This window comes from Streptomyces sp. NPDC050508, assembly GCF_040655155.1.
Classification (GTDB): Bacteria; Actinomycetota; Actinomycetes; order Streptomycetales; family Streptomycetaceae; genus Streptomyces.
On the sequence record NZ_JBFAJJ010000012.1, the window covers coordinates 171,237 to 284,317 of the forward strand.

The 113,081-nt window shown below is 70.4% G+C and carries 103 protein-coding genes, 1 tRNA gene and 2 pseudogenes (2 of these 106 cut by a window edge); 47 read left to right on the top strand and 59 right to left on the bottom strand.

The genetic code is table 11. The features are described 5' to 3' along the window. From AB0I69_RS31245 to AB0I69_RS31260, 4 genes are all read left to right on the top strand, one after another. Window positions 1-400, top strand: the 3' portion of a protein-coding gene (locus AB0I69_RS31245; protein ID WP_363099079.1) for a hypothetical protein. The gene continues 158 nt to the left of window position 1, outside the view; 400 of the gene's 558 nt are visible here — the last part of the coding sequence; the start codon falls outside the window, past its left edge; the stop codon is at window positions 398-400. Window positions 401-750: 350 nt separating this feature from the next. Continuing rightward, window positions 751-1,635 (top strand): ABC transporter substrate-binding protein, encoded by an 885-nt coding sequence (locus AB0I69_RS31250; protein ID WP_363099080.1) that lies wholly within the window; start codon window positions 751-753, stop codon window positions 1,633-1,635. Continuing rightward, on the top strand, window positions 1,632-2,549 hold the full coding sequence (locus AB0I69_RS31255; RefSeq protein WP_363099081.1) for an amino acid ABC transporter permease: 918 nt from the start codon (window positions 1,632-1,634) through the stop codon (window positions 2,547-2,549). Before AB0I69_RS31250 ends, AB0I69_RS31255 begins: the two co-directional genes overlap by 4 nt. After that, a complete protein-coding gene (locus AB0I69_RS31260; protein WP_363099082.1) occupies window positions 2,546-3,307 on the top strand; it encodes an amino acid ABC transporter ATP-binding protein in 762 nt (253 codons plus the stop codon). The genes AB0I69_RS31255 and AB0I69_RS31260 overlap by 4 nt, the downstream gene beginning before the upstream one ends. Window positions 3,308-3,347: 40 nt before the next feature. Here AB0I69_RS31260 and aroQ read toward each other — a convergent pair whose 3' ends face one another. Next, window positions 3,348-3,821 (bottom strand): type II 3-dehydroquinate dehydratase, encoded by a 474-nt coding sequence (gene aroQ, locus AB0I69_RS31265; RefSeq protein ID WP_362983326.1) that lies wholly within the window; start codon window positions 3,819-3,821, stop codon window positions 3,348-3,350. Between the two features lie 173 nt (window positions 3,822-3,994). Between aroQ and AB0I69_RS31270 the strand changes: the two genes are divergently transcribed. Then, window positions 3,995-5,266, top strand: coding sequence for an MFS transporter (locus AB0I69_RS31270; protein WP_363099083.1), 1,272 nt, complete (start codon window positions 3,995-3,997; stop codon window positions 5,264-5,266). Window positions 5,267-5,348: 82 nt separating this feature from the next. On the opposite strand, the gene AB0I69_RS31275 is transcribed toward AB0I69_RS31270, so the two are convergent. The 7 genes from AB0I69_RS31275 to AB0I69_RS31305 all read right to left on the bottom strand — a co-directional run bounded on the left by AB0I69_RS31275 (window position 5,349) and on the right by AB0I69_RS31305 (window position 14,039). Beyond that, complete coding sequence (locus tag AB0I69_RS31275) at window positions 5,349-6,452, bottom strand: ionic transporter y4hA (RefSeq protein ID WP_363099084.1); 1,104 nt, start codon at window positions 6,450-6,452, stop codon at window positions 5,349-5,351. Between the two features lie 61 nt (window positions 6,453-6,513). After that, window positions 6,514-6,828 carry a hypothetical protein gene (locus tag AB0I69_RS31280; protein ID WP_363099085.1) on the bottom strand — a complete coding sequence of 105 codons (315 nt, stop codon included), beginning with the start codon at window positions 6,826-6,828 and terminating at the stop codon, window positions 6,514-6,516. A 128-nt stretch (window positions 6,829-6,956) separates the two neighbouring features. Then, window positions 6,957-7,958, bottom strand: coding sequence for a TerC/Alx family metal homeostasis membrane protein (locus AB0I69_RS31285; RefSeq protein WP_363099086.1), 1,002 nt, complete (start codon window positions 7,956-7,958; stop codon window positions 6,957-6,959). A 234-nt stretch (window positions 7,959-8,192) separates the two neighbouring features. After that, window positions 8,193-10,217: a TerD family protein gene (locus AB0I69_RS31290; protein ID WP_363099087.1), complete on the bottom strand. Its 2,025-nt coding sequence runs from the start codon at window positions 10,215-10,217 to the stop codon at window positions 8,193-8,195. A gap of 51 nt (window positions 10,218-10,268) precedes the next feature. Continuing rightward, on the bottom strand, window positions 10,269-10,847 hold the full coding sequence (locus AB0I69_RS31295) for a TerD family protein (RefSeq protein WP_363099088.1): 579 nt from the start codon (window positions 10,845-10,847) through the stop codon (window positions 10,269-10,271). 158 nt (window positions 10,848-11,005) lie between these two features. Next, window positions 11,006-13,135, bottom strand: a complete 2,130-nt coding sequence (uvrB, locus tag AB0I69_RS31300) for an excinuclease ABC subunit UvrB (protein WP_363099089.1) — start codon at window positions 13,133-13,135, stop codon at window positions 11,006-11,008. Window positions 13,136-13,175: 40 nt separating this feature from the next. After that, window positions 13,176-14,039, bottom strand: a complete 864-nt coding sequence (locus AB0I69_RS31305; RefSeq protein ID WP_363099090.1) for an MHYT domain-containing protein — start codon at window positions 14,037-14,039, stop codon at window positions 13,176-13,178. Window positions 14,040-14,317: 278 nt separating this feature from the next. Between AB0I69_RS31305 and AB0I69_RS31310 the strand changes: the two genes are divergently transcribed. The 6 genes from AB0I69_RS31310 to AB0I69_RS31335 all read left to right on the top strand — a co-directional run bounded on the left by AB0I69_RS31310 (window position 14,318) and on the right by AB0I69_RS31335 (window position 20,459). Beyond that, window positions 14,318-15,193, top strand: a complete 876-nt coding sequence (locus AB0I69_RS31310) for a glycerophosphodiester phosphodiesterase family protein (RefSeq protein ID WP_363099091.1) — start codon at window positions 14,318-14,320, stop codon at window positions 15,191-15,193. Between the two features lie 45 nt (window positions 15,194-15,238). Next, window positions 15,239-15,793 carry a methylated-DNA--[protein]-cysteine S-methyltransferase gene (locus AB0I69_RS31315; protein WP_363099092.1) on the top strand — a complete coding sequence of 185 codons (555 nt, stop codon included), beginning with the start codon at window positions 15,239-15,241 and terminating at the stop codon, window positions 15,791-15,793. Window positions 15,794-15,887: 94 nt separating this feature from the next. After that, entirely contained in the window at window positions 15,888-17,198 is a 1,311-nt protein-coding gene (locus AB0I69_RS31320) for an MFS transporter (RefSeq protein ID WP_363099093.1), read from the top strand. 66 nt (window positions 17,199-17,264) lie between these two features. Then, on the top strand, window positions 17,265-18,497 hold the full coding sequence (fdhA, locus tag AB0I69_RS31325; protein WP_363099094.1) for a formaldehyde dehydrogenase, glutathione-independent: 1,233 nt from the start codon (window positions 17,265-17,267) through the stop codon (window positions 18,495-18,497). Window positions 18,498-18,636: 139 nt separating this feature from the next. Continuing rightward, the gene (locus tag AB0I69_RS31330; RefSeq protein WP_363099095.1) at window positions 18,637-19,548 is read left to right on the top strand and encodes a pseudouridine-5'-phosphate glycosidase; all 912 of its coding nucleotides are present in this window, start codon (window positions 18,637-18,639) and stop codon (window positions 19,546-19,548) included. Next, window positions 19,545-20,459, top strand: coding sequence for a sugar kinase (locus AB0I69_RS31335; RefSeq protein WP_363099096.1), 915 nt, complete (start codon window positions 19,545-19,547; stop codon window positions 20,457-20,459). Before AB0I69_RS31330 ends, AB0I69_RS31335 begins: the two co-directional genes overlap by 4 nt. Window positions 20,460-20,610: 151 nt before the next feature. Here AB0I69_RS31335 and AB0I69_RS31340 read toward each other — a convergent pair whose 3' ends face one another. Continuing rightward, window positions 20,611-21,405 (bottom strand): methyltransferase domain-containing protein, encoded by a 795-nt coding sequence (locus AB0I69_RS31340; RefSeq protein WP_363099097.1) that lies wholly within the window; start codon window positions 21,403-21,405, stop codon window positions 20,611-20,613. A gap of 260 nt (window positions 21,406-21,665) precedes the next feature. Between AB0I69_RS31340 and corA the strand changes: the two genes are divergently transcribed. Further along, window positions 21,666-22,793: a magnesium/cobalt transporter CorA gene (gene corA, locus AB0I69_RS31345; protein WP_363099098.1), complete on the top strand. Its 1,128-nt coding sequence runs from the start codon at window positions 21,666-21,668 to the stop codon at window positions 22,791-22,793. Between the two features lie 49 nt (window positions 22,794-22,842). Here corA and AB0I69_RS31350 read toward each other — a convergent pair whose 3' ends face one another. From AB0I69_RS31350 to AB0I69_RS31360, 3 genes are all read right to left on the bottom strand, one after another. Beyond that, window positions 22,843-23,271, bottom strand: a complete 429-nt coding sequence (locus AB0I69_RS31350) for a CBS domain-containing protein (protein ID WP_019067604.1) — start codon at window positions 23,269-23,271, stop codon at window positions 22,843-22,845. 155 nt (window positions 23,272-23,426) lie between these two features. Further along, on the bottom strand, window positions 23,427-23,819 hold the full coding sequence (locus tag AB0I69_RS31355; protein WP_363099099.1) for a PPOX class F420-dependent oxidoreductase: 393 nt from the start codon (window positions 23,817-23,819) through the stop codon (window positions 23,427-23,429). Between the two features lie 53 nt (window positions 23,820-23,872). Further along, window positions 23,873-24,526: a uridine kinase gene (locus AB0I69_RS31360; protein WP_363099100.1), complete on the bottom strand. Its 654-nt coding sequence runs from the start codon at window positions 24,524-24,526 to the stop codon at window positions 23,873-23,875. Between the two features lie 35 nt (window positions 24,527-24,561). Here AB0I69_RS31360 and AB0I69_RS31365 point away from each other — a divergent pair, with 35 nt between their 5' ends. The 4 genes from AB0I69_RS31365 to AB0I69_RS31380 all read left to right on the top strand — a co-directional run bounded on the left by AB0I69_RS31365 (window position 24,562) and on the right by AB0I69_RS31380 (window position 27,755). Beyond that, on the top strand, window positions 24,562-24,708 hold the full coding sequence (locus tag AB0I69_RS31365; protein WP_363099101.1) for a hypothetical protein: 147 nt from the start codon (window positions 24,562-24,564) through the stop codon (window positions 24,706-24,708). Window positions 24,709-24,715: 7 nt separating this feature from the next. Continuing rightward, window positions 24,716-25,417, top strand: coding sequence for a DUF2293 domain-containing protein (locus AB0I69_RS31370; RefSeq protein WP_363099102.1), 702 nt, complete (start codon window positions 24,716-24,718; stop codon window positions 25,415-25,417). A gap of 181 nt (window positions 25,418-25,598) precedes the next feature. Continuing rightward, the gene (locus AB0I69_RS31375; protein ID WP_363099103.1) at window positions 25,599-26,078 is read left to right on the top strand and encodes an anthrone oxygenase family protein; all 480 of its coding nucleotides are present in this window, start codon (window positions 25,599-25,601) and stop codon (window positions 26,076-26,078) included. Between the two features lie 189 nt (window positions 26,079-26,267). After that, complete coding sequence (locus AB0I69_RS31380; RefSeq protein WP_363099104.1) at window positions 26,268-27,755, top strand: glutamate synthase subunit beta; 1,488 nt, start codon at window positions 26,268-26,270, stop codon at window positions 27,753-27,755. A 33-nt stretch (window positions 27,756-27,788) separates the two neighbouring features. On the opposite strand, the pseudogene AB0I69_RS31385 reads toward AB0I69_RS31380, so the two are convergent. The 4 genes and pseudogenes from AB0I69_RS31385 to AB0I69_RS31400 all read right to left on the bottom strand — a co-directional run. Next, a pseudogene (locus AB0I69_RS31385) lies at window positions 27,789-27,956 on the bottom strand (carboxymuconolactone decarboxylase family protein); the annotation flags it as partial. Between the two features lie 86 nt (window positions 27,957-28,042). Then, window positions 28,043-28,873: an SAM-dependent methyltransferase gene (locus AB0I69_RS31390; protein ID WP_363099105.1), complete on the bottom strand. Its 831-nt coding sequence runs from the start codon at window positions 28,871-28,873 to the stop codon at window positions 28,043-28,045. Window positions 28,874-28,978: 105 nt separating this feature from the next. Further along, window positions 28,979-29,233 carry a DUF397 domain-containing protein gene (locus tag AB0I69_RS31395; protein ID WP_019060458.1) on the bottom strand — a complete coding sequence of 85 codons (255 nt, stop codon included), beginning with the start codon at window positions 29,231-29,233 and terminating at the stop codon, window positions 28,979-28,981. After that, on the bottom strand, window positions 29,234-30,094 hold the full coding sequence (locus AB0I69_RS31400) for a helix-turn-helix transcriptional regulator (protein WP_363099106.1): 861 nt from the start codon (window positions 30,092-30,094) through the stop codon (window positions 29,234-29,236). Between the two features lie 281 nt (window positions 30,095-30,375). Between AB0I69_RS31400 and AB0I69_RS31405 the strand changes: the two are divergent. From AB0I69_RS31405 to AB0I69_RS31415, 3 genes and pseudogenes are all read left to right on the top strand, one after another. Next, window positions 30,376-30,984, top strand: a pseudogene (locus tag AB0I69_RS31405) (ATP-binding protein); the annotation flags it as partial. Window positions 30,985-31,406: 422 nt separating this feature from the next. Then, window positions 31,407-31,850, top strand: a complete 444-nt coding sequence (locus AB0I69_RS31410) for a hypothetical protein (protein ID WP_363099107.1) — start codon at window positions 31,407-31,409, stop codon at window positions 31,848-31,850. A 355-nt stretch (window positions 31,851-32,205) separates the two neighbouring features. After that, window positions 32,206-34,149 (top strand): ABC transporter ATP-binding protein, encoded by a 1,944-nt coding sequence (locus AB0I69_RS31415; RefSeq protein WP_363099108.1) that lies wholly within the window; start codon window positions 32,206-32,208, stop codon window positions 34,147-34,149. Between the two features lie 4 nt (window positions 34,150-34,153). On the opposite strand, the gene AB0I69_RS31420 is transcribed toward AB0I69_RS31415, so the two are convergent. The 4 genes from AB0I69_RS31420 to AB0I69_RS31435 all read right to left on the bottom strand — a co-directional run bounded on the left by AB0I69_RS31420 (window position 34,154) and on the right by AB0I69_RS31435 (window position 37,874). After that, window positions 34,154-34,336, bottom strand: a complete 183-nt coding sequence (locus tag AB0I69_RS31420) for a hypothetical protein (protein ID WP_363099110.1) — start codon at window positions 34,334-34,336, stop codon at window positions 34,154-34,156. A gap of 175 nt (window positions 34,337-34,511) precedes the next feature. Then, window positions 34,512-35,201 carry a DUF899 domain-containing protein gene (locus tag AB0I69_RS31425; RefSeq protein ID WP_363099111.1) on the bottom strand — a complete coding sequence of 230 codons (690 nt, stop codon included), beginning with the start codon at window positions 35,199-35,201 and terminating at the stop codon, window positions 34,512-34,514. 89 nt (window positions 35,202-35,290) lie between these two features. Further along, on the bottom strand, window positions 35,291-36,475 hold the full coding sequence (locus tag AB0I69_RS31430) for a cytochrome P450 (RefSeq protein WP_363099112.1): 1,185 nt from the start codon (window positions 36,473-36,475) through the stop codon (window positions 35,291-35,293). Between the two features lie 22 nt (window positions 36,476-36,497). After that, complete coding sequence (locus AB0I69_RS31435; RefSeq protein WP_363099113.1) at window positions 36,498-37,874, bottom strand: amidohydrolase; 1,377 nt, start codon at window positions 37,872-37,874, stop codon at window positions 36,498-36,500. A gap of 127 nt (window positions 37,875-38,001) precedes the next feature. Here AB0I69_RS31435 and AB0I69_RS31440 point away from each other — a divergent pair, with 127 nt between their 5' ends. After that, the gene (locus AB0I69_RS31440; protein WP_363099114.1) at window positions 38,002-38,952 is read left to right on the top strand and encodes an endonuclease/exonuclease/phosphatase family protein; all 951 of its coding nucleotides are present in this window, start codon (window positions 38,002-38,004) and stop codon (window positions 38,950-38,952) included. Window positions 38,953-38,970: 18 nt separating this feature from the next. Here AB0I69_RS31440 and AB0I69_RS31445 read toward each other — a convergent pair whose 3' ends face one another. Both AB0I69_RS31445 and AB0I69_RS31450 read right to left on the bottom strand, forming a co-directional pair. Continuing rightward, the gene (locus AB0I69_RS31445; RefSeq protein WP_363099115.1) at window positions 38,971-40,830 is read right to left on the bottom strand and encodes an FUSC family protein; all 1,860 of its coding nucleotides are present in this window, start codon (window positions 40,828-40,830) and stop codon (window positions 38,971-38,973) included. Window positions 40,831-40,996: 166 nt separating this feature from the next. After that, window positions 40,997-41,767: a nucleotidyltransferase domain-containing protein gene (locus tag AB0I69_RS31450; protein ID WP_363099116.1), complete on the bottom strand. Its 771-nt coding sequence runs from the start codon at window positions 41,765-41,767 to the stop codon at window positions 40,997-40,999. Window positions 41,768-41,898: 131 nt separating this feature from the next. Between AB0I69_RS31450 and AB0I69_RS31455 the strand changes: the two genes are divergently transcribed. From AB0I69_RS31455 to AB0I69_RS31470, 4 genes are all read left to right on the top strand, one after another. Further along, a complete protein-coding gene (locus AB0I69_RS31455; protein WP_363099117.1) occupies window positions 41,899-42,534 on the top strand; it encodes a hypothetical protein in 636 nt (211 codons plus the stop codon). 127 nt (window positions 42,535-42,661) lie between these two features. Then, complete coding sequence (locus tag AB0I69_RS31460) at window positions 42,662-43,336, top strand: hypothetical protein (RefSeq protein ID WP_363099118.1); 675 nt, start codon at window positions 42,662-42,664, stop codon at window positions 43,334-43,336. Between the two features lie 135 nt (window positions 43,337-43,471). After that, entirely contained in the window at window positions 43,472-43,906 is a 435-nt protein-coding gene (locus AB0I69_RS31465) for a RidA family protein (RefSeq protein ID WP_363099119.1), read from the top strand. Further along, complete coding sequence (locus tag AB0I69_RS31470) at window positions 43,903-44,385, top strand: GNAT family N-acetyltransferase (RefSeq protein ID WP_363099120.1); 483 nt, start codon at window positions 43,903-43,905, stop codon at window positions 44,383-44,385. The genes AB0I69_RS31465 and AB0I69_RS31470 overlap by 4 nt, the downstream gene beginning before the upstream one ends. A gap of 1 nt (window position 44,386) precedes the next feature. Here the strand turns inward: AB0I69_RS31470 and AB0I69_RS31475 are convergent, their stop codons facing one another. The 3 genes from AB0I69_RS31475 to AB0I69_RS31485 form a co-directional block, all read right to left on the bottom strand. Beyond that, complete coding sequence (locus AB0I69_RS31475) at window positions 44,387-45,334, bottom strand: glycoside hydrolase family 6 protein (RefSeq protein ID WP_363099121.1); 948 nt, start codon at window positions 45,332-45,334, stop codon at window positions 44,387-44,389. Between the two features lie 215 nt (window positions 45,335-45,549). Then, the gene (locus tag AB0I69_RS31480) at window positions 45,550-46,269 is read right to left on the bottom strand and encodes an aspartate/glutamate racemase family protein (protein WP_363099122.1); all 720 of its coding nucleotides are present in this window, start codon (window positions 46,267-46,269) and stop codon (window positions 45,550-45,552) included. 5 nt (window positions 46,270-46,274) lie between these two features. Continuing rightward, on the bottom strand, window positions 46,275-47,735 hold the full coding sequence (locus tag AB0I69_RS31485) for an NCS1 family nucleobase:cation symporter-1 (protein WP_363099123.1): 1,461 nt from the start codon (window positions 47,733-47,735) through the stop codon (window positions 46,275-46,277). 168 nt (window positions 47,736-47,903) lie between these two features. Here AB0I69_RS31485 and AB0I69_RS31490 point away from each other — a divergent pair, with 168 nt between their 5' ends. After that, the gene (locus tag AB0I69_RS31490) at window positions 47,904-48,572 is read left to right on the top strand and encodes a GntR family transcriptional regulator (protein WP_363099124.1); all 669 of its coding nucleotides are present in this window, start codon (window positions 47,904-47,906) and stop codon (window positions 48,570-48,572) included. Window positions 48,573-48,587: 15 nt separating this feature from the next. Beyond that, window positions 48,588-50,075 (top strand): LamG domain-containing protein, encoded by a 1,488-nt coding sequence (locus AB0I69_RS31495; protein ID WP_363099125.1) that lies wholly within the window; start codon window positions 48,588-48,590, stop codon window positions 50,073-50,075. A gap of 22 nt (window positions 50,076-50,097) precedes the next feature. Here the strand turns inward: AB0I69_RS31495 and AB0I69_RS31500 are convergent, their stop codons facing one another. Genes AB0I69_RS31500 through AB0I69_RS31510 form a run of 3 tightly spaced genes read right to left on the bottom strand, consistent with a single transcriptional unit; the run spans window position 50,098 to window position 53,715 of the window. Next, window positions 50,098-50,790: a uracil-DNA glycosylase gene (locus tag AB0I69_RS31500; RefSeq protein ID WP_363099126.1), complete on the bottom strand. Its 693-nt coding sequence runs from the start codon at window positions 50,788-50,790 to the stop codon at window positions 50,098-50,100. 37 nt (window positions 50,791-50,827) lie between these two features. Next, the gene (locus AB0I69_RS31505; RefSeq protein ID WP_363099127.1) at window positions 50,828-52,363 is read right to left on the bottom strand and encodes a YfcC family protein; all 1,536 of its coding nucleotides are present in this window, start codon (window positions 52,361-52,363) and stop codon (window positions 50,828-50,830) included. After that, window positions 52,360-53,715 (bottom strand): M20/M25/M40 family metallo-hydrolase, encoded by a 1,356-nt coding sequence (locus AB0I69_RS31510; RefSeq protein WP_363099128.1) that lies wholly within the window; start codon window positions 53,713-53,715, stop codon window positions 52,360-52,362. The genes AB0I69_RS31505 and AB0I69_RS31510 overlap by 4 nt, the downstream gene beginning before the upstream one ends. Before the next feature lie 248 nt (window positions 53,716-53,963). Here AB0I69_RS31510 and AB0I69_RS31515 point away from each other — a divergent pair, with 248 nt between their 5' ends. Next, complete coding sequence (locus AB0I69_RS31515; RefSeq protein ID WP_363099129.1) at window positions 53,964-54,518, top strand: RNA-binding S4 domain-containing protein; 555 nt, start codon at window positions 53,964-53,966, stop codon at window positions 54,516-54,518. Window positions 54,519-54,584: 66 nt separating this feature from the next. Here the strand turns inward: AB0I69_RS31515 and AB0I69_RS31520 are convergent, their stop codons facing one another. From AB0I69_RS31520 to AB0I69_RS31530, 3 genes are all read right to left on the bottom strand, one after another. Next, on the bottom strand, window positions 54,585-55,055 hold the full coding sequence (locus AB0I69_RS31520) for a DoxX family protein (protein ID WP_363099130.1): 471 nt from the start codon (window positions 55,053-55,055) through the stop codon (window positions 54,585-54,587). Window positions 55,056-55,149: 94 nt separating this feature from the next. Further along, a complete protein-coding gene (locus AB0I69_RS31525) occupies window positions 55,150-55,848 on the bottom strand; it encodes a class I SAM-dependent methyltransferase (protein WP_363099131.1) in 699 nt (232 codons plus the stop codon). A 112-nt stretch (window positions 55,849-55,960) separates the two neighbouring features. Further along, window positions 55,961-56,875, bottom strand: a complete 915-nt coding sequence (locus AB0I69_RS31530) for an acyltransferase domain-containing protein (RefSeq protein ID WP_363099132.1) — start codon at window positions 56,873-56,875, stop codon at window positions 55,961-55,963. 70 nt (window positions 56,876-56,945) lie between these two features. Here AB0I69_RS31530 and AB0I69_RS31535 point away from each other — a divergent pair, with 70 nt between their 5' ends. Then, the gene (locus AB0I69_RS31535; protein ID WP_363099133.1) at window positions 56,946-57,212 is read left to right on the top strand and encodes a DUF6343 family protein; all 267 of its coding nucleotides are present in this window, start codon (window positions 56,946-56,948) and stop codon (window positions 57,210-57,212) included. Window positions 57,213-57,227: 15 nt separating this feature from the next. Here the strand turns inward: AB0I69_RS31535 and AB0I69_RS31540 are convergent, their stop codons facing one another. From AB0I69_RS31540 to rpsA, 5 genes are all read right to left on the bottom strand, one after another. Further along, window positions 57,228-57,608 carry a tetratricopeptide repeat protein gene (locus tag AB0I69_RS31540; RefSeq protein WP_363099134.1) on the bottom strand — a complete coding sequence of 127 codons (381 nt, stop codon included), beginning with the start codon at window positions 57,606-57,608 and terminating at the stop codon, window positions 57,228-57,230. 50 nt (window positions 57,609-57,658) lie between these two features. Beyond that, entirely contained in the window at window positions 57,659-58,279 is a 621-nt protein-coding gene (coaE, locus tag AB0I69_RS31545) for a dephospho-CoA kinase (RefSeq protein ID WP_363099135.1), read from the bottom strand. Window positions 58,280-58,335: 56 nt separating this feature from the next. Then, on the bottom strand, window positions 58,336-59,274 hold the full coding sequence (locus tag AB0I69_RS31550) for a PAC2 family protein (protein WP_363099136.1): 939 nt from the start codon (window positions 59,272-59,274) through the stop codon (window positions 58,336-58,338). Between the two features lie 135 nt (window positions 59,275-59,409). After that, entirely contained in the window at window positions 59,410-60,936 is a 1,527-nt protein-coding gene (locus AB0I69_RS31555; RefSeq protein WP_363099219.1) for a flavin monoamine oxidase family protein, read from the bottom strand. Between the two features lie 303 nt (window positions 60,937-61,239). Beyond that, complete coding sequence (gene rpsA, locus AB0I69_RS31560; RefSeq protein ID WP_200690747.1) at window positions 61,240-62,745, bottom strand: 30S ribosomal protein S1; 1,506 nt, start codon at window positions 62,743-62,745, stop codon at window positions 61,240-61,242. 396 nt (window positions 62,746-63,141) lie between these two features. Between rpsA and AB0I69_RS31565 the strand changes: the two genes are divergently transcribed. Together AB0I69_RS31565 and hrpB are read left to right on the top strand one after the other, a co-directional pair. Beyond that, complete coding sequence (locus tag AB0I69_RS31565) at window positions 63,142-63,963, top strand: class I SAM-dependent methyltransferase (RefSeq protein WP_363099220.1); 822 nt, start codon at window positions 63,142-63,144, stop codon at window positions 63,961-63,963. Window positions 63,964-64,028: 65 nt separating this feature from the next. After that, window positions 64,029-66,569: an ATP-dependent helicase HrpB gene (hrpB, locus tag AB0I69_RS31570; protein WP_363099137.1), complete on the top strand. Its 2,541-nt coding sequence runs from the start codon at window positions 64,029-64,031 to the stop codon at window positions 66,567-66,569. On the opposite strand, the gene AB0I69_RS31575 is transcribed toward hrpB, so the two are convergent. The 3 genes from AB0I69_RS31575 to AB0I69_RS31585 all read right to left on the bottom strand — a co-directional run bounded on the left by AB0I69_RS31575 (window position 66,559) and on the right by AB0I69_RS31585 (window position 69,637). Further along, the gene (locus tag AB0I69_RS31575; RefSeq protein ID WP_363099138.1) at window positions 66,559-67,551 is read right to left on the bottom strand and encodes a DUF3068 domain-containing protein; all 993 of its coding nucleotides are present in this window, start codon (window positions 67,549-67,551) and stop codon (window positions 66,559-66,561) included. The genes hrpB and AB0I69_RS31575 overlap by 11 nt on opposite strands. Window positions 67,552-67,604: 53 nt before the next feature. Next, window positions 67,605-67,739, bottom strand: a complete 135-nt coding sequence (locus tag AB0I69_RS31580) for an SPW_0924 family protein (RefSeq protein WP_019065298.1) — start codon at window positions 67,737-67,739, stop codon at window positions 67,605-67,607. A gap of 167 nt (window positions 67,740-67,906) precedes the next feature. After that, the gene (locus tag AB0I69_RS31585) at window positions 67,907-69,637 is read right to left on the bottom strand and encodes a lytic transglycosylase domain-containing protein (protein WP_363099139.1); all 1,731 of its coding nucleotides are present in this window, start codon (window positions 69,635-69,637) and stop codon (window positions 67,907-67,909) included. A 265-nt stretch (window positions 69,638-69,902) separates the two neighbouring features. Here AB0I69_RS31585 and AB0I69_RS31590 point away from each other — a divergent pair, with 265 nt between their 5' ends. Continuing rightward, a complete protein-coding gene (locus AB0I69_RS31590) occupies window positions 69,903-70,775 on the top strand; it encodes a DUF4184 family protein (protein ID WP_363099140.1) in 873 nt (290 codons plus the stop codon). On the opposite strand, the gene AB0I69_RS31595 is transcribed toward AB0I69_RS31590, so the two are convergent. Next, complete coding sequence (locus AB0I69_RS31595; RefSeq protein WP_363099141.1) at window positions 70,738-71,145, bottom strand: hypothetical protein; 408 nt, start codon at window positions 71,143-71,145, stop codon at window positions 70,738-70,740. The genes AB0I69_RS31590 and AB0I69_RS31595 overlap by 38 nt on opposite strands. A 487-nt stretch (window positions 71,146-71,632) precedes the next feature. Further along, a complete protein-coding gene (gene polA / locus AB0I69_RS31600; protein WP_363099142.1) occupies window positions 71,633-74,371 on the bottom strand; it encodes a DNA polymerase I in 2,739 nt (912 codons plus the stop codon). Window positions 74,372-75,041: 670 nt separating this feature from the next. Here polA and AB0I69_RS31605 point away from each other — a divergent pair. The 8 genes from AB0I69_RS31605 to AB0I69_RS31640 all read left to right on the top strand — a co-directional run bounded on the left by AB0I69_RS31605 (window position 75,042) and on the right by AB0I69_RS31640 (window position 84,514). Continuing rightward, complete coding sequence (locus tag AB0I69_RS31605; protein WP_363099143.1) at window positions 75,042-77,321, top strand: FdhF/YdeP family oxidoreductase; 2,280 nt, start codon at window positions 75,042-75,044, stop codon at window positions 77,319-77,321. A gap of 59 nt (window positions 77,322-77,380) precedes the next feature. Beyond that, window positions 77,381-77,875, top strand: a complete 495-nt coding sequence (locus tag AB0I69_RS31610) for a hotdog fold thioesterase (protein ID WP_363099144.1) — start codon at window positions 77,381-77,383, stop codon at window positions 77,873-77,875. 71 nt (window positions 77,876-77,946) lie between these two features. Continuing rightward, window positions 77,947-78,618 (top strand): hypothetical protein, encoded by a 672-nt coding sequence (locus AB0I69_RS31615; protein ID WP_363099145.1) that lies wholly within the window; start codon window positions 77,947-77,949, stop codon window positions 78,616-78,618. A gap of 225 nt (window positions 78,619-78,843) precedes the next feature. Then, window positions 78,844-80,061 (top strand): branched-chain amino acid ABC transporter substrate-binding protein, encoded by a 1,218-nt coding sequence (locus tag AB0I69_RS31620; protein WP_363099221.1) that lies wholly within the window; start codon window positions 78,844-78,846, stop codon window positions 80,059-80,061. A gap of 136 nt (window positions 80,062-80,197) precedes the next feature. Continuing rightward, window positions 80,198-81,127, top strand: coding sequence for a branched-chain amino acid ABC transporter permease (locus AB0I69_RS31625; RefSeq protein WP_266767653.1), 930 nt, complete (start codon window positions 80,198-80,200; stop codon window positions 81,125-81,127). Window positions 81,128-81,131: 4 nt separating this feature from the next. Continuing rightward, window positions 81,132-82,946, top strand: a complete 1,815-nt coding sequence (locus AB0I69_RS31630; RefSeq protein WP_363099146.1) for a branched-chain amino acid ABC transporter permease — start codon at window positions 81,132-81,134, stop codon at window positions 82,944-82,946. A 6-nt stretch (window positions 82,947-82,952) separates the two neighbouring features. Further along, complete coding sequence (locus AB0I69_RS31635) at window positions 82,953-83,801, top strand: ABC transporter ATP-binding protein (protein WP_363099147.1); 849 nt, start codon at window positions 82,953-82,955, stop codon at window positions 83,799-83,801. Then, the gene (locus tag AB0I69_RS31640) at window positions 83,798-84,514 is read left to right on the top strand and encodes an ABC transporter ATP-binding protein (protein ID WP_363099148.1); all 717 of its coding nucleotides are present in this window, start codon (window positions 83,798-83,800) and stop codon (window positions 84,512-84,514) included. Before AB0I69_RS31635 ends, AB0I69_RS31640 begins: the two co-directional genes overlap by 4 nt. A gap of 83 nt (window positions 84,515-84,597) precedes the next feature. Here the strand turns inward: AB0I69_RS31640 and AB0I69_RS31645 are convergent, their stop codons facing one another. Further along, window positions 84,598-85,254: a response regulator gene (locus AB0I69_RS31645; RefSeq protein WP_363099149.1), complete on the bottom strand. Its 657-nt coding sequence runs from the start codon at window positions 85,252-85,254 to the stop codon at window positions 84,598-84,600. Window positions 85,255-85,358: 104 nt separating this feature from the next. Here AB0I69_RS31645 and AB0I69_RS31650 point away from each other — a divergent pair. Beyond that, window positions 85,359-85,431: transfer RNA gene (locus tag AB0I69_RS31650), tRNA-Leu, on the top strand. Window positions 85,432-85,521: 90 nt separating this feature from the next. Here AB0I69_RS31650 and pyk read toward each other — a convergent pair. Continuing rightward, the gene (gene pyk / locus AB0I69_RS31655) at window positions 85,522-86,958 is read right to left on the bottom strand and encodes a pyruvate kinase (RefSeq protein ID WP_363099150.1); all 1,437 of its coding nucleotides are present in this window, start codon (window positions 86,956-86,958) and stop codon (window positions 85,522-85,524) included. A gap of 145 nt (window positions 86,959-87,103) precedes the next feature. Beyond that, window positions 87,104-87,823 carry an SIMPL domain-containing protein gene (locus tag AB0I69_RS31660; protein WP_363099151.1) on the bottom strand — a complete coding sequence of 240 codons (720 nt, stop codon included), beginning with the start codon at window positions 87,821-87,823 and terminating at the stop codon, window positions 87,104-87,106. Window positions 87,824-87,950: 127 nt separating this feature from the next. On the opposite strand from AB0I69_RS31660, the gene AB0I69_RS31665 reads away from it, so the two are divergent. After that, entirely contained in the window at window positions 87,951-89,756 is a 1,806-nt protein-coding gene (locus AB0I69_RS31665; protein ID WP_363099152.1) for a 5'-nucleotidase C-terminal domain-containing protein, read from the top strand. Between the two features lie 57 nt (window positions 89,757-89,813). Here AB0I69_RS31665 and AB0I69_RS31670 read toward each other — a convergent pair whose 3' ends face one another. The 7 genes from AB0I69_RS31670 to AB0I69_RS31700 all read right to left on the bottom strand — a co-directional run bounded on the left by AB0I69_RS31670 (window position 89,814) and on the right by AB0I69_RS31700 (window position 98,162). Further along, window positions 89,814-91,265, bottom strand: coding sequence for a SidA/IucD/PvdA family monooxygenase (locus AB0I69_RS31670; protein ID WP_363099153.1), 1,452 nt, complete (start codon window positions 91,263-91,265; stop codon window positions 89,814-89,816). Continuing rightward, window positions 91,262-92,629, bottom strand: a complete 1,368-nt coding sequence (locus AB0I69_RS31675; protein ID WP_363099154.1) for a pyridoxal-dependent decarboxylase — start codon at window positions 92,627-92,629, stop codon at window positions 91,262-91,264. The genes AB0I69_RS31670 and AB0I69_RS31675 overlap by 4 nt, the downstream gene beginning before the upstream one ends. 140 nt (window positions 92,630-92,769) lie before the next feature. Then, the gene (locus AB0I69_RS31680) at window positions 92,770-93,594 is read right to left on the bottom strand and encodes an NAD(P)H-binding protein (protein WP_363099155.1); all 825 of its coding nucleotides are present in this window, start codon (window positions 93,592-93,594) and stop codon (window positions 92,770-92,772) included. A gap of 97 nt (window positions 93,595-93,691) precedes the next feature. Continuing rightward, on the bottom strand, window positions 93,692-96,175 hold the full coding sequence (gene pepN, locus AB0I69_RS31685; protein WP_363099156.1) for an aminopeptidase N: 2,484 nt from the start codon (window positions 96,173-96,175) through the stop codon (window positions 93,692-93,694). A gap of 56 nt (window positions 96,176-96,231) precedes the next feature. Next, window positions 96,232-96,768, bottom strand: coding sequence for a response regulator (locus AB0I69_RS31690; protein ID WP_363099157.1), 537 nt, complete (start codon window positions 96,766-96,768; stop codon window positions 96,232-96,234). A gap of 141 nt (window positions 96,769-96,909) precedes the next feature. After that, entirely contained in the window at window positions 96,910-97,260 is a 351-nt protein-coding gene (locus tag AB0I69_RS31695; RefSeq protein WP_363099158.1) for a chorismate mutase, read from the bottom strand. A gap of 11 nt (window positions 97,261-97,271) precedes the next feature. Beyond that, window positions 97,272-98,162, bottom strand: coding sequence for an AraC family transcriptional regulator (locus AB0I69_RS31700; protein ID WP_363099222.1), 891 nt, complete (start codon window positions 98,160-98,162; stop codon window positions 97,272-97,274). A gap of 104 nt (window positions 98,163-98,266) precedes the next feature. On the opposite strand from AB0I69_RS31700, the gene AB0I69_RS31705 reads away from it, so the two are divergent. Beyond that, window positions 98,267-100,084 carry a beta-galactosidase family protein gene (locus AB0I69_RS31705; protein WP_363099159.1) on the top strand — a complete coding sequence of 606 codons (1,818 nt, stop codon included), beginning with the start codon at window positions 98,267-98,269 and terminating at the stop codon, window positions 100,082-100,084. On the opposite strand, the gene AB0I69_RS31710 is transcribed toward AB0I69_RS31705, so the two are convergent. From AB0I69_RS31710 to AB0I69_RS31720, 3 genes are all read right to left on the bottom strand, one after another. Next, on the bottom strand, window positions 100,015-101,283 hold the full coding sequence (locus AB0I69_RS31710; protein WP_363099160.1) for a VWA-like domain-containing protein: 1,269 nt from the start codon (window positions 101,281-101,283) through the stop codon (window positions 100,015-100,017). The two genes, AB0I69_RS31705 and AB0I69_RS31710, sit on opposite strands and share 70 nt — an antisense overlap. A 26-nt stretch (window positions 101,284-101,309) precedes the next feature. Then, window positions 101,310-102,551, bottom strand: a complete 1,242-nt coding sequence (locus tag AB0I69_RS31715) for an AAA family ATPase (protein ID WP_363099161.1) — start codon at window positions 102,549-102,551, stop codon at window positions 101,310-101,312. Between the two features lie 80 nt (window positions 102,552-102,631). Then, on the bottom strand, window positions 102,632-104,047 hold the full coding sequence (locus tag AB0I69_RS31720; protein ID WP_363099162.1) for a hypothetical protein: 1,416 nt from the start codon (window positions 104,045-104,047) through the stop codon (window positions 102,632-102,634). 171 nt (window positions 104,048-104,218) lie between these two features. Here AB0I69_RS31720 and AB0I69_RS31725 point away from each other — a divergent pair, with 171 nt between their 5' ends. Next, entirely contained in the window at window positions 104,219-105,100 is an 882-nt protein-coding gene (locus tag AB0I69_RS31725; RefSeq protein ID WP_363099163.1) for a hypothetical protein, read from the top strand. Window positions 105,101-105,358: 258 nt separating this feature from the next. Here AB0I69_RS31725 and AB0I69_RS31730 read toward each other — a convergent pair whose 3' ends face one another. Together AB0I69_RS31730 and AB0I69_RS31735 are read right to left on the bottom strand one after the other, a co-directional pair. Then, window positions 105,359-106,264 carry an SDR family oxidoreductase gene (locus tag AB0I69_RS31730; RefSeq protein ID WP_363099164.1) on the bottom strand — a complete coding sequence of 302 codons (906 nt, stop codon included), beginning with the start codon at window positions 106,262-106,264 and terminating at the stop codon, window positions 105,359-105,361. A 5-nt stretch (window positions 106,265-106,269) separates the two neighbouring features. After that, a complete protein-coding gene (locus AB0I69_RS31735; protein WP_363099165.1) occupies window positions 106,270-107,040 on the bottom strand; it encodes an SDR family oxidoreductase in 771 nt (256 codons plus the stop codon). Between the two features lie 85 nt (window positions 107,041-107,125). On the opposite strand from AB0I69_RS31735, the gene AB0I69_RS31740 reads away from it, so the two are divergent. Genes AB0I69_RS31740 through AB0I69_RS31755 form a run of 4 tightly spaced genes read left to right on the top strand, consistent with a single transcriptional unit; the run spans window position 107,126 to window position 110,539 of the window. Then, window positions 107,126-107,899 (top strand): enoyl-CoA hydratase family protein, encoded by a 774-nt coding sequence (locus AB0I69_RS31740; protein WP_363099166.1) that lies wholly within the window; start codon window positions 107,126-107,128, stop codon window positions 107,897-107,899. After that, window positions 107,896-108,744 (top strand): CoA-transferase, encoded by an 849-nt coding sequence (locus AB0I69_RS31745; protein WP_363099167.1) that lies wholly within the window; start codon window positions 107,896-107,898, stop codon window positions 108,742-108,744. Before AB0I69_RS31740 ends, AB0I69_RS31745 begins: the two co-directional genes overlap by 4 nt. Beyond that, on the top strand, window positions 108,744-109,487 hold the full coding sequence (locus AB0I69_RS31750; RefSeq protein ID WP_363099168.1) for a CoA-transferase: 744 nt from the start codon (window positions 108,744-108,746) through the stop codon (window positions 109,485-109,487). Before AB0I69_RS31745 ends, AB0I69_RS31750 begins: the two co-directional genes overlap by 1 nt. Continuing rightward, complete coding sequence (locus AB0I69_RS31755; RefSeq protein WP_363099223.1) at window positions 109,487-110,539, top strand: nitronate monooxygenase; 1,053 nt, start codon at window positions 109,487-109,489, stop codon at window positions 110,537-110,539. The genes AB0I69_RS31750 and AB0I69_RS31755 overlap by 1 nt, the downstream gene beginning before the upstream one ends. A 44-nt stretch (window positions 110,540-110,583) precedes the next feature. Here AB0I69_RS31755 and AB0I69_RS31760 read toward each other — a convergent pair whose 3' ends face one another. The 3 genes in view from AB0I69_RS31760 to AB0I69_RS31770 are tightly spaced (at most 39 nt apart) and all read right to left on the bottom strand, a layout consistent with a single transcriptional unit that may run on beyond the window. Then, a complete protein-coding gene (locus tag AB0I69_RS31760) occupies window positions 110,584-111,741 on the bottom strand; it encodes an acetyl-CoA C-acetyltransferase (protein WP_363099169.1) in 1,158 nt (385 codons plus the stop codon). A gap of 26 nt (window positions 111,742-111,767) precedes the next feature. Beyond that, window positions 111,768-112,379, bottom strand: coding sequence for a TetR/AcrR family transcriptional regulator (locus AB0I69_RS31765; RefSeq protein ID WP_363099170.1), 612 nt, complete (start codon window positions 112,377-112,379; stop codon window positions 111,768-111,770). 39 nt (window positions 112,380-112,418) lie between these two features. Further along, on the bottom strand, window positions 112,419-113,081 hold the 3' portion of the coding sequence (locus AB0I69_RS31770; protein WP_363099171.1) for an SDR family oxidoreductase. The gene runs 126 nt beyond the window's last position; the window shows 663 of its 789 coding nt (coding positions 127-789); the start codon falls outside the window, past its right edge; it ends in the stop codon at window positions 112,419-112,421.

The window sequence follows — 113,081 nt, forward strand, 5'->3', positions numbered from 1 at the left end:
CCACGACAGCAAACCGGCCGCCACCGCCACGTCGACCGCCCATGACGCGGACGCCGTCTCCACCGAGACGCCGGATCCGGCACCGACGTACGCCGAGGTCGACGCCGGCAGTTTCACGATCGGACTGAAGACCACCGGTCGGCAGTGCTTCGGGGCGGCGGGCTGCAACGTGACGGTCGAGCCGGACCTGACCTTTCTGGGTGACAGCGAGGGCATCGACCCGGACGCCGTGTACGAGATCACCTACGAGATCCACGGCGACGAGTCCGGCCCGGTCATCGCGACGGCCGAACTGTCGGATCAGACGAGCCTGAACTACACGCCGTCCGTGATCAGTACTGCCTCGGCAAGCACGGAGGTGTCAGTGGACTTCACGGACGTCTCGGTTCAGGGGGGATGAGACGCCACGGGTACAGAGCACGCTCCCGGCGTGAACCACTTTCCGTGCGCCCCGCACAGCCTCCGCGCACGCACCCCGTGTGAATCCTTCGCACGCGCCGGTGTCCCACGCGCGCTCCCGGCTCACGTGGTTGCGCGGTCAACTGGAAACAGCCCCGCTCAGGACGACGGCTCCTGCGCGGATGGGCCGCCGGTCCATCGTTCCCCGCCCTCGACCGGCGGCCCCGGCGAGCGGGCCGGAATCGGCACCGCACAGGTGTCGTTCACAAGAGCGCAACAAGTGTTCCCACTATGCGGACAATCGGGGCTGTGACCTGGACAATCAGGACGTCCGACTGTCACTCTCCCGCCATGCACCTTGCCCCTCGCGTACTGCGCCGCGCGACATCCGCCGCAACCGTAGCCCTGCTCGCCACCGCCGTCGGCTGTGCTCCGCAGCCGGAGGAGAAGGCCTCCGACCAGGCCTCCGGGTCGACCGCGACCACCTGCGCCAAGGGCAAGTTGGCCACCCAGACCTCCGGCAAGCTGACGATCGCCACGGACGAGCCGGCGTACGAGCCGTGGTTCGAGGACGACAAGCCCGCCAACGGCAAGGGCTTCGAGTCGGCGGTGGCGTACGCCGTGGCGAAGCAGCTCGGCTACGACAAGAGTGCCGTCGTCTGGCAGAGCGTCCCCTTCAACAAGGCCTTCGCGCCCGGCGTGAAGACCTTCGACTTCGACATCAACCAGGTGTCCATCAGCACCGAGCGCAAGAAGGCCGTCGACTTCTCGTCCGGCTACTACGACGTGCGTCAGGCCGTCATCGCACTCAAGGGCAGCAAGGCCGCCAAGGCGACGAGCATCGCGGGTCTCAAGGGCCTCAAGCTGGGCGCCCAGGTCGGCACCACGAGCCTGAACTACATCAGCGACGTGGTGAAGCCGACACAGCAGGAGGCCGCGTTCTCCAAGAACGACCAGGCCGTCTCCGCGCTCAAGAACGGCCAGGTCGACGCGATCGTCGTCGACCTGCCGACCGCCTTCTACATCACCTCGGCCGAGGTCACCAACGCCAAGATCGTCGGCCAGTTCGAGAACCAGGGCGGCACGCCCGAGCAGTTCGGGCTCGTCCTCGACAAGGGCAGCGACCTCACGTCGTGCGTGACGTCGGCCGTGGACGCCCTCCGCAAGGACGGCACCCTGGCGGCGCTGGAGAAGCAGTGGCTGTCCGACGCCGTCGACGCCCCGGTCCTCAAGTGACCGTGGTGAAGGACGAGTCGGGCCGGGAGGCCGCGGACGACAAGGGCGACATGCCCGGCGGGGGCGACGCGTACGTCCCCTCGCAGCGGCGCCTGGACCGCGAGCGTCACAAGCGCACGCGTGCCCGTCGCGCGACCGCGATCGCCGCGGTGTCGACCCTGGTCACGGCCGTCGTCCTGTACGTCGTCGTGGTCAGCGCGCCGGGCTGGCAGCGCACCAAGGAGACGTTCTTCGACGGGCACTACGCGCGCGAGGCGTTCCCCAAGGTCCTCGAAGGTCTGTGGCTCAACGTCCGGCTGCTGCTGATCTGCGGCGTGCTGGTGCTCGTCCTGGGCATGCTGATCGCCATCGCACGCACCCTGCGCGGGCCGGTGTTCTTCCCCCTGCGGGTGCTGGCGGCCGCGTACACGGACTTCTTCCGCGGGCTGCCGCTGATCATCAACCTGATGATCGTGGTCTTCGGAGTGCCCGCGCTGCGCCTCCAGGGCGTGACCGTCGACCCCGTATGGCTGGGCGGTGCGGCGCTGACGCTGACGTACTCGGCGTACGTCGCCGAGGTGTTCCGCGCGGGCATCGAGTCCGTGCACCCCTCGCAGCGCGCCGCGGCCCGCTCGCTGGGCCTGAGCAACCGGCAGGCGCTACGGCACGTGGTGCTCCCCCAGGCCGTACGCCGACAGGTGCCGCCCTTGTTGAACGATCTGGTGTCCCTCCAGAAGGACACCGGGCTCGTGTCGATCGGCGGCGCGATCGACGCCGTGCGCGCGTCCGACATCATCGCGCAGCGCGCTCTGAACTACACGCCGTACATCGTCGCGGGGCTCGTCTTCGTGGCGCTGACCATCCCGATGACCCGCTTCACGGACTGGGTGACCGCGCGGATGGACAAGCAGCGGGCCCAGGGAGGCACGACATGAGCGACGACAACACCTCTCCCGTGCTGCGCATGGAGTCCGTCCGCAAGACCTTCGGCACGTCCGTCGTCCTGCGGGACGTCGACCTGGAGGTCCCGCAGCACACGGTGACCGCGCTGATCGGCGCCTCCGGCTCCGGCAAGTCGACGCTGCTGCGGTGCGCGAACCTCCTGGAGGACATCGACGACGGTGCCATCTGGCTGGACGACGAGGAGATCACCGATCCGCGCGTCGACCAGGACGCGATACGGCGCCGTATCGGCGTGGTGTTCCAGGCCTACAACCTGTTCCCGCACATGACGGTCCTGGAGAACATCACCCTGGCCCCGCGCAGGGTGCACGGCGCGTCCCGCGCGGAGGCCGAGGCACACGCGCGTGAGCTGCTGGAGCGGCTCGGGCTCGGGGACAAGGCGGGCGCCTACCCGGACCGGCTGAGCGGCGGTCAGCAGCAGCGGGTGGCGATCGTGCGCGCCCTGGCCGTACGTCCGCGGCTGCTGCTCTTCGACGAGATCACCGCCGCGCTCGACCCCGAGCTGGTCGGTGAAGTGCTCGCCGTGGTCCGGGACTTGAAGGACGAGGGCATGACCATGGTGCTGGCCACGCACGAGATGGGCTTCGCCCGGGACGTCGCCGACCAGGTCTGTTTCCTGGACGGAGGCGTCGTCCTGGAGCGCGGCACCGCCCAGCAGATCTTCGGCGACCCGCAGCAGGAGCGCACACAGCGCTTCCTGCGACGGATCGTGGAGGCGGGCCGCCTGTAAGGGGCGTACGCCAGGAGGCCGGTGCTTACCGCCCTGCGCCTTAAGCGTCGGCCTTCCCCGCGCCCGCCAGCGCGGCGACGCGCTCCACACCGAAGACGTACCCCTGCACACCGCAGCCCGCGATGACACCGTCGGCGCGCAGCGAGACGTACGAGTGGTGCCGGAACGACTCGCGCTGGTGGATGTTGGAGATGTGGACCTCCAACACCGGTAGCCCGTCACAGGTGTTGAGGGCATCCAGGATGGCGACGGAGGTGTGCGAGTACGCCCCCGGGTTGATCACGATGCCGCAGTGGTTCAGCCGCGCCTCGTGGATCCAGTCGACCAGTTCGCCCTCGTGGTTGGACTGCCGGAAGTCCACCGTGCCGCCGTGTCCGGCCGCTGCCTTGACGCACAGGGCCTCCACGTCGGCGAGTGTGTCGGAGCCGTAGATCTCCGGCTGGCGCTGGCCCAGGAGGTTCAGGTTGGGGCCGTTGAGGATCATGATCGGGGCGTTGGCCAGGGTGCGGGGCACGGTTCCTCCGGTCCGTTCGGACTTGTCGTTCGAGGCGGGGCCGCCGGTCGACGGCCGCTGCTCGGACCCGGTCTATCACGACCCCTCCGCACCTCCGCGCGCCCCCGTAACCGTTGCTCACTGTGGGTAGTTGACGCGGCATGCACGATGTACGCACCGTAAGGCCCCCTTCTATGCTGCGACTCGCGGCCGCCTCGCTCGCCGGGACCGCGATCGAGTTCTACGACTTCTTCGTCTACGGCACGGCTGCGGCCCTGGTCCTCGGCCCCCTGTTCTTCCCGACGTTCTCGCCGGTGGCGGGGACGCTGGCCGCCTTCGGGACGTTCGGTGTGGGCTTCGTGGCACGACCGCTGGGTTCGGCGCTGTTCGGGCACTTCGGGGACCGGCGTGGACGGCGGCCGGTCCTCGTCGCCTCGCTGCTGCTGACCGGTGCCTCGACGGTCGCGGTCGGCTGCGTGCCGTCGTACGGCTCGATCGGGGTGGCCGCTCCCGTGCTCCTTCTGGTGCTGCGTTTTCTGCAGGGGCTGGGGCTCGGCGGGGAGTGGGGCGGGGCAGTGCTCCTGACCGCTGAACACGCGCCCGCCGGGCGGCGCGGGCTGTGGTCGAGCTTTCCGCAGGTCGGGCCGGCGGTGGGGTTCCTGCTGGCCAACGGCGTGATGCTGGCGCTGTCGACGACCCTGACCGACGCGCAGTTCGCGCAGTGGGGCTGGCGGGTGCCGTTCTGGGCGGCCGGGGCGCTGGCCCTGGGCGGGCTGTGGCTGCGTTCGTCGCTCGTCGAGAGCCCCCGGTTCCTCGAAATCGACGACCACGCGCGCGTGCCGCTCGCCGAAGTCGTGCGCGAGCACTGGCGGCTGGTCCTGCTGACCGCCGGAGCGCTGTCCGTGGGGTACGCGATCTTCTACGCGGTGACGACGTGGTCCCTCGCCTACGGCACCGAACGGCTCGGGGTCGGCCGTAGCGTCATGCTGACCTGCATCATGGCCGCCGTGGTGGTGAAGGGTTCGCTGACCCCGCTGGTGGCGCTGCTGAGCGACCGCTACGGGCGCCGGCCGCTCTGTCTGCTGGGGTGCACGGCCGCCGTGCTGTGGATGTTCCCGATGGTCGCGCTGCTCGCCACGGGTGCGCCGCTGCTGATGTTCCTCGGATTCCTCGGGGCGCTGCTCGCGTTCGTGACGATGTTCGCGGTGGTCGGCGCCTATCTGCCGGAGTTGTACGAGCCGCGGGTGCGCTGCACGGGTGCCGCCGTGGGCTACAACCTCGGCGGGGTCCTCGGTGGCGCGCTCACCCCGATCGTGGCGACGGCGCTCGCGGAACACGGCGGGCGTGTCCCCTGGGGCGTGGGCGCCTATCTCACGGGAGTCGCCCTGTTCAGCCTGGGCTGCTTCGTGCTGCTGCCGGAGACCCTGCCGGTGCGGGTGGCGGCCGTGGAGCCGGCCACCGGGTGAGGGCTTGTGCAGCAGCGGACGTAAACGCTTGCGCAAGCCTTTACGTGCCGGCCGGAGTGCCTCGCGCACGGAGCTCCGCGCGCTACGGATTGATCGCCAGCTCCAAGTACGCCGCGAACAGCACCAGATGGACTCCGCCCTGGAGCGGTGTGGCCCTGCCCGGTACCACCGTCAGCGAACTCACCACGATCGTCAGGGCGAGCAGCACCATGTGCGTGGAGCCGAGGCCGAGGACGAGCGGGCCGGAGAGCCAGATGGACGCGAGGGCGACGGCGGGGATGGTGAGGCCGATGCTGGCCATCGCCGAGCCGAGCGCGAGGTTGAGGCTGGTCTGCACCCGGTCGCGGCGGGCGGAGCGCAGGGCGGCGATGGTCTCGGGGAGCAGCACGAGCAGCGCGATGATCACGCCGACGACGGCGTGGTGCAGCCCGGCGGCCTCGACGCCGGACTCGATGGTCGGCGAGACGCCCTTGGCCAGCCCGACCACGCCGATCAGGGCGAGGCCCAGCAGGCCCAGGCTGACCAGGGCGGTGCGGGCGGACGGCGCGTCCGCGTGGTGGTCCTTGGTGATCGCCTCGCCCTGCCGGGAGACCGGCAGGAAGTAGTCGCGGTGCCGCACGGTCTGCGTGGCCACGAAGAGGCCGTACAGGGCGAGTGAGGAGAGCGCGGCGAAGGTGAGCTGGGCGCCGGAGAACTCCGGGCCCGGCTTGCTGGTGGTGAAGGTCGGCAGGACCAGGCTGAGCGTGGCCAGGGTCGCCACGGTGGCGAGGGCGGCGCCGGTGCCCTCGGGGTTGAAGACCGCCGTGCCGTGGCGCAGCGAGGCGACGATGAGGACCAGGCCGACGATGCCGTTGCAGGTGATCATGACGGCGGCGAAGACGGTGTCTCTGGCGAGGGTGGAGCTCTTGTCGCCGCCGTCGGCCATCAGGGTGACGATCAGGGCGACCTCGATGATCGTGACGGCGACGGCGAGGACCAGGGAGCCGAAGGGTTCGCCGACGCGATGGGCGATGACCTCGGCGTGGTGCACCGCGGCCAGCACCGCGCCGGCGAGGACCAGGGTCACCAGGGCGACGACCACTGCGGGCAGGTCCTTCCGCCCCCAGGTGAAGACGAGGAGGACGGCTGCGAGCACCGGTACGAGGGTCGTCCACCGGGTGGTGAGCGACCTGAGCCGAGTGATCATGAAGCGATCCTCGCAGAGGCGTACGGGCCCCGCATTCCGGCACTGCGGGGCCCGTCCCGCGCTACTTGAACTCGGTCATGTCCAGTACGTCGCAGTCGGTGAAGGACGGCGGCCTGGTACACAACGCGGCCATCTGCTGGGCGAATTTGCCGGTCTCGGGGTCGTTGCTGTTGCTCATGGCGTCCTCGTACGAGTCGAACTCGATCACGACGAGGACGTGTCCCGGCTTGTTCCGGTCGCGCAGGACGAGGCGGTGGGTCGGCCCGCCGGCGCGGCCGGCCATGCGCTTGTCCGCCTCCTCGGCCACTGCCTGCATCTCGTCGAAGCGGTCGGTCTCGAAGTCGACGATCTGCACGAATTTCATCGATGCGTCCATGGATGCCTCCACCCGGCCGTGGCGCTCCCGGGCCGGGCGCGCTCGGTATCCAACGAAGCACCGGGAGCGGTGGTCGGCAATTCATCGTGCGGTGCTCCCGGCGATCGTTGTTCCTACGTCCGACGTGGTCAGGCGTCGATGCTGTCCTTCGGAGCGCCTTCGGTCCCCGTCTGCGCCGCCTCGGCCGCCGCCTGCTTCTTGTTGGCCATCAGACTGGTGATGGTGGTGACGATCAGGACCGCGCAGATCACACCCAGCGAGACCGGGATGGAGATCTCCGGGACGTGGACGCCGGACTCGTGCAGAGCGTGCAGCACCAGCTTGACGCCGATGAAGCCGAGGATGACCGACAGGCCGTAGCTGAGGTGGACCAGCTTCTTCAGCAGGCCGCCGATGAGGAAGTACAGCTGCCTGAGGCCCATCAGTGCGAACGCGTTGGCCGTGAACACGATGTACGGGTCCTGGGTGAGGCCGAAGATCGCGGGGATGGAGTCGAGGGCGAACAGCACGTCCGTCGTACCGATGGCGAGCATCACGACCAGCATCGGGGTCATGACCCGCTTGCCGTTCTCCTGGATCCACAGCTTGGTGCCGTGGTACCGGTCGGCCACGCCGAAGCGGCGCTCGGCGGCCTTGAGGAGCTTGTTCTCCTCGAACTCCTCGTCCTCCTCGTCGGCCCGGGCCTCCTGGATGAGCTTCCAGGCGGTCCAGATGAGGAAGGCGCCGAAGATGTAGAAGACCCACGCGAAGCTGGCGAGGATGGCCGCGCCGGCGGCGATGAAGATGGCCCGCAGGACCAGGGCTATGAGGACGCCGACGAGCAGCACCCGCTGTTGGTACTGCGAGGGCACGGCGAACTTCGCCATGATCAGGACGAAGACGAAGAGGTTGTCGACGCTCAGGGACTTCTCGGTGATGAAGCCGGCGAAGAACTCCCCACCGGCCTGGCCGTCCCCGAAGAGGATCAGACCGAGTCCGAAGAGTCCGGCCAGGGCGATCCAGACGACCGTCCAGATCCCGGCTTCCTTGATCGACACGTCATGCGGCTTGCGGCCGATGAAGAAGTCGACGGCGATGAGGGCGGCCAGCCCCACGATGGTCAGGACCCACAGGGTCACGGAAACATCCACTACTGCTCCTCCGGCGGTATTAACGGCAAATGGTCAGCGTCGTCGCTACCGGAGGTCTCTTCCACCTTGGACGGGCGCCCAGGGCCGACGCCCCGGGATCTGGCCTGATCCGTATTGACGGGTACGCCGCAGCAGATAGGGAGTACTCCCCTCCGTACGGAAAAGCCTACCCCAATCACCAAGGAAAGGTAAAGCGATTACCAAAGAAAGGATAAAGTTGCTGGTGGGAGCCCTTTACCTGTACTTGGTGCGAGCCGTCGCGACCTCGGTCAACACCTGCCGCACCACCTGGCTGCCGGGCGGCACGAGTGAGGGCTCGTACGTCCAGGCGTGTCCGACCCAGGGGTCGGCGAGGTGGTCGTCGGGCAGCGGGGTGAGTCGCATCAGCGAACGCCAGAGGGGGTCGAGCAACGGGCCGTAGCCCGCGGCGTCCTCACGGTCCGCGACCATCATCAGATGGACGCCGACGGCCGGTCCCTCGTCCGCGAGGTAGCGCAGCTGGGTCACGGCCCGGTCGTCGAAACCGTGCGGGAAGTCGTTCACGATCAGCAGTTGCTCGGCCGTGTCGAGACCGGGCGGCAGCGAGTCGGCGGCACCGCCGCGCACCGCCATCTGCACCAGGTCCACCCGCTGGGTGAGCCGGGTCAGGACGTCCGTCACCCCGGCGGCGCCCACGGCGGGCGGCGCCGCGAGCACGCCCGTGTGGACCAGCGGGACCAGCGCCTGCGCCGCCGAACCGGCCGGGTCGATGACGTGCACGGCGAACTCGCCCGCCGGGTAGACGGCGAGCAGCCGGGCCGCGTGTGCCACTGCCGTGTCCAGCGCGAGGCGCCGCAGCTCGTGGGAGTCGGCGAACGAGCCGTCGAGGGACTCCGCGCCGCTGTCGATCCACAGGCCGCGCTCCAACGGCAGCCGGACCAGCATCGGGATGCGCAGCTCGGGGCTCTCCGGGAGGTGGAGATCGCCGAGGCGCAGGGCCATGGGGATCTCCATCGGGACGCGGTAGCCGTGCCAGACGGGGTTGTCCCAGCCGGCGAACGCGAGCGGAAGCGCGGGTTCGACCACCTCGGACTCGGCGGCCAGCTGGGCGAGGTCCCGGTCGAGGGCCGCCCGTGCCTGGTCGACGAGTTGGGCGTGCTTGGCCTGGGCCGCCTCGCGGGCCGCGTCGCCCTGACCGCCGATCCGGCTGCGCGGGTCGGACAGCGCCTGGTCGAGCTCCTTCTCCATACGCGAGTCGGCGAAGTCGACCGCGCTGCGGTACGCGGCCATGGTGCGGGCCAGGTCCTCGAACATGCCCCACACCTGGTTGTAGAGCCGCTCCTCCATCGACCACCCGGTCGCGTCACCGGCAACGGGCTGCGCCGGCTGTCCGGGCGGAGCCGGGGGCACGGTCGGCGCGGGCTGCGGGGGCGCCCCGGCATGCCGGCGCGGGTGGCTGTAGTCGATCGGGCCGCCGGTGGCGGGGGCGGCGGGCTGGGAGGTGGCGGAGTGGTCGGCAGGCGCGGCGGAACCGGGGTACCCGGACTGCGGCCCTACGTCACCCGGGGCGCCCTGTGCGCCGTACGGAGACGTCGGCTGCGGTGCTACGGCACCGGAGGCGCCCTGTGTCGCGGGGCCGCTCCCCTCGGGGCCGACGCCCGGTGTGGCCGCCTGGCGCGAACGGTCGCCGTCCGTGGTGCGCGGCGGAGGTGCTGCCACGGAGCGGGCGAGTCCCTGGGCCACCGCTTCGTTGATGCCGCCCGCGAGTTGGTGGGCCTGGGGCAGGCCCTGGTCGGTGAGGAGTTCGGCGAGGCCGCCCGCGTATCCCTGGCCGACGGCGCGCACCTTCCAGGCGCCCTGTCTGCGGTACAACTCCAGGGCCACGACAGCCGATTCGGCGTCCAGGCCGGTGATCGTGTAGCTGGCGACCTCGGTGCCGTCGAGGCCGGTGACCGCGACGAAGGGTGCGGCGACGGCGCCGAAGCGGGTGGGGCCGTCGGCGCCGAGGGGCAGCGCGAGCAGCACGCTGACGCGGTGCACGGCCTCCGGCATGGCGCCCAGGTCCACCGCGAGGCGGTGGTTGGCGGCGGCCTGCTTGGAGACCTCCAGGCCGGGCAGGGTGGGTGTGCCCGGGTGGGCCACCCACTCGACGCCGTGGATCCTGCCGTGGTCGTCACCAAGGGTGGCGGCGGCCACGACCGGCTTGTCTGCCGCGACCCGGATCTCCAGGTGCACTTGGGAGAGCGGGTGGTTCTGCCCTCGCACCAGCTCGGCTGCCATCGCTCTCGTCCCCCTGCTCAGCCGTGTCGTGGTCGTGTGCGCCGGGCCGTCCTACAGGTGCGGCAGGATTGCCGGCATCAGGTCCTGGAAGGTACGGCCGTTGGTCGGCGTGCCGAGGGCCGTCAGCGTCCAGCCCGAGCCGGTGCGGTGCACCTTCGCCATGATCTGGGCCGTGTACTGGCCGCCGCCGGCCAGTGTGTAGCGGGCCAGCTCCTGGCCGTTGGTCTCGTCGACCAGGCGGCAGAACGCGTTCTGCACTTCCTGGAAGGTCTGGCCCGTGAAGGAGTTCACGGTGAAGACGATCTGGTCGATGTGGACCGGCACGCGCGCGAGGTCGACGAGGATGGCCTCGTCGTCCCCGCCCTGGCCGACACCGCCGACGAGGTTGTCGCCGGTGTGGCGCACGGAGCCGTCGTCGCTCACCAAGTGGCGGAAGAACACGACGTCGACCGGCTGCTTGTCCGCGAACAGCACGGCGGAGGCATCGAGGTCGATCTCCCGGGTGCGGGAGCCGAACAGGCCGCGCCGGGGAGCCGCTTGCCAGCCGAGGCCCATGCGCACCGCGGTCAGGCTGGCCCCGTCGTTCTTCTGCAGACTGATGGCCTGACCCTTGGTCATGTTGACCGTCACGGCTGTTCCCCTCTCGAACTGTCCCCTGTTGCCGCGGAATCCGCGGATGTCCAGAACCCTACGCAGCGGCACTGACAGTGCCGAACCCCGGTTCCTACTTTGTGTCGGTCTTGCAACACAGAGCGCGTATGCCGAGGTCCGGGGGTCCCCCGAGGGGGTCAGGCCAGGCCTCCCTCCTTCATCTGCCGCAGTTCCTTCTTCATCTCGTGGACCTCGTCGCGCAGCCGGGCCGCGACCTCGAACTGAAGATCGGCGGCGGCGGCGCGCATGCGCTGCGTCATCTCGTCGATCTGCTCGGCGAGTTCGGCCGCGGGACGGTCGGTCGGCACCGTGTCCTTGGCCTTGCCCCTGGCCGCCTTGGCGGCCTTGCCGCCGAGCGCGGGCACGGGGGCCTTGGCGCCCTTGCCGTCCTTGGCCTTGCGGTAGCCCGAGCCGAGCAGCTGCTCCGTGTCGACGTCCTCGCGGGCGATCTGCGCGACGATGTCGTTGATCTTCTTGCGGAGCGGCTGGGGGTCGATGCCGCGCTCCGTGTTGTACGCGACCTGCTTCTCCCGGCGGCGGTTGGTCTCCTCGATGGCCTTCTCCATCGCCGGGGTGATCCGGTCGGCGTACATGTGGACCTGTCCGGAGACGTTGCGCGCCGCGCGGCCGATGGTCTGGATCAGGGAGGTGCCGGAGCGCAGGAAGCCCTCCTTGTCGGCGTCCAGGATGGCCACCAGGGAGACCTCGGGCAGGTCGAGGCCCTCACGGAGGAGGTTGATGCCCACTAGGACGTCGAACTCGCCGGAGCGCAGCTCGCGCAGCAGCTCGATGCGGCGCAGGGTGTCGACGTCGCTGTGCAAGTAGCGGACCTGGATGCCGAGTTCGAGGAAGTAATCGGTGAGGTCCTCGGCCATCTTCTTGGTGAGCGTGGTGACCAGGACGCGCTCGTCCTTCTCGGTGCGCTTGCGGATCTCGTGCACCAGGTCGTCGATCTGGCCCTCGGTGGGCTTGACGACGACCTCGGGGTCGATGAGGCCGGTGGGGCGGATGATCTGCTCGACGGCGCCGTCCGCGCGCGAGAGCTCGTACTTGCCGGGGGTCGCCGACAGGTAGACCGTCTGTCCGATGCGCTTCTGGAACTCCTCCCACTTCAGGGGGCGGTTGTCCAGGGCGGAGGGCAGTCGGAAGCCGTGGTCGACGAGGGTGCGCTTGCGGGAGGCGTCGCCCTCGTACATGGCACCGATCTGCGGGACCGTGTTGTGCGACTCGTCGATGACGAGCAGGAAGTCTTCCGGGAAGTAGTCGATCAGGGTGTTCGGCGCGGAGCCGGGCTCGCGGCCGTCGAAGTGCATCGAGTAGTTCTCCACGCCCGAGCAGGAGCCGATCTGGCGGAGCATCTCCAGGTCGTACGTCGTCCGCATCCTCAGGCGCTGGGCCTCCAGGAGCTTGCCCTGCTTCTCCATCTCGGCCAGCCGCTCGCCGAGTTCCTTCTCGATGTCGTTGACGGCCCGCTCCATGCGCTCGGGGCCCGCGATGTAGTGGGAGGCGGGGAAGACGTAGAGGTGCTCGTCCTCGCTGATGATCTCGCCGGTGAGCGGGTGGAGGGTGGAGAGGGCCTCGATCTCGTCGCCGAACATCTCGATGCGGACGGCCAGTTCCTCGTAGACCGGGAAGATCTCGATGGTGTCGCCGCGGACGCGGAAGGTGCCGCGGCTGAAGGCCACGTCGTTGCGCGTGTACTGGATGTCCACGAAGCGGCGGAGCAGCTGGTCGCGGTCGATCTCGTCGCCGACCTTGAGGGGGACCATGCGGTCCACGTACTCCTGCGGAGTACCGAGGCCATAGATGCAGGAGACCGAGGCGACCACGATGACATCGCGGCGGGTGAGCAGTGAGTTGGTCGCGGAGTGGCGCAGCCGCTCGACCTCCTCGTTGACCGAGGAGTCCTTCTCGATGTAGGTGTCCGACTGCGGGACGTAGGCCTCGGGCTGGTAGTAGTCGTAGTACGAGACGAAGTACTCGACGGCGTTGTTCGGCAGGAGCTCGCGGAACTCGTTGGCCAGCTGGGCGGCCAGGGTCTTGTTGGGCGCCATCACGAGGGTGGGGCGCTGGAGCTTCTCGATCATCCACGCGGTGGTGGCGGACTTGCCGGTGCCGGTCGCGCCCAGCAGGACGACGTCCTTCTCACCTGCCTCGACGCGCCGGGCCAGCTCGGCGATGGCCGCCGGCTGGTCGCCGCTGGGCTGGTAGGAACTGACGACCTCGAAAGGCGCCACCGTGCGTTCGATGTGAGAAACGGGCCGCATGGAACCAACCGTACGACCCGCCACTGACAACGGGGTCGGATCAGCGGTTCTGCGGGGTGCGGGAGCGGCGGTGTCCGAGGTCGCGGCCGGGGCGGACCGCGGCGCGCCGGGGGTGCGGGACGACGGCGCCGGCCGGGACGCCGGGCTTTTGCTCGACGAGGGTCCGGGCGGGCTTCCCCATGATCATCAGCGGGTCGAACATCACGACGACGCCGGCCAGGAGGAGGAAGGCGAGGGGGCCGATCATCATGGGCGCGAGCAGGGACGCGGCCGACACACCGTCGGCGGTCGGGGCCGTGCCGTGGACGTGGACGGTGAGGGCGGCCATGCCGGCGTAGTGCATGCCGGTGACGGCGAGCCCCATGACGAGGCTCGCGCCCACGCTCCACAGGAACCCGCGGACCTGTCCGGCCGCCCACAGGGCGCTGATCGCGGCGACGACCGCTATGACGACGGACGCGGCGACGGTGAACGTGTTGTATTCGAGTTTTCCGTTGAGGCGCATGCTGGCCATGCCCAGGTAGTGCATCGAGGCGATGCCCAGGCCGGTGAGGGTGCCGCCGGTGAAGAGCGCCGTCCCCTTGGCCCCCCTGTAGCCGACGATGAAGATCCCGACGCCCACCATGACGATGGCGACGGCGAGGCTCGCGAAGGTCATCGGTTTGTCGTAGTGGACCGGTGTCTGCCGGACCGAGAAACCCATCATCGCGATGAAGTGCATCGTCCATATGCCGGAACCGATCGCCGCCGATCCCAGGGCGAGCCATCCGGGGCGCCAGGACTGGGCGACGAGCATCGATCTGGTGGTGCAGCGCAGGCCGAGGGCGGCGCCGAGGCACGCCATGAGGTAGGCCACCAGCGGTGTGACGAGTCCGTAGCTGAAACCGTCGACCGTGCCCTGCATGCGCAGTTACCCTTCCGCCCTGTTCCGTCCCGGAATCCCTGAAACGCGCCCCGCCCCAGGACCGCGGGAACGGTCAGGGTCGACGCAGAGAGTATGACCCCCACCGGAATGGTCGAACGATTTTCCGGCAAAGAAACACGGCCCTGCCCCAGATGTGCGGCACCGGTGAGCGGACTTGGGCAACTCCATCCATTCTGTGTCCATCCTGTACCCCACAGGCAGTGACGTTCCGCTGTCACTCTTGAGCTGTATGTGATCGCCCGATGCGAGGAGTACGCATGCACCTGCGCGCAGTTGCCGCCTCGACCACCGCGCTCCTGGGGGCCGCCGCCCTTCTGCTCCCCTCCCCCGACGCCCGGGCGGGCGACGCCACCCAGTGGCCCACGGTCGTCGCCCACCGGGGTGCGTCCGCCTATGCGCCCGAAAACACCCTGGCCTCCATCGACAAGGCGGCCCGGCTCGGCTTCCAGTGGGTCGAGAACGACGTCCAGCGCACCAAGGACGGCGAACTCGTCGTCATCCACGACGACAGCCTGAAGCGCACCACCGACGTCGCGAAGGTGTTCCCCGATCGGGCCCCCTGGAAGGTGAAGGACTTCACCGCCGCCGAGATCGCCCGCCTAGACGCGGGGAGCTGGTTCGCCGCCGCGTACACGGGCACGCGCGTGCCGACACTCACGCAGTACATGCGCGAGGTGGAGCACAACCACCAGAGCCTGCTCCTGGAGATCAAGAACCCGGAGCTGTACCCGGGCATCGAGCAGCAGACCCTCAAGCTCCTGAGCAACGAGGGATGGCTGGACGAGGGGCATCTCGACAGCCGGCTGATCGTGCAGAGCTTCAGCGCGGACAGCATCCGGATCGTGCACGACCTCAAGCCCGCCATCAGGACCGGCTTCCTCGGCACGCCCCCCGTGTCCGCCCTGCACGAGTACGCCGCCTTCACCGACCTGATCAACCCGTCGTACGGCTCGATCTCCATGAGCTACGTCTCCGCCGTGCACGGACACACGGGCCCGCACGGCCGTCCGATGGAGGTGTACGCCTGGACCGTCGACGACGCGCCCACGGCGTGGAAGGTCGCCGGGTACGGCGTGGACGGCCTCATCACGAACAAACCGGACGTGGTGCGCTCCGCGCTGAACGGGTTCTGAGGCCGCTCGCGGGGCGTTGTCAGTGCCGGGTCGTACGGTGGGCGCATGGACAGCCATGGGCAGAACGAGCAGCAGGTCGTGTGGACCGTCGTCGGCACCGACATCGGTCCACTGCTGCTGGCCGCGACACAGGACGGCCTGGTCAACGTCGTGTTCCACGCCACGGACGCGGTGCGCGACAAGACACTCGACCGGCTGGCGTCCCGGCTGGGCACCGAGCCGGTCGAGGCGCCCGACTCCCCCTTGCTGGCCGAGGCGATACGTCAGGTGGAGGCCTACTTCGCCGGTGCACGGCGCGACTTCGACCTCCCGCTCGACTGGTCCCTGATCTCCGGCTTCAACCGGCAGGTGCTGCGCGAGCTGGCGTCCGGCGTCCCGTACGGCTCGGTCGTCGGGTACGGCGATCTGGCCGGGCGCGTCGGTCAGCCGCGGGCGGCACAGGCGGTGGGCGTGGCGATGGGTTCCAATCCGCTGCCGGTCGTCGTGCCGTGTCACCGGGTCGTCGAGAGCGACGGCGGCATCGGCGGGTTCGGGGGCGGTCTGGAGACGAAGAGGAAGCTGCTGGCGCTGGAGGGGGTGCTGCCCGAGCCGTTGTTCTGAGGGTTCGGGCGGACAGGGAACTGGAGGGGGACTCCGTGCTGGTGAGGACCGGCTTCACATACGCGTGCGGCAACGGCGGTACCGGGTGTGCGGGGTGACCGCCGTCGAAGGGCGGGCCGCCGCGCCTGTCGCGGCCGACCGGTTGCCCGCACTGCGGCGCCGGGTGTCCGGGGTGCTGATCGCGACGCAGATCCTGGGCGGGCTCGGTGTCGCCACGGGGATCGCGCTGGCCGCCGTACTGGCCAAGCAGGTCAGTGGGACCGAGTCGCTGTCCGGGCTGGCGCCCACGGCGACCGTGACGGGCACGGCGGTGCTGTCGATGCCGTTCGCGGCGCTGATGACGGCGCGCGGCCGGCGTCCCGGACTGGTCCTCGGCTATCTGGTCGGGGCGCTCGGGGCCGGTGTCGTGGTGCTCGCGGCGAGCATCGGGAGCTTTCCGCTGCTGCTGTGCGGCATGGCCGGGTTCGGGGCGGCCTCGTCGGCGAATCTGCAGTCCCGGTTCGCCGCCGCCGATCTGGCCGAGCCGGAGCAGCGGGCCCGGGCCATCTCCCACGTCGTGTGGGCGACCACGATAGGGGCGGTCCTCGGTCCGAACATCGCCGCGCCCGCGGGCCGCAGCGTCTCCGGGCTCGGGATACCCGCGGCGGCGGGCCCCTTCCTGTGGGCGGGCGGGATCTTCCTGGTCGCCGCGGTCGTGGTCGCCGTACTGCTCCGGCCCGATCCGTTGTTGACGGCGCGGGCGCTCGCGCCGGACGAGGACCGGTCGCCTGCCGCACGGTCGTTGCGGGCCGGGTTCGCGGCGGTGGCGGCCTCGCCGCGGGCGCGGCTGGCGCTCGTCACGGTGGCCGTGGTGCACACGGCGATGGTGTCGGTGATGGCGATGACCCCGGTCGAACTGGGCCACCACGGGGCGAGCATCGACCTGGTGGGGCTGGTGATCAGCGGACACATCGCGGGGATGTACGCGTTCTCTCCGCTGATGGGGAGGCTGTCCGACCGGGTCGGGCGCCTGTCGGGGATAGGGCTCGCGGTGGGGCTGTTGGCCGGTGCCGCGTTCATCGCAGGTACGGCGGGCGGGAGCCACGGGCGGATCGCCCTGGGGCTGTTCGTGCTGGGTCTGGGCTGGTCGGCCGGGCTCGTCTCCGGCTCGGCACTGCTCACCGACTCGGTGCCGCAGCCCGCGCGCGCCGCAGCCCAGGGCCTGTCCGACCTCGCCATGAACACCTCGGCGGGCATCGGCGGAGCGGTGGCCGGCCTGGTGGTCGCGGAGGCGAGCTACGGCTGGCTGAACTTCACCGCCGCCTGCCTGCTGATACCCCTGGCCGCGCTGGCGTTGTTCACCCGCTCCCGGAGAACCCCGGTTTCCGATGGTCCGCGAAGGGTGGCCGGGAGGCCGAGCCGGTAGCAGACTCCGCCATGCGCACAGCCACTGGCATCCGGGGGATCGGAGCCGAAGGGACGGCGAACACGCATGAGTGGAAGCGGAAACAGGGCAGTCGCGTATCTCAAGCCGGGAGCGGTGGAAGTCAGGACCATCGACTACCCGACGCTTGAACTGCAGGACGGGCCGGGAGTCGCACCGGACAACGTGGGCCGAAAGGTCCGGCACGGTGTGATCCTGAAGGTGCTCGCCAGCAACATCTGTGGCAGCGACCAGCACATGGTGCGCGGTCGGACGACCGCGCCCGAGGGGCTGGTCCTGGGACACGAGATCACCGGAGAGGTCGTCGAACGGGGGCCGGACGTCGAGTTCATCGACGTGGGCGACATCGTCTCCGTACCGTTCAACATCGCCTGCGGGCGGTGCCGCAACTGCAAGGAACGCAAGACGGGCATCTGCCTGAACGTCAACCCGGCCCGTCCGGGAGCGGCTTACGGCTATGTCGACATGGGCGGCTGGGTCGGCGGCCAGGCCGAGTACGCCATGGTCCCGTACGCGGACTTCAACCTGCTGAAGTTCCCGGACCGGGACGAGGCGCGCGAGAAGCTGCTCGATCTGACCATGCTGTCGGACATCTTCCCGACCGGTTTCCACGGCGCGGTCACCGCGGGCGCCGGGGTCGGGTCCACGGTGTACGTCGCCGGGGCGGGTCCGGTCGGTCTGGCGGCAGCCGCATCCGCGCAGCTCCTGGGCGCCGCGGTCGTCATCGTCGGCGACCTCAACGCCGAACGCCTGGGCCAGGCAAGGAGTTTCGGCTGCGAGACCGTCGACGTCTCACGCGGCGACATCGGGGAGCAGATCGCCGAGATCGTCGGCGAGCCCGAGGTGGACGCCGCGGTCGACGCGGTCGGCTTCGAGGCACGGGCTCACGGCCCGAACGCCCCGGAGGCGCCGGCGACCGTCCTCAACTCGCTGATGGGCCTCACGCGCGCGGGCGGTGCCCTGGGCATCCCCGGGCTGTATGTGACCGCTGACCCCGGCGGGGTCGACGAGGACGCGAGGAGCGGCACCCTGAAGGTGCGGCTCGGCCTCGGCTGGGCCAAGAGTCACCGGTTCACGACCGGTCAGTGCCCGGTGATGACGTACCACCGGAGCCTGATGATGGCGATCCTGCACGGGCGCGTGCACATCGCCAAGGCCGTGAACGCGACCCCGATCGCACTGGAGGACGCACCGCGCGGCTACGCCGAGTTCGACCAGGGCGCCAGCCGCAAGTACGTGCTCGATCCGCACGGGACGCTGGCGGGCATCAGCCCGGTCTGACGGACGAGAACGCGGGGGCCACGCACGCGTGGCCCCCGTTTTCCATGTCGGACGGTGATGATGTCTCCCACAGCCCGCGAGGGTTTGACCGGGGGTCGAGCCCGCCAGGGATGAGGGAAGACCGAACGACAGGAGGCGCGTGGTGCTGGTGGTGTCCGAGGAAATACGTGAGGCGATCGACGCGCGTCGACCCGTGGTGGCCCTGGAGTCGACGATCATCGCGCACGGGTTGCCGCGCCCGCGCAATCTGCAGGTGGCGCTGGAGCTGGAGGCGGCGGTACGGCAGGAGGGTGCCGTACCCGCGACGATCGCCGTGCTGGACGGGCGGCCCCATGTCGGCCTGGACAAGGAGCAGTTGGAGCGGGTCGCCAACGAGGACGGGATCCGCAAGCTGGGCCACCGTGATCTGCCGCTCGCGGTGGCGGCGGGGGCGAGCGGGGCGACCACGGTGTCGGCGACGGCGCTGCTGGCGGCGCGGGCGGGCATCCGGGTGTTCGCGACCGGGGGGCTCGGCGGGGTGCACCGGGAGTGGACGGTGACGCAGGACGAGTCCGCCGACCTGGGGCTGCTGGCGTCCACCCGGATCACGGTGGTGTGCGCGGGCGTGAAGTCGATCCTGGACGTGCCGGCGACCCTGCAGCGCCTGGAGACGCTGGGTGTGGCGGTCGCCGGATACGGCACGGAACGCTTCCCCGGCTTCTACCTCTCCGACTCGGGGTATCCCGTGGACTGGACGCTGGAGACCCCGGAGCAGGTGGCCGCCGTGATGCGGGCGCAGGACGCGCTCGACGCCCCGGAGTCGACACTGATCGTCGCCAACCCCGTGCCCGAGGACGAGCAGTTGGATCCCGAGCTGCACGCGCGCGTGCTCGCCGACGCGCTGCACGCGTGCGAGGCGGAGGGCGTCACCGGGCAGGCGGTCACCCCGTTCCTGCTCGGCTACCTGGTGGAGCACACCGACGGTGCCTCGCTGACCGCCAACCTGGCGGCCGTGCGCGGCAACGTACGGCTGGCGGGGCGGATCGCGGCGGCCTGGGCCGAGGAGGCGTGACGGCCGATCCGAACGGCGCGCTCCTGGTCGTCGGGGACGTCGTCACGGACGTCGTGGCCCGGCACCGGGGACCGCTCGCCCCGGGCACCGACACCGCCGCCGCGATCCGCACCGTGCCGGGTGGCGCGGGCGCCAATGTGGCGTGCTGGGCGGCCCATTGGGGCTGTACGGACGTACGGCTGCTCGGTCGCGTGGGTGCGGACGCGGCGGCGTGGCACGAGCGGGAGCTGGTCGCCTCCGGAGTGCGGCCCCGTCTCGTCGTCGATCCGGAGGCTGCCACGGGGACGGTGATCTGCCTGGTCGACACGGGGGCGTCGGCCGAGCGGACGTTCCTCACCGACAGTGGCGCGTCCCTGCGGCTCGATCCCGGGGACTGGTCGGACTCGCTGCTCGACGGCGTCGTACGGCTGCATCTGTCGGGCTATCTGCTGTTCTCCGAGCCGAGCCGGGCGCTGGTGGCCGTGGCGGTGGAGTCGGCACGCGCGCGTGGGGTGCCGGTGAGTCTGGATCCGGCGTCGGCGGGATTCCTGACGGAGCTGGGCGTGGACCGCTTCCTGGCGCTCGTCGAGGGCGTCGACGTGCTGCTGCCCAGCCGTGACGAGGCGTGCCTGCTCACGGGGTTGCCCGATCCGGCGGACGCGGCGGCCAAGCTGAGCCGCCATGTCCCCCTGGTGGTCACCAAGCAGGGCGCCGAGGGAGCCCTGGTGGCCCACTCCGGCACGGTCCACGCACGCGTACCGGCCGAGCCCGCCACACCCCGGGACACCACGGGCGCGGGCGACGCGTTCACGGGGGCGTTCCTCGCGACGCTCCTGGCGGGCGCCGAACCGGAGGAAGCGGCCAAGGAGGGGTGCCGGGCGGGAGCGCGGGCGGTGGAACGGGTGGGGGGACGGCCGCCGGGGCGGGAGTGAGGGCGGCTTGCGTGGGGACGCCGGTCAACTGTGTTGGGCGGAGGGGGAGTTGACGTTCGCTGGTGTCGGACGGCGACTCCCCTGCCCGGCGCCGGCCCCGAGCCCAGCCCCGCCGAAGACCCACCACCGTCCCTCAACTCCCGTACCCCACCTACCCCTTCCGCCCCCAGGCCGAGATCATCGGCGCCGTCGCCAGGTCCATCGTGCCGGAGGCGACGTTGGCCAGGTGGCGGTCGATGTCCGCGTCCGTGGCGAGGCCCGCGGTGACGAGTTGGTCGCGGATCTGGCGGACCGTGGCGGATTCCAGGGCGGCGCAGGCCGGTGAGGTGACCGGGAAGTACGCGTCGGCCTCCACCCGGCGCAGGCCCGCCTCGCGGAGCAGGCGCGGGAGTCTGCGGCCGTAGGAGAGGTCGGCGCCGCGGTCGGCGAGGAGCTTGCGGAAGCCGTGGCGGAGGCGGTTCGCGAGTTGCTGCTCGGGGCCGTGTTCGTCGGGGCAGAGCAGGGGCTGCAACGCGGGGTCGGCGTCCTCGATCAGGAGGCGTCCGCCGGGGCGCAGGGACTTGATCATCGAGCGCAACGCCCGTTCCCGGTCCGGCACATGGACGAGTACGAGCCGGGCGTGCACGAGGTCGAAGCCCTCCCCCGGCGGTTCCTCGGCGCCCACGTCGTGGACCCGCACCTCGATCGGCGGGCGGGCGGCCGAGGCGACCTGCGAGGTGTCGATGTCGGTCGCGAGGACCTTTCCGGTCGGTCCGACCTTCTTGGCCAGCCAGGACACCACCGAGGTACCGCCGACGCCGACCTCCCAGACGCGCCAGCCGGGTCCGACGCCGAACCCCTCCAGGTGCCGGAACGTGGTGGGGTCGAAGAGCGTGGCGAAGGCGTCGAAGCGCTGTCCCGCCTCGGACTGCCGGTTGTCGAGGAGATACCCGTCGGATCGCGTCATGCCGCGATCATCCCAGTTGCCCCGCTTGTCGGAAGGGGGCGACGCTCCGGTTGTCGGGAGGGGCAAAGCTCCTGTCGCGGCGAGGGCGAAGCCCCGGTCCACCGCCCCCTCGCCACGATCGTGCACCGGTTCGTCCACAGCAGGGAACAAAGCGGAGGATTCCGTTCCCACAGGCTTACCCGCCGCTCACGTCGGCCTGGCAAACTGGCACGCCAAGGCGCAGAAATGCGATGCGAGGGGATCCACGCAAGGAGATCCGGATGTCCATGGCAGGGAATCTTCGGAAGGTCACGGGCCTCGGCAGGGTCGGCGGCCTCCGCAAGGTGGCACGGCTGGCCCGGCGGCGCCCGCGGGTCGACCTGAGCCACCACGCCCGGTCACCCCTGGGCTCCTCGGTGGTGAAGTGCGTCGCATACCAGGACGGCGCCCGGGTCCCGGTCGCCGGCGATCTGGTGGACACCGTGGAGCGGGTGCGCAAGAAGGACGACGGCTTCGTCTGGCTCGGCCTGCACGAGCCGACGAACGAGGAGTTCGCGGGCATCGCCGAACTCTTCGACCTGCACCCGCTGGCGGTCGAGGACGCGGTCGAGGCCCATCAGCGCCCGAAGGTGGAGCGCTACGGCGAGACGCTGTTCGCCGTGTTCAAGACGGTCTGCTACGTCGAGCACGAGAAGCTGACCGCGACGAGCGAGGTCGTGGACACCGGCGAGATCATGGTGTTCGTCGGCGCCGACTTCGTCATCACCGTACGGCACGGGCGGCACGGCTCGTTGGGGCCGCTGCGCGAGGAGTTGGAGTCGAACCCCCGACAGCTCGCGAAGGGACCGGCCGCGGTGCTGCACGCCATCGCGGACCATGTGGTCGACGACTATCTGAGCGTCACGGACTCGGTGCAGGCGGACATCGACCAGGTGGAGACGGACGTGTTCGCGGAGAACGGCGCGCGGGCCGACCCGGGCCGTATCTATCAGCTCAAGCGTGAACTGCTGGAGCTGAAGCGGGCGGTCGTCCCCCTCAGCCGCCCGCTGGAGGAGCTCGCCACCCGGCCGATGCGGCTCATCGGACCGGAGATACAGGCCTACTTCCGTGATGTCTCCGACCATCTGCTGCGGGCGAAGGAGCAGATAGCGTCCTTCGACGAACTGCTCAACTCGATCCTGCAGGCGCACCTCGCCCAGGTGACGGTCGCGCAGAACGAGGACATGCGGAAGATCACGGCGTGGGCCGCGGTGATCGCCGTACCGACGATGGTGTGCGGTGTGTACGGCATGAACTTCGACAACATGCCGGAGCTGCACTGGCGGTTCGGCTATCCCCTGGTCATCGGCGTGATAACCGTGTCCTGTCTGGCCCTGTACCGGGGCTTCCGGCGCAACGGCTGGCTCTGAGCGGCAGCCGCTGAACCGGAAACCGTCCGGCGGTTCAGCACCTGCCGGCTCAACGCATGCCGCTCCGGGCGTAGACGCTCTCGACCCAGCCGGCGAGCTGCTCCTCCGTCAGATGCTGGGCCAGGTCGGCCTCGCTGATCATGCCGACGAGGCGCTTGTTCTCGATGACGGGGAGCCGGCGGATCTGGTGTCCCTGCATCTCCTGGAGCACCTCGCCGACATCGGCGCCGGCGTCGATCCAGCGGGGTGTGCCCTGGGCCATCTCACCGGCGGTGATCTTGGCCGGGTCGTGGCCCATGGCCACACAGCCGACGACGATGTCCCGGTCGGTGAGGATGCCGCAGAGCCGTTCGTTCTCGTCGCTGATGGGCAGGGCTCCGACGCCCAGTTCGCGCATCAGCTGGGCGGCGCGGTCCAGGGTTTCGTGGGCGGGGATCCACTGGGCGCCCCGGTGCATGATGTCTCCGGCGGTGGTCATGAAGTACCTCCCGGTGCCGGGCGGCCGGCGCGGCACAGAACGTTCCGCTAGTCCCGGCGCCCTACATTCTCGCCGCGCGGCGAGATGAACGCACCCGGACGGTCGCGACTTGCGGTGCACAAGTACACCGGTGCACCGCCCGCCCGGGACGGCGCTCAGACCTGGAACCCCACGATCTTCTGCGGTACGACGCGGATGATCACCCGCGTCCGGTCGTCCTTCTCGGCGGGCGGGTCGATGCCGAGGTACTTGTGCGAGAGCTCGTACGGGAGCCGTTTGCCGGGGTCGGGGAGGATCTCGGCGGTGCCGCGGATCTCGACCGAGGCGTAGGGGTTGGCGAGGTCGAACACCGACAGGCTGACGCGGGGGTCGTGGCGGAGGTTGCGTACCTTCTGGCGGTCTTCGAGGGAGGAGAAGAGCACGGTGTCGCCCTCGCGCTTCATCCAGACCACGGAGGCCTGCGGGGCGCCGTCGGGGCGGAGGGTGGCGACGTTGGCGAAGTTCTTGCCGTCGAGGAGAGCGCGGGTGGATTCGTCGAAGATCGGCATACCGGCAGCTTAACTAAATGCATGCGCATATAAAAGCCCTTGGGTGAGACCACTCACCCCTTGGCCCACCCGTTCCATGCCGGATGGCGAGGATCGTCGGCGCGCACCAGGACGTCCACCGTGCCGGCCGGGTCGGTCTCGTCCTCGTAGCGCTCGAAGGCGGGGAAGGTCCAGTGCTCGGTTTCGGGGGTACGGCGACGCAGGGCGCCCGGTGAGAGGAGGACGTGGATGGTCAGGTCGAAGGGGAACCAGTGCCGCAGGAGGAGGGGGCCGTGCAGCAACAGGAAGGAGCCGGGCGGGAGTTGGACGTAGGGGCTGCGGGTGGCGCGGTCGGCGGCCGGGTCCCACAGGTCGGGCAGGACGCGGCCGTCGCCGTCCGGTTCGAGCGGGCCGAAGACCTCGCGCCACAGGGCACGGGTGTCGAACCAACCGTCGTAGTACGCCTCGACGTCCTGGTGCCCGTACTCCAGGCGCAGCGAGGCGGGGCGCAGGAACCCCTCGGTGCCGACGACGAGCGAGGAACGGCCGCGGATGCGCAGCGCCTCCGAGACACGCTCGGCGAGGTCGCCCGGGCGGGCCGCCGGGGCTCCGTCGAAGGCGATGCGCGGCCAGGGGCTGCCGTCGGCCGGCTTCAGGTCGAGCAGACGCTCGGCGAGGAGGTCGCCGAGCCGGTCCCAGGTGATCGCTTCCAGTCGCACAGGGCCCATGATGCGTCAGGCCGCGTTCAGGGTGCGTCGCGCCGGTGGCTTCGGCGGGCGCCCCCGGGCTGTCGTACGCGGACCTGGCCGTGGCGGTGCTCGACGAGATCGGGACGCCGACCCGGCACCGTACGCGCGTGTCGGTGTTCGTTGCGCGCGGGAGGAGCGAGGCGCGCGGCAGAAGGGAATGAATCTCGTATGGCCGCACTCTCGACTCCGCCGACCCACAGGGGACTTCTGGTCGTCCAGCCGCTCAGGAAGCGGCACTGTGCCGGGTGTCGTCGTGGGCCGTTGCCGCTGCTGGTGGTCGAGGGCGGCGTGCCGCGGTGTCTCGACTGCGCGGATCTCGGGCATCTGGTGTTCCTGCCGCGCGGGGACACGGCGTTGACACGCAGGGCGCGGGAGGAGAGTGCGCTGTCGGCGGTGGTGGTGCGGTTCAACCGGCGCCGGAGTCGGTACGAGCGGCAGGGCGTCCTCGTCGAGGAGGCGGGCCTCGCGCGGGCCGAGGTGCGGTGTCTGGCGGACGCGGAGGCGCGACGGCGGCGCCGGGTGCGGGACGCGGAGCGGCGGGCCGCGGAGGACGTGCGCTTCACGGAGGCGTTCGCGGCGGAGATCCGACGACTGTTCCCCGGCTGTCCCGACGATCGGGCACGGACCATCGCCGCGCATGCCTCGGTGCGGGGCAGCGGGCGGGTGGGGCGGAGTGCGGCGGGGCGGGCGCTGTCCGAGGAGGCGGTGGTCTCGGCGGCGGTGGCGTCCGTACGTCATATGGACACGCCGTACGACCAGCTGTTGATGAGCGGGGTGCCGCGGCATGAGGCGCGGCGGCGGATCTCGGTGGGGGTGGAGGGGGTGCTGCGGGAGTGGCGTGCGGTCGGGGTGCGGGCGGAGGCCGGGTGAGGGGGTCGTCACAGAACTCGGCCGGCTGGTCGGTCGGTGGTCGACGTGGACGTGGGCGTGGACGTCTGCGTATGGGACGGCGATTCTCGGCCATGGTCAACGGGCCGACGCCGGACTTGACTTGTCGGGATGGCTGGTGGTGGGCAGGATCTCGGCTCTACGGGCGGGAGTTGGTGTCGGCATGATCGGTGAACCGTATTTCACACTGACGGTTCTGGGGGTGCTCGCGACGGGGGTGATGGCCGGGGTCTTCTGCGCCTTCTCCGTGCTGGTGATGCGGGGGCTGGCCGAATTGCCGCCCGCGCAGGGCGTCGCCGCGATGAACGCGATCAACACGGCGGCGATGACGCCCGCCTTCATGCTGCTGTTCGCCGGTTCGGCAGTGGTGTGCGCGGTGATCGCGGTGGTGACGTTCGTGCTGTGGCCGGATCAGGGGACCGCGGAGTTGCTGCTGGGCAGCGCGCTGTATCTGTTCGGTTCGTTCGGGCTGACCCTGGTCGCGAACGTGCCCCGCAACGAGGCACTGCTGAAGCTGGACCCGGGGACACCGGAGGCCGCCGCGTACTGGCCGTCGTATCTGCGCGAGTGGACGATGTGGAACCACGTCCGGGCCGTCGCCTCGGCCGCCGCCGCGCTGGTCTACATGCTGGCCCTCACCTGAGCGAACCCAGAAGATCAACTGAGTGGGAGCTGGGAAGAGCCCGGAAGACCTGGCGGAAGTCCGCGCGAACCCCCTTGAGAAAGCGGTCTCGCCCACTCTGCGCGCCCGGCCGGAGGGCCTTATCGTGGCTGAAAGAGTGCCGCCCGATGACGCACGGCCTGTCGTACGCGGACGCAAGGAAGACGCCCCATGGCCGATCCCAAGGGTTTTATGACCACTCCGCGCGAGGAGTGGCCCCGCAGGCCCGTCGACGAGCGGGTGCGGGACTGGGACGAGGTGTATGTCCCCGGGGCACTGCTGCCCATCGTGAGCAGACAGGCCGACCGGTGCATGGACTGCGGCGTCCCGTTCTGCCACGACGCCTGTCCGCTCGGCAACCTGATCCCCGAGTGGAACGACCTGGTCTCCCGCGACGACTGGCGCGCCGCGAGCGACCGGCTGCACGCGACGAACAACTTCCCCGAGTTCACCGGCCGGTTGTGCCCGGCACCCTGCGAGGCGGGGTGTGTGCTCGCCATCAACCAGCCCGCGGTCACCATCAAGAACGTCGAGGTGGCCATCGCCGACCGCGCGTGGACCGACGGTTTCGCGCCACCTCGGCCGCCGGACCGTCTGTCCGGGCGGACCGTCGCGGTGATCGGTTCCGGGCCCACCGGCCTTGCCGCGGCACAGCAGTTGACGCGCGCCGGGCACACGGTCGCCGTGTACGAGAAGGACGACCGGCTCGGCGGGCTGATGCGGTACGGCATCCCCGAGTTCAAGATGGAGAAGCGGCATCTGGAACGGCGGCTGGAGCAGATGCGGGCCGAGGGCACGAAGTTCCGTACGTCGACCAGGGTCGGGCGGGACGTCGGAGCGGCCGAACTGCGGGCGCGCTACGACGCGGTGGTAATCGCCACGGGGGCGACGGCGTGGCGTGAACTAGCCGTGCTGGGGCGGGAGTTGACCGGCATCCACCAGGCGATGGAGTACCTCCCGCTGGCCAACCGGGTGTGCGAGGGCGACTTGGCGGCCTCTCCCCTGTCCGCCGCCGGGAAGCATGTCGTCATCGTCGGCGGCGGCGACACGGGGGCCGACTGTCTCGGCACCGCGGTGCGTGAAGGGGCCTCGTCCGTCACCCAGTTGGACATCTACGCCCAGCCGGACGCCGAGCGCGACGAGGACGCGGAGCCCTGGCCGACGTACCCGAAGATCTACCGGCTGTCGGCCGCGCACGAGGAGGCGCGGGATCTGGAGACGGCGCCGGCGGCGGACGCGGACGCGCGGCTGTTCGCGGCGTCGACGCTCCGCTTCGAGGGTGACGCGGAGGGGCGGGTGCGGTCCTTGCACCTGGTTGAAGTGGACGCGCAGCGGCGTCCGTTGGACGGTTCCGGACGCAGTCTGCCCGCCGATCTCGTGCTGCTCGCCCTCGGGTTCTCCGGGCCCGACCGGGAGGACGGCCTCATCGACCAGCTGAGGTTGGCGATGGCGCCGCGCGGCACGATCACCCGGGACGCGGACTTCGCGACGAGTGCGCGCGGGGTGTTCGTGGCGGGCGACGCGGCACGGGGGCAGTCGTTGATCGTGTGGGCGATCGCGGAGGGGCGGGCGGTGGCGGCGGCCGTCGACCGTTATATGACGGGGAGTTCACAGCTGCCGGCGCCGATCGGGCCGTACGACCGGCCGATGACCGTGTGACACGACCGGCCGAGGACGGCGTGGGGCGGCGGCTCAGCGTCGCTGGTCCGTGCCGGCCACCTTCGCCGTCGACAGGGCCGCCCGGTTCCACGTGTTGATCGTGAGGATCAGGGCGAGGACGTGAGCCAGTTCCCGCTCGTCGAAGTGAGCGGCGGCCTGCACGTAGACGTCGTCCGGTACACCGCCGTCGGCCACCAGGGTCTCCCGCGCTTAGCCCGGGCCCGGGCCCGGGCCGGCCGGAGCAACCGCCGTTGCCGGTGGTCGCCGTCAGCCGGACCTCAGGAACCTCAGGGCTTGCGTCCCACCGCCCCGTACCCGGGAATCACCCCGTCGTCCTGGCCCGGCACCGGATCGCCCAGTTCCGGATGCCACTTGTCGACCAGCACCACGCCCGGCTCGACCAGGTCGAGGCCGTCGAAGAAGCGGGCGAAGCCGGTGCGGGAGCGGAGCGTCAGGGTGACGCCCGCCGCCGTGAGCATCTCGACCGCCGCCGCCGACTTCTCCGGAGTGAAGTCGGCGGTGGCGTGGGTCATCATCAGGTAGCTGCCGGTGGGGAGTTGGGACAGCAGGTCCCCCACCAGCTCGTGCGCGCCGTCCCCGTCGGGGACGAAGTGCAGCAGCGCGACGAGGGACAGGGCGACGGGCCGGTCGAAGTCGATGACCTGCCTGGCGCTCTCGATGATGGCGTCGGGCTCGCGCACGTCGGCCTGCAGGTACTCGGTCACACCCTCGGGTGTGCCGCGCAGCAGGGCCGACGCGTGGGCCGGCACGATCGGGTCGTTGTCGCAGTAGACGACCCGCGCGTCGGGCGCGATGCCCTGCGCGACCTGGTGCAGGTTCGGCTCGGTGGGGATACCGGTGCCGATGTCCAGGAACTGCCGTACGCCGTGCTCGGCGAGCCAGCGCGTGGCCCGGTGCATGAACGCGCGGTTGACACGTGCCATGACCGGAACTCTCGGGTCGAGGGCGAGCATCTGGCGGCCCATCTCCCGGTCGACGGGGTAGTTGTGCTTGCCGCCGAGGTACCAGTCGTACATGCGAGCCGGATGGGGTCTGCTGATGTCGATCTCGTCGGTCTTGTCGGTCTTATCGGTCTCGTCGGTGGGCCGCACGGTCATGGCGTGCTCCATAAGGTTGTGCGGAGGGCGGTACGGCAATATGTGATCAAGTCGGTGCCAAAATAAGGAGGTTCGGGAAGGAAAAAGCATTCAGCACAGGTCCGGTCAGGAGAGCAGGAAATCCGCCTCGCCCGCTTTCGCCCCCTCGATGAAGGCCGTCATCTCGTCGGTGGTGTAGATCAGCGCCGGCCCGTCCGGGTCGGTGGACTGGCGGACGGCGATCCGGCCGTCGGCGAGCTTCATCGCCTCCAGGCAGTTGCCGCCGTTGCCCCCGCTCCACGGCTTGTGCCAGCCTTCGCTTCCCAAGTCCCGCGCGGGCATGCCGTTGTAGACGCTCATACGCGGCTTGATGCGATCCATTCACAACTCCTTGCGGAGATCCTTGAGGATCTCCTTCGTGCGATGTGCCGTAGCGGCCTGCGCCGCCATGCGGTCCATGACCTCAAGGTGGGTCGCCACCTCTTCGCGCGCGTCCAGATAGACGGCGCCGGTCAGGTACTCGCTGTAGACCATGTCCGGCAGTTCTGACATGGCAAATCGGAACAGCACGAAGGGCCCGTACGTGCCCGGGTGCGGCCCCGAGGAGAACGGGGCGACCTGCAGGGTCACGTTGGGCAGCTTCGTGGCGTCGAGCAGTTTGTCGATCTGGGCACGCATCACCTCCGGGCCGCCGACCGGGCGGCGCAGGGCGGTCTCGTCCATGACGGCCCAGAAGCGGGGCGCGCCGGGACGGGCCAGCAGGTCCTGGCGCTGCATGCGCAGCGCCACGTGGCGCTCGATCTCGTCGGGCTCGGTCTGGCCGATGGCACCCGACTCCAGCACCCCACGCGCGTAGTCCTCGGTCTGCAGGAGTCCGGGCACGAAGTGCGGTTCGTACGACCGGATGAGCGCGGCGGCGCCCTCCAGGCTGACGTGCATCGAGAACCAGCCGGGCAGGATGTCGTGGAAGCGCTGCCACCAGCCGGGCCTGTTGGCCTCCTCGGCCAGCTGGACGAAGGCCTGGGCCTCCTCGTCGGAGACGCCGTAGGACTTCAGGAGGAGCTGGAGGTACGGGATCTTGAGGGAGACCTCGGCCATCTCCATACGGCGGACCGTGGCGGGGGCGACGCGGAGGATGCGGGCGGCCTCCTCACGCTTGAGCCCCGCGCGTTCCCGCAGGTCCAGCAGGCGCCGGCCGAGGACGACCTGGCCGACCGTCGGTGCGGACCGCGGCTCGCTCACGCTCCACCTCCACGAATGAGTACCTGACAGCGGACGGGTCCTGGCAGTCCGTGCGTCCCGGCGGCCCTGCGAAAGAGTTTCGGACAGCCCGGCGACCGAATCCTGACAGCCCTGCGGCGCCATTCGAAGACTCATTCGAAGATCGGGACAGACCTCCGGAGATCCCAACTGGCGCCGCGCGACGTTCTGTTGCGAGCAGTGTGCCACGACCGTCCAGAGCGTCATACGGCACTCTGCATTTTTCATAGTGACACTTGCCAAGTGTTCACGGCGGGGCGATAGTGGCAAGCGTGATTCCGTCCGCGCCCTTAGGAACAGACGCCGCCGCAGGCCGCCTCGGTCTCGGTGCCGCCGCGGGAGCCGTCCCTGGTGGGGCCGCTGCCGAGCGCCGGTTCCGGTTCGAGCTGGCCGCACATCCGGGTTCCCCGGCCCAGGCGAGACGCCTGACGCGGGCCCGGCTGTCCGGCTGGTCCGTGTGCGAGGACACCTGCGACACGGCGGTTCTGGTCGTCTCCGAGCTGGTCACCAACGCGATCGTGCACACCGCGAGCAGCCACATAGTCTGCGAGCTGCACGACAGCGACGACCTGGTGCGGATAGCCGTCCGTGACGAGGGTTGTGCTCCCGGTGAGCCACGCCCGTCCCCGCGCCGGCCCGACGAGGAGCACGGGAGGGGACTGCTCCTCATCGACGGGCTGTGCCGGGCCTGGGGCGCTCAGGAACACGGTCTTGGCCTGCTGGTCTGGGCCGACCTGCCGCGGCAGGCGGACCCGACGCACGGCCACCACCCGGCCCCCGGCCACGACAGTTCCGTACCGCGCAACGACCTGGGTTGGGGCGCACGACCCAAGCCGGGTCCGTCGGGCGGTTCGGGCGACGAGGACGAGGCGACGGCACACTTCGGGGCCTTCGAGGATCTGGGCGTATTTCCGGGGCGGGGGCATGGGGGTGCCTCCGGCAGTCGGCATGGGGGTGCCGGCGACTTCGGAGGTCCGGATCTCGGCGGCTTCGGGGGCCGGGAGCACGAGACCGGAGGTGGCCCCGCTCGTGGTGGGGCCGGCTCCGGTGCGCGGAGCCGGGAGGGCGCGGGCCACTTCGGGGGCCTCGGTCAGGAGGCCACCGGTCTCTTCAGGGGCCGGGGACACCAGGACGCCGGCGACCTCCCGGACTCCGCGGAGACCGGGGAATCCGGCGCGTTCGCGGATTCGCGTGGGCTCAGGAGTTCGCGTGGGCCCGCGGATTCGCGTGGCCTCGGGGATTCCAGTCGCTTCGCGGATTCCAGTCGCTTCGGAGACTTCGGTACGGGGGTCGAATGGGTGTGAGCGGCGGGTCCGGTCCCGGCCAAGTGCTCAGTCTCGACACGCTGGTCCGTCTGGGGCGTGCGCTGCACGGGCCGGGTACGCCCCGGCGGCTGGCCGTCCCCGAGGGCATGACGGCTCCCCTGGGCTGCGACGCCGTGGCGGTGCCCGCGCGCTTCGGACCGCTGGTCCTGCCCCGCCTGCCGCGCGTCGGCTGTGTCTACGCCGACGAGACGCACTGGTGGTGGATCGTTCCGTCCGACTCCGACTACGCCCTGGAGTGGCCCGCCCCGGCGCGCTATACGACCGGCGCGCTCGTCCCGGACACGCCGCGCGCGCCCGGTCTCATCCACAAGCCCGACGGCAAGCTGCCGTACACCCCGCCGATTCCGCTGTACCTCGCGGTGTGCCGGGTTACGGGGACTACGCCGTCGTGGTCGCGTCCCATCAGCGCGTAGCGCTCCGCGGGTTGGGCGGGATTTGTTCCGCGGGCTCAGTGGGCGGTTTTTGTCTGCGGGTCCGGTGGGGGCTGGTCTCGTAGTTCACCGGGGCTAGTGGTCTTTGACTGCGGGTCCGGTGGGGGCTGGGCGCGCAGTTCCCCGCGCCCCCTTCGGGCGCGGTGCGCCCGGTCGCCGGTTGGGACTTTCGGCTCCTTTTCCCGGTGCACGCCTGCGCGGCGGAACCCACATCGGCAGGGACCCGCTTGCTTCCCGGCGTACGCCCGCGTGACCCCGTCTCTCCCTTCCGCGCCCTGCCCCGAATCTGTCCGTCCCGCGATAGTGGCCGTTCGTCCGCTATCGGGGGAGGTCGACGGTGGGAAGCAAGGGTGACTCGGGGAAACCGGGGCCGTCCGTGTCGGAGCAGCTGCTCTTCGGTGGGCCCCTGCGCTACGACATGGGGTGGAACCAGCACAACGACGCGTTCCTTGAGCTGAGCTTCCGGGCCATGGTGACCCGGTTGCCGACGATGCTGGGGTCGAGTTTCCGGCTGGCCTGGCAGGCCGATCCGCGGGCCGCGCGTATCGTGCTGGCCGCCGAGGCGGGCCGGGGTGCGACGCAGGCGGTGAGTCTGCTAGCGGTCAACAGCGTGCTGGGGCGGCTGATCACCGGCGGTGCCATCGGTGACCGGCTGCGCGGTGCCGTTCCCGCGCTGGTCACGATGGCGGCCGTGCTGCTGGTGGGCGCGCTGCTGCGGGCCGCGTCGACGTACGCGACCGGCCGGCTGGAGCCGAAGGTCGAGCGGGTCGCCACCGAGCTGTATCTGGAGCGGGCGGCTGCCGTGGAGCTGTCCGCGATCGAGGACCACGCGTTCCACAAGCTGCTGGACACCGCCCAGTACGGCGCTTCCTCGGCCCGCCACATGATCTCGCACGCCACGCGTGTGATGAACGCGTCGATCTCGCTGGTCGCGGCGGCGGGCGTGCTGACCGTGCTGCACCCGGCGCTGCTCCCGCTGCTGGCGACGATGACACTGCCGAGCGCATGGGGTGCCCTGACGAACGCGCGCCGCCACTACGAGTCGTTCCACACCTGGGTGCAGCACGTTCGCGCCGGTTACCTCATCGGCAATCTGCTGACCGAACCGGAGGCGGCTCCGGAGATCCGTGTCCACGGGGTCGGACCGTTTCTGCTGCACCACTTCCACGAGATGTCGGAAAGCGCGGAGGTGGAGCAGACCCGGCTGGCCCGGCTGGCGGCCCGCACGGGTCTGATCGCGGCGACCTGGACGGGCCTCGCGACGGCGGCGACGTACGCGACGCTGGGCGGGCTGCTGCTGTCCGGGGCGATGGCGCTCTCGGTGGCGGGTACGGCGGTGATCGCGATCCGCACCGGCTCCGCGAGCCTCGACAACCTCGTCCTGGCGGTGAACCAGCTGCACGAGGAGGCCCTGTTCGTGGGCGATCTGCAGAAGCTGTACGAGGAGGCGGCCGAGCGGGCGATCCCGGTCGGCGGGGAGGCGCTGCCCGAGGAGCCGCGGGAGATCCGCTTCGAGAACGTCACGTTCAGCTATCCGGGCGAGTCCACCCACCCCGCGCTCGACGATGTCACCCTCACGCTGCCGCTCGGCCGGATCATCGCGCTGGTCGGCGAGAACGGCTCCGGCAAGACGACCTTGGTCAAGCTGCTGGCCGGGCTGTACCGGCCGGACCGGGGCCGGATCCTGTGGGACACCGTCGACGCGGCGACCGCGGACCGGCACCAACTGGCCGACCGGATCGCGATGGTGGCGCAGAACTTCAAGCGGTGGCCGTTCACGGCCCGCGTCAACGTGGCCATCGGACGGTCCGCCGCACAGCTCACCGAGGAGCGGGTGGCCGGCGCGCTCGCCGAGGCCGGTGCGGAGGAGGTGGTCGCGGATCTGCCGCGCGGCCTGGACACCCTGCTGGCCCGCAACTTCAGCGGCGGGCACGAGCTGTCGGGCGGCCAGTGGCAGCGGCTCGGTATCGCGCGGGCCGCCTACCGGAAGGGCCGCATCCTGATCGTGGACGAGCCGACCGCGGCCCTCGACGCCCGCGCCGAACTGGAGGTCTTCGAGAAGATCCGCGCGCTGGCCGGCACCGGCCAGACGGTCGTCCTGATCACCCACCGGCTGGCGTCCGTACGCCACGCGGATCTGGTGCACGTCCTCGACCAGGGGCGGCTCGTGGAGTCCGGGACGCCCGACGAACTCCTCATGAGCGGCGGTGTCTACGCGGAGCTGTACGCGCTCCAGGCGGACCAGTTCACGGCTAAGGTGCCCGCCCCGAAGGCGGGCTGACCTCTCAGGCGGCGACGTCCACGGCGTCGCCGCTGCGCACGATCACCAGGAACGCGTCGGTCGCGATGTCCATGACGACCTCAGCCTGCAGGCCCTCCAGACGGCGCGCCTGCGCGAACTCCTCCGCCGGCCACGAACCACGAGGTCCGCCGGCGGGAAAGCGCTCAAGCACCATTCGCCCGTTCACCCTTTACCTCCATGTCGCGCTGTCCTCATAGAGTTAAACGCCAACAGTGGGGTGAACGCCTCGCGAAGTGACGGTACTGAGACGTAGTTGACACTCGTTCACCGTCGAGTGTGAGCGGACTCTCAGGTTCTGTCGGTTTAGGTCACTTTCCGCATCAATCTCCCTACTCTCCGCGTCAGTCCTCGTACTCGTCGTGGTAGCGGATGCGCTCACTGCCCGCAGGCGCCCCGAGGGCCGAAGCGCGCCCCTTCGGCTCCTCCCACTCCTCCTGGCGCCCCAGCGCGGTCAGGTCCAGGAAGGTGGTGGTCGAACCGAGCCCGTCGAGCCCGCGCTCATAGGTCGAGTAGGTGTGGAACACCCGGTCGCGGTCCCGCAGGAAGCAGCTGACACCGGGCCGCTCGACGGGTTCCCCGTCACCGACGAACGTAACGTCGAAGTCCCAGTTGAAGTCCCCGCCGAAGGACGAGTACCAGGGCAGCGTCCAGCCCATCCGCGCCTTGAACGGAAGGATCCTGGTGTACGGCGCCCTCGACACGGCGGCGAACGTCGTGCCGCGCGCCTCCAGATGGGCCAGGTGCCCGATCTGGTCGAGGAACGCCGAGCAGCTGCGGCAGCCCGCGTCCCACTCGGGCGCGAACATGAAGTGGTAGACGACGAGTTGGCCGCGCCCGTCGAAGAGGTCGAGCAGTGTGGCCTTCCCGTCGCCGCCCTCGAAGAAGTACTCCTTGTCGATCTCCACCATGGGCAGCCCGCGCCGCTCGGCATTGAGCGCGTCACGCGCGCGCGTGGCCGCCTTCTCCTTGACCAGCAGTTCCTCGCGCGCCGCGCGCCACTGCTCACGCGAGACGATCTCCGGAAGCGACATGGGCCCTCCTGTGACAACGGTCCGTTGAGGGGTGGACCGCAGGAAGGACGGGAACTCATCGCTGTCCCGGGAAAAGCCCCGAAAAAACCTCAGCCGGATTTCTTCGCGTACGACACCGGGAGCGCGAGCAGTCCCCGGGCGCGCAGCGACGGCCGCCACCGCACCTCGCCCGCCCCCAACTCCAGCCGGGGGAACCGCTCCAGCAGTGCGGCCAGCGCGATCTCCGTCTCGGCGCGGGCGAGCGGAGCGCCCAGGCAGTAGTGGATGCCGTGGCCGAGCGCGAGATGCCCGGAGGTGTCGCGGGCGAGGTCGAGCCGGTCGGGGTCGGGGAAGCGGTCGGGGTCGCGGTTGGCGGCGGACGCGGACACCCACACCGTCTCACCGGCGGGGATGGTGACCCCGCCGATGGTGACGTCCTCGACGGGGAAGCGCCGGATGGCGAGCAGCGCGGGCCCTTCGTAGCGCAGGAACTCCTCTACAGCGGCCGGGAGTTGGGTGGGGTCCTCGCGCAACGCGGCCAGCTGCTCCGGGTGTTGCAGGAGGGCGAGCACCGCGTTGCCGATGAGCTGAACGGTGTTCTCGTACCCGGCGAAGAGGATGAGGAAGGCGAGGGACATCAGCTCGTCCTCGCTGAGCCGGTCGCCCTCGTCACGCACGGCGATCAGGTCGGAGAGGAGATCGTCGCCGGGCTCTTCCCGCTTGTCGGCGAGGAGTTGGGTGAAGAAGCCGAGCATCGCGACGACCGCGTGCTTGCCGGCCTCGGGCGGTGTCCCGGGGGCGGGTGCGACGAGGGTGTCGGTCCACACCCGGAAGTCCCGCCGGTGCCGGTCGGGCACGCCGAGCAGGTCGCAGATGACGGTGATGGGGAGGGGCGCGGCGTAGGAGGCGATGAGGTCGGTGTCGCCCTGCTCCCCCAGCGCGTCGAGGAGTTGGTCGGCGGTGCGGCGAATGGGCGTACGGAGCTGCTCGGTTCGGCGCGGGGTGAAGGCACGGCCGACCAGACGGCGGATACGGGTGTGGTCCGGCGGGTCCATGTTGAGGAGGTTCGCGTCGAGCGCGGGCGGCAGCGAGAACCCCTTGTAAGTCCCGGCCGTGGCATGCCTCTTGTCCAGCGAGAGCCGCGGGTCGGCCAGCGCCGCCCGGACGTCCTCGTACCGGGTGACGAGCCAGGCGGGGGTGCCGTCGGGGCCGGCGATGCGGTGCACGGGGGCGCTGTCGCGCAGGCGCCGGTACACGTCGTACGGGTGGTCGAGAAGGCCGTCCGCGAGATCCATGGGAACAGCCTAGAGGCGCGGCTCAGGTGTCGTATTCCTGGATGCGGCAACCATGGCTCCGGTCGACGAGGGCGGGCAGCCGGTCCTCCAACTCCCGTACGACAGCGGGTACATCGAGGGTGAGCAGCTCACGGTCGCGCATCAGGACGCGGCCGTCGACGACGGTGGTGCGAACGTCGGCGGAACGGGCGCTGTGCACGAGGGTGGCGGCGAGGTCGTGGACGGGTTGGGTGTGCGGCCCGGTGAGGTCGACGAGGATGATGTCGGCCCGGCGTCCCGGTGCGAGGGACCCGATGGAGTCACCGAGTCCGACCGCCCGCGCACTCTGGAGGGTGGCGTGGTGCAGGGCCTGACGGGACGTCAGCCACCGCGGATCCCCCTCGGCCGACTTCTGGATCAGGGAGGTGAGGGCCATCGACTCCCACACGTCGAGGGAGTTGTTGGAGGCGGCGCCGTCCGTGGCGAGCCCGACCGGGATGCCCAGGGCGCGCAGGGCGCGGATCGGAGTGGTGTCGGGCCAGGCGAACTTGAGGTATCCGCGGGGCGCGGTGGCGACCGCCGTACGGCCGCTCGCGCGTTCCAGGACGGGGAGGTCGCGGTCGATGATGCCGGTGCCGTGGGCGATGAGCAGGTCGGTGGCCAACAGGCCGGTGCGGTCGAGGACTTCGACGGGTGTGATGCCGTGCCGGGAGAGGCTGGTGTCGGTCTGGTCGCGGTTCTCGGCGGCGTGGATGTGGACGGGGAGGCAGTGTTCCAGGGCGAGTTCGGCGGTGGCGGCGAGGTCGGCGTCGGTCACCGTGTAGGGGGCGTGCGGGGCGAGGGCGGTGGTGATGCGGCCGTCGGCGGTGCCCCGGTGCCGTAGCGCGAACTCCAGTGATTTCGCCCGGCCTTGAGGACCCTGGGAGGAGAAGTAGGCCTCGCCGAGATGGGCGCGGATCCCGCACTCGGCGACCACGGCGGCCACCGTGTCCATGGAGAAGTAGTGGTCGGCGAAGCAGGTGACACCGGCGCGGATCATCTCGGCGCAGGCGAGCCGCGCCCCCAACTCCACGTCTTTTTCGGTGAGGTTGGACTCGACGGGCCAGACGACGTCGTTGAACCACTCTTCCGTGGGCAGATCCTCGGCGAGTCCGCGCAGCGCGACCATCGGCGCGTGGGTGTGGCAGTTGACCAGCCCCGGCAGGGCGACCTGCCCGCGCGCGTCGATGCGTTCGACGGCGGCCAGACCGGCAGCCTCCGGCGCACTGGTGACGGACTCGACGAGCCCGTCCCGTACGACGATCGCGGCGTCCCGCTCGAAGCCGATCCGCTCCTGGTCGTCGTGGACGAGGACGGTGCAGCCGGTGATCAGTAGATCCGGGGGCGAGGAGTGGGGAGCGGCGGTGGGAGAGTCACTCACTCTCCCAACGTACGGCGTCCTCCTCGCCCCGCGTGAGCCGAACCGCGCATCCCGGCGTTGCGCTGTCGCGCGCCGCCCCGGACCAGCACGCTTGCCTCATCATCAAGGCTTCTGGAAGGGGCCCGGCATGCTCCTCGGCACCTGGAATCTGGAGAACCTGTACCGTCCCGGCGGCCCGTTCGGGCCCAAGGACAAGGCCGCCTACGAGGCGAAGCTCGCCGCTCTCGCCGCCGTGATCACGGAACTGGACCCGGCCCTGCTGGGTGTGCAGGAGGTCGGGGAGCCCGAGGCCCTCCAGGATCTGACCGGGATGCTGGGCGGCGACTGGCACATCGCCCTGTCCACGCATCCGGACGTCCGGGGCATCCGGGTCGGCTTCCTCAGCCGCACCGCACCCCGGGTGATCGCCGACACGAACACGTTCCCGCCGAAGCTGCGCCCGGTGCAGTCCGACGACTCGGGCGCCGAGGAGCCGACCGCGGGCCGTGGCTTCCTGGCGGTGGAGGTGGCGACGGACTCCGGGCCGCTGACGGTGGCGGTCGCCCATCTGAAGTCGAAGCTGTTGACGTACCCGGGCGACCGTTTCTTCCCCCGCGACGAGGGCGAACGGGCCCGTTACGGCGCCTACGCCCTCTACCGCCGGGCCGCCGAGGCGGCCACCCTGCGCGCGCTGGCCGACGAACTGCTCGCCGGTGACGGCCGTACCCGGGACGTGGCCGTGCTCGGCGACATGAACGACGAGGTGCAGGCCGCGACCACCCAGCTCCTGCTCGGCCCGCCCGGCTCGGAGATCGGCACGCCCGGCTACGACAGGCCGGACCAGGGCGACATGGCCCGCCTGTGGGACGTGGCGCCGCTCATCCCCGCCGACCAGCGCTACTCCCGGATCAACTCCGGGCGCCGCGAGCTGATCGACCACATCCTGCTCAGTCATCACCTGGTCCACCGGGTGACGGTGGCGGGGACGGGACTGCCCGGTGAGGGCACGCTGCGGCTGCCGTCGGTGGGCCCGGATCCGGCGGCGCGGCGCGAGGCACCGGGGTCGGATCACGCGCCGGTGTGGGTGCGGGTGGAGTGACCTGGTCGAGTCAAGTGGCTAGACGGCGATGGGGAGTTCGATCGCGCGCAGGCCGACCCGTCCCCGCCCCCGCTCGAACTCCTCCAGCAGCTCGGCGAGTTGCTCGATGTGCCGACGCGTGAGCCGCCCTGTGTCGTCGAGGTGCACGGCGCAGGCGGTGGTGGTGTCCACGAGCCGTTCGAGGACGGCCGCGACCTCGTCCGTACCCTCCGTGTGCCGGGCGAGGGCGGGGAGTTCGGCCGCCGAGACGGCGATGGCGCCGCGGGCCTCGGCGAGCGTGCGGTAGGCCTCGCGGCGCAGGGTCCAGCGTTCGGCGCGGTCGCCGGACTCGTTCAGCACATGGACGAGGTAGGCGTGCGCGGCATCGCCGGCGGCAGCGAGCCGCGCCCGCACTCCCCCACCACTCTTCCCCGGCATCGGCAGATGCCCGACGATCAGCACGATCGCGCAGGCCAGCAGCGTCTCCCCGATCCGGCTGGCGGAGGCCTGCGGTTCCCCGCCGACCATCACCAGGGAGAGCACGAGGACGGTGACCACGGCGGTCTGGGCCGCGAAGTGCCGCGTGGCGACGGGAATCAGCGCACCACTGAGCGCCACGAGCGCGACAAGCCCTTCGGGCCGGGGCAGCACGGCGGCGAATCCGGCGAAAACGACCGCCCCCAGCACGGTCCCCGCCGCCCGGCTCAGCGCCCGCGAGGCGAGCGGTCCGAGGTCGGGCTTGACGAGGAAGACGGCGGTCGCGGGCAGCCAGTACCAGTGCTCGTGCTGCCCGTACCAGCGGGCCTGATGCAACGCCTGCGCGACGGCGACACTGGCCCCGAAGCACAGAGCCACCCGCAGCCCGTACTCCCGCCCCCCGGCCCCAAAGGCCGTACGGAGCAAGGACGTTGCGGTCCTCCGCCGCGCATGCAGATCACTCCCCTCCGCCTGGTCGAAGGCGTCGGCGGCGTGCAGCAGCGCGTCGTCGAGGGCGCGCAGCGCGGGCGCGGAACGGTTGGGTGCGGGCAGCGGCCCGGTGGGCGTGTTGTCCCGCACGGCAGCGGCGAGCCGACGCGGCCCTTCGCCCGCCCGCGCCGACACCGCCTCCCCGGCCCAGGCGAGCGCGGTCGCGGCCTCGGCCAACGGCAGCGCGGCGGCGTACTGCCCGTGCAGCCGCCGCTCGGCCGCGGAACTGGCGTACCGCCGCAGCCGGGGCCCGGCGAGCGCGTCCTGAGCGTGATCGAGAGCGGCGGTGAGCGCGACGCGCCGGGCCGTGGCCTCCGGCCCACCAGCTGCGTCGAGCAGCGCCGCTATCGCGTCGTACACGGCGGCTACGGCGTGCCGCTCGCCGTCGAAGCGGTAGTCACCGGCGATGGCGCCGGGTGTGGGCAGCGCCAGCCGCAGCCCGACCAGCCAGGCGGCGCCGGCGAGAAAGGCGAGGGCCCGCTGCCAGCCCGGTTCGGGCAGCGGCATCCCGGCCCCGATGGCGGAGGCGACCAGCAACTGCGTACCGGCACCGGACGCGACGGGCCCCACCGCACTGAAGCTCCCGGCGACCAGCCCGATGCCGGTGAGGAGCAACGTCAGTACAACGGCCCCGACATGCTCCCCGGCGTACGTCCCGACCAGCAGCCCTGCGCCTCCCGCGAGGGCGGGCCCGCCGAGCCGCTTGACGGAGGCCCGGCGGCTGCCGGGCCGGTCGTTGATCCCGGCGAGCATCGCACCGAGCGCGGCCAGCACCCCGAGGGACGTGCGGTCGGCGAGTACGGCTGCCGTCAGCAACGGCCCGGCGGCCAGCGCCCCTCGCGTGACCGCACTCCAGGGAACCGGCCCGCGCTGGGCCCGGAGCGTGTGGGCGAGCCAGGGCGGAAGGGACAGCGCGACGGTACGTCGGGACACAGGGCTCCTGTCGTGGCGAGGGCGGGGTGTGCCTTCGGGCGACGGTGGCCGGGGCTGTGGCTCAAGCTGGGTCGGCAGCTGTGGTGTCCACGGTAGATCGCGTGCCGGTGCGGAACGGGCCGGTCGTATTTCGCGGGTGTGAAGGTTGGCCGTAGAGCCGCTTTCTTTATGAACGCAACGCCGAGATGAGCGCTTCCGCGTCGGAGACCGCGCGGGTGAGGGCCTCGGGTTCGTTTCGCAGCCCCGCCACGATGTCGTCGACCGGTCGCAGCCCGGCCCGCTCCAGCAGCCGCTTCTCGTTCGTCACCCACTCCCCTCGCCCCGCCAGCACTCCGTGCCCGGCTTGTACGGCGGCCACGGCGAGGGCACCGGCGACCTCGGTGAGGCGGCCTTTCGGGGCGTGGTTGGCCTGCGTGTACGCGAGGGTGGCGTGGGCGGTGCCGTACCAGCGGTCGGCGGCGGAGCGCCGCAACTTCTCGGGATAGGTGTCGGGGCGGGGCAGTTCGCCCCGCAGCACACGGTTGATCGCCAGTTCGGCGACCACCAAGTAGCTGGGGATTCCGGCGAGATGGAACAGCAACGGCTCCACCCGGAAACGCCCCTCCTCCGCCTCCGCCAACTCCCGCTCCACCACGTCGAGATCGCGATAGTGCACGTCGACGCGCCGCCCGTCGACCGTCAGCCAGGCACCCCCGTTGAAAACCCCACCGCCCCACCCGCCGACCTCGGAGACCTCGCCGTCCCAGCCGAGGGCGCGGAGGTCGGCGGGGTCGAAGGGGCCGCGGTAGTAGACCGCCAAGTCCCAGTCGCTGTCGGGGTGGTGGGTGCCCTGGGCGCGGGAGCCGCCCAGGGCTACGGCCCGGACGGTGGGGAGGGTGGCGAGGCGGTCGGCGGTGGTGTCGAGGAACTCCGCGTCGTCGTCGGACATGTCAGACATGGACGTAGGCACGGCTGCGGCTCCAACTGGTCGTCCGGGGACGGGAATCGCCGGAAGCGTACGCAGGCGGCGAGTCCTCCCCGGTTCCCACGGGACGGCTTACCCTACTGTGGGAACCGGGGAGGGTGATCATGAGACGCAGGCAACGCAAGCGACGAGGTCCGGGTGGTCCGTCGCAGATCACGGCCAAGCTGACCATCCCGTTCGTCGGCGAGATCTCGGGCACGTGGGAACCGGCCGACGCGGAGCGCAGCGCGGCCTGGGAGTTGTACCTGGAGCTGGTCACCCGGGTCTCGATCGAGGAACTCTCCGCCGACGAGGGCTTCCTGCGCGAGGCCCTGACCTCCCTCTACACCTTCTTCGGCACCACCCGCGAGATCCTCCGCCGCTACGGCCCCGAGATCGCCCCGCGCCTGGCTCCCGGCCACGTCAGCTTCGCCGTCCTCGCGGTCACCGTCCTCAACCGCGTCCTGCGCCCCCTGCTCGCGTCCTGGCATCCCCGCCTCGCGGCCTACGAGTCGCAACGGCCCGCGGGACGCGATCCGGTGGCGTGGGAGCGGGAGTGGGAACACTCGGACGAGCTGCGCGGGGCCATCGCAGAGGTGCGGGGTGCGCTGATGTCTCTGGCGCAGACCTTGCAGGAGGTGGCCGGGGTCAGCGACCTCATCGACCTGCCCGCACCGCGCACTCCCGATGACGCGACGGCGGGACGGACCGGGACGCCCTCTCCCGACGATCGGCGGAGTCCGGACGCTTCCGGACGCTGAGGACGTGCTCGTGTCCGCCCGGCGGTGGCGGGTCGCTCCCGCGGTCTGAGGCCGGGCCCTCGGGCCGATTGTCAGTGGTGCGCGCTTCACTGGAGTGGTCACTGAGAGTCACCACGGGGAGCGGTCGATGGCAGCGCACGAGACGAATGAGAGCGGGCAGGGGCAAGGGCAGCCGCAGGGGTTGGGGGGCGGCAGTGACTCGCGCGTCGCGCGTACGCATCTGTCGGTTGCCGGGTTGCGCGCGCGGGGATGGACGGCCGGGATGGTGCGTCAACTGCTCGGTGAACCCGATCTCTTCCGGGTCAATCCGTATTCTCGGGCGGCTCCACGGATTCGGCTGTACTGCGCCGAGCGGGTCGAGGCCGCTGAGCGGAGTGAGGAGTTCCGGGCGGTGACGGCGGCTGCCGTGCGGCGGTCCGCTGCGGCGCGGGTCGTTGCTCGGCGCAGGCTGCGAGAGGTACTGGCGCGGATCACGGCCGAGCCGATCGACGTGCCGCGCCTGGCTCCGCGCGAGTTGGCGGCGCTGGCAGTCGAGTACCGCGATCGGCGGGACGGTGCGCTCGGCACGGTCGGGAGTGCCGATCCCGGCGGGCTCGACCGGTGGAAGGTCGACTGTCTGCGGCACCAACTGGCGCGCTACGACGAGTTGTTGGACCGGCTGTACGGGGGTGCCGGGTGGGCCGCCGGCGAGGAGTTGCTCCGGCGGCGGGTCTATACCGCGATTGCCGAGGCGTATCCGGTTCTTGCACGGGAGTGCGAACGCCAGTTGTCCGGGCGGGAGGGCGGTCCGCCTTTGGAATGACCCGCCCGAGCGGCGACGCGACCCGGCCGGGCGGAAATTCGGATGCGGGCGCCGTTGTCCACGTGGTCGGCTGACGGCCGTATTGCGCCAGCTGCCGACCGCCGACGATCGATTGACCGACCCCTGGGAGACCCCGTGCTCGAACGCGTCACCGCCCCCGGCCTCTTCCCGCCGCCCACGTACTCCCACGCCACCGTCGTCGAAGCCGGCACGAAGCTCGCCTTCCTCGCCGGGGCGGTCCCGCTCGACGCCGACGGCAAGGTGGTCGGTGCGGGGGACGCGGTGCGGCAGGCCGAGCAGGTGCTGGTGAATCTCGGTGCGCAACTTCGGGCGGTCGGCAGCGACTTGGGGCAGGTTGTGGCGACGGACGTCTACGTCGTCAGCAGCGAGCCCTCGGTGCTGTCCGCCGTGTGGGAGGTGGTCGAGGCGTCCGGGCTCAGTGCGGGGCCGCATTCGTCGACGCTCGTCGGCGTGGCCTGCCTCGGATACACCGGGCAACTCGTGGAGATCACGGCGACAGCCGTCGTACCGGAAGAGAAACAGGAAGAGGAAGAGGTGGCGCGGTCGTGAACCCCGACTCCGAGGTGGTCGTCACGATCCGGCGGGCGACCGGCCCCGATGCTCGCCCCGCGGCCGACGTGTGGCTGCGTTCGTTCGCCGCCGCGCTGCCGACCGTCGTCAGCCCGCGGTCCGCCGACGACGTGCGCGACTACTTCCGGGACGTCGTCGTGCCGCTGCGCGAGATCTGGGTGGCCGATGCCGGGGACGGGGACGGAGGCGGGATCGTCGGGCTGATGGTGATCAACGGCGATCTGCTGTCCCAGCTGTACCTCGATCCGGACTGGCGCGGGCGCGGCCTCGGGGACCGGTTCGTCGGGCTCGCGAAGGAGCGGAGTCCGGAGGGGCTGCAGCTGTGGACGTTCCAGGTCAACAAGCCCGCCCACCGTTTCTACGAGCGCCACGGCTTCGTCGCCGTCGAGTTCACGGACGGCAGCACCAACGAGGAGCGGGAGCCGGACGTGCGGTATGTGTGGGAGCCCAAGTCGTAGGTCAGGGGCTGGCGTTGCGGGCCAGTTCCAGGGCGTTCGACGGCCACCAGCGGCCCGCCGCCGGACCGCCCCGGCAGGTGCCGTCGGACTCGCCGGGGCGTTTGATCCACAGGTAGGCGTCGAGGAGGGGGTTGTCCGTGCGGGTCGTCGGCGGGGTGCCCAGTGCGCGGCCCGGCGGATTGCACCATGCGTCGGTGCCGGAGTAGGGGCCGTTGCCGTTGCGGCTGCTGTCGATGACGTAGTGCTTGCCGGCGAGGTCCTTGGAGAGTTGGTCACCGTACATCGAACTCGCCTTGTTTGTCTGGTAGTTGGCGACGTTCAGGGCTACGCCGTCGGCTCGGGCGACGCCGGACGCCTTGAGCGCGTCGACCAGGCGCCAGGCCTTGGGGATCCAGCCGGAGTTGCCGGCGTCGAGGTAGACGTGGGTGTGCGGCTGCTGTTTGAGGCGGTCGACGGCGTGGGCGAGCAGTGCGTAGCGCTCACTTGCCGCGACCCGGGTGCAACCGGCCACCACCTGGGCGACGGCGTCCGGTTCGACGATCACGTAGGCGCCCCGGTCACCGAGGGCGGTCGCGAACTCGTCGATCCAGGCGCGGTACGCCGCCGCGGTGGGGGCGCCGCCGAGGGAGTACTGGCCACAGTCTCGGTTCGGGATGTAGTACGCGACGAGTACGGCGACGCTGCCGGCTTGGGCGGCTGCGGTGGTGCGGGCGCGGACCAGCGGGCCGGGGTTCGGGCCGTTGAGCCACTCCGCGACGGGCCTGCCGGCGATACGGTCCATCAACGCGGCGTCGGCTGTTCGACCGGCTCCGCGCCATGTGGCCGCTTGCTGCGCGGCTCGGGAGTCGGGATCGGTCCAGAACGGTTCCGGTACGTCGCGAGTCGCCCCGGCACAGCAGAGTCCTGCGAGGAGGGTGGCGAGGAGGGCTCGCCGTACCGGCGTGGGCAAGGCTGGCTCCGTTCTGCCGGTGGGGACTCGTCCTTCCTCGGAGTGTGCGGGGCGCTGGCGCTGGCCTTGGCGTGTGACCTGGCTGGTGGCGGCAAGATCACCCCGACGGATGCGGATGCGCTCCGCGATAGAGGTGGCGCGATAGGGGGTGCCACGGTCTGTCGTTGAGCGGCTGCCGCGCCGTCGTGGCTGGTCGCGCAGTTCCCCGCGCCCCTTTAGGGCGCTTGTCCCCAGGCCCGCCTTTTAGGTACCGGTCTCGCGAAACTCCCCGTCCTGCTCGTTGTCAGGCCCAGGGTCACCAGTGACTCCGCGAGCTTCACCGCTGCCCCCACCCCGTCGACCACCGGCAGTCCGAGCTTCTCCCCCACCGCCCGTTGCAGGCCCGTCATCCCGGCGCAGCCCAGCACCAGCACCTCGGCGCCGGCCGCGCACGCCCGTTCCGCCGCAGCGAGGAACGCCGCCTCCGTACGGTCCTCGTCACCGCCCAGGTCCAGGACGCTGAGCCCCGTCCCCACCACCGCCGCGCAGTTCCTGCCGACCCCGGCCAGTTCCAGGCTGTCCTCGATCTGGCCGCACGAGCGTTCCAGTGTGGTGACGACGCCGTACCGTCGGCCCAGCAGACAGGCCAGATGGGCGGCCGCCTCGGTGATGTCGACGACCGGTACGTCCACCAACTCCCGGACGCCTTCGCGCCCGTGCTCGCCGAAACCGGCCATGACGACGGCGTCGTAGGGCGGGCCGTCGTAGGTCCGGAGCAGGTCGATGATGGCTGCCGCCGAGAGGTAGCTGTCGAGCCAGCCCTCCGCGGACTCGGGGCCCCATGCGGGGGTCAGTCCGGTCAGGGTGGTGCCCGGGCCTGCGGCGGCCCGGGCACCTCGTACGATCTCCTCGGTCATCTCCTGCGTGGTGTTGCAGTTGGTGACGACGATGCGCACGCTCGTCAGACCTCCACGGGCTCGGGAGCGGCTCGATCGGTGCGGCAGATCAGTACGTACAGGCCCGCGCCCAGTGCCGTGCCGATGAACCACGAATACGGGGCCACGTCGCTGAACGTCTTCACGAGCGCGAGTACGGCCGCGACCGCCGCCGAGGGCAGGAACGCCCACAGGGCCTTGGGGTTGACGCCCTTCCGGTAGTAGTAGCGGGAGCCAGGGGTCGCGTCGAAGAGTTCCTGTACGTCGACCCGGCCGCGCTTCACCCAGTAGTAGTCGACCATGATCACGCCGAACAGCGGGCCCAGGAAGGCGCCGAGGCCGCCGAGGAAGTAGTTGACGACCGTGGGGTTCGAGAAGAGGTTCCACGGGGTCACGACCAGCGCGGCGACCGTGCTGATCATGCCGCCGATCCTGAAGGTGATCTTCTGCGGCCAGACGTTGGCCAGGTCGTACGCCGGTGAGACGAAGTTGGCGACGATGTTGACGCCCATGGTGGCGACGGCGAACGTCAGCGCGCCCAGCACCATCACCCAGGTGTTGCCGACCTTGGCCACCAACTCGGCCGGATCCGTGATGGCTTGACCCCAGACCTCCAGCGAGCCGGCCGTGACGATCACCGAAACGACCACGAACGCCGTGGAATTGATGGGCAGGCCCCAGAAGTTGCCGCGGCGGACGGTCTTGTAGTCCGGGGCAAAGCGGGAGAAGTCGCAGAAGTTGAGCATCAGCGTGCCGTACGTCGCGAGGATCAGCCCGATCGCGCCGAACCACTGCCGCCACTGCTCGCCGAACGAGACCGGGTGCGGGGTCGAGGTGAGCGAGATCGACCAACCGGCCTTCGCCAGTACCCAGATGGCCAGCGCGATCATCACCAGCCAGATCGCGGGACCGCAGAAGTCCTGGAACTTCCTTACGGATTCCATGCCCTGACTGATGATCACCGCCTGGATCAGCCACAGCGACACGAAGGAGACCCAGCCGAGGGCGTCAAGTCCCAGGAACGAGTGGTGAGTCCAGGATTCCAGGCCCGGCCAGGCGGCCAGCAGCATCACGTTGACGGCGACGGAGGCCAGGTAGGTCTGGATGCCGTACCACATGATGGCGATCACGGCCCGGATGAGGGCCGGGATGTTGGCGCCCCAGACGCCGAAGCTGATGCGGCTGACGACCGGGAACGGGACGCCGTGGGCCTGCCCGATCCTGCCCATCCAGTTCATGCCGACGTAGATGAGCACGAAGCCGACGAGCAGGGAGGTGAAGACCTGCCAGACGTTCATGCCGAGGACCAGCAGTCCGGCGGCGAAGGTGTAGTTGCCGAGGTTGTGGACGTCGGACATCCACATGGCGAAGAGGTCGAAGACCTTCCAGTTGCGCTTGTCGGCGGGGGCGAGGTCTTCGTTGGTGAGCCGGGGGTCGGGGACGAACGCTGGTGTGCCGGTGGCTTCGGCATGATCGGCGAGGGACACGGGGCCTCCAGGGCAAGGGGACGGAGGGGAGCGGAGGGTGAGCAGGATGGCTTCCGATGTCGTTTGGTATACCAAACTGCCGTCATGGTCCTCCCGTCAAGCGTTCCGACCGATGTCCCCGTTGTTAACGCTCCGTAAAAGACCCTCGGAGTCGGCGAAGATAACCTCATGAGCTCCATGACAGCGAAGATCGAACCCCTCGGAGCGGTGCGCGAACGGGTCCTGGCGACCCTGCGGCAGGACATCATCGCCGGTCGCCTGCGTCCCGGTGACCGGCTGGTGGAGCGCGAGCTGGCCGAGCGCTTCGGGGTCTCGCGGGTGCCGGTCCGGGAGGCGATCCGGGCGCTGGTCGCGGAGGGCTTCGTCCTGTTCGAGTCGGCGCGCCGCACGGTCGTACGGCGGCTGACCCCGACCGACGTCAAGGAGCTGTTCGAGCTGCGCGAGGCGCTGGAGGTGTACGCGGCCGGGCTCGCCGCGTCCCGCGCGACTCCTCAAGCCCTCGCGGAACTACGGGAGTTGCTGGACAGCGCGGCCGAGGCCACCCGGTCGGACGACGCCGAGGCGATCACCGACGTCAACACCCGCTTCCACGACCGCATTCTGGCGCTGGCCGGCAACAGCCTGCTGATCTCGGTCATGGAACCGGTCGACGGCCGACTGCGCTGGCTCACTCGGCAGAACGAGGAGTGGCCCCAACTCCTCACCGAACACGAGGAGTTGTACGAGGCGATCGCCTCCGGCGACCCGGACCGGGCCCGCGCCCATGCCCTCAGTCACGTACAGGCCAACTACCGCTCCACGGTGCGGCACCTGTTCGGGGACGACACGCAGCCTTAAGCAGAGGGAGGGAACATGATCAGCAGGCGTGGCCTGTTGAACGAGGCCGCACTCGTGGGCGTCGGTGCGATGGCGGGCGTGCCGCACGGGGCGCGGGTGGCCGTGGCGGACGCGGCGCTGGACACTCCGTTCACTCCGGTCGGTACACCGCATCTGGCACAGGCCGAGCAACTGGTGGGCTATCAGCGGCTGTTGGCGGCCGGGTATCTGGTGAACGGGTTGGTGGGGCACTGGGCGCTGGACGGTTCGGGCGCGGACCGTTCCGGCCGCGGGCATCCCGTCGCGCTCGGCTCCGGGGCGACCTGGACGGCGACGCGGGCGGGCGGCGAGCTGAGCCTCGACGGGACGACCGAGGCCTACGCCGCCACGGACTCCACGGACCCCGAGGACTCCGTCCTGGACACCACTGCCCCCTTCACGGTCTCGGCGTGGGTGCGCCTGGCGAGCGACGCCGACCCGGCCACCATGCACACGGCGGTGAGCCAGGACTCCACCATCACCAGCCGCTTCCTCCTCCAGTACGACAACACCGCCTCCACCTGGGCTTTCAAAGTCCGCAGCACCGACCGGGCCACCGAGGTGTCCGCCGTCGCCGCGTCACCGGCCGCCCTCGGCGTCTGGACCCATCTGACCGGCGTCCGGGACGGCACACAGATCCGGTTGTACGTCGACGGCCGGCTGCAGGACAGCGCGGCGACCACCCTGTCCTGGGCGGCGTCCGGCGGCTTCTCCATCGGCCGGGCCCGTTGCGACAGCGCGCCCGTCGACCACTTCAAGGGCGCGATCGACGACGTACGGGCGTACGCCCGCGCCCTGACCGCCGACGAGATCGCCCTGGTCAGCGGCCGTACGGCCCGTCTGAACAACGTCTATCAGTGGAGCCCGCCCGCCACCCTCACCTGGGGCACGCCCGACGACCCGGCGAGCTGGGTGGCACGCGCCCGCTGCGCGTCCTTCGTCACCGGCGTCCTCAAGCACACCTACGGCTGGGCGAGCGACGACTACTTCCTCCAGTACTTCCAGGAGAGGGGCCCCGAGGCCGCCGACTACTGCTCGGCATTCCTGAACGGCACCGCCGGCCCCCGCTTCCAGCGCGTCCGCGAGGTCGCCGACCTCCAGCCGGGCGACATCATCGCCGTCGACTACGCGGGCAGCGACCCCGACAACACCGGGCACATCGTGATGGTCCGCGAGGTCAAGGGCGTGTTCAGCGGGACCGCGGACTTCAGCGGCGAGACGCAGTACGCCGTCGAGATCGTCGACTGCACCTCCGACCCGCACGGCGTGTACGCACTGACCAACTACCCCAGATACCCGGACACCCGCATGGTCGGCAACGTCACCGGCGAGAACCTCCAGGGCGTCGGCATCGGCCACATGATGTTCTACGCCTCCGACACCACGGGCGAGTTCTCGCGATACCGGTGGAGCGTCAACTCGGCGAAGACAGGCGGGACTTACGACGTGACGGCACGACCCGTGGCGGCGGCCAGAGTGGGCTGAGCGCCCGGCGACCCGGACGCCGCTACGACGCGGTCGGCAGCCCCGCCGCCCCGGCCGCCGTGCGCAGCACGTCCCGCAGCATCGCGGGGGTGAGTTTCCCGGTGAAGGTGTTGCGCTGGCTGACGTGGAAGCAGCCGAAGAGGTCGAGTCCGTCGAGCGGCACGTGCGCGCCGTGCCCGAACACGGGCCGCGGGCGCGGCACTTGCCACCCCGCCGCCGCGAACGCGGGCAGCGCCGCCTGCCAGCCGAAGGCGCCGAGTACGACCACGGCCTTCAACGTCGGCCGCAGCAGGGTGAGTTCCTCGACGAGCCAGGACCGGCACGTGTCGCGTTCCTCGGGCGTGGGCTTGTTGGCGGGCGGTGCGCAGCGCACCGGCGAGGTGAGGCGCACGCCGTACAGCTCCAGGCCGTCGTCGGCGCTCACGGCGGTCGGCTGCGAGGCGAGCCCGATGTCGTACAGGGCCTCGTACAGGACGTCCCCGGAACGGTCCCCCGTGAACATGCGGCCCGTGCGGTTGGCGCCGTGCGCGGCCGGGGCGAGGCCGATGATCAGCAGGGGGGCGTCGGCGGGGCCGAAGCCGGGTACCGGGCGGCCCCAGTACGTCCAGTCGGCGAAGGCGGCGCGTTTGGTACGGGCGACCTCCTCGCGCCAGGCGACCAGGCGGGGGCAGGCCCGGCAGCCGGTGATCCGGTGGTCGAGGTCGGACAGGTTCATCCCCTCACCGTACGGTTCGGGTGAGGATCGCGACGGTTCAGGTCAGGATCGCGCCGAACGCCACGAACCCGCAGATCATCAGGAACAGCAGCGCCAGCAACGGCCATACGAACCGCAGGTACTTGTCGTAGCCGACCTTGGCCAGCGCCACCCCGCCGATGGTGACCGCGGTCGTCGGCACCCAGAGGTTCATCCAGCCGCTGGCGGCCTGCCAGGCGGTGACGACGACCGCGCGGGAGACCCCGGCGAAATCGGCGAGCGGGGCGAGGATCGGCATGGCGAGGGTCGCGTGGCCGGAGGTGGACGGGATCAGGAAGGCGAGCGGCAGGTTCACGACGAAGACGATGATCGCGAAGACGCCGGAGGAGGTGCCCTTCACGATGCCCTCGATGGAGTGCAGCACCGTGTCCGTGATCTTCGAGTTGTTCATGATGACGGTGACACCGCGCGCCAGCACGATCACCAGGGCCGGGGAGATGAAGTCGGCGGCACCCTGGATGATCATCGAGCTGAGCTTCTGCTCGCCCATCCGCGCCACCAGCCCGATCAGCACGGCCGCGCACAGGAAGAGCGCCGCCAACTGCGGGAAGGACCAGCCGAGTTCGAAGCCGTACGGTTTCGCGTCCGCGTCGCCGGTGAGCGCGCTCGCCCACGGCACCACCGAGAAGATCATGAAGGCGAAGACCAGGCCCATGGTGATCAGAACTGCCTTGTGCAGACCGGCGAGTTGGGGTTCTTCAGCGGATTCCGGGACGTCCTCCTGGTTGTTGTCCCGGTCGCCGGGCAGGAACCCGGTGATCGACCGCTCGGGGTTCCGCTGCACGCGGCGCGCGTACCGGATGACGTACGCCACCGTCACCGCCGTCAGCACCACCCACATCACGAACCGCAGCACGATGCCGTCACCGAGCGAGATGTCCGCGGCGGAGGAGGCGACGCCGGTCGCGAAGGGGTTCACCGTAGAGCAGAGCACGCCGATCCCGGCGCCGAGGATGATCGTGCCGACGGCGACCATCCGGTCGTAGCCGAGTGCCAGCATCAGCGGCACGATCAGGCCGTAGAAACCGAGGGTCTCCTCGGCGAAGCCCTCGACCGTGCCGAGTACCGAGAAGACCACCATGATTCCGGCGATGAGCAACGCGCCGCGCTCGCGCAGCCGATGGGCGAGCCGGCCGATGCCCCGGTCGAGGGCGCCGGTCGCGAACACCACCGTGATGAACGCCCCGATGGCGAGCACGAACAGGAACACGCCCGCGCTGCCGTACAGTTCACCGGCCAGATGCGGGCCGACCTGGCCGGTCTTCTCGTCCTGGATGCCGTAGAGGCCGTTGATCGGCGCGAGGAACAGGTCGTTCAGGCGGTCGACGAAGCTCTGGCCGGAGTCGACGCGATGGTAGGTGCCCTGGATCGGGGCGCCCGAGGCGTTGCGGTCGTACTGGCCGGACGGGATGAGGAAGGCGAGCAGCCACACGGCGATCGTGACGATCGCGAGGACGGTCAACGCGCTGGGAAAGGTGAACTTCGGCTTGTGCGGCGGCTGTTCGGTGCTCTGCCGGGTCTCGGTGGTGCTCATGCCGTCGCCGCCCCGCCCCGGCCCTGGAAGTCGGCCGCGTACTTCTCCACGAACGCGCACATCGCCACGACCGTGTTCCGCAACTCCGAGAACAGCACCCGCTCGTTGGGCGCGTGCAGATTGCACATGCTGTCCTGCGCGCCGAACAGCAGCACCTCGGCGTTCGGCGCGGCCTGCGCGAGCCCGTTGACCAGCGGGATCGAGCCCCCGGTGGCGACATACGACGGCTCGGCACCCCACGCCTCCTGCAGCGCGGCGAGGGCGGCACGGTAGGCCGGGCCACCGGTCGCGGCCTCGTAGCCGGGGCCGGTGTCGCCCGGGGTGACGGTGAGCTGGATACCGAAGGGCTTGAGCGATTCGAGGTGCTCGACGAGCCGCGCCCGCGCCTCGCGGGGGTCCTGGCGCGGGTGGAAACGGAGGTTGAGCTTGGCACGCGCGTACGGCACGACCGCCGAGGCCGCGTGGTCGACGCTCGGCGCATCCAGGCCGATGACGGTGATCGCCGGCCCGCTCCACAACCGCTCGCCGAGACTCCCGCTCCCGATGAGCGGCACCCCGTCGCACACGCCCGCCAACTCGCGGAACTCCGCCTCCGTGTACGTCGTCCCGGTCCACTCCTCCCGCCGCAGCCCCTCCACGGCCACATCACCGTGCACGTCGTGCAGGGTGGCGAGGGCCTTGAGCAGCACGAGCAGCGCGTCGGGGGCCGCGCCACCGAACTCCCCGCTGTGGCGCGGCTCTTCAAGCGTGCGGACCTCCACGATCACCTCGGCAGCGCCGCGCAGTCCGGTGGTCAGGGTGGGGGTGCCGGGGCGCAGATTGCCCAGGTCGGCGATGACCATGGCGTCGCAGGCGAAGCGGTCGGCGTCGGTCGGCGGATAGGTGTCGAAGGGGCTGCCGTACTCCTCCTGACCCTCGAACACGATCTTCACGCCGACCGGCGGCCGCCCCTCGTACGCGCGCAGCATCCCGAGGTGTGCGATCACGTTGGACTTGTCGTCCGCGATGCCACGCGCCCTCAGTCCGCCCTCCACGGGGGTCGGCTCGAAGGGCGGCGACCGCCACAGCTTCTCGTCGCCCGGCGGCTGGACGTCGTAGTGCGAGTAGAGGAGAACGGTCGGGGCCCCGGGGCTGGGCGGCGGGATCTCCGCGAAGATCACCGGGGCCGTGTCGGGCAGGTCGATCCGCTCGATGTGCTCGACACCGGCCCCGCGCAACAGCCCGACGAGCAGATCGTGCGCCTCCTGCACCGGCCCGGCCGGAAACCCGGGAAAGGCCACGGAGGGAATCGCGGCAAGTCGCTCCAGGTCGGCCCGCAGGCCGTCCATCAGCGCGTCGACCTTCGCTGCCATGTCCACGTCCGACCTCTCGTCTCTACACCGACTGCGTCCGCTACGACCTCTGCGGCCTCTGCGACTTCCATGACCTCTGCGACTTCTCTTGCCTCCATGACCTCGGGAAACAGCCTCTGCGGTGCGGCCCGGGGGTGCATCCGGGGTGGGCCAGCGGGGTGTTGGCCCAGACCGTGGACGGCGTCCGTGGTCAGGTCGTCGGCCGAAATCCGCCGGAGCCGGTCGACCCGGGGCACTAAAGTCGAGGCATGGCTTCCGAGGGAGTGGACGAAACCGGCACGGACGACGGAACCGGCACCGCCGCGCCCGCTCCCGAACCCGACGGCGACGCGGTGGCCGCCGCCGAGGCCGCCGGTCCCTCGAACGGTGCGGGCGTCCGCGTCGACAGCTGGATCTGGTCCGTCCGCCTGGTCAAGACGCGCTCCATGGGCGCCGCCGCCTGCAAGGGCGGCCACGTCCGTGTCAACGGCGAGCGCGTGAAGCCCGCCCACTCCGTCCACGTCGGCGACGAGGTACGCCTGCGCCACGAGGGCCGGGAACGGATCGTCATCGTGAAGCAGGTGATCCGCAAGCGGGTCGGCCCTCCGGTCGCCGTCCAGTGCTACGTGGACAACTCCCCGCCGCCCCCGCCCCGCGAGGCCATCGCGCCGGCCGGCATCCGCGACCGCGGCACCGGCCGCCCCACCAAGCGCGACCGCCGCGACCTGGAACGCCTGCGCGGCCTGCCCGACCCCGGCACCGCTCCCGACGCGCACCGCGACACACATCGCGGCGACGCACATCGCGGCGGCACGCACCGGTGACCTCCGGCCCGGGCCCCTCGGCCCACCGAACGCCACCGCACCCTGCGCTCAACGGGACGGCACGGATCACGCCCGTCGTCGCAGCAGTCGCAGCAACTCCGCGTTCTGCCCCCGCCGTGCCCAGGCGATCAGGGCGAGCGGGATGATCAGGATCAGCGGTGTCGCCGCGTTCTGACCGTGGAACACAGTCATCTGCACGACGAAAGCACCCACCATCAGCGCGCTGAGCGCCATCGCCGCCACCGACTGCAGCCGCAGCCGTGGGATCAACAGCGCGACGGCGCCGGACAGTTCGAGCGCGCCGATGGTGTACATGGCCCCACTGCCCCAGCCGATCCTGTCGAAGGACTCCACGGCCGACGGGTGGGCGATCAGCTTGGGCAGCGCGCTCGCGATGCCGTAGAACAGGGCGAGCAGCACCTGCAGGACGCGCAGTGCGATCCGGGCACGGCGCCCGCGGGCGGTCGCGGACTCGGCGACGACGGTACGGGAGTCGGCGGAAGCGGCGGAGGCTACGGAAGCGGTGGTCTCGGACATGAGGGTCTCCTGTGGGAAGCGGTCCGTGCTGCTGTCACAGGGGTAGACCGACCCACGTCCCCGAACTCATCGCCGCCGCGCGTGACTTCCTTCGCTAGTCCGCCGCAACCGCCACCGCCCTCACCCATATCCGGTCCGGTGTCAGATAGCTGTCCACCTTCAGTCCGGCCTCCGCCAGTGCCTCCTCGAACTGCTCCGAGTTCAGCGGTCGGGAGAGAATCGTCTGGGTCCAGACCACGTCCGGGAACACATACTCCACGTGCACCGAGTTCACCCCGTCCCCGACCGGTTCCGCCGACACGACCCGGGCGGTGAAGCCACTGGGGTCGACCCGCTCGCGCGGCACGTTCGCGTGGAAGTCCTCGCCCTCCCGCTGGATCAGCACACAGCCGCCCGCCGCGACATGCCGTACGCAGGTCCGCAGCAGTGCGCGCCGCACCTCGACGTCCCCGGCGTGCACCAGGAACGACGCGAGCAGCACCACGTCGAAGGTCTCGCCCAGATCGAGGTTCTCGATCGGACCGCATATCGTGCGCGCCCCCCGGACCCGCTCCAGCATCTCGGCGGACTCGTCGACCGCCGTGACCGTGAACCCGCGCTCCAGGAGGGGGTGGGTCACCCGTCCCACCCCGCTGCCCAGCTCCAGGATGCGCGCGCCCGCCGGCACGGCCGCGCCGATGATGTCCGGCTCCTGACCGATCGGCAGCCGCGAGTAGAACTCCACCGCGCAGCCGTCCGGGGTGATCGCCCCGGGTCCTGTCCCCTCGTACCCCTCACGCATTTCGCTTCGCATGCCCGTCCAACGGACCGCGTCCGCACGCCCGTTCCCGACTCGCACTGGTTCACCCGTACGAGTCAATTCCCTTGGGACAGGCAACTGTTGGAGGTCGGAGCCGAGCCAGGGATCAGAGCGGGAACCACCCGTGCCCGAGGTACCAGTGCCCGCCCGCCCGCAGATGATCACCGACGGCCCGCTCCACGGACGTACCCCGCGGCAGGCTATCCACCGGCTGATCGGGATGGCCGAAGACGAACTGGACGGGCTCGGTGTCGGCCGGCTCGGTGTCCTCGCGGATCACTTGGAACCGCTCCTGGAAGCGGACGATGTTGGAGTCGGCGGAGAGGTACCGCTTCAACTGCGGGTCGAGCAGCCAGGAGTGGCAGGTCGCGACCTCATGGTGTTCCTCGGGGAAGTGCCGGGCGAAGAACGCGCGGGCCCGCTCCAGCGAGCGGTCGCACGCGGCCGGGGTGAGCGGCCCGGAGTAGTCGGGGATGTGCAGGTTCAGGCAGGGCGTCCCCGGCTCCACGTCCAGCCCGGCCGCCGTGAGCGCCTGCGCGGTGCGCTCGCCGAGCCGTGCCCGCTCGAACTGCAGCCGCCCCAGCTGGTACAGCTCGCCGCGGAAGTGCGGGACGAGCCACTGCGGGAACGGCAGCCCTCCCCCGCCGAACCGTCTGTGGTGCACCGCGATGTTGCGTCCCAGGTCGGCGAGGGTACGCCGGGAGACGTCGGCTGGGATGCCGCGTTCGCGGTGGTACGCGCGCGCGTGGGGCAGCGCGGCGACGAACACGAACACGGAGAAGTAGTCGCCGACCTCGGCCGGGGCCTTGGGCAGCCGCGCGAGCAACACCTCGGTGAGCCGTGTCCAGTGGCCGTGCTCACCGATGTCCTTCACCAGTTCTCCGACGCACTCCTCCAGGAGGCGCATCGCGTCGGGGTCCCGCGTCAACACCCGGCGCAGTCGGACCAGTTCGTTGATGTCCTCGTGGGGTACGGCGAGGTCGAGCAGGACCTCGGGCAGTTCGTCGGCGTCCGGCAGCACAGTGCGCTTCCCCTCCCTGTGGAGAACGTCCGACCCGAAGAGTACGTTGCAAGGAGGAGTAGTGATCCCGATGCGTACGGGCAGTGAGCCGACGACAGCGCGCAGTCCACTGCGGGCGCGGTTCTGGCTGAGCGTGTGGGGTCTGGTCTGGACGATCTTCGGCACGGTCGCCTTCGCACTCGCCGGACGCCCCGGGTGGGCGGCCGCCTGCGGAGCGCTGTGGCTGGTCGTCACGATCGACATGACCATGATCCTCAGGCACCTGCGCCAGGGCCCGCACTACCAGCCGGGCCGCGACATCCCGCCGTACCGACCGCCGGAGCACCGCCACCCCTGACCGGCAGGGGTGCGGCTACTCGTCGAAGCGGGCCGCCTTCAGGTACTGCGGCTTGGGATCGAGCGCGGCGGCCAGCCGGAAGTGGCGTTTGGCCTGGTCGGCGCGTCCCTGCCGCTCGTAGGTGCGGGCGAGCGCGAAGTGCGCGAACGCGTTGTCCGGCTCACGCTCCAGGACGATGGTGAACTCCAGCTCGGCCGGGCGCAGTTGCGCGGCGGCGAAGAAGGCACGCGCGCGCAGCAGGCGGGCGGCGGTGTTCTCCGGGTGCGCGTCGATGACGTTGTCGAGCAGCTTCACCGCGCCCCGCGGGTCCCGCGCGGCGAGCAGTTGCTCGGCGGCGCGGAAGTCGATGACATGCGTCTCCGGAGTACGTCCGGTTGTTCCGCTGTTCTCGGGCACGGCAAAGTCCTTCCCTCACTCGCACGTTTCAACGCACGGAGGAAGGACCGCTATTCCTGGGGTGGCTGCTGGGGCTCATGTGCCCTGCGCACGAGTTCGGCCCATACGTCCTGTACGCGCCGCTCCAGCGTCTCCAGGGGTACGTCGTTGTCGATGACGATGTCCGCGATGGCCAGCCGCTTCTCGCGTGTCGCCTGGGCTGCCATGCGCGCGCGTGCGTCCTCCTCCGCCATGCCCCGCAGCCGGACCAGCCGGTCGAGCTGGGTCTCGGGGCTCGCGTCGACGACGATCACCAGGTCGTACAGCGCGGCGAGGGCGTTCTCGGCGAGGAGGGGTACGTCGTGGATCACTACGGCGTCGTCGGCCGCCGTGGTTTCGAGCTCGCGGGAGCGTCTGCCGACCAGGGGGTGGACGATCGAGTTGAGTACGGCCAGCTTCTCGGGGTCGGCGAAGACGATGGAGCCCAGCTTCGGCCGGTCCAGGCTGCCGTCCGCCCCGAGCACGTCCTCGCCGAAGGCCTCGACTACTGCCGCGAGCCCGGGAGTTCCGGGCGCGACGACCTCGCGCGCGATGCGGTCGGCGTCGATCAGCACGCCGCCGTGGCCGACCAGCAGCCGCGACACTTCACTCTTACCGGCACCGATGCCCCCGGTGAGGCCGACCTTCAGCATGGACCGAAGCCTACGGCCTGTCACTGACAGGGCACTCGGTGACCGCCGGCCCGCTCCTAGCTGTCGCCCTCCCGCTCCGCCAGGAAGCGTTCGAACTCCTGCCCGATCTCGTCCGCCGACGGGATGTCGACCGACTCGGCGAGCATGTTGCCGCGGCTCTCGGCGCCCGCGGCGGCGTCGTACTGGTGCTCCAGGCCCTGGACGAGTGCCACGAGCTCCTCGTCGCCCTCCTGGATCTGGCGGTCGATCTCCGTCTGGGTGCGGTGGGCCTCGGTGCGCAGGGAGTGCGCGATGCCCGGGAGGACCAGTCCGGTGCCCGCCGTGATGGCCTCCAGGACGGTCAGGGCCGCGTCCGGGTACGGGGACCGGGCGATGTAGTGCGGGACGTGCGCGGCGACACCCAGGACGTCGTGACCGGCCTCCATGAGGCGGTACTCGACGAGCGCCTCGGCGCTGCCGGGGACCTGCGCCTCGTCGAAGGGGCTGCGGTGGCCCGGGACGAGGTCGTTGCGGTTGCCGTGCGGGGTGACGCCCACGGGGCGGGTGTGCGGGACGCCCATGGGGATGCCGTGGAAGTTCACGGACAGGCGGACGCCGAGCCGCTCCACGATCTGCTGGACGGCCGCTGCGAAGCGCTCCCACTCCACGTCCGGCTCGGGGCCGGAGAGGAGCAGGAAGGGGGCTCCGGTGGCGTCCTGGACCAGCCGTACGTCGAGAGTGGGCTCCTCGTACTCGGTCCACCGGTCGCGCTTGAAGGTGAGCAGCGGACGGCGGGCGCGGTAGTCCACGAGCCGGTCGTGGTCGAAACTGGCCACGAGCTGGTGGGGCAATGTGTCGAGCAGGCGTTCGACGATCTGGTCGCCTGTCTCGCCCGCGTCGATGTATCCGTCGAAGTGGTAGAGCATGACAAGACCGGCCGACTCCTGTGCGAGCGCCACATCGACGACGGCCAGGCCCTTCGGCTCCCATGCGTACAAACCCTGCGGATCAAGCACTGTGACCGCTCCTCCTCGTGTTCGTACTGCACAACGCCCTCCAGGGCATGGGCATTCCCACCCATGCCCCTGATCAGGCACCTCTTACGGGCTTTTCATGCACCGCTCCCCTGCGTCACCAGGAGAACGTCCACGTCACGAGGACAGCACGCGCGCGTGGAGTGCGGTCACGGCCTTGCGGGCGGAGGAGAACGCGCCGTGCTGCCAGGCATCGGTGTAGCTGAGCCAGTCGCCGGCGAAGTAGACGCGTCCCGTGGGGTCGTTGAGCGGCTTGTAGCGGGCGTCGTCGGGGCCACCGGGGGTGTCGTGCCACGCGGCCTCCAGGTGGGGCGTCTGACGCCAGTGGTGGGAGAAGGACGATGCCAGTTCGCTGCGGTACTTCTCCCCGTAGATCTTCACGCCCGCGGCCACCGCCCGCTCTTCCCGCCCCTTCGGGGTGAGCTTCGCGTAGGAGTCCGCGTTGTCGTCGTAGTTGTAGTACCCGATGAGGACGCCCCGCTCACCGTGGAAGCCGTAAGAAGGGTGCCAGATGTGGGTGACGTCCTGGTCGGTCTCGGTGATACCGCCGTAGATCCGGTGATCGAGCTCCCACCAACGGGACTTGTACTCCAGGCCGATCTTGGCGGCGGACGACGGGGTGATCGCCTCCAGTGCGGTCTGGACGCCGGAGCCGAGGTTGTGCGGGATCTTGGCGAGGATGTTGGGCGGCAGGGCGCCGACGCAGTAGTCGGCCTCGATCACCTTCGTACGGCCGCCCTGGGTGTAGGTGACCGAAACGCCGCTCCCCTTGTCGGTGATTTTCGAGACGGCCGCCCCGGTACGGATGCGATGCGCGCCGATCGCCCGGGTGAGAGCCTTCGGGATCTGGTCCATGCCGCCGACCGGCTGGAACATCAACATGGCCTGGTCGAAGCCGAATTCGAAGGAGAAGTAGCGGCCGACACCGCTGGCGAGGACCGCGGAGGCGGTGGGTATGTCCCCGAGCAGCACGCCCGGGGTGCCCGCGGCGGCCGGGACGGTCGAGTACCCGCGGAAGTCACCGCCCTTGTAGTCCAGTGTGTCGCCGAGTTCGCCCCAGCCCTTGAGGAACTCGACGAGCCGCTCCTGGTCGGTGGCGGTCAACTCCTTGTCCAGGGCGCCCTTGTCGGTGGCCTTGGCGAGCAACTCCGAGACATAGCCGTACACATCAGCCTTGGCTGTGCGGTAGCGCTCCGGCTTCGTCATGCCGGCGGACTCGTTGTAGATGTACGCGTCCGCGTTGACGTTGGTGAACACCTGGATGGGGACGCCGAGTTCACGGCAGTAGTCGAGGGTGATCATCCACTGCGGGATCCGCGCGGGGCCGCAGTTCATGTAGTGCCCGTCGGCGAAACGGGCGGTCTGCCGGTTGCCGTAGAGGTCGGTCGTCGTGTCGCCGCCGCGGACGGTGAAGTTACGGCCGCCGGTACGGTCCCTGGCCTCCAGGATCGTACAGTCGTAGCCGGCCTTGCCGAGTTCGTACGCCGTGGTCAGTCCGGCGATGCCACCGCCGACGATGACGACCTTGGCCGCACCGCGTCCGGTGAGTGTGAAGTCGCCGGCGTTCAAGGCGCGGAAGGGCTGTTCCCGCTGGGCGGCCTGCGCGGTGGGGGCGAGCCCCAGGGCCCCCATGGTGGCGAACATCGTGCCCGCACCACCGGTGAGACCCACGTTCCGCAGAAATGCACGTCGGCTCTGGTTCCTTGCCATTGTCCGGCTCCCCTTCTCCGATCATGAATGACCGAGGCAGGGTCCCAACAACCGGTTACGGCGCGGCAGTTACTGAAGTGTCCCGCACGTTTCTGCAAGGCCGGTGAAAAGCGCCCCTTCAGGGGCGCGGGGAACTGCGCGCTCAGCCCCCACCGGCCCGCAGCCGAATCACACGACCGAGGGGCCGCACCCCGAAAGGTACGGCCCCTCAATCAAGAACTACTGCTCAGTGGGCGTTCAGCTCTGCCCACCCGCCAGCTTCTCACGCAGGGCGGCAAGCGCCTCGTCCGACGCCAGCGCACCGGAGGTGTCCGCACCCTCGGAGGAGTACGAACCGCCGCCGCCACCGGCCGCGGCCGGAGCCGCACCCGGGGTGTCGACGCCCTCGGCCGCCGCCTGGGCGTCGGCCTCGCGGGACTTGATGACCTGCGCCTGGTGCTGCTCGAAGCGCTGCTGCGCCTCGGCGTACTGGTGCTCCCACGCCTCCCGCTGGGTCTCGTAGCCCTCGAGCCAGTCGTTGGTCTCGGGGTCGAAGCCCTCGGGGTAGATGTAGTTGCCCTGGTCGTCGTACGACGCGGCCATGCCGTAGAGCGTCGGGTCGAACTCGACCGAGGCCGGGTCGGCACCGAAGGACTCGTTGGCCTGCTTCAGGGACAGCGAGATCCGGCGACGCTCAAGGTCGATGTCGATGACCTTGACGAAGATCTCGTCGTTGACCTGGACGACCTGCTCCGGGATCTCCACGTGGCGCTCGGCCAGCTCGGAGATGTGCACCAGACCCTCGATGCCCTCGTCCACGCGGACGAACGCACCGAACGGAACCAGCTTCGTGACCTTTCCGGGCACGACCTGGCCGATCTGGTGGGTGCGGGCGAACTGCTGCCACGGGTCTTCCTGGGTCGCCTTCAGCGACAGGGAGACGCGCTCGCGGTCCATGTCCACGTCGAGAACCTCGACGGTGACTTCCTGGCCGACCTCGACAACCTCGGAGGGGTGGTCGATGTGCTTCCAGGACAGCTCGGAGACGTGGACCAGACCGTCGACGCCACCCAGGTCCACGAAGGCACCGAAGTTGACGATCGAGGAAACCACGCCGGAGCGGACCTGACCCTTCTGGAGGGTCGTGAGGAACGTCTGGCGGACCTCGGACTGGGTCTGCTCCAGCCAGGCACGGCGGGACAGGACCACGTTGTTGCGGTTCTTGTCCAGCTCGATGATCTTGGCTTCGAGCTCCTTGCCCACGTAGGGCTGGAGGTCGCGGACACGACGCATCTCGACGAGAGAAGCCGGCAGGAAGCCACGGAGGCCGATGTCGAGGATGAGTCCACCCTTGACGACCTCGATGACGGTACCGGTGACGATGCCGTCCTCTTCCTTGATCTTCTCGATGGTGCCCCAGGCGCGCTCGTACTGGGCGCGCTTCTTCGAGAGGATCAGGCGGCCTTCCTTGTCCTCCTTCTGGAGAACAAGGGCTTCGATCTCGTCGCCGACCTTGACGACCTCGTTCGGGTCGACGTCGTGCTTGATCGAGAGCTCGCGGCTCGGGATGACACCTTCGGTCTTGTAACCGATGTCGAGCAGGACCTCGTCCCGGTCGACCTTCACGATGACGCCGTCGACGATGTCGCCGTCGTTGAAGTACTTGATCGTCTCGTCGATCGCGGCGAGGAAGGCTTCCTCGTTACCGATGTCGTTGACCGCTACCTGCGGGGTGGTGGCGGTGGTCTCGGTGCTGCTCGTCATGTGGGAAAGGGCTCCGGTACGGACATTGAAGTCGTAGGTACTGCTCACGCCGAGAGCCTTTTTCGCTTCGCTCTGCAGAAGGCCGGACAGCCAAGGAAGCGCCAGTTCAGAACACCGGGGTGTCCCGTTGGCGCCTCGAAAACCGAGGGGTCATACATACAGATGCGAGCGCAACCTGCTACGTCTGAGGTGCGCAGGCCCGCAGCGCAACTTGTAGCATACGGGGGCAGCCAGGCAGGGTCAATGCGCGAAGGCGCACACCCGGGGCGGATCGTCGCATACCCGGCACAAAACGTGTCCCGCGAGGCCACGCAGGCCTGACACACCCCTTCAGTGACGCCACCGGGGACAGCCGCACCGTAGAGGTGACGGAAGAGTACGACGAGGGAGCCGATCATCCAAGAGCCCGATACGTTCGAACCGGAAGCCACCCGGCGTGACGCCGACGTCACCGAGAGTTCCCGGGCCAACCGGGGCTGGTGGGACCGGAACGCGGACGACTACCAGGTCGAACACGGCACGTTCCTCGGCGACGACCGCTTCGTGTGGGGCCCCGAGGGCCTCGACGAGGTGGAGGCCGAACTGCTCGGCCCGGCGGAGGAGCTGAAGGGCAAGGACGTCCTGGAGATCGGCGCCGGCGCGGCCCAGTGCTCGCGCTGGCTGACCGCCCAGGGCGCCCGTCCGGTGGCCCTGGACCTCTCCCACCGCCAGCTCCAGCACGCGCTGCGCATCGGCGGATCGTTCCCTCTGGTGTGCGCCGACGCGGGCGCCCTGCCTTTCGCGGACGCCTCCTTCGACCTGGCGTGCTCGGCGTACGGGGCGCTGCCGTTCGTCGCCGACCCGGCACTGGTGCTGCGCGAGGTGCACCGGGTGCTGCGGCCCGGCGGCCGGTTCGTCTTCTCGGCCACGCACCCGATCCGCTGGGCCTTCCCCGACGAGCCGGGCCCCGAGGGACTGACGGTCTCCGCTTCGTACTTCGACCGCACGCCGTACGTCGAGCAGGACGACGAGGGCCGCGCCGTATACGTCGAGCACCACCGCACCCTCGGAGACCGCGTCCGCGACATCTCGGCGGCGGGCCTGCGCCTGGTGGACCTCGTCGAGCCGGAGTGGCCGTCCTGGAACACCGCCGAGTGGGGCGGCTGGTCTCCCCTGCGCGGCAACCTCATCCCGGGAACGGCGATCTACGTGTGCGAGCGCGACCGCGCGAACGACTGAGGGGCTGACGGAACGCGGGCACGCGCGCGTAGAGGTCGTTTCGCACGGCGTACGACACTGGGGGCGTGATCCGCTACGACGCCCTCGACGCGCTGCCCGTCCGCAGTGCCCTGCCCGGTCTTGAAGCCGCATTGACGGCGCGCGGCACAGCCGTGCTCGTCGCGCCGCCCGGCACCGGCAAGACGACGCTGGTGCCGCTCGCGCTGGCCGGGCTGCTCGACAAGGGGAGCGAGGGACCCGTACGGCGGGTGGTCGTCGCCGAGCCGCGGCGGATCGCGGCACGGGCGGCGGCCCGGCGGATGGCGTGGCTGCTGGGCGAGAAGGTCGGCGAGAGCGTCGGCTACACCGTGCGCGGCGAGCGGGTCGTGGGACGGCACGCACGCGTGGAGGTCGTCACGACCGGTGTGCTGCTCCAACGCCTGCAACGCGACCAGGAGTTGACCGACGTCGACGCCGTGATCCTGGACGAGTGCCACGAGCGGCACCTGGACGCCGACACCGTGGCCGCCTTCCTGGTCGACGTACGGGAGGCCCTGCGGCCCGAGTTGCGGCTCGTCGCCGCGTCCGCGACCACCGACGCGCAGGGCTGGGCCCGGCTGTTGGGCGACGCGCCGGTGGTCGAGGCGGAGGGCGTCGCGTACCCGGTGGAGGTCGTCTGGACGCCTCCGGTACGTCCTGTACGGCCGCCGCACGGGATGCGGGTGGATCCGGCGCTGCTCACGCACGTGGCGGCGACGGTACGGCGGGCGCTGGGCGAGCGGGACGGGGACGTGCTGTGTTTTCTGCCCGGGGTCGGCGAGATCGCGCGCGTCGCCGGGCAGTTGGGCGACCTGGGCGGGGTGGAGGTGCTCCAGGTGCACGGGCGGGCGCCGGCGGCCGTACAGGACGCGGTGCTGTCCCCGGGAGCGCGACGGCGGGTGGTGCTCGCGACGTCCGTGGCGGAGTCGTCGCTGACGGTTCCCGGTGTACGGGTGGTCGTCGACTCGGGGCTGGCGCGGGAGCCGCGGGTCGATCACGCGCGCGGGCTGAGCGCGCTCGCGACGGTACGGGCGTCGCAGGCGGCCGGGCGGCAACGGGCGGGGCGGGCGGGGCGTGAGGCGCCCGGGGCCGTGTACCGGTGCTGGGCCGAGGCCGAGGATTCCCGTCTGCCGCGTTTTCCGGCACCGGAGATCAAGGTGGCCGATCTGACGGCGTTCGCCCTTCAGGTGGCGTGCTGGGGGGATCCTGGGGCGTCGGGGCTGGCGTTGCTCGATGCGCCACCCTCCGGGGCGATGGCGGCGGCTCGGGGTGTTTTGGCGGCCGTGGGTGCCGTCGACTCGGGTGGGCGGGCTACGTCACGGGGTGTGCAGTTGGCTCGGCTGGGGTTGCATCCCCGGTTGGGGCGGGCCTTGTTGGACTCGGGTCCGGCCGGCGCCGAGGTTGTCGCGCTGCTCAGTGAGGAAGCGCCGCGGGCTTACGGTGATGATCTTGCCGGGGCTTTGCGGCTTGCTCGGCGTGGGGGTGACGCCTATGCCGGGCGGTGGCGGGCGGAAGTTCGGCGGCTGCGGGCCGTGGGGGCGGAGATCTCCCACCCACCCACCCGAAACCCTGGGCCGACAAAGATGAACGTTGAGGCTTCGGCAGGTGCCGTGAGTGACGACGCCCTCGTCGGACTCGTCGCCGCCCTCGCCTATCCCGAACGCGTCGCCAAAGCCGACGGCGGTTCCTATCTCCTCGTCTCCGGCACCCGCGCCGAGGTCGGTGACGCCAGTGCCCTTCGCGGTGCACCCTGGATCGCTGTCGCCGTGGCCGACCGGCCGATCGGCAAAGGGCACGCACGCGTGCAGCTCGGGGCCGTTGTCGACGAGGACGCCGCCCGGTTCGCGGCGGGTGCGTTGCTCAGCGAGGCGGACGAGGTGCACTGGTCCGCCGGTGACGTCGTGGCCCGGCGTGTCGAGCGGCTCGGGGCCGTCGAGTTGGCGGTGCGGCCTCTCAGGGACGCCGACCCCGTCGCCGTACGGGATGCGCTTCTTGAAGGGCTGCGGCTGGAAGGGTTCGGGTTGTTGCGGTGGTCCGCCGATGCCCAAGTGCTGCGGCAGCGGCTTGCGTTCCTGTGTCTGAACGTCGGGGCGCCTTGGCCCGATGTGTCCGACGATGCGCTGCACGCGCGTGTGGACGAGTGGTTGGAGCCGGAGTTGGGGCGGGCCCGGCGGCGGAGTGATCTGGGGCGGATCGATGCGGGGCAGGGGCTGCGGAGGTTGTTGCCCTGGGCCTCGGGGGACGCGGGGCGGTTGGACGAGTTGGCTCCGGAGCGGTTCCTCGTGCCGAGTGGGTCAAGGGTTCGGATCGACTACGGGAATCCCGAACAGCCCGTGCTCGCCGTGAAGTTGCAGGAGATGTTCGGACTTCACGAGTCGCCGACCGTCGCGGGGGTGCCCGTGCTCGTGCATCTCCTCTCCCCCGCCGGGCGGCCCGCCGCCGTCACCGCCGATCTGGCTTCCTTCTGGAAGGACGGTTACAAGGGCGTGCGGGCCGAGTTGCGGGGGCGGTATCCGAAGCATCCGTGGCCCGAGGACCCGGCGACCGCCGAGGCCACGCGGTTCACCAACGCGCGGCTCAGGCGGTGACTGGTTCCGGTTCCTGGATCTCGGTGGGGGCGGGGTCGCCGGGGCGCCTGCTGCGGGCCTCCAGGTAGAGGGAGAGGGCCAGCAGGAGGAGGCCGAGGGTCAGGAAGCCCCAAGGGAGGTAGGAGACCATCAGCAGGACGAGGGTGCGGTTGGACTTCACCAGGGCGACGGTGTGCTTGATGTAGTCCTCGCGCATCTTCACGTCGCCGGCGAACGCCGTCACCTTGTCCCGGCCGCCCAGGAGGGTGCCGCCGCGCAGCTCCTCCTTGTGGATCTCCTCGCCGTAGACCGGTGCTCCGGTGACGGGCTCGACCCAGAACTTGCGGACCGTGGTGTACCAGCGGGTGGTGCCCGTCTTGGCGACCGACTCCGGGGTGATGCCCTTCACGGGCATGGTCCTGGGGAAGGGAACCTTGGTCCAGGGGATGGTCTGCTCGAAGTAGTAGACCTTGACGCCGCGGAAGTTCTGGGTGCCCTTGTAGTGGATGGGGTTGGTGGTGCGGGTCTGCGCGTCGAAGTACTCGTAGTCCCGTTTCTGGGTCAGGAACGGCCACTTGAACTCGATGCCGTCCCGTTGCACCGGGTCGCCGTCGACCATCTCGCCGGTGGCGTGGACGGGGTCCTGGGTGTGCGCGTCGAAGATGTAGCGCTCGGGGATCGAGGAGACCATCTTGCCGTCGGGGCCCTGGACATAGGACAGGCCGTCCCAGACGACGACGTCCCGGCCCGCGGTCCTGTCGATCTTCTTGGCGGCCTCCACGTTGCCCTTGAGGGTCTGCACGATGGTGACCTTGGGGACCGTCTTGGCCTGCATGGTGCCGTAGTCGAGAAGGGTGGCGTTCTTCGCCTCCAGGACCATGTCCTGGTACTGGTTCGCCGGGATCTTGGCCAGGCGCGGGAAGGCGTACCAGCGCAGCAGCGGGGACAGCGCCGTGAAGAACACGGCGAGGGCGAGCAGGATCAGGCTGGCCTTGCGGCGCATCTCGGCCTCCTTCCCAAGGGGTTGAACGCTGGCGTAAACGCTTGCGCGAACGTTTACGGGTGCGCGGGCACCGTCGTCAGCAGCGGTTTCGGCGAGGTCTTCCCCATCGGTGAGCCCATCGCGGTGATGGTCAGGACCAGCGCGAACGCGAGCACGAGACCGGTCGTGGCGGCGATCAGGGCACGCATGCCGGACCTCCCGACGGACAGAAACCGACTGGATTCAGGAACTGATAGGTCGTCAGGTCCGGCACCGTAGCAACGCGCGGGCGAGATGAGAACACGTTGCACACACGACAAAGGCGCCCGCCCGCCGAAGCGGAGAGGCGCCCTCGTCCTACGGTCGTGCGGCCGGACTACGCGCTCGGCGACGCCGACGGGCTCGGGCTGGCCGAGGAGGTGTCGGTCGCCGCCGCCACGGTCAGTTCGACCGTGAGGGTCGCGCCGCCCGTGGTGGTGATCTGGAGCAGGAAGGTGCCGGTGGTGTCGTCGGCGTACAGCTTCGGCAGCTTCAGGAGGCCGTCGGCGTCCGTGGCCAGGCCCGTGAGGGTGCGTACGGTCTTGCCGTCCGCGTCCTTGAAGTAGGGGCCCTTGTCGTTCTCGGTCGCGTCGTCGGCCGCCTTGATGAGGGTCGCGGTGGCCGCGACCTTGTCGGCGACCGCACCGTTGTAGGTGGCCTTCACCTCGACCTGGTCGGCGAACTCGCCGCCCGGGGTGCAGGTCAGCGCGGTGGTGCTGGTGCGGGCGAGGGTGTCGGCGACGCGGGGCGTGACGCTGGCCGTGTAGTCGAGACCGGCGATCGCACGGCCGACGAGGGTGGCGCGGACGGTGAAGTCACCGGTCGTCTCACCGGCCTGCAGGGCCGGGGCGACGGCCACACCGGAGGCGTTGGTGACGACCACGGCGACCTTCTCGCCGCCGGTGAACGTCGCGTCCGTGGTCCCGACGATCGTGAACCGGATCCTGACCTTGGCGACGGCCTTGCCGGCCGAGGTCTGGGCGCTGGTGCTGATCTTCTTGGTGAACGCGTCGCCCGCCATCGCGGTCAGCTTCGCCGTACCCGCGTCCGCCAGCTTGGCCACCGTGTCGGTGGGGGTCGGCGTCGGCGTGGGCGTCGGGGTCGGGGTCGGACTGGCCGGCGTGGTGGGGCTCGTGCTGCTGCCCGGAGTCGGGTCGGGGCTCGGCGACGAGGTCGCCGGAGTCGTCTTCGACGGCGTGGGCGTAGGCGTGGGGTTGGCCCCCGAGTTGTCGTCGCTGCGGCCCGACGGCAGCGTGCCCGTGCCGTCCGGGACCGAGTGCGTGCCCTTGCGGTAGTACTCCAGCCACGACAGGACCGTGTTCAGGTAGTCCGTCGAGTTGTTGTAGCTGAGGATCGCGCTGCGCAGGCCCGCGTCGGTCGACAGGTTCCAGTCGTTGCGGCACAGGTAGTGGCCGGCGGCGAGCGCGGCGTCGTAGATGTTGTTGGGGTCCTTGACGCCGTCGCCGTTCCCGTCGCGGCCCGCCCAGGCCCAGGTGGACGGGATGAACTGCATGGGTCCGACGGCCTGGTCGTACGTGCTGTTGCCGTCGTACTGGCCGTTGTCGGTGTCCTTGATGAGCGCGAAGCCGTTGCCGTCGAGCGCGGGACCGAGGATCTTGGAGGTCGTGGTGCCGTTCGCGTCGACCTGGCCGCCGCGGGCCTGGCCCGACTCCACCTTGCCGATGGCGGCGAGGAGTTGCCAGGGCAGGTTGCAGCCGGGCTTGGAGGTGGCGAGTTCCGTCTCGGCCTTCTTGTAGGCGTCGAGGATGGTCGCCGGGATGCCGGCCTCGGCCTCGCCCACCGAGACCGGGGTCCCTATGGACGGCGACTGGCTGTCGCTCGGGCTCGGGTTGGGGCTGCTCAGGGGCGGGAGGTCCGTGTAGTACGGCGAGTCTCCGGTGGCGCTGTGCTTGGTGCTCCCGTCGGGCGTCGCCTGGCCGGCAGCGGTCGGTCTGTCGCTGCCGGTCACCGCCGGAGCCTGGGACGCGGACAGTGCCGCGACCGCTGCCGCGGCCACCGCCGTCGTCGCCGCACCCTTGCGCAGCCGCCTGCCGAAATGCGCCGTCATGGAGTGAACCCCTCCCAGGGACGCCGCACGAGCGCCCGCCAATGTCTGTTGCCTCTGCGCCTGTTGTGACGGTCGACCCGCGTCCCAGGTTGCCCTCGTGATGCTTTTCGGTTGTTCTGTACGCTTGTTCCGATCTTCCGTTCGACCGCGTTCCCCCTGCGCGGGGACCCAGGCGACCCTACGACAACTTGCTTTGCACGGGCACCCGTTCGTGACCGTTATTCACCGCTTGGCCATATGCCGACGTCTCCTACGGGGAGCCTTGTTGCCGTTCACCCTGAGTCATGCCGCCGCCGTACTGCCCGCCCTGCGCGGCGACGGGAGGGGGCGCGGCCCGCTGGTACCGGCGGTGCTGGTGGCGGGTTCCTTCGCGCCCGACATGACGTACTACGCGGCGAGTGCGGTCCCCGGGGCGATGGAGTTCGGGGAGGTGACGCACTCCTTCCCGGGCGTCTTCACGGTCGACGTCCTCATCACCTGGACGACGGTCGCCCTGTGGCTGCTGCTGCGCGAACCCCTGGTGGCCCTGCTCCCGCGCACCCGGCAGCCCCGCACGGCGACCCTCCTGCGCTGCGGCACGCCACGCGCGCGTGCGACCCCGTCTCTGGCCGCCCGGTGGTACGCGTCCGCGGTGCTCGGCGGCCTGACCCACATCGTGTGGGACGCGTTCACGCACCACGACCGGTGGGGGGTACGGCTGTTCCCCGTCCTCGACAGGGAGGTGGGCGGCAGGCCGCTGTTCTCGTCCCTGCAGTACGGCAGTTCACTGTTCGGCGCACTGGTGATCACCGCGTTCGTGGTGCGTGCGCTACGACGGGTTCCGGCCGACGAGCCGGTGGGGGTGCCCGTGCTGTCGGTGCGCGACCGGTGGGCGGCCGGGGTCGTCCTCGCCGGCTGTGCGCTGGTCGCGGCGGCGGAGCGGGCGTCGCACTGGTGGGCTTACTGGGGCTCGACGGCAAGCCCCTGGGACCTGATCCCGACGGTGTGCTTCGGGGCGGGGGCCGGGCTGGTGCTGGGCGTGCTGCTGTACGCCGTCGGCGTCCGGGTGTGGCGTCCGGCCGCGGCCGGGGTGCCCGACGCCGACGGCGGCCCGGGAGAGGTCAGCGCGGAGCGGAGCCGTCCGGCGGGGTCGCGATGAACACGGTCATGGTGTGCACGGAGCGTGACCTCGGGAGCCGGGTGAGGACCAGGTCCAGGTAGCTGCGTCCCAGGTCGGCCCAGAGCCGCCAGACCGGGGTGCCGCTGGGGGTGGTGGCGGGTCCCTGGGGATGTCTGGCTTGTTCTCGGGGGTCTACGTCCGTGTCGTCCCGGAACGTGAGGCGGCGCCGGAGGCCTGCGGCCGTGTGCCGGACGGCCATGGCGAGGTCTGCGGGGATGCGGGCGGTGCTTGCGCCGGCCGCGAAGGCCGGGACCGGTGGGCGGGGCGTGACCTGCGCGGCAGCGGCGTCCGCTGCCTGTATCTGAGTCCGCGCCCGGCCCGTCCGGCGATGGAGCATGCGTATACCCATGCCCGCATCCTTACGGTCACCGGGGGCGGGGGGCGCCTTCGCGGGGGCCACGCGGGTGACGGGCCCTCCGGGGGTTGGGCGGGGGTTGTGCGGGGGGTTCCTGTGGCCGGGGGGTTTGTGCTGGTCGGCGTGAGAGGCGTTGCCCTGCGGGCGGCCCGGGAGGGTGGAGGTGAGTTCGGCACCGCCGGGGTGGGGTGTGGTGGGTGCTTCGCCGTTGCGGCGGGATGGGTCGTGCTGGGTGGTTCCGCCGTTGCGGCGGGATTTGGTGCGGGTGGACTCGGGAGAGCCTCGCCCTCCTGCAGCAGCCCTCAGCCCGCCCCAGCAGCGCCCTCAGCCAACCCGGCACCTGCCACCAGCCACGGCAGCATCCTCAGCCAACCGCCACGCAAGCCGGGACTCCCCGCCGCCCACCACCCCAGCCGTGTCTCCCCACCCTCACCCGACAGCTCCCCACCCGACAACTCCCCCTCCGCCGAACCGCCGGAGGCTAGTGCGCAGCCGACTCCCAGTCCGGCCCCACGCCCACCGAGACGTCGAGCGGCGCCCGGAGGTGTACCGCGCCGGCCATCTCGTGGCGGACGAGTTCTTCCGTGGCCGCTCGTTCGCCGGGGGCGATCTCCAGGACGATTTCGTCGTGGACCTGGAGGAGCATGCGGGACTTGAGGTCGGCCTCGCGCAGGGCGGTGTCGACCTTGAGCATGGCCATCTTGACGATGTCCGCCGCGGTGCCCTGGATCGGGGCGTTGAGCGCCATCCGCTCGGCCGCCTCGCGGCGCTGGCGGTTGTCGCTGTTGAGGTCGGGGAGGTAGCGGCGGCGCCCGAAGAGGGTCGCCGTGTAGCCCGTCGCCCTTGCCTCGTCGACCGCGCGGCGCAGATAGTCCCGTACGCCGCCGAAGCGCTCGAAGTACGTGTCCATCAGGACCCGTGCCTCGCCCGCGTCGATGTTCAGCTGTTGGGAGAGCCCGAACGCCGAGAGCCCGTAGGCGAGGCCGTACGACATCGCCTTGATCTTGCGGCGCATCTCCGCGTCGACCGCGGAACCCTCGACGGAGAACACCTGGGAGGCGACCGTGGTGTGCAGGTCCTCGCCCGAGGTGAACGCCTCCAACAGGCCCTCGTCCTCGGAGAGATGGGCCATCACGCGCAGCTCGATCTGGCTGTAGTCGGCCGTCATGAGGGACTCGAAGCCCTCGCCCACCACGAAGCCCCTGCGGATCGCCCTGCCCTCGTCTGTGCGGACCGGGATGTTCTGCAGGTTCGGGTCGGTCGAGGAGAGGCGGCCGGTCGCTGCCACCGTCTGGTTGAACGTGGTGTGGATGCGGTTGTCCGCCGCGATCGTCTTGATCAGGCCCTCGACGGTGACGCGCAGCTTCGCCTGTTCGCGGTGGCGGAGCATGATGACCGGCAGTTCGTTCTCGGTCTGGTTGGCCAGCCAGGCGAGGGCGTCGGCGTCGGTGGTGTAGCCGGTCTTCGTCTTCTTGGTCTTGGGCAGGCCGAGTTCACCGAAGAGGACTTCCTGGAGCTGCTTGGGCGAGCCGAGGTTGAACTCGTGCCCGGCCGCCGCGTGCGCCTCCTTCACCGCCTGCTGGACGGCACCGGCGAACATCTGCTCCATGGCTTCGAGGTGCGCCTTGTCGGCCGCGATGCCGTACCGCTCCAGGCGGGCGAGCAGGATCGAGGTGGGCAGCTCCATGTCACGGAGCAGGTCGGCCGCGCCGACCTCCTCAAGGCGCTCCGCGAAGGCGTCGCCCAGGTCGAGGATCGCGCGTGCCTGCACCATCAGGGCGTCCGCCTCGGCGCCGTCGTCCGCGCCGAAGGCCAGCTGGCCGTCGGCCGTGGCAGCGGGGGCGAGTTCGCGGCCGAGGTACTCCAGGGACAGGGCGTCCAGGTCGAAGGAGCGGCGGCCGGGCTTGACCAGGTAGGCGGCGAGCGCGGTGTCCATGGAGATGCCGGCGATCGTCCAGCCGTGCTCGGCGAAGACGCGCATCGCACCCTTGGCGTTGTGGAACACCTTGGGGCGGTCGGCGTCGGCCAGCCAGGCCGCGAACGTGTTCTCGTCGCTCTCGTCCAGCTCGGCGGGGTCGAACCAGGCGGCCGCTCCCCCGGCGGTGGCGAGCGCGACCTCGGTCACCGAACCGGAGCCGAGCGCCCAGGTGTCGACGGTGGCGACGCCGAGGGGCTCGGTGCCGTAGTCGGCCAGCCAGCCGGTCAGTTCGCCCGTGCCGAGGACCGAGCCGTCGACCGCCACACCGCTCTCGGCGGGCGGGGTCGCGTCGGCCTCCTCGTTGCCCGGGTCGACGGCCAGCAGGCGCTCGCGCAGCGAGGGGTTGCGGATCTCCAGGGTGTCGAGAACCATCGCGAGGGCCGTGCGGTCGTACGGAGCGCGCTCCAGGTCGAGGACCGTCTTGGGCAGCTCGACGTCCTTGACCATCTCGGTCAGGCGGCGGTTGAGCTTGACCGCGTCCAGGTGGTCGCGGAGGTTCTGCCCGGCCTTGCCCTTGACCTCGTCGACGCGCTCGACCAACTCCGTGAAGGAACCGAACTGGTTGATCCACTTCGCGGCGGTCTTCTCGCCGACGCCGGGGATGCCCGGGAGGTTGTCGGACGGGTCGCCGCGCAGGGCCGCGAAGTCGGGGTACTGGGCGGGCGTCAACCCGTACTTCTCGACGACCTTCTCCGGAGTGAACCGGGTCAGCTCGGAGACGCCCTTCGTCGGGTACAGGACCGTGGTGTGGTCGGACACCAGCTGGAACGAGTCCCGGTCGCCGGTGACGATCAGCACGTCGAAGCCCTCGGCCTCGGCCTGGGTGGCGAGCGTGGCGATGACGTCGTCGGCCTCGAAGCCGTCGACCGCGAACCGGGACACGTGCATCGTGTCGAGCAGCTCGCCGATCAGCTCGACCTGGCCCTTGAACTCGTCCGGGGTCTTGGAGCGGTTCGCCTTGTACTCCGTGAACTCCTCGGAGCGCCAGGTCTTTCGGGACACGTCGAAGGCCACCGCGAAGTGCGTGGGCGCCTCGTCGCGCAGGGTGTTGGCCAGCATCGACGCGAAGCCGTAGATCGCGTTCGTCGGCTGGCCCGTCGCGGTCGTGAAGTTCTCCGCGGGCAGCGCGAAGAACGCGCGGTAGGCAAGCGAGTGCCCGTCCATCAGCATCAGCCGTGGACGGTCTCCGCCGGAGGTGTTCCCGGAGGTCTTGTCGGTCTTCTTCGATGCTGTCTCTGCCACGACCCCGATCCTGCCACGCCCCACTGACAGTCGGAGTCACGGTCGCCGCGTCGGCGGTCACCGTCACGACGGTGGGCTCGCCCCAGCGGTGGCGGAAGTCGCCGCAGCGGCGGCCGAAATCGTCGTGGCCCGCGGTGCGGAGGCGGGGTGAAGGCAGTCCGCGGAAGGCGAGTCCACGGAAGGCGAAGGCGGTGAACTCGGTCGCCTCGCGGCGACGGTCGTAGGAGAACCGGTCCCCGTGACAGCGCGGCCACGCGCGCGTGAAAGAGGTCCTGCCGCTGCGAGATGCCGAGGCGATCGGCCACGCGCGCGTGCAGAGGTCACCGTCGCGTCGCGTGCAATGGTCACCATCGCCGCAGCGGACCCGGCCGGACGCGTCCCGCCGCACCCCGCCCCACCCCGCCGCCGTGAAGATCGGACGGACCGGCGCCGCCCGCCACCGCACAGGCCGACCGGCCGGCAGCACCCGCGGCGGCGAAGACCGCCGGACCAGCGCCACCCGCAGTGGCGAGGAGCCGGACAAGCCCGCCCCACTCCTCGCCCCGCACCGCCTCACACACCCCCCCGCCCCCCGAACCCATAGGTCCCACGAACCGACCTCAGGGTTGTCACTGCCCCGTGCGAGGATCGGAGATCTAGTGCACATGTGCCAGCGAAGGAGAGGCCCGAGATGGCCACGAAGCCGCCCAAGGGTGATCCGGTCCAGGACGCGCCGCAGGTCACCGAGCCGAAGCACGCCGCGGCCGGGCTTCCGGCGATCGGGCACACGCTGCGTATCGCCCAGCAGCAGATGGGCGTGAAGCGCACCGCGCTGACGCTGCTGCGGGTCAACCAGAAGGACGGCTTCGACTGTCCGGGCTGCGCCTGGCCGGAACCGGACCACCGGCACGCGGCGGAGTTCTGCGAGAACGGCGCGAAGGCGGTCGCCGAGGAGGCCACCCTGCGCCGGGTCACCCCCGAGTTCTTCGCCGCCCATCCGGTGGCCGACCTCGCGACCCGCAGCGGCTACTGGCTGGGGCAACAGGGGCGTCTCACGCACCCCATGTACCTCCCCGAAGGGGCCGACCGCTACGAACCGATCGCCTGGGAGCGTGCCTTCGACATCGTCGCCGAGGAGATCGCCGCCCTCGGCTCCCCGGACGAGGCCCTCTTCTACACCTCGGGCCGGACCAGCAACGAGGCCGCGTTCCTGTACCAGTTGTTCGCGCGGGAGCTCGGCACCAACAACCTGCCGGACTGCTCGAACATGTGCCACGAGTCGTCGGGTTCCGCACTGAACGAGACGATCGGCATCGGCAAGGGCAGCGTCCTGCTGGAGGACATCTACCAGGCCGACCTGATCGTCGTCGCCGGACAGAACCCGGGCACCAACCACCCGCGCATGCTCTCCGCCCTGGAGAAGGCCAAGGCCAACGGCGCGAAGATCATCAGCGTCAACCCGCTGCCCGAGGCGGGTCTGGAGAAGTTCAAGAACCCGCAGACCCCGCAGGGCATGCTCAAGGGCGCCGCCCTCACCGACCTGTTCCTGCAGATCCGTATCGGCGGCGACCAGGCCCTTTTCCGCCTTCTGAACAAGCTCATCCTGGAGACCGAGGGTGCCGTCGACCAGGCCTTCGTCGACGAACACACGCACGGCTACGAGGAGTTCGCCGAGGCCGCGCGTGACGCCGACTGGGACGAGACGCTCCTCGCCACCGGGCTGACCCGCCCGGAGATCGAGAAGACCCTGGAGATGGTCCTCGCCTCCGAGCGCACCATCGTGTGCTGGGCAATGGGCCTCACCCAGCACAAGCACGCCGTGCCGACGATCCGCGAGGTCGTCAACTTCCTTCTGCTGCGCGGCAACATCGGCCGCCCGGGCGCGGGCGTGTGCCCGGTGCGAGGCCACAGCAACGTGCAGGGCGACCGCACGATGGGCATCTTCGAGCGCCCCGCACCCGCCTTCCTGGACGCCCTGGAGAAGGAGTTCGACTTCGCCCCGCCGCGCGAGCACGGCTACGACGTCGTCGCCGCGATCCGCGCCCTGCGCGACGGCGACGCGAAGGTGTTCTTCGCCATGGGCGGCAACTTCGTGGCGGCCTCCCCCGACACCGAGGTCACCGAAGCCGCCATGCGGCGCGCCAGCCTCACCGTGCACGTGTCGACGAAGCTCAACCGCTCGCACGCCGTCACGGGCGCGCGTGCCCTCATCCTGCCCACCCTGGGACGTACCGAGCGCGATCTCCAGGGCGGCGGCGAGCAGTTCGTGACCGTCGAGGACTCCATGGGCATGGTGCACGCCTCACGCGGCCGCCTGGAGCCCGCGAGCAAGGATCTGCTGTCCGAGCCGGCCATCGTGTGCCGCCTCGCCCGCCGTGTCCTGGGCGAGGAATCCCGTACGCCCTGGGAGGAGTTCGAGAAGGACTACGCGACGATCCGCGACCGCATCGCGCGCGTGATCCCCGGCTTCACCGACTTCAACGCGCGCGTGGCCCACCCTGGAGGCTTCGCCCTCCCGCACGCCCCGCGCGACGAACGCCGCTTCCCGACCGCCACCGGCAAGGCCAACTTCACCGCCGCGCCCGTCGAATACCCCGAACTGCCGGAAGGGCGCCTGCTGTTGCAGACGCTGCGTTCGCACGACCAGTACAACACCACGATCTACGGCCTCGACGACCGCTACCGGGGCATCAAGAACGGCCGCCGGGTCGTCATGGTCCACCCCGACGACGCCGCCCGGCTGGGGATCGCGGACGGGTCGTACGTCGATCTGGTCGGCGAGTGGAAGGACGGCGTGGAGCGGCGGGCGCCCGGCTTCCGGGTCGTGCACTATCCGACCGCGCGGGGCTGCGCCGCCGCCTACTACCCCGAGACCAACGTCCTGGTCCCCCTGGACGCCACCGCCGACACCAGCAACACCCCGGCCAGCAAGTCCGTCGTCGTACGTCTGGAACAATCAACGACCGACTGAGCGTTCGCTCAGCGAGTCAGGTCCAGCCAGTCAGGCGTACGACGAACGGAGCCGGCCCCATGGGCGAGCAGCAGCACGGGAAGTTCCCGCAGGACGTCATCGACGAGTACTCGGCACTCGGCGTCGACCTGGTCGCCCTGTTCTCGGCGGGGCACCTCGGCACGCGGATGGGCGTGGAGGTCGTCGAGGCGTCCGTGGAGCGCGTCGTCGGCACCATGCCGGTGGAGGGGAACACCCAGCCGTACGGGCTGCTGCACGGCGGTGCCTCCGCGGTGCTGGCCGAGACCCTCGGCTCGCTGGGGGCCATGCTGCACGGCGGCAGCACGAAGATCGCCGTCGGCGTCGACCTGAACTGCACCCACCACCGCGGCGCCCGCTCCGGCCTGGTGACCGGCGTGGCCACCCCCGTGCACCGGGGCCGCTCGACGGCGACGTACGAGATCGTGATCAGTGACGAGGAGGGGCGGCGCTTGTGCACCGCACGGCTCACCTGCATGCTGCGGGACATGAAGCCGGGCGACCCCGTCCACGCGCAAGCCGCGAACCGGCCCTGAACCGGAGGATCCTGACCCCGTCTTCCGCACCCCCGTCCGCTCCCCTACCGTTTCCCCATGAGGCTGCCGGCATGAGCGGTATCGGGCCCGTCGAATCCGTCGACTCACCGGAGGCGGACGGGAGTTACGAAGTCATCGGGGGTGACTCGCCCCGCCTGACGGACCATTGGCACTCGCTGTCGCCGCGAGTCCGCAGGGCCACGCTCGCGGCGGGCGCGGTCGCCGCCGTGGCCGTCGGAGCCGTTCTCCTGCCGCCCGTCCACGCCCGGCGGCAGGACGAGCCGACCCCGCCCGTGCCGTGGCCCGCGAACATCACCGAATGGCGTTACACCGGACTCGCCCAGACCACCGACTCCCCCACCATGACCGGTTTCTTCCGCTTCGCGGTGACCGTGGACAGCGGGCCCCCCGTCGCCATACGGGTCACCGGTGCCGCCTTCGACGGCCTCACCGCCCAGGCCGTCCCGGAACCGTCCTTCACCGTGCACGTCGGCGCGACGCGCCGCGTCACGGTGGAGATATCCGTTTCCGACTGTTCGGGACTGCCCCTGAATGCGGACCTCGCCTTTCTGGACGTAACGCTGCGTAACACGCGCGCAATACAACGCCACAGTTTCATCTTCGGCAGCGCCTACTCCAAGGACCTTTCCCTGCTCCTCCACAGGGCCTGCGGCACGACAAACGCCAGGCCAGGCCCACAGCCAAGCGGAAGTGCAGGTTCTCAAAATGTGGACCGCGACTGAATTCCGCCAAACCGGCTGAGACCCACCCTCCACGATCCCCGCCAACCTGCACGTCATAACAAGAAAGTCACAAGCCAGCGCACGACGATGCCCATGCCTACAGACCGGGCTTAGAGTCACGGCCAGTCACCGCTCCATCGGGAGTTGGGTACCAGCGCAGCACCTTGCCGCTCCAAACGGGGGCGACTGTGCCTGCGGAAAGGACTGATTGTGCGACAGCGTTCTTTGGTGATACTGACCTCCGTTCTCACGACCGGAGCTCTGACCCTCACCGCGTGCGGCTCCCGGGACAGCGGCAGCAAGAGCGACAGCGGGTCGACCACCCTGACCATCGGTGTCGACGCCCCGCTGTCCGGTGAGAACTCCACCACCGGTCTCGGCATCCAGTACGGCGTCCAGATCGCCGTCGACGACGCCAACAAGAACAACTGGGTCCCCGGCGTCAAGTTCAAGGTCAAGGCCCTGGACGACAAGGCGCAGCCCGCCACCGGCCAGTCCAACGCCACCGCCTTCACCGGCGACAGCAACGTGGTCGGCGCCGTCGGCCCGCTGAACTCCGGCGTGGCCCAGTCGATGCAGCAGGTGTTCGCCTCGGCCAACATGGTCGAGATCTCGCCGTCGAACACCAACCCCGCCCTGACCCAGGGCAAGGACTGGGCGACCACCAAGACGCGGCCGTACAAGACGTACTTCCGCACGGCCACCACGGACGCCCTCCAGGGTGCCTTCGCCGCCGACTACGCGTACAACGGCCTCAAGAAGAAGAAGGCCTTCGTCGTCGACGACAAGCAGACCTACGGCGCCGGCCTGGCCGGGATCTTCAACAGCGCCTTCAAGAAGCTCGGCGGCTCCATCGCGGGCACCGACCACGTCAACACCGGCGACACGGACTTCAGCTCCCTCGTCACCAAGATCAAGAACTCCGGCGCCGACCTGCTCTACTACGGCGGCCAGTACGACGAGTCGGAGAAGATCACCAAGCAGCTCAAGGGCGCCGGCGTCAAGATCCCGCTGTTCGGCGGTGACGGCATGTTCGCCACCACCTACATCCAGACCGCCGGCAAGGCGGCCGAAGGCGACCTCGCCACCTCCGTCGGCGTCCCCGCCGACACCCTGCCCGCCGCCAAGGCCTTCATCCAGACCTACAAGGCCAAGGGCTACAAGGGTGACTACGGCGCCTACGGTGCCTACGCCTACGACGCCGCCACCGCCATCATCAAGGCAGTGAAGGCCGTCAAGGACGGCAACAGCAACAAGCTGCCCACCGGCAACGACCTCCGCTCCAAGGTCGTCGACGCCGTCCAGAAGTCCGACTTCGAGGGCATCTCCGGCAAGGTCGCGTTCGACCAGTACGGCGACACCACGAACAAGCAGCTCACCGTCTACCAGGTCACCAGCGGCGCCTGGAAGGCTGTGAAGACCGGCACGTTCAACGGCAGCTGACCTCACCAGCTCCAGCACCACCGCACCACGGGCCGCGCGGAAGGAGGATCCCGACCGCGCGGCCCGTTGTCACACCCCCCCACCCCCAGGCACGCGATCTGTGCACACGACCACCAGCGACAATGGAGGCCACGCGGTGAACACCCTGCCGCAGCAGCTGGCCAACGGGCTGCTCCTAGGCTCGATGTACGGGCTGATCGCCATCGGCTACACGATGGTGTACGGCATCGTCCAGCTCATCAACTTCGCGCACGGCGAGATCTTCATGACCGGGGCCTTCGGCGCCCTCACGGTCTACGCCTACATCCTGCCCGACGGCACCTCGATGGTGGTCGCCGTACCACTGATGCTGATCGGCGGCGGGATCGTCTCCGTTCTCGTCGCGGTAGGGGCCGAGCGATTCGCCTACCGCCCCCTGCGGCAAGCACCACGACTGGCGCCCCTGATCACCGCCATCGGCCTCTCACTGGCGCTCCAGGAAGTCGTCCGGAACTTCTACCCGGGCGCCGACAAGGACCGCTCCTTCCCCAGCCTCGACGGCACCCACGACCTGGGCTCGGTCACCATCACCGACGCCGACATCTTCCTGGTCATCGCGGCCATCGTCTGCATGTCCGGCCTCGCCTGGTTCGTCCGCAAGAGCCGCACCGGCCGTGCCATGCAGGCCACCGCCCAGGACCCGGACACCTCCCAGCTCATGGGCATCGACACCAACCGCATCATCGTCATAGCGTTTGCGATCGGCGGGTTCTTCGCCGCGGTGGCCGCCGTCTCCTACGGCCTCAAGTACGGCAACATCGGCTACCGCATGGGCTTCCTGATGGGCCTCAAGGCCTTCACCGCGGCCGTCATGGGCGGCATCGGCAACATCTACGGCGCCATGCTCGGCGGAGTCGTCCTCGGTGTCGCCGAGACCCTGGCCTCCGCCTACATCAACCACATCCCCGGCATGCAGCAGCTCGGCGGATCCGGCTGGGCCAACGTCTGGGCCTTCTGTCTCCTCATCCTCGTACTGCTGTTCAGGCCACAGGGCCTGCTCGGCGAACGCGTCGCGGACAGGGCGTGATCACATGACCGAGACGACCAACACCCCGGCCACCCCGCCCACCGACGACGCCACCCCCGCACCCGGAACGCAACGCGGCCTCATCCCGCTGCCCCTCGCAGCCGCCCGCGCCCTCCTCCTGGTCGGCGGCATCGCCACCGCGGCGTCCACGCTCCTGCGCTGGACCTGGACCTCCGACTTCCCCGGCGACCTCACCGTCAACGGCTACCCCGGCGGCCTGCAGGTCCTCACCCTCGTCGCGGGCCTCATCACCACGCTGTTCGCGCTCGCCACCTACGGCGTCCGAGGACTCGGCTGGCTCCTGCCCGCCCGCAACAACGCACCCCTCGTGCTCACCGCCCTCGGCGGCTTCGCCGTCACCTGGTACACGGTCATCTCGATCGCCGCCGAACTCGGCGGCATCGTCAACTGGGAACCCGGCACCTACATCGCCGCCGTCGCCTCCCTGCTTCCCGTCATCGGCGCCCTCGCCCTCCCGCAGGACGCCACCGACACCACCAAGGAAGCGCTCAAGGCGTACATCACCAAGGCCGACCGCGTCCCGGCCCCCGAGGCCACCGCACCCTGGGTCCAGCGACTCGTCATCACGATCGTCGCCGCCCTCGCCCTCACGGTCTTCGCCTACGGCATCGACGCCGAGGACGAACTCTTCATCGGCTTCCTCATCGTCACCGTCTTCACCGCCTGGGCCCTGCAGACCGCCGGTCTCTTCGACCGCTTCAGCCGCCTCACCGCCGACAACCGCAGCTTCGCCCTCGCCATGGGCTTCGTCGCCGCGATCGGCTTCCCCTTCACCCAGACCAACGACCACTACGCCAACCTCGGCGTCAACATCCTGATCTTCGGCACCGTCGCCCTCGGCCTCAACATCGTCGTCGGCCTCGCCGGACTCCTCGACCTCGGCTACGTCGCCTTCCTCGGTGTCGGCGCCTACACCGCCGCCCTGGTCTCCGGCTCCGAGTTCTCGAAGTTCTCCGGCGTCCAGTTCCCCTTCTGGGCCGCCGCCCTCACCGGCGCAGCCGCGTCACTGATCTTCGGCGTCCTCATCGGCGCCCCGACCCTGCGGCTGCGCGGCGACTACCTCGCCATCGTGACCCTCGGCTTCGGAGAGATCTTCCGCATCGCCGTCAACAACATGGACGGCGTCTCCGGCCCCGACATCACCAACGGCCCCAACGGCATCCCGTCCATCCCCGACCTGTCGTTCTTCGGCTTCAACTTCGGCCAGAACCACGACATCGCCGGATTCACCATCGGCCGGTTCGCCAACTACTACCTGCTCATGGTCCTGATCAGCGCCCTCGTCGTCACGATCTACCGCCGCGCCTCGGACTCCCGCATCGGCCGCTCCTGGATCGCCATCCGCGAGGACGAGACCGCCGCCACCGCCATGGGCATCAACGGCTTCCGCGTCAAGCTCATCGCGTTCGCCCTCGGCGCCACCCTCGCCGGCCTCGCGGGCACCGTCAGCGCCCACGTCACCTACAGCGTGGTGCCGAACCCGTACCAGTTCGCCGGAGCGGCCCCGCCCAACTCCGCGTTCCTGCTGGCCGCCGTCGTCCTCGGCGGCATGGGCACCGTCTCCGGACCCTTCCTCGGCGCGGCCCTGCTCTACCTGCTCCCGGAGAAGCTCGTGGCGCTCCAGGACAAGTCGCTCCTCGCCTTCGGTATCGCGCTCATCCTCCTGATGCGCTTCCGCCCCGAGGGAATCATCCCCAACCGCCGACGCCAGCTCGAATTCCACGAGACCGGCCAACTCGACGTACCGGACACCACGACCCTGACCGACGAACCGGCCATCACCAAGGCAGGGGCGTAACAAGCCATGACGACACCAGTACTCGAAGCCCGTGACGTCACCATGCGCTTCGGCGGCCTCACCGCCGTCCGCTCCGTCGACTTCACCGTCAACGCCGGCGAGATCGTAGGCCTCATCGGCCCCAACGGCGCCGGCAAGACCACCTTCTTCAACTGCCTCACGGGCCTCTACGTCCCGACCGAGGGCACGGTCTCCTACAAGGGCACGGTGCTTCCGCCGAAGCCCCACCTGGTGACCAAGGCGGGCGTCGCCCGCACCTTCCAGAACATCCGCCTGTTCGCCAACATGACGGTCCTGGAAAACGTGCTGGTCGGCCGCCACACCCGCACCAAGGAAGGCCTCTGGTCGGCCCTCCTGCGCGGCCCCGGCTTCAAGAAGGCCGAAAAGGCGAGCGAAGAACGCGCCATGGAACTCCTGGAGTTCATCGGCCTCGCCAACAAGCGCGACCACCTGGCGAGGAACCTCCCCTACGGCGAACAGCGCAAGCTGGAGATCGCCAGGGCACTCGCGTCCGAACCGGGCCTGCTCCTGCTGGACGAACCGACGGCCGGCATGAACCCCCAAGAGACGCGGGCGACCGAGGAGTTGGTCTTCGCCATCCGCGACAAGGGCATCGCCGTACTCGTCATCGAGCACGACATGCGCTTCATCTTCAACCTCTGCGACCGCGTCGCCGTACTCGTCCAGGGCGAGAAACTCGTCGAAGGCACCTCCGACGTCGTCCAGGCCGACGAACGCGTCGTCGCCGCGTACCTCGGCGAACCGTTCGAGGCCGCCCCCGCCGAACCACAGGCGGAAACGGACGCGGAACCGGACGCGGAGGGCACCACCAGCACCAAGGGAGACTCCCAGTGACCGCTCTGCTAGAGGTCGAGGACCTCAAGGTCGCCTACGGCAAGATCGAAGCCGTCAAGGGCATCTCCTTCAGCGTGGAGGCCGGCCAGGTCGTCACCCTCATCGGCACCAACGGCGCCGGCAAGACGACCACCCTGCGCACCCTCTCGGGCCTGCTGCAGCCCGCCGGCGGCAAGATCACCTTCGACGGCAAGCCGCTCAAGGGCGTCCCCGCCCACAAGATCGTCGCCCTCGGCCTGGCCCACTCCCCCGAAGGCCGACACATCTTCCCCCGCCTCACCATCGCGGAGAACCTCCAGCTCGGCGCCTTCCTCCGCAAGGACAACGCGGGCATCGAGAAGGACATCCAGCGCGCCTACGACCTCTTCCCGATCCTCGGAGAGCGCCGGAAGCAGGCCGCGGGCACCCTCTCGGGCGGCGAGCAGCAGATGCTGGCCATGGGCCGCGCGCTCATGTCCCAGCCGAAACTGCTGATGCTGGACGAGCCGTCCATGGGCCTCTCCCCGATCATGATGCAGAAGATCATGGCAACGATCGTGGAGCTCAAGGCGTCGGGCACGACGATCCTGCTCGTCGAACAGAACGCCCAGGCGGCGCTCTCCCTCGCCGACCAGGGCCACGTCATGGAGGTCGGCAACATCGTCCTCTCCGGCACGGGCCAGGACCTGCTGCACGACGAGTCGGTACGGAAGGCGTACCTCGGCGAGGACTGAGGTCACGTTCCGCGTTCTCTACGACGAGGCCCGCGCCCCCGAAGCTGGGGGCGCGGGCCTCGTCGTAGTCACTGCTCCGGAGCTCAGCCCTTCGTGGACTTCTTCTCGTCCGCGTCCTGGATGACAGCCTCGGCGACCTGCTGCATGGACATCCGGCGGTCCATCGACGTCTTCTGGATCCACCGGAACGCGGCCGGCTCGCTCAGCCCGTACTCGGTCTGCAGGATCGACTTCGCACGGTCGACCAGCTTGCGGGTCTCCAGCCGCAGCGTGAGGTCGGCGACCTCCTGCTCCAGCTGCTTCAGCTCCGTGAACCGCGAGACGGCCATCTCGATCGCCGGCACGACGTCGCTCTTGCTGAAGGGCTTCACGAGGTACGCCATCGCACCGGCGTCCCTTGCCCGCTCGACGAGGTCGCGCTGCGAGAAGGCGGTGAGCATCAGCACGGGGGCGATGCCCTCCTCGGCGATCTTCTCGGCGGCGGAGATCCCGTCCAGCTTGGGCATCTTCACGTCGAGGATCACGAGGTCGGGCTTGTGCTCACGGGCCAGCTCGACGGCCTGCTCACCGTCACCGGCCTCACCGACGACGGTGTACCCCTCTTCTTCGAGCATCTCTTTGAGATCGAGCCGGATCAGGGCCTCGTCCTCGGCGATGACGACACGGGTCGTCAGCGGAGGCACGTGCGACTTGTCGTCGTCGGGCGCGTCTACGGGCTGGGGCGACTCGGGGGCGGTCACGGGGGCTCCTCGTTCAGGGCACGGGGGTAGTGCTGACAAGAGCCTACCTAGCTGCGATAAGGTGGGGGCACAGCGGGAGATCGCTGACCTTTGTTTCAGAGGAAGCCCCGGTAGTCCAGCGGTAGAGACAATGGATTCAAAACCCATCAAGCGTCGGTTCGAATCCGACTCGGGGCACTTTTCCTTCAAATCGAAGGCAAACATTTAAAGCGGAGGTTCACGTGCGCGTGAACCTCCGCTTTTCGTTGCGTGTCGTCGCGATCACTCTCACTTGGGGCTGTCGTCCTCGCCGACGTGGTGGACGCGGACGAGGTTTGTCGAGCCGGCTACTCCGGGGGGCGAGCCCGCCGTGATGACGACGATGTCGCCCTTCTGGCAGCGGCCGTACTTGAGGAGGAGTTCGTCGACCTGGTCGACCATCGCGTCGGTGGAGTCGACGTGCGGGCCGAGGATGGTCTCCACGCCCCAGGTGAGGGTGAGTTGGGCGCGGGTGGCCGGGTCGGGGGTGAAGGCCATGAGCGGGATCGGCGAGCGGTAGCGGGACAGCCGGCGGACCGTGTCGCCGGACTGGGTGAAGGCCACCAGGAACTTCGCGCCGAGGAAATCGCCCATCTCGGCCGCCGCTCGGGCCACCGCGCCGCCCTGGGTGCGGGGCTTGTTGCGTTCGGTCAGCGGGGGCAGGCCCTTGGCGAGGATGTCCTCCTCGGCGGCCTCGATGATGCGGGCCATGGTGGTGACGGTCGCGATGGGGTACTTGCCGACGCTGGTCTCGCCGGAGAGCATCACCGCGTCCGTGCCGTCGATCACGGCGTTCGCCACGTCGCTCGCCTCCGCGCGCGTGGGGCGGGAGTTCTCGATCATCGAGTCGAGCATCTGGGTGGCGACGATGACCGGCTTGGCGTTGCGCTTGGCCAGTTTGACGGCGCGCTTCTGGACGATCGGGACCTGTTCGAGGGGCATTTCGACGCCGAGGTCGCCGCGGGCCACCATGATGCCGTCGAAGGCGGCGACGATGTCGTCGATGGCCTCGACCGCCTGGGGTTTTTCGACCTTGGCGATGACGGGGAGGCGATGGCCTTCCTCGTCCATGATGCGGTGGACGTCGTCGATGTCCTTGCCGCTGCGCACGAAGGAGAGGGCGATGACGTCAAAGCCCGCGCGGAGCGCCCAGCGGAGGTCGGCCTCGTCCTTGTCGGAGAGGGCCGGGACGGACACGGCGACTCCGGGCAGGTTCAGGCCCTTGTGGTCGGAGACCATGCCGCCTTCGACGACCTTGGTGTGGACGCGGGGGCCGTCGACGGAGGTGACTTCGAGGCAGACCTTGCCGTCGTCGACGAGGACGCGTTCGCCGGGGGTGACGTCGGTGGCGAGGCCGGCGTAGGTGGTGCCGCAGGTCTGGCGGTCGCCTTCGGCGCCTTCTTCGACGGTGATGGTGAAGGTGTCTCCGCGTTCAAGGAGTACGGGGCCTTCGGTGAAGCGGCCGAGTCGGATCTTCGGGCCTTGAAGGTCGGCGAGCATTCCGACACTGCGTCCGGTCTCCTCGGAGGCCTTTCGCACGCGCTGGTAGCGCTCCTCGTGTTCGGCGTGGGTGCCGTGGCTGAGGTTGAAGCGGGCTACGTCCATTCCGGCTTCGACCAGGGCCTTGATCTGGTCGTACGAGTCGGTGGCGGGGCCCAACGTACAGACGATTTTTGCTCGGCGCATGGTTTGAGCCTAGGCCTTACCGACGGGTAGGGAATTGGCCGCGCATGACTACCCAACAACCTTTGGGTGAAGGGTTATTGACAAGGCTTGAATGTGCGTCGGGGTGCTCCAATGAGCGTTCGAATCGTCGCATTGCGGAATGGGCTCACAGGCGTGGGGGCGCCATCGTGAAGCGCGCGTTGACCTGGGCGTACACCTGTTGCCGTTGGGGTTCGAGATCGAGGGGTGCGGCGGCGGTGTCTTCGGCGCCCGCGCCGGCGAAGGACATGGAGCGCATACGGCCCTGGGGTGCGCCGTAGGTCTGGGCGTTCTCTGCGCCGATGTCGGCGAGTTCCACGAGGGCGGCGAGGGTGGTGCCGAGTGCTTCGGCGTATTCGCGGGCGCGTTGGACCGCTTCGTGTACGGCTTGCTGGCGGGCCTTGCGGTGGACGGGTGAGTCGGGGCGCAGGGCCCACCAGGGGCCGTCGACGCGGGTGAGTTCGAGGTCGGCGAGGCGGGTGGTGAGTTCGCCGAGGGCGGTGAAGTCGGTGAGTTCGGCGGTGACGTTGACCCTGCCGTGGTAGCGGTGGACGCGTTCGCCGCGGCCGTGCTTGGTGAGTTCGGGGGTGATGGAGAAGCCGCCGGTTTCGAGGCGTTCGACTGCTTCGCCGTAGCTTTTGACGAGGTCGAGGACGGTGGCGTTGCGGCGGGTGAGGTCGTCGAGGGCGGTGCGGCGGTCGGTGCCGCGGGCGGCGATGGTGATGCCGATGCGGGCGATCTCGGGGTCGACTTCGAGGCGGGCTTCGCCGCGGACGGCGATGCGGGGGGCGTCGGGGGTGCCGTAGGGGACGGGGGGTTGGGGGTCGTCCGTGGTGGGGGTGGTCATACGTCCCACTCTGTCAGGTGTGCCGCCTGGTGGTCATCAGATCGAAACCTGCTGGACCTGTCGCGTGCGGTAAGAAGCGAGTAAGAATCTACGCGCGTCGTTGACCGTTTCCCGAGGAGAGCCAGACATGTCCTTGAACCGCCGGAAGTTCCTGAAGAAGTCCGCCGTGACGGGCGCGGGGGTCGCGCTGGCCGGTGCGGCGGCGGCTCCGGCTGCGCAGGCCGCGGAGAAGAAGAAGCCGGGCCGGCCTGCCAAGCGGTACTCGCTGACGGTCATGGGCACGACGGACCTGCACGGGCATGTCTTCAACTGGGACTACTTCAAGGACGCGGAGTACGCGGACGCCAAGGGCAACGCCATGGGTCTGGCGCGGGTCTCGACCCTGGTGAACCAGATCCGCCAGGAGAAGGGGCGGCGCAACACGCTGCTGCTGGACGCGGGCGACACGATCCAGGGCACGCCGCTGACGTACTACTTCGCGAAGGTGGACCCGATCACCGCCAAGGGCGGGCCGGTGCACCCGATGGCGCAGGCGATGAACGCGATCGGGTACGACGCGGCGGCGCTGGGCAACCACGAGTTCAACTACGGCATCGAGACGCTGCGGAAGTTCGAGGACCAGTGCCGTTTCCCGCTGCTCGGGGCGAACGCGCTGGACGCGAAGACGCTGAAGCCGGCCTTCCCGCCGTACTTCATCAAGACGTTCCGTGTGCCGGGTGCGCCGCCGGTGAAGGTGGCGGTCCTCGGGCTGACGAACCCCGGTATCGCGATCTGGGACAAGGCGTACGTGCAGGGGAAGTTGACGTTCCCGGGGCTTGAGGAGCAGGCGGCGAAGTGGGTGCCGAAGCTGCGGTCGATGGGCGCGGATGTCGTCGTCGTGTCGGCGCACTCCGGGTCGTCGGGGACGTCGTCGTACGGTGACCAGCTGCCGTACGTGGAGAACTCGGCGGCGCTCGTCGCGCAGCAGGTGCCCGGGATCGACGCGATTCTCGTGGGCCACGCGCACGTGGAGATCCCGGAGTTGAAGGTCACGAACACGGCGACGGGCAAGACGGTCGTGCTGTCCGAACCGCTGTGCTACGCCGAGCGGTTGAGCGTGTTCGACTTCGAGTTGGTCTTCGAGAAGGGGCGTTGGACCGTCGAGTCGGTGGCGGCGTCGCTGCGGGACGCGAAGACGGTCGCGGACGATCCGAAGATCACGCGGTTGCTGAAGGACGAGCACGCGCTGGTCGTGGAGTACGTCAACCAGGTGGTCGGCACGGCGACGGCGACGCTGACGACGGTCGACGCGCGGTACAAGGACGCCCCGATCATCGACCTGATCACCAAGGTCCAGGAGGACGTGGTGAAGGCGGCGTTGGTGGGGACGTCGTACGCGTCGCTGCCGGTGATCGCGCAGGCGTCGCCGTTCTCGCGGACGTCGGCGATTCCGGCGGGCGAGGTGACGATCCGGGATCTGTCGGGGCTGTACGTGTACGACAACACGCTGGTGGCGAAGCTGCTGACGGGTGCTCAGGTGCGGGCGTACCTGGAGTACTCGGCGGAGTACTTCGTGCAGACGGCGGCGGATGCGGCCGTGGACACGGAGAAGTTGACGAACGCGGGTGGCCGTCCGGACTACAACTACGACTACGTGTCCGGGTTCTCGTACGACATCGACATCGCGCAGGCAGCGGGGTCGCGGATCAAGAACCTGACGTACAACGGTGCGGCGCTGGACGACGCGCAGCAGTTCGTGCTGGCGGTGAACAACTACCGGGCGAACGGCGGCGGTGCGTTCCCGCATGTGGCGTCGGCGACCGAGGTGTGGTCGGAGTCGACGGAGATCCGGACGCGGATCGCGGAGTGGGTGACCGCGAAGGGCGTGCTGAGTCCGGCGGACTTCGCTTCGGTGGACTGGAAGTTGACGCGGAACGGGACGCCGGTGTTCTAGGGGCTCGGCCCTTCTCGGGTGGGGGTCCGGCGGTTCTGGTTGCCGCCGGGCCCCTTTCTAGCGTCCTTCTACGAGGGGGGTGAGGGTGCGGGTGGCCTGGCGGGCCGGGGGGATCTGGACCTGGGGGTCAAGACCGAACGTGGTGAAGGCGGTTCGGCCGGGGAGGGGGTAAGGGTCCTTGCCCGTGAGGGAGTTGAGGATGGTGGCGCTGCGCCAGGCGGCGAGGCCGAGGTCGGGGGCGCCGACGCCGTGGGTGTGGAGTTCGGCGTTCTGGACGTAGACCTGACAGCCGGAGCCGGTGACGGAGGGGTCCAGGACGAGCCTGAACTGGTCGTCGATGCGCGGGCGTTCGGCGCTGTCGCGGCGCATGTAGGGGTCGAGTCCGGCGAGGATGCGGCCGAGGGGGCGTTCGCGGTAGCCGGTGGCGAGGACGACGGCGTCGGTGGTGAGGCGGGAGCGGGTGTTCTGCTGGACGTGTTCCAGGTGGAGCTCCACCTTGGTCGTCGCGATCCTGCCCGCCGTACGGACGCGGACGCCGGGGGTGAGGACGGCGTCGGGCCAACCGCCGTGCAGGGTACGGCGGTAGAGCTCGTCGTGGATGGCGGCGATGGTGTCGGCGTCGATGCCCTTGTGGAGTTGCCACTGTGCGGTGACGAGGCGGTCGCGGACGGGTTCGGCGAGGGCGTGGAAGTAGCGGGTGTAGTCGGGGGTGAAGTGCTCCAGGCCGAGCTTGGAGTACTCCATGGGGGCGAACGCCTCGCTGCGGCCGATCCAGTGGAGTTTCTCGTGTCCTGCGGGCCGGTTGCGGAGGAGGTCGAGGAAGACCTCGGCGCCGGTCTGTCCCGAGCCGATGACGGTGATGTGCTCGGCGGCGAGAAACGTTTCGCGGTGGGCGAGGTAGTCGGCGGCGTGGATGACGGGGACGCCGGGGGCTTCGACGAGGGGCTTGAGCGGGTCCGGGACGTAGGGGGCGGTGCCGACGCCGAGGACGATGTTCTTGGTGTACGTCCGGCCGAGGGCTTCCGCTTCTCCGTCGCTGTCGAGCTGGGTGAAGTCGACCTCGAAGACCTCGCGTTCGGGGTTGAAGCGGACGGCGTCGACCTGGTGGCCGAAGTGGAGTCCGGGGAGGCTGTCGGCGACCCAGCGGCAGTAGGCGTCGTACTCGGCGCGCTGGATGTGGAAGCGCTCGGCGAAGTAGAAGGGGAAGAGGCGGTCGCGGGCCCTGAGGTAGTTCAGGAAGGACCAGGGGCTGGCGGGGTCGGCGAGGGTCACCAGGTCGGCCAGGAAGGGGACTTGGACGGTCGCGCCGTCGATGAGCAGGCCTGCGTGCCAGTCGAAGCCGGGGCGCTGTTCGTAGAAGGCGGTGTCGAGTTCGGCGAGGGGGTGGGCGAGGGCGGCGAGGGACAGGTTGAAGGGGCCGATGCCGATGCCGACCAGGTCGCGGGGTGGATCGGGCTCGTGGCGTGGGGGGTTGGGGGTCCGGGGGTGACCCGTCGGGGGGTGGCTCATCGGGGGGTGTTTCCTTCCACCAGTTTCAGGAGGGCGGCCAGGTCGTCGGGCCGGGTGTGGGGGTTGAGGAGGGTGGCCTTGAGCCAGAGCCGGCCGTCGAGCGCGGCCCGGCCGAGCACGGCCCGTCCGTCGTGGAGGAGTTGTCGGCGTACGGCGGCCACGGCGTCGTCGGTGGCTTCGGTGGGCCGGAACAGGACGGTGCTGATGACGGGTGGGTCGTAGAGCTCGAAGCCGGGGTGGTCGCGGATGAGGGCGGCGAACTCCCGTGCGCGGGCGCAGACTTGGTCGACGAGGGTGCCGAGTCCGGTGCGGCCGAGGGTTTTCAGGGTGACGGCGAGTTTGAGGACGTCGGGGCGTCGGGTGGTGCGCATCGAGCGGCCGAGGAGGTCGGGCAGGCCCGCTTCGGTGTCGTCGTCGGCGTTGAGGTAGTCGGCGCGCTGGGTGAGGGCGGCGAGGTCGCGGGGGTGGCGTACGGCGAGGAGGCCGGCGGCGACGGGCTGCCAGCCGAGTTTGTGCAGGTCGAGGGTGACGGTGTGGGCGCGGTCGAGGCCGGCGAGTTTGTCGCGGTGGCGGTCGCTGAAGACGAGGCCTCCGCCGTAGGCGGCGTCGATGTGGAGGCGGGCGCCATGGGCCGCGCACAGGCCGGCGATCTCGGGCAGCGGGTCGATGAGTCCGGCGTCGGTGGTGCCCGCGGTGGCGGCGACCAGGACGGAGCCGCGGGGGCCAGGGAGTGCGGTGAGGGCTTCGTCGAGGGCGGCGGGGTCGAGGGTGCCGGCGGGGGCGGGTACGACGACGGGGTCGGGCAGGCCGAGGAGCCAGGCGGCGCGGGGCAGGGAGTGGTGGGCGTTGCTTCCGCAGACCAACTGCACGGTGCCGCTGTGGGCTTCGCGGGCGAGGAGGAGGGCGAGTTGGTTGGCTTCGGTGCCGCCGGTGGTGACGAGGGCGTCGGCGAGGCCGATCTCGTGGGCGAGGGTGCGGGTGACGAGGGCTTCGAGGGCGGAGGCGGCGGGGGCCTGGTCCCAGGAGTCGAGCGACGGGTTGAGCGCGCTGACGGCGAGGTCGGCTGCGGTGGCCACGGCGAGCGGCGGGCAGTGCAGGTGTGCTGCGCACAGCGGGTCGGCGGGGTCGGCGGCGCCTTCCGCGAGGGCGTGCACGAGGGTGCGCAGGGCGTCGGGGTCGCCGTCGTCGGGCAGTACGTCCCCTACGGCGTCCCTCATGCGGGCGGCGACCGCGTCGGGGCCGCCTGCGGGGAACGGGCCACCACGCGCCCGGCGTCCGGTGTTGAGGGCGTCCAGGACGGTGTTGAGCAACGGCCGCAGGGCGTCGGGTCCTTCGGGGCCTGAGGCGAGGGGAACGTTGCTCATGGGCTGTCCTCCAGGGCGCGGGGCAGAGAGAGTTCCAGCTTGTACCTGGAGAAGTCGACGCGCCCGGGGAGAACAACGATCAGAACCCGAAAGGGTGTTGTTCAGTACGCGGTGGTGGTGTGTTTGCCGGTGTTGGAATGTCACCGGAAGTCGTCGGTGTGGTCCTCGGCCCAGGTGGCGAACGTGCGTGCCGGAGTTCCCGTGAGTTGCTCCACCGTGGTGGTGATCTCGGGGGTGGCGTCGACGGTGGCCGCGAAGATCTTCAGCAGGCCGGCGAGCATGTGGGGCGGGACGTGCGGGAAGAGGTCGGGGCCCGCCTGGTCCGGGGGGACCTCGACGAAGTCGAGAGGGCGGCCGAGGGCCCGGCCGAGGGCCGTGATCTGTTCGGCGTTGCTGATCGGCTCGGGGCCCGTGAGGCGGTGGGCGGTGCCCTCGTGGCCGTCGTCGAGGAGGACACGTTCGGCGACGGCGGCGATGTCGTCCTCGTGGATGGGGGCGGTGAGGCCGTTCGCGAAGACGCCGCGGACCGTGTTCCCGGTGCGGATCTGCGGGGCCCACTGGAAGGCGTTGCCGGCGAACGCGTTGGGGCGCAGGAAGGTCCAGGCGAGGCCGCTGTCGCGGATTTGCTGTTCGGCGGTGGCGTGGACGATGTGGATGGGGTGGGTCTCGTCGTCGGCGCTGTCCTTGATGATCCCGGAGGAGAGCAGGACGACGTGCCGTACGCCGGCCCGGCGGGCGGTGTCGAGGAGGTCGGGGCTGGTGGCGTGGGCGTAGGCGAAGAGCCGGGTGACTCCGGTGAACAGGGTTGCGGGGTCGTCGAGTTGGAAGCGCACCGTCTCGGCCTGTGCGGGCAGGCCGGCCCGCTCGGGGTCGCGGGTCAGTGCCCGGACGGGCCGGTCCGCGGCGACGAGACGGTGGACGAGGGCGCGGCCGACGTTGCCGGTGGCGCCGATCACTGCGATCACGAGGTGTCCTCCTGGGGCTGATCGTCCTTGGCGGCATAGAGCCTAGGAAGGACGATCAGCCCGCCGCATCGTCGGCGGGGAGGATCCCGGGTCGCTGCTACGCCTCCCGTACCCGCAACGCCCGTGCCAGGTCGTCGAGTTGGTCGACGAGCTTGCGGCGCAGGGCCGGGGTGAGGTCGGCGTCGCGGAGGCATTCCTCGCCGAGGCGGAGGGTTTCGGGGTCGACGGCGTGGGTGGGGAAGGCCCAGCGGCCGGCGGCGTCGGCCATGGCGGGGCCGCGGCGGGCGGCCAGGGCTACCGCGTCCGGGTAGAAGCGGGGCACATACTCCCGTACGAGGTCGGCCTGTTCGGGTTGCCAGAAGCCCTGGGCGGTGGCGGTGAAGAGGTAGTTGGAGAGGTCGTCGGTGGTGAACATCGCCTCCCAGGCCGTGCGTTTGGCCTCGGGGTCGGGGAGGGCGGCGCGGCAGCGGGCGGCGCCTTCCTGGCCGGTGGCGGACGGGTCGCGCTCCAACTCGGCGGCGATGGCGGGCTCGTCGGTGGCGCCGAGGACGGCGAGGCGGCCCAGGACGCGCCAGCGGAGTTCGGGGTCCAGCTCCGGTCCGCCGGGCACAGTGCCTTCGGCGAGCCAGGCGGCGATGGTCTCGGGGTGGGCCGCCACGTCGATGAAGTGGCGTACGGCGATGAGGCGCAGGCCGGGGTTCGAGCCGTCCTCGGTGCGGCGGAGGAAATCGCGGCACAGGGCGGTGAGGGTGGCGAGGGCGACCGGGCGGGCCTCGGGGGTGAGGTAGCGGTCGGTGACCTGGGCGGAGGCGAAGGCGAGGACGCCCTGGACGAGGGCGAGGTCCGTCTCGTGCGGGAGGTGGGCGCGGGCGGCGTCCAGGTAGGCGGAGGCGGGCAGTTCGCCGTCGCGGACCGCGTCGCGCAGGGCGTTCCAGACGACCGCGCGGGTGAGGGGGTCGGGCAGGCCGGAGAGGCCGGTGCGGACGGCTTCGAAGGAGTCGGGGTCGAAGCGGACCTTGGCGTAGGTGAGGTCGCCGTCGTTCAGGAGGAGCAACGCCGGGCGCTTGCCGAGGGGTTGGGGCTCGGTCTGCGGGACGTCGAGGTCGAGGCGTTCGCGCAGGACGAGGCGGCCGGTGTCGCCGGGGTCCTGGTCGTAGAGGCCGACGGCGATGCGGTGCGGGCGGCTGCCGGCGCGGTCGACGGTGAGGGTGTGGGTGCCGTCTTCGGTGCGAGTGATGGTGGGGGTGAGGGTGTCGACGCCGGTGGTGCGCAGCCAGGCGTCGGCCCAGGCGTGGACGTCGCGTTCGGTGCCGGAGGCGAGGGAGTCGATGAAGTCGGCGAGGGTGGCGTTGCCGAACTTGTGGCGGGCGAAGTGGGTGTTGATGCCGGCGAGGAAGTCCTTCTCGCCGAGCCAGGCCACCAACTGCCGTAGCGCGGAAGCCCCCTTGGCGTACGAGATGCCGTCGAAGTTGAGGAGGGCGGCGGCGGTGTCGTCGACGTTCTCGGGGGCCACGGGGTGGGTGGAGGGGCGCTGGTCGGCGTCGTAGCCCCAGGCCTTGCGGACGACGCCGAAGTCGGTCCAGGTGTCGGTGAAGCGGGTGGCTTCGGTGAGGGTCTGGTAGCCCATGTACTCGGCGAAGGACTCGTTCAGCCAGATGTCGTCCCACCACTGGAGGGTGACGAGGTCGCCGAACCACATGTGGGCCATCTCGTGGGCGATGACCATGCCGCGGGTCTGCCGCTCGGTTTCGGTGACGGCGGAGCGGTAGATGAACTCGTCGCGGAAGGTGACGAGTCCGGGGTTCTCCATGGCGCCCGCGTTGAACTCGGGGACGAAGGCCTGGTCGTAGGAGTCGAAGGGGTAGGGCTCCTCGAACTTCTCGTGGTAGCGGTCGTAGCACTGCCGGGTGATGTCGAGGATTTCCTCGGCGTCCGCGTCGAGGTGGGGGGCCAGGGAGCGGCGGCAGTGGATGCCGAAGGGCAGGCCGCGGTGTTCGGTGCGGACGGAGTGCCAGGGGCCGGCGGCGACGGCTACGAGGTAGGTGGAGATCAGCGGGGTGGGGGCGGCCTGCCAGCGGCCCTCGCCGAGGTGTTCGGTGATGCCGTTGGCGAGGACGGTCCAGCCTTCGGGGGCCTTGACGGAGAGGTCGAAGACGGCCTTGAGGTCGGGCTGGTCGAAGGCGGCGAAGACGCGCTGGACGTCCTCCATGAACAGCTGGGTGTAGACGTAGGTCTCGTCGTCGGTGGGGTCGGTGAAGCGGTGCATGCCCTCGCCGGTGCGGGAGTAGCGCATGCTCGCGTCGACGCGCAGTTCGTGCTCGCCCGTGGTGAGGCCGGGCAGCGGGAGCCGGTTCTCGACGAGGGTCTCCGGGTCGAGGGGGCGGCCGTCGAGGGTGACGGAGCGCAGCTCGGCGGGCTTGAGTTCGACGAAGGTGTCCGCGTCGGCACGAGCGGTGAACGCGATGACGGTGCGGGAGTCGAAGGTGTCTTCGCCCGTCGTCAGATCGAGTTCGATCGTGTAGCGGTGGACGTCGAGGAGCCTGGCACGGGTCTGCGCTTCGTCGCGCGTCAGTACGGACATGCAGGACATGCTGCCTGATGGCACTGACATGGCACAGGGGAGGTCCGGTACACGGCTTATGTGCGGTCGGGTGCGGAGGCGGGGGCGGTGTTCTGGGCGTCCCGCTGGTAGGGCACGCGCGCGTCCGGGTGGGGCAGGGCCGGTACGGGTGCGGGCGGGTCCTTGAGGAGGGCGCGCAGTTCGCGGACCTCCTGTTCCAGGGCCTGGTGGCGCTGGTGGGCGTCGTAGAGGTAGCGGACCTTGGTGCGCAGGGTCCAGGGGTCGACGGGTTTGGTGACGAGGTCGGCGACGCCGAGGGCGAAGGCGGCGGCGGTCAGTTCGGGGTCGACGCCGAAGCCGGTGAGAAGGATCACGGGGATGTGCTGGGTCTGTTCCAGGCGGCGCAGGTAGCGGACCACGTCCAGGCCGCTGACGCCGGGCATGCGCACGTCGAGCAGGAGCAGGCCGACCCGGCCGCGGAGCACCTGCTTGAGCGCCTCGTCGCCGTTGGTGGCACGGGCAAGCAGAAAGCCCAGCGGCGCCAGGGCGCTCTCCAGCGCGTACAGGGTGTCCTCATGGTCGTCGACGATGAGGATCTTGGCATCCGACGGCATGGCCCGACGTCCCTCCCGCGTGGGACAACCAGCTTATGACGCAGGCGCTGACGGGGCGTGCCCGTCAACTGACAAGGAGTGCACAGCGCAGCATCGCTCCGAACACACCCCGCTGTCACGCCCCTTACGGGAACATCGAGGTCAGTTCGCCGTGGGTGAACCGCCGTTCACGGCGTCCTCCGCGATGCGCTCGTGGTGTCGGATCACCTCGCCGATGATGAAATTGAGGAACTTCTCAGCGAACGCCGGGTCCAGCTTGGCGCTTTCGGCGAGGGCGCGGAGGCGTTCGATCTGGCGGGCCTCGCGGGCCGGGTCGGCGGGCGGCAGCTGGTGGGCGGCCTTGAGGAAACCGACCTGCTGGGTGGCCTTGAAGCGTTCGGCGAGCATGTGGACGACGGCCGCGTCGATGTTGTCGATGCTGTCGCGCAGCCGGGCCAGTTCCTCGCGCACGGCGGGGTCGACGTCACCGGTTCCGTTGTTGCTGGTGGTCATGGGCGACCACCCTACGGTGCGTGTGACCACTCGATCATCGGTGGATCGCCCGGATCGGGAACCTGGTCGCTCCAGCCGCCGGGGACGGTGCGGCCCTGCTGGGCGCGGAAGTGGACGGGGGGCATGCCGACGCGGCGGGTGAACAGGCGGGAGAAGTAGGCGGGGTCGTCGTAGCCGACGCGGCGGGCGACGGCGGCGACCGGGAGTTCGGTGGCGGCGAGGAGTTCCTTGGCACGGCCCAGGCGGATGCCGAGGAGGTAGTCCTTGGGGCTGCAGCCGGCGCCTCTGCGGACGGCGGTGCGCAGTGCGGCGGGGGTCATGCCGTGCCGGGCCGCGTGGTCGGCGACGGTGAGCGGCAGGCAGGCGTCCCGGGCGAGGGCCTGGAGGACCGGGTCGCCGTCGGGGGCGAGGTCGGCGCGGGCGCGGCGCAGGGCGACCAGGAGTTCGTGGACGGCCGCGCCGGTCTCCACCTCCAGGAGGGGGTTTCCGCGGCGCGCGGCGCGGGCCATGCGCCCGATGACCGCGCGGGGTCCGGTGGCGTCCGAGAGGGCCACCACGGGCCGTTCCGGCTCGATGTAGCCGAGTTCGGTGTACGTCGCCGTCGCGGGCCCGGTGAAGGCGACGAACCCCTCGTCCCAGCCGGCGCCGGGATCGGGCGCGTAGTGGTGCGGCACGCCGGGGGTGAGCCACAGCAGCGCGGGCGCGGTGACGGTCGTACGGCGGCCGTCGGGGCTCAGGTACCAGCCGCCGCCCGCGCTGATCACGACGGCGACGTGGTGGTCGAGGGTGCGGGGGCCGACGGTGGGCAGGGCGCCGTACTGGAGGCCGACGCCGAGGCAGGCGAGGCCGAGGCGGTGGTGGGCGGGTGTGGGCGTGAAGAAACGCATCCAGGTGTGGTACATCGGCGCCCTTTCCCGCGTTCCGGCCATGCGTCCGTCCATCCGTCCAAGTAGCGGTGATCTTTGTCCATGGACGTGATCGGCGCCAAGGGGTGAGAGTCGGGGGCATGGGCGAGTTCACGGTGGGCGACAGGGACTTTCTGCTGGACGGGCGGCCGGTGCGGCTGCTGTCCGGGGCGCTGCACTACTTCCGGGTGCACGAGGCGCATTGGGGGCACCGGCTGGCGATGCTGCGGGCGATGGGCCTCAACTGCGTGGAGACGTACGTCCCGTGGAACCTGCACGAGCCGGCGCCGGGCGACTTCCGGGACGTACAGGCGCTCGGCCGGTTCCTGGACGCGGCGCGGGAGGCGGGCCTGTGGGCGATCGTGCGCCCGGGGCCGTACATCTGCGCGGAGTGGGAGAACGGCGGGCTGCCGCACTGGCTGACGGGCGAACTGGGGCCACGCGCGCGTACGCGTGACGAACGCTTCCTGGGGCACCTGGAGCGCTGGTTCCACCACCTGCTGCACGAGGTCGTGCCCCGCCAACTCGACCGCGGCGGCCCGGTGATCATGGTGCAGGTCGAGAACGAGTACGGCAGCTACGGCTCCGACGCGGTCTATCTACGACGTCTGGCGGACCTGCTGCGCGACAAGGGGGTCACGGTCCCGCTGTGCACCTCGGACGGTCCCGAGGACCACATGCTGGGCGGCGGTTCGGTCCCCGGTGTCCTGGCGACGGTGAACTTCGGGTCCCACGCGCGCGTGGCCTTCGAGACACTGCGGCGGCACCGCCCCGAGGGGCCGCTGATGTGCATGGAGTTCTGGTGCGGCTGGTTCGACCACTGGGGCGGCGAGCATGTCGTACGCGATGCCGAGGACGCGGCGGACGCCCTGCGGGAGATCCTGGAGTGCGGTGCGTCGGTCAACGTCTACATGGCGCACGGCGGCACCAACTTCGCGGGCTGGGCGGGCGCCAACCGGGGCGGCGGCGCCCTGCACGAGGGCCCGTTGGAGCCCGATGTGACGTCGTACGACTACGACGCCCCGATCGACGAGTACGGGCGCCCCACGGACAAGTTCTGGCGCCTGCGCGAGGTGTTCGCCGCGTACACGGACGGCCCGCTGCCCGAACTCCCGCCCGCCCCCGCGCCGTTGGGCACCCCGGCCGAGGTGCGCCTGACCGGCTGGGCACCCCTGGCCGACGTATTGGAGGCACATGGTGGACCGGAGTCGGAGGGCCCCGTGCCGCCGACCTTCGAGGAACTGGACGTGGACCGGGGCATCGTCCGCTACGAAGTGACTGTGCCGGGACCGCGCGCGCCCTATCCGATCGTCGCGCGCGGACTGCGGGACCTGGCCGTGGTGTACGTCGACGGGGAGCGGGCCGGGGTGCTCACGGAGGGCGACGAGGAGCTCAAGGAGCCCGTCGCCGGGCACGCGCGCGTGGAGCTGTGGGTGGAGTCCCTGGGGAGGGCCAACTACGGTCCGCGGCTCGGGGAGCCGAAGGGGATCACCGGGGGGCTGTTGCACGAGCGGCAGTATCTGCACGGGGTACGCGCGCGTGGGCTGCGGTTGGACGCGCTGGACGAGGTCGAGGGGGTTCCGTTGCGGGAGCTGCCCCCGGACGGCTCCCCCGGGTTGTACCGCGGCACCGTCGAGGTGCGTGGTGCCGGGGACGCCGCGCTCGAACTGCCGGGCTGGACGCGGGGGTTCGTGTGGGTCAACGGGTTCAATCTGGGGCGGTACTGGTCGGCCGGGCCGCAGCGGGAGTTGTACGTCCCCGGGCCCGTTCTGCGGGAGGGCGTGAACGACGTGTGGGTCCTGGAGCTCCAAGAGGCGCCGTTCACCGGGAGGTCCGTCACCTTGCGCGCTCATCGGGAAACGGGGGCGGACCCGATCTCGACCACCCGCGCCCAGTCGGGCGGTGTGTCCGGCACGTAGTCGGGATCGTCCTCGTCGTAGGACCTGTTCGCGTACGGTCGCGGGAACAGGCCCACCACCGTCCGGCACGGCGGTCGCCTCTCCGGCCAGGGTGTCTGGCCGTCGGTGAGGACCACGACGGCGTCGGGCCGGGGCTGGGCGCGCAGCGCCTTGGCGAAGCCGGTGCGCAGGTCCGTACCGCCGCCGCCCAGCAGGGGAATGCCCTCGGCGCGGCACAGCGGATGCGCGAACTCGGCCGCCGCGTCGCACGGCACCACGGTGACCAGGTCGCGGCGCCCGCCCACGGCCCTTGAGATCGCGGCGACTTCGAGGAGCGCGCTGCCCAACTCGGCGTCGCTGACCGACCCGGAGGTGTCGATCACCACGCACACCCGGGGCGGTCTGCGGCGCAGGCTCGGCAGCACGATGCCGGGCAGCGACGCCGAGCGGCGCGATGGCCTGCCGTAGGTGTAGTCCTCGCCCGCGCCGGGAGCGGAGACCGCCGAGCGGACCGCCGCGCCCAGCAACTCCCGCCAGGGCTGCGGCGGATGGAACGCCTCCTCCGCCCACCGCCGCCACCCGCTGGGGGCGCTGCCGGGGCGGCCGGTGATGCCCTGCGCCACCCGGAAGCGGACGGCGTCGCGTTCCTGCTCACTGAGCCCGTCTGCGCCGTCCGGCCCCAACTCCCAGCCCCGGTCGAGTCCGTCGGCGCCGCTGCCGCAGTCCAGCCAGGCCAAGTCCTGGGTACGCGGCCCGAGTTGGAACCAGCGCAGGTAGTCCTCCATCAGGTTCCCGGTGGGCAGCCCCAACGCCCCCGGCTGGACCGCGCCTTCGGGGACGACCAGGCCGTCGCCGAACACGTCGTCGTTGATCTCGAAGTCGGCGGCGATGTTCATCCGCAACCGCTCCCCCGGGCCGGTGAGTTGGCGCTCGCGGGCGACCCGGTCGCTGCGGCCGTGGTGGTCGCGCAGCAGGTGCGACACCTCGTGGACCCAGACACCGGCCAGATCCTCGACGGACATCCGGTCCACGAACCCCGGCGAGACATAGCAGCGCCAGTGCCGGTCGACAGCCATCGTCGGGACCTGCCGCGACTCGACGGTGTGCAGCGCGAACAGGGCCGTCGCGAGGTAGGGGCGGACGCGGGCGGCGTAGAGGCGGGCGGCGAAGAGCTTGTCGAGGTCGAGGGCGCCCTCCCCATTGGCTACGGACGTGTTCATCGGTCGCCCTTTGGCTACGGACGTGTTCATCGGCCGCTCTTCACGGCCACGGCGGCGCGGTCCGCCCGCTGCGACAGGGCGACCACTCCGGCGAGTTGCTCGATGGACGCGGGAACGTCCCAGTCCTCCCGGCGCAGCGAGGCGAGAGTCGTCGCGGGCACGACGACCAGGTCCGGGGCGCCGGTCTCCAACGCCCGGACCAGGAGCGCCCACGCCGCGTCCCAGCGGGCCCTGTCGGGACGGTTACGGACCGCGGCCACCACTCCGTCGAGCACGGCTTGCCGTAGATCCCCGCGCTCGGGCAGCTCACCGGCCGTCGGATCGGCGAGGAACGTCTCGGGGTCGGGAAGGTCCATCCGGTCCACACCGGCCAGCAGTTCCAGGCCCGGACCGTCCCCCACCGTGCCCCTGACGAGCAGAGACAGCACTTCACGGGAGGAACCGGCGGCGGTCGCGAACGCGATCAGGCTCATCGCCATCTCCCAACTCCGGGGCGACGGCCAGGCACCGCCGCGCCGCGCCTCGCTGCTGGGCAGTCGGTGCACGAGCTTGGGGCGGCCGGTGAGCAGCCCGCACACCGCGCGGCGCGCGAAGTCCACGGCCTCCGGCAGCTTCTCCGGGTCGAGCCGCGGCAGGGTCGCCCGGGGCCAGGTGCCACCGAGTCCGCGTACGACGACCTCGTGGTCGTGGGTCCACTGAAGGTGCACGAAGCGGTTCGCCAGCGGCGGGCTCAACTCCCAGCCGTCGGCCGCCGAGGACCGCGGGTTGGCGGCGGCCACGATCCGTACCCCGGGCGGCAGTTGCAGCGCACCGATCCGTCGCTCCAGCACCAGCCGGAGCAGCGCGGCCTGCACGGCGGGCGGCGCGGTCGACAACTCGTCCAGGAACAACAGCCCCCGGCCCGCCCGCACGAGCCGTACGGCCCAGTCCGGCGGGGCCATCGGGACGCCCTGCTCGGCGGGATCGTCGCCCACGACGGGCAGCCCGGAGAAGTCGGACGGCTCGTGGACGCTGGCGATCACCGTGGTCAACGGCAGGTCCAGGGCGGCGGCGAGCTGGGTCAGCGCCGCCGTCTTGCCGATACCCGGCTCGCCCCACAGCAGCACGGGGAGGTCGGCGGCGACGGTCAGGGTCAGGGCCTCCAGCTGGGTGTCGGGGCGGGGTTCGGTGGTGGTGGCGCGCAAGAGGGTCAACAGGTCGCCGGCGATGTCTAGTTGGGAGGCTTGGGAGGGGGTGCTGGTCGCGGCGTACAGGGTGCGTGTGGGCATATGTGGTCACCTTTGGGTTGTGGTGGGGCGTGCGTGGGTGAGGTCGGAGCGCGTGCGGGCGGGGCTGAAGTCCCGTGCGGTCAGCGGCCGGTGGTGCGGCGGGGTCGGAGCTTCTGGGCACGCGGAAGTCCCGGGAAGAAGTGGCCGGATCGAGGTCCGGGTCCGGTCAGGCCCGCCCTGAACAGCCCGTACGCGAGCCGCCGTTCGGCCGCCGCCCGCAGTTCGTCCCGCAGCGCGCCGCCACGCAGCACCGCGTCAGGACCGAGCAGTCCTTCTACGACGGCCAGCGCGCCGGCGGTGTCCCCGTGGATGAGGCGTTCGCGCACGCCGGTGAGGCAGTCCGGGTGGCGGTGTGCCTCGTCGATGGCCTGGAGGCAGGGCAGCGGGGTGCCGGTCAGCGCGACCAGCAGTTCCTCGCGACGGATCTCGGCGGGATCGTGGTCCAGGGGCGCGAGCACCCCGTCGACCAGACCGATCCGGTGCCGGGCGCCCCGGCAGTCGACCAGGTGCGGTTGCCCTGCCCGGTCCGGCATCGGCGCGGAACCGTCCGGCCGGGGGCGATCCGGTACGAGTGCGGCGGCGACCAGCGGATGGAGTTGGCCGGCGTCGATCGAACCGGTGCGGAGGAGTTCCAGGTCGGGCAGGACCCAGGTCGCCGCGTCGGGCAGGACCGGCAGCGCGGCGGCACTGCCGTCGGTCGGCGCCGGTGCGATACGCAGGGTGTCCGCGGCCGGATCCGGGTCCAGGGTGAGGAGCAGCCGCCGCCGGGAGCCGAGCCGTACCGTGACGGGACCGGTCGTGCGTCCCTCGGCATGGAGTCCGTCGGTGTGGAGTCCTTCGGCGTGGAGCAGAATCGCCGCCTCGGCCGCCCATCGGTCGACGGCGCAGTGGCGTGCTTCCGGCACCTTCTCCAGCGACTCCAGCACCTCCAACGGGTCCGGCAGCTCTGGCCGATCCGCCCCGGAGCGGGCCCGCAGCTCACCGCTCCTGCCCGCGTCCCACAGGTGTCGGTGCAGGTCGAGGCGGAACCCTCGGCTGGGCCGTGGATGCGGATGTCGGCGGGCGTCGGCGTCGCGACGCGTGCCGTCCCACAGCGCGAGGCTGATGCGCTGGCCGCCGTCCGCCCAGGCGGGTGGAGTCCGGACCACCAGGTGCGGCGGGCCCGCCGCATCGTCGCCGTAGCGGGCCAGGGTGAGGGTCAGTCCCGGGCGCAGCAGCCCGTCAGGGGCGATCCTCGGCAGATGCCAGCGGAGCAGGTCAGGGGCGATTCGACGGAGATCGGCGCGGACCCGGGCGGCCAGTTCCCGGCCGTGGGTGCGCGCTACGGACCGTAGGTCGAGATCGATGTCGACGCCGGCAGCGGCGCAGGCGCCCGCCCAGTCCCCGGCGTGCCGACGGGCCGTAGCGGTCTCGATCATGGAGGGCGGCACGGCGAACTCGCGCACGCGCAGCCAGAAGGAAAGTCGGGAATTCCCGTTCGCGGTGTGAGGGAGCATCAGCACTCACCTTGCGCGGACGGGACCCCCATTCTGTGAACAGAGTGAGTCGTCATCGCGGGGAGCATAGCCTTCCCGGCCGCGATCTGTCAGGGGGATTTCAGAGGCGTGCATTCGTGCGCACCGGCATAGAGTGGATGCGGGTTCAGGGCGTCTCTGGGGGTTGTGGACGTGGCGGACGACGGACCGGTCGAGCACGGCTACCCGCACCTCGATACGGTGCGGGACGCCATCACCGCGCTCTACAAGCGGTTGTCCTACGACACCGTCCAGACGTTCGCGACGAGCGTGGCCCCCGTCGACGTGGCCTTCTGCGACACGGACGACCTGCACCTGGGCGCACAGCGGGTGGCCCACGAGATGGTCCGGCACTACCGGCTTCCGGACGCCCGGCCGATCATCAGCTTCCGTGAGATGACGCATGCGGCGAACGTCGAACTGGCCGCCGGGCCCGAGTACTTCATCGAGTTGAACGACCGGTTCCGCACGCATCGTCGGGACATCGGCGCGGCTCTCGCGCACGAGGTGATGCACGTCTATCTGCACCGCCTCGACCTGTCGTTCCCCGGCACCCGCGAGAACGAGATCCTCACGGACACGGCGGCGACGTATCTGGGCGCGGGGTGGTTGCTGCTGGACGCGTATCGGGAGGACTCGGCGTCCTCGCAGAAGCTCGGGTATCTCACGCCGGAGGAGTTCGGGTACGTCCTCGCGAAGCGTGCCCTGGTCTTCGGTGAGGATCCCTCGGTGTGGTTCACCAGCCCGCAGGCCTACACGGCGTACGTCAAGGGGATGGCCCAGGCCCGGCGTGACGAGGAGCAGCCTCCGCTGACGGCGGCGGGGTGGGCGGGGCGGCGACGGTATGCCCATGACCGGCGGCACGGGCCCGGAGTGCAGAAGGGGGTGCCGTACTCCTTCTCCCCGGACAGTGGCGGGAGTCTACGGGTGTCGTTCCCGTGCCCTACGTGTCATCAGCGAATCAGGGTGCCGGTGCGGGGGCGGGTACGGGCGAGGTGTTCTCTGTGCCGGACGGTGTTGGAGTGCGATACGTAAGTCCCTTCCAGGTGACCGGTGTTGAAGCGGGCGTCCTGGGGGCTCCGCCCCCAGACCCCCGGCCTATGCCCACCCACCACCCGTCTCGGTCGGCCAGGAAGTGGACGCACAGCGGCAGACTCGGTCGGCCGAGAAGTCGACGTACGGAAGCATCTCGGTCGGCCGAAACGCAGACGTACGGAAGCAGCGCGGTCGGCCGAAACGCAGACGTACGGAAGCAGCGCGGTCGGTCGAGAGAGGGAGGCGCCGCCCCTCCACCTACGCCCCGTACACCGCCCCCGGCACCCCCGCCTCCCCCAACAACTTCAGCACCGTCTCCCCCACCTCCCCCACACCCCACCGCTCCCCCTTGTCCGCACCGGGCCCCGCCCGCCACCCCTCCATCACGGTGATCCGCCCACCCTCAGCCTCGAAAACCCGCCCGGTGACCCCAGCCGCCTCCGCGGACCCCAGCCACACCACCAACGGCGACACATTCTCCGGCGCCATCGCATCGAACCCGGAGTCGGGCGCGGTCATCGTCTCCGCGAAGGTGTGTTCCGTCATGCGGGTCCGTGCCGCGGGGGCGATCGCGTTGACCTGGACGCCGTAGCGGGCGAGTTCGGCTGCCGCGACCAGGGTCAGGCCGATGATGCCGGCCTTGGCGGCGCTGTAGTTGCCCTGTCCGATCGAGCCCAACAGCCCTGCTCCGCTACTGGTGTTGATGATCCGGGCGACCGGAGTGCGGCCGGCTTTCGCCTCCGCCCGCCAGTGGGCCGCCGCGTGTTTCAGAGGCAGGAAGTGCCCCTTCAGATGGACCCGCATCACCGCGTCCCAGTCGTCCTCGTCGAGGTTGACGAGCATCCGGTCGCGCAGGTAACCCGCGTTGTTGACAAGGGTGTCGAGCCGGCCGTAGGTCTCCAGCGCGGTCGCGACCAGGGACGCGGCACCGGCGGCCGTGGCGATGTCGCCGCCGTGGGCCACCGCCTCGCCGCCCGCCGCGCGGATCTCGGCGACGACCCGCGCGGCCGGGCTGTCGGGGTCCGGGGTGCCGTCGAGGCCGACGCCGAGGTCGTTGACGACCACCCGGGCGCCCTCTGCGGCGAACGCGAGGGCGTGGGCACGGCCGAGCCCCCGCCCCGCGCCGGTGACGACGACCACCCGCCCGTTACAGATTCCGCTCATCTCGATCACCCTTCAACTCGCTTCCCCTTGTTGGCAGTTGCCGCGTCCAGGAACGCGGGCCGTTCCCCGCCCCCGTGCACCAGAAGGCTCGCCCCGCTGATGTAGGCGGCTGCGTCGGAGGCCAGGAAGACCGCCGCCGCGCCGATGTCGGAGGGGTCGGCGAGCCGGCCGAGCGGGACGGTGCGGGAGACGGCCGCGATGGCGTCCTCGCCGCCGTAGTGGAGGTGGGACAGTTCCGTACGGACCATGCCGACGACGAGGGTGTTGACGCGGATGTCCGGCGCCCACTCCACCGCCATCGAACTCGCCAGGTTCGCAAGGCCGGCCTTGGCCGCCCCGTACGCCGCCGAACCGGGCGAGGGCCGGCTGCCGCTGACGCTGCCGATCATCACGACCGAGCCCTTGGCCCGCTTGAGGTGCTCGTACGCGGCGAGGGAGGCGGTGAGCGGTGCGAGGAGGTTCAACTCGATGATGCGCGCGTGGCGTTCGGCCTCCGCGTCGACGAGTGGGCGGTACGGTGCGCCGCCCGCGTTGTTGACGAGGACGTCGAGCCGGGGCAGCGCGGCGAAGAACTCCCGTACGGCGTCCGGGTCGCGCAGGTCCAGGGGCCTGAACTCGGTCCCCTCGACCGGGACTTCGGGCGGTCTGCGCGCACAGGTCAGCACCTCGGCACCGGCCTCGACGAAGGCCCGTGCGATACCGGCGCCGACGCCTCGGGTGCCGCCGGTGACGAGGACGGACCGGCCGTTCAGCGGACGGTCGGGGGAGTTGTCCACAGGGCCTCCCGCTCGGATACTCCGGCTGCTAGCTTCGAAGCCTCGCACCTAACAAATGTTTGGTGGAAAGGTAGCTGATGCGTCCATGGGTGTCTCCACCTCTCCCTCGAAAAAGGGGCCCGAAAAAAATGGCGTCGCCGTCGTCACGGTCGACTTCCCGCCGGTGAACGCGCTGCCGGTGGACGGCTGGTTCGCGCTGGCCGACGCCGTGCGCGCGGCCGGGCGTGACCGCGATGTGCGCTGTGTGGTGCTGGCGGCCGAGGGGCGGGGATTCAACGCGGGCGTGGACATCAAGGAGATACAGGCGCGGGGGCAGTCGGCCCTGGTCGGGGTGAACCGGGGCTGTTTCGAGGCGTTCGCCGCGGTGTACGAGTGCGAGGTGCCGGTCGTCGCTGCCGTGCAGGGATTCTGTCTGGGCGGGGGTATCGGGCTGGTGGGCAACGCGGACGTGATCGTGGCGAGCGAGGACGCCACCTTCGGCCTGCCCGAGCTGGACCGGGGCGCGCTGGGCGCCGCCACGCATCTGGCCCGGCTGGTCCCGCAGCACCTGATGCGCGCCCTGTACTACACCTCGCGTACGGCGACGGCGGCCGAGCTGCACGCGCACGGCTCGGTGTGGCGGGTCGTGCCGCGCGAGGAACTGCTGTCCGCCGCCCTGGAGTTGGCGGGCGAGATAGCCGCCAAGGACGGCGAGCTGATCCGGCTCGCCAAGTCCGCGATCAACGGTATCGACCCCGTCGACGTCCGCCGCAGTTACCGCTTCGAGCAGGGCTTCACCTTCGAGGCGAGCGTCAGCGGGGTGGCCGACCGGGTGCGTGACACGTTCGGAAGGGACGGAAAGGAGGGTGGTGAGCAGTGACCGACAAGACGATGACCGCCGATGAGGTCGTCTCCCGGTTGACGAGCGGCATGACCTTGGGCATCGGCGGCTGGGGTTCCCGACGGAAGCCGTTGTCCCTGGTCAGGGCGCTGCTGCGGAGCGACATCGACGATCTCACCCTGGTCTCGTACGGCGGCCCGGACGTCGGGATGCTGGTGGCGGCCGGCCGGGTCCGCAAGCTGGTGGCGGCCTTCGTCACCCTCGATTCCGTCCCGCTCGAACCGCACTACCGGGCGGCTCGCGAGCGCGGGGCGTTCGAGCTGATGGAGGTCGACGAGGCCATGTTCATGTGGGGTCTGCGCGCGGCGGCGAACCGGCTGCCGTTCCTGCCGGTGCGCGCGGGTATCGGTTCGGACGTCATGCGGGTCAATTCCGGCCTGCGGACGGTCACTTCGCCGTACGAGGACGGGGAGACGTTCGTGGCGATGCCCGCGCTGCGGCTGGACGCGGCCCTGGTGCACGTCAACCGCGCCGACCGGCTGGGCAACGGGCAGTATCTGGGCCCGGACCCGTACTTCGACGACCTGTTCTGCGAGGCGGCGGACGCGGCCTATGTCTCCTGCGAACGGATCGTGGACACGGCCGAGTTGACGAAAGAGGCGCCGTCTCAGTCGCTGCTCGTCAAGCGGCTGAGCGTGACCGGCGTGGTCGAGGCTCCGGGCGGCGCCCACTTCACGTCGTGCGCTCCCGACTACGGCAGGGACGAGGACGTCCAGCGGCTGTACGCGACGACGCCCTGGGCGGAGTTCGCCGAGCGCTTCCTGGCCGGTGACGAACAGGCCTACGGGTCGGCCGTGCGGAACTGGCAGGAGGAGCAAGGGTGATGGACGTATCGCGCACGGACGTACGGCGCTCCGAGTACTGCGTGATCGCCTGTGCCGAGGCCTGGCGCGACGCCGGGGAGATCCTGGCGAGCCCGATGGGGCTGATCCCGTCCGTCGGCGCGCGGCTGGCCCGGCTCACCTTCGCGCCCGACCTGTTGCTGACCGACGGCGAGGCGATGATCGTCCGCCCGGACGGCACGCCCGAGGGCTGGTTGCCGTACCGACAGCACCTGGCCCTGGTGTCCGGCGGGCGGCGGCACGTGATGATGGGCGCGAGCCAGATCGACCGGTACGGCAACCAGAACATCTCGTGCATCGGCGACTGGGCGCGACCCACGCGGCAGTTGCTCGGGGTGCGCGGGGCGCCGATCAACACACTGAACAATCCGACGAGTTACTGGATACCGCGGCACTCTCCGCGGGTGTTCGTGGAGAAGGTCGACATGGTGTGCGGGGTGGGGTACGACCGGGTCGCCGAGCATCCCGGCACGGGGCGCTTCCACCGGATCCCGCGGGTCGTGTCCGACCTCGGCGTCTTCGACTTCGCGACCCCCGACCGCTCGATGCGGCTGGCCTCGCTGCATCCCGGGGTGAGTGTGGAGCGGGTGCGGGAGGCTACGGGGTTCGCGTTGACGGTGCCGGACGAGGTGCCGTACACGCGGGAGCCGACCGAGGAGGAGTTGCGGCTGATCCGTGAGGTGATCGACCCCGCCGACAGCCGCCTCAGAGAAGTGAGTTCGTGATGGAGACCGCGCTGACCCGGCTGGTCGGGGTCCGGCATCCGATCGTGCAGACGGGCATGGGCTGGGTGGCGGGCCCGCGCCTGGTGTCGGCCTCGGCGAACGCGGGAGCGCTGGGCATCCTGGCCTCCGCGACCATGACCACCGACCGGCTCCGGGAGGCGATTCGCGAGGTCAAGTCCCGTACGCAGGCGCCGTTCGGGGTGAATCTGCGCGCGGACGCGGCGGACGCCGGTGACCGGGTGCGGATCATGATCGAGGAGGGCGTACGGGTCGCGTCCTTCGCGCTCGCGCCCTCTGCCGAGCTGATCGCCGAGTTGAAGGAGGCGGGCGTCGTCGTGATCCCGTCGATCGGGGCGCGGCGGCACGCGGAGAAGGTCGCCGCGTGGGGCGCGGACGCGGTGATCGTGCAGGGCGGGGAGGGTGGCGGGCACACCGGGGAGGTGGCGACGACGGTGTTGTTGCCGCAGGTCGTGGACGCGGTGGACATACCGGTCGTGGCGGCGGGCGGGTTCTTCGACGGGCGGGGGCTGGTCGCGGCGCTGGCGTACGGGGCGGCGGGGGTCGCGATGGGCACGCGTTTCCTGCTCACCTCGGACTCGACGGTCCCGGACGCGGTGAAGGCGGCCTATCTGGCGGCGACGGTCAAGGACGTCACGGTCACGACGGCGGTCGACGGTCTTCCGCACCGCATGCTCCGTACGGAACTGGTGGACGCCTTGGAGAACTCCGGCCGTACGCGGACCCTGTTGCGGGCGATACGTCGGGCGGCCGGTTTCCGCGAGCTGTCGGGGCTGACCTGGCGGGGCATGATCCGCGACGGTCTCGCCATGAAGCACGGCAGGGAGCTGACGTGGGGCCAGGTCCTGCTGGCCGCGAACACGCCGATGCTGCTCAAGGCGTCGATGGTGGACGGGCGGACGGATCTGGGCGTGATGGCCTCCGGGCAGGTCGCCGGGGTGATCGACGATCTGCCGTCGTGTGCGGAGCTGGTGCGGCGGGTGATGAAGGAGGCCGACGAGGTGTTGTGGACGCTGGTCCGGGCCGACGCCTGAGCTGCGGGCCGGGCAGGTAAGGGCGCGGCCCGGGCCTGGGCTGCTCAGAGCCGTTCGATGATCGTCACGTTGGCCTGCCCGCCGCCCTCGCACATGGTCTGGAGGCCGAACCGGCCGCCGGTGCGCTCCAGTTCGTGCAGGAGGGTGGTCATGAGCTTGACGCCGGTCGCGCCGAGCGGGTGGCCGAGGGCGATGGCGCCGCCGTTGACGTTGACCCGGTCGGGGTCGGCGCCCGTCTCCTTCAGCCAGGCCAGGACGACGGGTGCGAAGGCCTCGTTGATCTCGACGAGGTCGATGGCGTCGATGGAGAGGCCGGTCTTCTTCAGGGCGTGGGCGGTGGCCGGGATGGGGGCCGAGAGCATCCGGATGGGGTCCTCGCCGCGGACGGAGAGGTGATGGACGCGGGCCCTGGGCCGCAGCCCGTGTTCCCGCACCGCGCGTTCCGAGGCGAGCAGCATCGCCGCCGCGCCGTCGGAGACCTGGGAGGAGCAGGCGGCGGTGATGGTGCCGCCGTCGACGACCGGTTTCAGTCCGGCCATCTTCTCCAGCGAGGTGTCCCGCCGTGGGCCCTCGTCGACCGTGACCGTGCCGTACGCCACCGTCTCCCGTGCGAAGCGGCCCTCGTCGATGGCGTGCAGGGCCCGCCGGTGCGAGCGGAGCGCGAACTCCTCCTGGTCCTGCCTGCTGATCCCCCACTTCGCGGCGATCATCTCGGCACCGGCGAACTGGTTGACGGGCCGTGTCCCGTACCGCGCGCGCCAGCCGTCGCTGCCCGCGAAGGGTCCCTCCGTGAGCCCGAGCGGTTCGGCGGCCTGGCGGGAGGCGAAGGCGATGGGGATGAGAGACATGTTCTGGACGCCGCCGGCGACGACCAGGTCCTGGGTGCCGGACAGCACGCCCTGCGCGGCGAAGTGCACGGCCTGCTGCGAGGACCCGCACTGCCGGTCCACCGTCACCCCCGGCACCTCTTCGGGGAGCCCGGCCGCCAGCCAGGCGGTCCGCGCGATGTCCCCGGCCTGGGGACCCACCGCGTCCAGGCATCCGAAGACGACGTCCTCGACGGCGGCGGGATCGACCCCCGAGCGCGCGACCAACGCCTTCAGCACATGCGCCCCGAGGTCGGCGGGATGCACCGCACTGAGCCCTCCCCGGCGGCGCCCGACGGGCGTACGGACCGCTTCGACGATGTAGGCCTCGGCCATGTCAACTCCCCATACAGACCAGTGAGTTACGTGCGTACGGCGATCCCGTCCAGCACCATCGACAGGTACTGCCGGGCGATCTCCTCCGCGCTGTGCTGTCCGCCCGGCCGGTACCAGGAGGCGGCGACCCACACCGTGTCCCGCACGAAGCGGTAGGTGAGCCGGACGTCGAGGTCGGCCCGGAAGACCCGGGCGGCGACCCCGCGCTCCAGCGTGGACAGCCACGCCTTCTCGAACTTGCGCTGCGACTCGGCGAGGAACGCGAACCGCTCCTGCGCGACCAGTTGCTTGCTCTCCTTCTGGTAGATGGCGACGGCGGCACGGTGCCGGTCGATCTCCCGGAACGACTCGGTGACCAGGGCCTCCAACGTCCCCCGCGGACTCAACTCGGCGTCCAGGACGGTGTCGTAGCCGCCCCACAGCTCGTCGAGGAAGGTCCGCAGGATCTCCTCCAGCATCGATTCCTTGGAGTCGAAGTGGTAGTAGAGGCTGCCCGCGAGCATGCCCGCGTGGTCGGCGATCTTCCGTACGGTGGTGGCGTTGTACCCCTGCTCGGCGAAGACCTCGGCGGCCGTGTCGAGGAGTTCACGACGGCGGGCCGGAGCGGCGGTCACCGGGGGCTTCTTCTTGGTCGGCACGGGACCATTGTCGTGCCCCTCGTACGACCTCTCGCGCCGCTACGCATGCTGGCTGCTCACGGAGACGGTCTCGCCGGTCATGTACGAGGAGTAGTCCGAGGCCAGGAACACGATCACGTTGGCCACCTCCCAGGGCTCCGCGTACCGCCCGAAGGCCTCGCGAGCGGTGAGTTCAGCGAGCAGCTCGGGCGTCGTGACCTTCACCAGGTGCGGGTGCATGGCGAGGCTCGGCGACACCGCGTTCACCCGCACCCCGTACTCCGCGGCCTCGATGGCCGCGCACCGGGTCAGCGCCATCACGCCCGCCTTGGCCGCCGCGTAGTGCGCCTGTCCGGCCTGGGCGCGCCAGCCGACGACGGAGGCGTTGTTGACGATCACTCCGCCGCCGGTCCCGCGCATCGCCCGGAGGGCCGCGCGGGTGCAGCGGAACGTGCCGTTCAAGGTCACGTCCAGCACCCGCATCCACTGTTCGTCGGTCATGTCGACGAGGTCCGAAGTCCCGCCCAGGCCCGCGTTGTTGACGACGACGTCGAGGCGTCCGTGCGCGGTGACGGCCGCGTCGAACAGAGCTTCCACCTGGGCCTCGTCAGTCACATCGCACGGCAGCGCGGCGACCGACTCCGACCCGAACTCCCCGGTCAACTCGGCCTCGTACTCCTTGAGCCGTCGCGCGTGTGCGTCGCTGATCAGCACGCGCGCGCC

Excerpts from the sequence above, each read along its gene's own strand:
- AB0I69_RS31585 (WP_363099139.1), bottom strand. The coding sequence starts at position 69,637 with ATGACGGCGCATTTCGGCAGGCGGCTGCGCAAGGGTGCGGCGACGACG.
- AB0I69_RS31490 (WP_363099124.1), top strand. The coding sequence starts at position 47,904 with ATGAGCTCCATGACAGCGAAGATCGAACCCCTCGGAGCGGTGCGCGAA.
- AB0I69_RS31575 (WP_363099138.1), bottom strand. The coding sequence starts at position 67,551 with ATGCGCCGCAAGGCCAGCCTGATCCTGCTCGCCCTCGCCGTGTTCTTC.
- AB0I69_RS31360 (WP_363099100.1), bottom strand. The coding sequence starts at position 24,526 with ATGGGCCCTGTGCGACTGGAAGCGATCACCTGGGACCGGCTCGGCGAC.
- AB0I69_RS31375 (WP_363099103.1), top strand. The coding sequence starts at position 25,599 with ATGATCGGTGAACCGTATTTCACACTGACGGTTCTGGGGGTGCTCGCG.
- AB0I69_RS31610 (WP_363099144.1), top strand. The coding sequence starts at position 77,381 with ATGGGCGAGCAGCAGCACGGGAAGTTCCCGCAGGACGTCATCGACGAG.
- AB0I69_RS31580 (WP_019065298.1), bottom strand. The coding sequence starts at position 67,739 with ATGCGTGCCCTGATCGCCGCCACGACCGGTCTCGTGCTCGCGTTCGCG.
- AB0I69_RS31695 (WP_363099158.1), bottom strand. The coding sequence starts at position 97,260 with ATGACCACCAGCAACAACGGAACCGGTGACGTCGACCCCGCCGTGCGC.
- AB0I69_RS31505 (WP_363099127.1), bottom strand. The coding sequence starts at position 52,363 with ATGAGCACCACCGAGACCCGGCAGAGCACCGAACAGCCGCCGCACAAG.
- AB0I69_RS31380 (WP_363099104.1), top strand. The coding sequence starts at position 26,268 with ATGGCCGATCCCAAGGGTTTTATGACCACTCCGCGCGAGGAGTGGCCC.
- AB0I69_RS31710 (WP_363099160.1), bottom strand. The coding sequence starts at position 101,283 with ATGAACACGTCCGTAGCCAATGGGGAGGGCGCCCTCGACCTCGACAAG.
- AB0I69_RS31355 (WP_363099099.1), bottom strand. The coding sequence starts at position 23,819 with ATGCCGATCTTCGACGAATCCACCCGCGCTCTCCTCGACGGCAAGAAC.
- AB0I69_RS31260 (WP_363099082.1), top strand. The coding sequence starts at position 2,546 with ATGAGCGACGACAACACCTCTCCCGTGCTGCGCATGGAGTCCGTCCGC.
- AB0I69_RS31630 (WP_363099146.1), top strand. The coding sequence starts at position 81,132 with ATGACCGAGACGACCAACACCCCGGCCACCCCGCCCACCGACGACGCC.
- AB0I69_RS31450 (WP_363099116.1), bottom strand. The coding sequence starts at position 41,767 with ATGTCTGACATGTCCGACGACGACGCGGAGTTCCTCGACACCACCGCC.
- rpsA (WP_200690747.1), bottom strand. The coding sequence starts at position 62,745 with ATGACGAGCAGCACCGAGACCACCGCCACCACCCCGCAGGTAGCGGTC.
- AB0I69_RS31760 (WP_363099169.1), bottom strand. The coding sequence starts at position 111,741 with ATGGCCGAGGCCTACATCGTCGAAGCGGTCCGTACGCCCGTCGGGCGC.
- AB0I69_RS31510 (WP_363099128.1), bottom strand. The coding sequence starts at position 53,715 with ATGGCAGCGAAGGTCGACGCGCTGATGGACGGCCTGCGGGCCGACCTG.
- AB0I69_RS31515 (WP_363099129.1), top strand. The coding sequence starts at position 53,964 with ATGGCTTCCGAGGGAGTGGACGAAACCGGCACGGACGACGGAACCGGC.
- AB0I69_RS31275 (WP_363099084.1), bottom strand. The coding sequence starts at position 6,452 with ATGATCACTCGGCTCAGGTCGCTCACCACCCGGTGGACGACCCTCGTA.
- AB0I69_RS31440 (WP_363099114.1), top strand. The coding sequence starts at position 38,002 with ATGCTCCTCGGCACCTGGAATCTGGAGAACCTGTACCGTCCCGGCGGC.
- AB0I69_RS31315 (WP_363099092.1), top strand. The coding sequence starts at position 15,239 with ATGGACAGCCATGGGCAGAACGAGCAGCAGGTCGTGTGGACCGTCGTC.
- AB0I69_RS31310 (WP_363099091.1), top strand. The coding sequence starts at position 14,318 with ATGCACCTGCGCGCAGTTGCCGCCTCGACCACCGCGCTCCTGGGGGCC.
- AB0I69_RS31500 (WP_363099126.1), bottom strand. The coding sequence starts at position 50,790 with ATGAACCTGTCCGACCTCGACCACCGGATCACCGGCTGCCGGGCCTGC.
- AB0I69_RS31410 (WP_363099107.1), top strand. The coding sequence starts at position 31,407 with ATGGGTGTGAGCGGCGGGTCCGGTCCCGGCCAAGTGCTCAGTCTCGAC.
- AB0I69_RS31425 (WP_363099111.1), bottom strand. The coding sequence starts at position 35,201 with ATGTCGCTTCCGGAGATCGTCTCGCGTGAGCAGTGGCGCGCGGCGCGC.
- AB0I69_RS31495 (WP_363099125.1), top strand. The coding sequence starts at position 48,588 with ATGATCAGCAGGCGTGGCCTGTTGAACGAGGCCGCACTCGTGGGCGTC.
- corA (WP_363099098.1), top strand. The coding sequence starts at position 21,666 with ATGTCCATGGCAGGGAATCTTCGGAAGGTCACGGGCCTCGGCAGGGTC.
- AB0I69_RS31605 (WP_363099143.1), top strand. The coding sequence starts at position 75,042 with ATGGCCACGAAGCCGCCCAAGGGTGATCCGGTCCAGGACGCGCCGCAG.
- AB0I69_RS31270 (WP_363099083.1), top strand. The coding sequence starts at position 3,995 with ATGCTGCGACTCGCGGCCGCCTCGCTCGCCGGGACCGCGATCGAGTTC.
- AB0I69_RS31525 (WP_363099131.1), bottom strand. The coding sequence starts at position 55,848 with ATGCGAAGCGAAATGCGTGAGGGGTACGAGGGGACAGGACCCGGGGCG.
- AB0I69_RS31635 (WP_363099147.1), top strand. The coding sequence starts at position 82,953 with ATGACGACACCAGTACTCGAAGCCCGTGACGTCACCATGCGCTTCGGC.
- coaE (WP_363099135.1), bottom strand. The coding sequence starts at position 58,279 with ATGCTGAAGGTCGGCCTCACCGGGGGCATCGGTGCCGGTAAGAGTGAA.
- AB0I69_RS31430 (WP_363099112.1), bottom strand. The coding sequence starts at position 36,475 with ATGGATCTCGCGGACGGCCTTCTCGACCACCCGTACGACGTGTACCGG.
- AB0I69_RS31700 (WP_363099222.1), bottom strand. The coding sequence starts at position 98,162 with ATGTACCACACCTGGATGCGTTTCTTCACGCCCACACCCGCCCACCAC.
- AB0I69_RS31290 (WP_363099087.1), bottom strand. The coding sequence starts at position 10,217 with ATGGCAGCCGAGCTGGTGCGAGGGCAGAACCACCCGCTCTCCCAAGTG.
- AB0I69_RS31755 (WP_363099223.1), top strand. The coding sequence starts at position 109,487 with ATGGAGACCGCGCTGACCCGGCTGGTCGGGGTCCGGCATCCGATCGTG.
- AB0I69_RS31705 (WP_363099159.1), top strand. The coding sequence starts at position 98,267 with ATGGGCGAGTTCACGGTGGGCGACAGGGACTTTCTGCTGGACGGGCGG.
- AB0I69_RS31520 (WP_363099130.1), bottom strand. The coding sequence starts at position 55,055 with ATGTCCGAGACCACCGCTTCCGTAGCCTCCGCCGCTTCCGCCGACTCC.
- AB0I69_RS31660 (WP_363099151.1), bottom strand. The coding sequence starts at position 87,823 with ATGACCACCCCCACCACGGACGACCCCCAACCCCCCGTCCCCTACGGC.
- AB0I69_RS31665 (WP_363099152.1), top strand. The coding sequence starts at position 87,951 with ATGTCCTTGAACCGCCGGAAGTTCCTGAAGAAGTCCGCCGTGACGGGC.
- AB0I69_RS31555 (WP_363099219.1), bottom strand. The coding sequence starts at position 60,936 with ATGTTCGCCACCATGGGGGCCCTGGGGCTCGCCCCCACCGCGCAGGCC.
- AB0I69_RS31595 (WP_363099141.1), bottom strand. The coding sequence starts at position 71,145 with ATGGGTATACGCATGCTCCATCGCCGGACGGGCCGGGCGCGGACTCAG.
- pyk (WP_363099150.1), bottom strand. The coding sequence starts at position 86,958 with ATGCGCCGAGCAAAAATCGTCTGTACGTTGGGCCCCGCCACCGACTCG.
- AB0I69_RS31460 (WP_363099118.1), top strand. The coding sequence starts at position 42,662 with ATGGCAGCGCACGAGACGAATGAGAGCGGGCAGGGGCAAGGGCAGCCG.
- AB0I69_RS31675 (WP_363099154.1), bottom strand. The coding sequence starts at position 92,629 with ATGAGCAACGTTCCCCTCGCCTCAGGCCCCGAAGGACCCGACGCCCTG.
- AB0I69_RS31390 (WP_363099105.1), bottom strand. The coding sequence starts at position 28,873 with ATGACCGTGCGGCCCACCGACGAGACCGATAAGACCGACAAGACCGAC.
- fdhA (WP_363099094.1), top strand. The coding sequence starts at position 17,265 with ATGAGTGGAAGCGGAAACAGGGCAGTCGCGTATCTCAAGCCGGGAGCG.
- AB0I69_RS31715 (WP_363099161.1), bottom strand. The coding sequence starts at position 102,551 with ATGCCCACACGCACCCTGTACGCCGCGACCAGCACCCCCTCCCAAGCC.
- AB0I69_RS31340 (WP_363099097.1), bottom strand. The coding sequence starts at position 21,405 with ATGACGCGATCCGACGGGTATCTCCTCGACAACCGGCAGTCCGAGGCG.
- AB0I69_RS31670 (WP_363099153.1), bottom strand. The coding sequence starts at position 91,265 with ATGAGCCACCCCCCGACGGGTCACCCCCGGACCCCCAACCCCCCACGC.
- AB0I69_RS31750 (WP_363099168.1), top strand. The coding sequence starts at position 108,744 with ATGGACGTATCGCGCACGGACGTACGGCGCTCCGAGTACTGCGTGATC.
- AB0I69_RS31455 (WP_363099117.1), top strand. The coding sequence starts at position 41,899 with ATGAGACGCAGGCAACGCAAGCGACGAGGTCCGGGTGGTCCGTCGCAG.
- AB0I69_RS31395 (WP_019060458.1), bottom strand. The coding sequence starts at position 29,233 with ATGGATCGCATCAAGCCGCGTATGAGCGTCTACAACGGCATGCCCGCG.
- AB0I69_RS31250 (WP_363099080.1), top strand. The coding sequence starts at position 751 with ATGCACCTTGCCCCTCGCGTACTGCGCCGCGCGACATCCGCCGCAACC.
- AB0I69_RS31350 (WP_019067604.1), bottom strand. The coding sequence starts at position 23,271 with ATGACCACCGCCGGAGACATCATGCACCGGGGCGCCCAGTGGATCCCC.
- AB0I69_RS31720 (WP_363099162.1), bottom strand. The coding sequence starts at position 104,047 with ATGCTCCCTCACACCGCGAACGGGAATTCCCGACTTTCCTTCTGGCTG.
- AB0I69_RS31370 (WP_363099102.1), top strand. The coding sequence starts at position 24,716 with ATGGCCGCACTCTCGACTCCGCCGACCCACAGGGGACTTCTGGTCGTC.
- AB0I69_RS31535 (WP_363099133.1), top strand. The coding sequence starts at position 56,946 with ATGCGTACGGGCAGTGAGCCGACGACAGCGCGCAGTCCACTGCGGGCG.
- AB0I69_RS31280 (WP_363099085.1), bottom strand. The coding sequence starts at position 6,828 with ATGGACGCATCGATGAAATTCGTGCAGATCGTCGACTTCGAGACCGAC.
- pepN (WP_363099156.1), bottom strand. The coding sequence starts at position 96,175 with ATGTCCGTACTGACGCGCGACGAAGCGCAGACCCGTGCCAGGCTCCTC.
- AB0I69_RS31740 (WP_363099166.1), top strand. The coding sequence starts at position 107,126 with ATGGGTGTCTCCACCTCTCCCTCGAAAAAGGGGCCCGAAAAAAATGGC.
- AB0I69_RS31690 (WP_363099157.1), bottom strand. The coding sequence starts at position 96,768 with ATGCCGTCGGATGCCAAGATCCTCATCGTCGACGACCATGAGGACACC.
- AB0I69_RS31615 (WP_363099145.1), top strand. The coding sequence starts at position 77,947 with ATGAGCGGTATCGGGCCCGTCGAATCCGTCGACTCACCGGAGGCGGAC.
- uvrB (WP_363099089.1), bottom strand. The coding sequence starts at position 13,135 with ATGCGGCCCGTTTCTCACATCGAACGCACGGTGGCGCCTTTCGAGGTC.
- AB0I69_RS31305 (WP_363099090.1), bottom strand. The coding sequence starts at position 14,039 with ATGCAGGGCACGGTCGACGGTTTCAGCTACGGACTCGTCACACCGCTG.
- AB0I69_RS31730 (WP_363099164.1), bottom strand. The coding sequence starts at position 106,264 with ATGAGCGGAATCTGTAACGGGCGGGTGGTCGTCGTCACCGGCGCGGGG.